Source organism: Streptomyces spiroverticillatus (assembly GCA_014650415.1).
In the GTDB taxonomy this organism is placed as follows: Bacteria; Actinomycetota; Actinomycetes; order Streptomycetales; family Streptomycetaceae; genus Streptomyces; species Streptomyces spiroverticillatus.
Window position 1 is genome coordinate 1 of record BMUX01000012.1, and the last position, 114,618, is coordinate 114,618.

99 protein-coding genes (1 of these 99 only partly in view) are annotated in these 114,618 nt (G+C 71.9%); 64 read left to right on the top strand and 35 right to left on the bottom strand.

Going from position 1 to position 114,618, the window contains the following annotated elements; translation table 11 throughout:
• The first annotated feature begins 157 nt into the window (after positions 1–157).
• From IE269_RS27965 to IE269_RS27985, 5 genes are all read left to right on the top strand, one after another.
• Positions 158–550, top strand: coding sequence for a GNAT family N-acetyltransferase (locus IE269_RS27965; RefSeq protein ID WP_189825958.1), 393 nt, complete (start codon positions 158–160; stop codon positions 548–550).
• 98 nt (positions 551–648) lie between these two features.
• Positions 649–1,074, top strand: a complete 426-nt coding sequence (panD, locus tag IE269_RS27970) for an aspartate 1-decarboxylase (RefSeq protein WP_189825959.1) — start codon at positions 649–651, stop codon at positions 1,072–1,074.
• A gap of 96 nt (positions 1,075–1,170) precedes the next feature.
• Complete coding sequence (locus IE269_RS27975) at positions 1,171–1,392, top strand: hypothetical protein (protein WP_189825960.1); 222 nt, start codon at positions 1,171–1,173, stop codon at positions 1,390–1,392.
• 299 nt (positions 1,393–1,691) lie between these two features.
• On the top strand, positions 1,692–2,942 hold the full coding sequence (locus tag IE269_RS27980; RefSeq protein ID WP_189825961.1) for a Cmx/CmrA family chloramphenicol efflux MFS transporter: 1,251 nt from the start codon (positions 1,692–1,694) through the stop codon (positions 2,940–2,942).
• A gap of 114 nt (positions 2,943–3,056) precedes the next feature.
• Positions 3,057–4,508, top strand: a complete 1,452-nt coding sequence (locus IE269_RS27985) for a transglycosylase family protein (protein ID WP_189825962.1) — start codon at positions 3,057–3,059, stop codon at positions 4,506–4,508.
• A gap of 21 nt (positions 4,509–4,529) precedes the next feature.
• Here IE269_RS27985 and IE269_RS27990 read toward each other — a convergent pair whose 3' ends face one another.
• The gene (locus IE269_RS27990; protein ID WP_189825963.1) at positions 4,530–5,456 is read right to left on the bottom strand and encodes a DMT family transporter; all 927 of its coding nucleotides are present in this window, start codon (positions 5,454–5,456) and stop codon (positions 4,530–4,532) included.
• Between the two features lie 167 nt (positions 5,457–5,623).
• Complete coding sequence (locus IE269_RS27995) at positions 5,624–6,373, bottom strand: carbonic anhydrase (protein ID WP_229898308.1); 750 nt, start codon at positions 6,371–6,373, stop codon at positions 5,624–5,626.
• An 81-nt stretch (positions 6,374–6,454) separates the two neighbouring features.
• Between IE269_RS27995 and IE269_RS28000 the strand changes: the two genes are divergently transcribed.
• The 4 genes from IE269_RS28000 to IE269_RS28015 all read left to right on the top strand — a co-directional run bounded on the left by IE269_RS28000 (position 6,455) and on the right by IE269_RS28015 (position 11,212).
• Positions 6,455–7,168: a (2Fe-2S)-binding protein gene (locus IE269_RS28000; protein ID WP_438817645.1), complete on the top strand. Its 714-nt coding sequence runs from the start codon at positions 6,455–6,457 to the stop codon at positions 7,166–7,168.
• Between the two features lie 10 nt (positions 7,169–7,178).
• A complete protein-coding gene (glgA, locus tag IE269_RS28005; RefSeq protein ID WP_189825966.1) occupies positions 7,179–8,351 on the top strand; it encodes a glycogen synthase in 1,173 nt (390 codons plus the stop codon).
• A 29-nt stretch (positions 8,352–8,380) separates the two neighbouring features.
• The gene (glgC, locus tag IE269_RS28010; protein WP_189825967.1) at positions 8,381–9,598 is read left to right on the top strand and encodes a glucose-1-phosphate adenylyltransferase; all 1,218 of its coding nucleotides are present in this window, start codon (positions 8,381–8,383) and stop codon (positions 9,596–9,598) included.
• A 111-nt stretch (positions 9,599–9,709) separates the two neighbouring features.
• Positions 9,710–11,212 (top strand): SDR family NAD(P)-dependent oxidoreductase, encoded by a 1,503-nt coding sequence (locus IE269_RS28015; RefSeq protein WP_189825968.1) that lies wholly within the window; start codon positions 9,710–9,712, stop codon positions 11,210–11,212.
• Positions 11,213–11,252: 40 nt separating this feature from the next.
• Here IE269_RS28015 and IE269_RS28020 read toward each other — a convergent pair whose 3' ends face one another.
• Positions 11,253–14,054 (bottom strand): right-handed parallel beta-helix repeat-containing protein, encoded by a 2,802-nt coding sequence (locus IE269_RS28020; protein WP_229898309.1) that lies wholly within the window; start codon positions 14,052–14,054, stop codon positions 11,253–11,255.
• 446 nt (positions 14,055–14,500) lie between these two features.
• On the opposite strand from IE269_RS28020, the gene IE269_RS28025 reads away from it, so the two are divergent.
• Positions 14,501–14,689 carry a hypothetical protein gene (locus IE269_RS28025; protein ID WP_189826158.1) on the top strand — a complete coding sequence of 63 codons (189 nt, stop codon included), beginning with the start codon at positions 14,501–14,503 and terminating at the stop codon, positions 14,687–14,689.
• Positions 14,690–14,766: 77 nt separating this feature from the next.
• On the opposite strand, the gene IE269_RS28030 is transcribed toward IE269_RS28025, so the two are convergent.
• The 3 genes from IE269_RS28030 to IE269_RS28040 are packed head-to-tail and all read right to left on the bottom strand — an operon-like array spanning position 14,767 to position 18,419.
• Entirely contained in the window at positions 14,767–15,702 is a 936-nt protein-coding gene (locus tag IE269_RS28030) for a winged helix-turn-helix transcriptional regulator (RefSeq protein ID WP_229898310.1), read from the bottom strand.
• A gap of 10 nt (positions 15,703–15,712) precedes the next feature.
• Positions 15,713–17,194 carry a carotenoid oxygenase family protein gene (locus IE269_RS28035; protein WP_189825970.1) on the bottom strand — a complete coding sequence of 494 codons (1,482 nt, stop codon included), beginning with the start codon at positions 17,192–17,194 and terminating at the stop codon, positions 15,713–15,715.
• On the bottom strand, positions 17,184–18,419 hold the full coding sequence (locus IE269_RS28040) for an acetyl-CoA acetyltransferase (RefSeq protein WP_189825971.1): 1,236 nt from the start codon (positions 18,417–18,419) through the stop codon (positions 17,184–17,186). Before IE269_RS28040 ends, IE269_RS28035 begins: the two co-directional genes overlap by 11 nt.
• 128 nt (positions 18,420–18,547) lie before the next feature.
• Between IE269_RS28040 and IE269_RS28045 the strand changes: the two genes are divergently transcribed.
• Positions 18,548–19,726: an acetyl-CoA C-acyltransferase gene (locus IE269_RS28045; protein WP_189825972.1), complete on the top strand. Its 1,179-nt coding sequence runs from the start codon at positions 18,548–18,550 to the stop codon at positions 19,724–19,726.
• Between the two features lie 87 nt (positions 19,727–19,813).
• Entirely contained in the window at positions 19,814–21,841 is a 2,028-nt protein-coding gene (locus IE269_RS28050; RefSeq protein ID WP_189825973.1) for an alpha/beta hydrolase family protein, read from the top strand.
• Between the two features lie 272 nt (positions 21,842–22,113).
• On the opposite strand, the gene IE269_RS28055 is transcribed toward IE269_RS28050, so the two are convergent.
• The 3 genes from IE269_RS28055 to IE269_RS28065 form a co-directional block, all read right to left on the bottom strand.
• The gene (locus tag IE269_RS28055; RefSeq protein ID WP_189825974.1) at positions 22,114–23,826 is read right to left on the bottom strand and encodes a class I adenylate-forming enzyme family protein; all 1,713 of its coding nucleotides are present in this window, start codon (positions 23,824–23,826) and stop codon (positions 22,114–22,116) included.
• 88 nt (positions 23,827–23,914) lie between these two features.
• On the bottom strand, positions 23,915–24,898 hold the full coding sequence (locus IE269_RS28060) for an LLM class F420-dependent oxidoreductase (protein ID WP_229898311.1): 984 nt from the start codon (positions 24,896–24,898) through the stop codon (positions 23,915–23,917).
• A 25-nt stretch (positions 24,899–24,923) separates the two neighbouring features.
• Entirely contained in the window at positions 24,924–26,360 is a 1,437-nt protein-coding gene (locus IE269_RS28065) for an amidase (RefSeq protein ID WP_189825975.1), read from the bottom strand.
• A gap of 183 nt (positions 26,361–26,543) precedes the next feature.
• Between IE269_RS28065 and IE269_RS28070 the strand changes: the two genes are divergently transcribed.
• The 8 genes from IE269_RS28070 to IE269_RS28105 all read left to right on the top strand — a co-directional run bounded on the left by IE269_RS28070 (position 26,544) and on the right by IE269_RS28105 (position 36,607).
• Entirely contained in the window at positions 26,544–27,809 is a 1,266-nt protein-coding gene (locus IE269_RS28070; RefSeq protein WP_189825976.1) for a DUF6777 domain-containing protein, read from the top strand.
• Between the two features lie 136 nt (positions 27,810–27,945).
• Positions 27,946–29,961 (top strand): SpoIIE family protein phosphatase, encoded by a 2,016-nt coding sequence (locus IE269_RS28075; protein WP_189826161.1) that lies wholly within the window; start codon positions 27,946–27,948, stop codon positions 29,959–29,961.
• A gap of 157 nt (positions 29,962–30,118) precedes the next feature.
• Positions 30,119–31,528 (top strand): wax ester/triacylglycerol synthase family O-acyltransferase, encoded by a 1,410-nt coding sequence (locus tag IE269_RS28080; RefSeq protein ID WP_189825977.1) that lies wholly within the window; start codon positions 30,119–30,121, stop codon positions 31,526–31,528.
• Between the two features lie 312 nt (positions 31,529–31,840).
• Positions 31,841–32,617, top strand: coding sequence for a LytR/AlgR family response regulator transcription factor (locus tag IE269_RS28085; RefSeq protein ID WP_189825978.1), 777 nt, complete (start codon positions 31,841–31,843; stop codon positions 32,615–32,617).
• Positions 32,618–32,752: 135 nt separating this feature from the next.
• Positions 32,753–33,013, top strand: a complete 261-nt coding sequence (locus IE269_RS28090) for a hypothetical protein (RefSeq protein ID WP_189825979.1) — start codon at positions 32,753–32,755, stop codon at positions 33,011–33,013.
• Positions 33,014–33,112: 99 nt separating this feature from the next.
• Positions 33,113–33,505 carry a hypothetical protein gene (locus IE269_RS28095; RefSeq protein ID WP_189825980.1) on the top strand — a complete coding sequence of 131 codons (393 nt, stop codon included), beginning with the start codon at positions 33,113–33,115 and terminating at the stop codon, positions 33,503–33,505.
• A 20-nt stretch (positions 33,506–33,525) separates the two neighbouring features.
• Complete coding sequence (locus IE269_RS28100) at positions 33,526–35,271, top strand: sodium/solute symporter (protein WP_189825981.1); 1,746 nt, start codon at positions 33,526–33,528, stop codon at positions 35,269–35,271.
• Positions 35,272–35,395: 124 nt separating this feature from the next.
• Positions 35,396–36,607, top strand: coding sequence for a sensor histidine kinase (locus tag IE269_RS28105; RefSeq protein WP_189825982.1), 1,212 nt, complete (start codon positions 35,396–35,398; stop codon positions 36,605–36,607).
• Between the two features lie 21 nt (positions 36,608–36,628).
• On the opposite strand, the gene IE269_RS28110 is transcribed toward IE269_RS28105, so the two are convergent.
• Positions 36,629–37,138 carry a hypothetical protein gene (locus IE269_RS28110; protein ID WP_189826162.1) on the bottom strand — a complete coding sequence of 170 codons (510 nt, stop codon included), beginning with the start codon at positions 37,136–37,138 and terminating at the stop codon, positions 36,629–36,631.
• Between the two features lie 268 nt (positions 37,139–37,406).
• Positions 37,407–37,958, bottom strand: a complete 552-nt coding sequence (locus tag IE269_RS28115) for a sigma-70 family RNA polymerase sigma factor (protein WP_189826163.1) — start codon at positions 37,956–37,958, stop codon at positions 37,407–37,409.
• Positions 37,959–38,369: 411 nt separating this feature from the next.
• On the opposite strand from IE269_RS28115, the gene IE269_RS28120 reads away from it, so the two are divergent.
• From IE269_RS28120 to IE269_RS28135, 4 genes are all read left to right on the top strand, one after another.
• A complete protein-coding gene (locus IE269_RS28120) occupies positions 38,370–39,599 on the top strand; it encodes a CapA family protein (RefSeq protein ID WP_189825983.1) in 1,230 nt (409 codons plus the stop codon).
• A 172-nt stretch (positions 39,600–39,771) separates the two neighbouring features.
• Positions 39,772–40,773: an ABC transporter permease gene (locus IE269_RS28125; protein ID WP_229898313.1), complete on the top strand. Its 1,002-nt coding sequence runs from the start codon at positions 39,772–39,774 to the stop codon at positions 40,771–40,773.
• Positions 40,770–41,699: a carbohydrate ABC transporter permease gene (locus IE269_RS28130; protein ID WP_229898314.1), complete on the top strand. Its 930-nt coding sequence runs from the start codon at positions 40,770–40,772 to the stop codon at positions 41,697–41,699. The genes IE269_RS28125 and IE269_RS28130 overlap by 4 nt, the downstream gene beginning before the upstream one ends.
• Positions 41,700–41,741: 42 nt before the next feature.
• Positions 41,742–43,379 (top strand): type 2 periplasmic-binding domain-containing protein, encoded by a 1,638-nt coding sequence (locus IE269_RS28135; RefSeq protein WP_189825984.1) that lies wholly within the window; start codon positions 41,742–41,744, stop codon positions 43,377–43,379.
• A gap of 47 nt (positions 43,380–43,426) precedes the next feature.
• Here IE269_RS28135 and IE269_RS28140 read toward each other — a convergent pair whose 3' ends face one another.
• Positions 43,427–43,897 carry a universal stress protein gene (locus tag IE269_RS28140; protein ID WP_189825985.1) on the bottom strand — a complete coding sequence of 157 codons (471 nt, stop codon included), beginning with the start codon at positions 43,895–43,897 and terminating at the stop codon, positions 43,427–43,429.
• A 142-nt stretch (positions 43,898–44,039) separates the two neighbouring features.
• Here IE269_RS28140 and lysX point away from each other — a divergent pair, with 142 nt between their 5' ends.
• Both lysX and IE269_RS28150 read left to right on the top strand, forming a co-directional pair.
• On the top strand, positions 44,040–47,339 hold the full coding sequence (lysX, locus tag IE269_RS28145; protein WP_189825986.1) for a bifunctional lysylphosphatidylglycerol synthetase/lysine--tRNA ligase LysX: 3,300 nt from the start codon (positions 44,040–44,042) through the stop codon (positions 47,337–47,339).
• A gap of 90 nt (positions 47,340–47,429) precedes the next feature.
• Positions 47,430–48,329, top strand: coding sequence for a polysaccharide deacetylase family protein (locus IE269_RS28150; protein WP_189825987.1), 900 nt, complete (start codon positions 47,430–47,432; stop codon positions 48,327–48,329).
• Between the two features lie 23 nt (positions 48,330–48,352).
• Here the strand turns inward: IE269_RS28150 and IE269_RS28155 are convergent, their stop codons facing one another.
• On the bottom strand, positions 48,353–49,021 hold the full coding sequence (locus IE269_RS28155) for a class F sortase (protein ID WP_189825988.1): 669 nt from the start codon (positions 49,019–49,021) through the stop codon (positions 48,353–48,355).
• 323 nt (positions 49,022–49,344) lie between these two features.
• Here IE269_RS28155 and IE269_RS28160 point away from each other — a divergent pair, with 323 nt between their 5' ends.
• Complete coding sequence (locus tag IE269_RS28160; RefSeq protein ID WP_189825989.1) at positions 49,345–49,824, top strand: hypothetical protein; 480 nt, start codon at positions 49,345–49,347, stop codon at positions 49,822–49,824.
• 107 nt (positions 49,825–49,931) lie between these two features.
• Here IE269_RS28160 and IE269_RS28165 read toward each other — a convergent pair whose 3' ends face one another.
• The gene (locus IE269_RS28165) at positions 49,932–50,513 is read right to left on the bottom strand and encodes a hypothetical protein (protein WP_189825990.1); all 582 of its coding nucleotides are present in this window, start codon (positions 50,511–50,513) and stop codon (positions 49,932–49,934) included.
• A 177-nt stretch (positions 50,514–50,690) separates the two neighbouring features.
• Between IE269_RS28165 and IE269_RS28170 the strand changes: the two genes are divergently transcribed.
• The 4 genes from IE269_RS28170 (at position 50,691) to IE269_RS28185 (ending at position 54,171) form a co-directional block, all read left to right on the top strand.
• A complete protein-coding gene (locus IE269_RS28170; RefSeq protein ID WP_189825991.1) occupies positions 50,691–51,479 on the top strand; it encodes a class I SAM-dependent methyltransferase in 789 nt (262 codons plus the stop codon).
• Between the two features lie 139 nt (positions 51,480–51,618).
• Positions 51,619–53,163: an FAD-dependent monooxygenase gene (locus IE269_RS28175; protein ID WP_189825992.1), complete on the top strand. Its 1,545-nt coding sequence runs from the start codon at positions 51,619–51,621 to the stop codon at positions 53,161–53,163.
• Positions 53,164–53,217: 54 nt separating this feature from the next.
• On the top strand, positions 53,218–53,853 hold the full coding sequence (locus IE269_RS28180) for a hypothetical protein (RefSeq protein ID WP_189826166.1): 636 nt from the start codon (positions 53,218–53,220) through the stop codon (positions 53,851–53,853).
• Between the two features lie 30 nt (positions 53,854–53,883).
• On the top strand, positions 53,884–54,171 hold the full coding sequence (locus IE269_RS28185) for a hypothetical protein (RefSeq protein ID WP_189825993.1): 288 nt from the start codon (positions 53,884–53,886) through the stop codon (positions 54,169–54,171).
• Positions 54,172–54,259: 88 nt separating this feature from the next.
• Here IE269_RS28185 and IE269_RS28190 read toward each other — a convergent pair whose 3' ends face one another.
• Positions 54,260–55,021 (bottom strand): bestrophin-like domain, encoded by a 762-nt coding sequence (locus IE269_RS28190; protein WP_189825994.1) that lies wholly within the window; start codon positions 55,019–55,021, stop codon positions 54,260–54,262.
• 25 nt (positions 55,022–55,046) lie between these two features.
• Positions 55,047–55,640: a hypothetical protein gene (locus IE269_RS28195; RefSeq protein WP_189826194.1), complete on the bottom strand. Its 594-nt coding sequence runs from the start codon at positions 55,638–55,640 to the stop codon at positions 55,047–55,049.
• Between the two features lie 247 nt (positions 55,641–55,887).
• On the opposite strand from IE269_RS28195, the gene IE269_RS28200 reads away from it, so the two are divergent.
• The 3 genes from IE269_RS28200 (at position 55,888) to IE269_RS28210 (ending at position 60,450) form a co-directional block, all read left to right on the top strand.
• Positions 55,888–56,829: an SCO0930 family lipoprotein gene (locus IE269_RS28200; protein ID WP_189825995.1), complete on the top strand. Its 942-nt coding sequence runs from the start codon at positions 55,888–55,890 to the stop codon at positions 56,827–56,829.
• Between the two features lie 298 nt (positions 56,830–57,127).
• Positions 57,128–57,940: an SAM-dependent methyltransferase gene (locus IE269_RS28205; RefSeq protein WP_189825996.1), complete on the top strand. Its 813-nt coding sequence runs from the start codon at positions 57,128–57,130 to the stop codon at positions 57,938–57,940.
• 392 nt (positions 57,941–58,332) lie between these two features.
• Positions 58,333–60,450, top strand: coding sequence for a putative bifunctional diguanylate cyclase/phosphodiesterase (locus tag IE269_RS28210; protein WP_229898341.1), 2,118 nt, complete (start codon positions 58,333–58,335; stop codon positions 60,448–60,450).
• A 72-nt stretch (positions 60,451–60,522) separates the two neighbouring features.
• Here IE269_RS28210 and IE269_RS28215 read toward each other — a convergent pair whose 3' ends face one another.
• On the bottom strand, positions 60,523–61,404 hold the full coding sequence (locus tag IE269_RS28215) for a LysR family transcriptional regulator (RefSeq protein WP_189825997.1): 882 nt from the start codon (positions 61,402–61,404) through the stop codon (positions 60,523–60,525).
• Between the two features lie 97 nt (positions 61,405–61,501).
• Between IE269_RS28215 and IE269_RS28220 the strand changes: the two genes are divergently transcribed.
• The 4 genes from IE269_RS28220 to IE269_RS28235 all read left to right on the top strand — a co-directional run bounded on the left by IE269_RS28220 (position 61,502) and on the right by IE269_RS28235 (position 66,523).
• Positions 61,502–62,233, top strand: a complete 732-nt coding sequence (locus IE269_RS28220) for a succinate dehydrogenase cytochrome b subunit (protein ID WP_189825998.1) — start codon at positions 61,502–61,504, stop codon at positions 62,231–62,233.
• 3 nt (positions 62,234–62,236) lie between these two features.
• Positions 62,237–64,189: a fumarate reductase/succinate dehydrogenase flavoprotein subunit gene (locus IE269_RS28225; RefSeq protein ID WP_189825999.1), complete on the top strand. Its 1,953-nt coding sequence runs from the start codon at positions 62,237–62,239 to the stop codon at positions 64,187–64,189.
• Entirely contained in the window at positions 64,186–64,932 is a 747-nt protein-coding gene (locus IE269_RS28230) for a succinate dehydrogenase/fumarate reductase iron-sulfur subunit (protein ID WP_189826000.1), read from the top strand. Before IE269_RS28225 ends, IE269_RS28230 begins: the two co-directional genes overlap by 4 nt.
• A gap of 73 nt (positions 64,933–65,005) precedes the next feature.
• Positions 65,006–66,523 carry an acyl-CoA synthetase gene (locus IE269_RS28235; protein WP_189826001.1) on the top strand — a complete coding sequence of 506 codons (1,518 nt, stop codon included), beginning with the start codon at positions 65,006–65,008 and terminating at the stop codon, positions 66,521–66,523.
• Here the strand turns inward: IE269_RS28235 and IE269_RS28240 are convergent, their stop codons facing one another.
• The gene (locus tag IE269_RS28240) at positions 66,524–67,381 is read right to left on the bottom strand and encodes a helix-turn-helix domain-containing protein (RefSeq protein WP_189826002.1); all 858 of its coding nucleotides are present in this window, start codon (positions 67,379–67,381) and stop codon (positions 66,524–66,526) included. It lies immediately after the preceding gene.
• Positions 67,382–67,482: 101 nt separating this feature from the next.
• On the opposite strand from IE269_RS28240, the gene IE269_RS28245 reads away from it, so the two are divergent.
• On the top strand, positions 67,483–68,049 hold the full coding sequence (locus tag IE269_RS28245) for a YceI family protein (protein WP_189826003.1): 567 nt from the start codon (positions 67,483–67,485) through the stop codon (positions 68,047–68,049).
• A gap of 454 nt (positions 68,050–68,503) precedes the next feature.
• Here the strand turns inward: IE269_RS28245 and IE269_RS28250 are convergent, their stop codons facing one another.
• Both IE269_RS28250 and IE269_RS28255 read right to left on the bottom strand, forming a co-directional pair.
• Complete coding sequence (locus IE269_RS28250; protein WP_189826004.1) at positions 68,504–70,846, bottom strand: ATP-binding cassette domain-containing protein; 2,343 nt, start codon at positions 70,844–70,846, stop codon at positions 68,504–68,506.
• Between the two features lie 262 nt (positions 70,847–71,108).
• The gene (locus tag IE269_RS28255; RefSeq protein WP_189826005.1) at positions 71,109–72,122 is read right to left on the bottom strand and encodes an MsnO8 family LLM class oxidoreductase; all 1,014 of its coding nucleotides are present in this window, start codon (positions 72,120–72,122) and stop codon (positions 71,109–71,111) included.
• A gap of 70 nt (positions 72,123–72,192) precedes the next feature.
• Between IE269_RS28255 and IE269_RS28260 the strand changes: the two genes are divergently transcribed.
• Complete coding sequence (locus IE269_RS28260) at positions 72,193–72,681, top strand: phosphatase domain-containing protein (protein ID WP_189826006.1); 489 nt, start codon at positions 72,193–72,195, stop codon at positions 72,679–72,681.
• Positions 72,682–72,800: 119 nt separating this feature from the next.
• Entirely contained in the window at positions 72,801–74,069 is a 1,269-nt protein-coding gene (locus tag IE269_RS28265) for an extracellular solute-binding protein (RefSeq protein WP_229898315.1), read from the top strand.
• 100 nt (positions 74,070–74,169) lie between these two features.
• On the opposite strand, the gene egtD is transcribed toward IE269_RS28265, so the two are convergent.
• The 4 genes from egtD to egtA are packed head-to-tail and all read right to left on the bottom strand — an operon-like array spanning position 74,170 to position 78,528.
• Positions 74,170–75,132 carry an L-histidine N(alpha)-methyltransferase gene (egtD, locus tag IE269_RS28270; RefSeq protein ID WP_189826007.1) on the bottom strand — a complete coding sequence of 321 codons (963 nt, stop codon included), beginning with the start codon at positions 75,130–75,132 and terminating at the stop codon, positions 74,170–74,172.
• Positions 75,129–75,884, bottom strand: coding sequence for an ergothioneine biosynthesis protein EgtC (egtC, locus tag IE269_RS28275; RefSeq protein WP_189826008.1), 756 nt, complete (start codon positions 75,882–75,884; stop codon positions 75,129–75,131). The genes egtD and egtC overlap by 4 nt, the downstream gene beginning before the upstream one ends.
• A complete protein-coding gene (gene egtB, locus IE269_RS28280) occupies positions 75,884–77,224 on the bottom strand; it encodes an ergothioneine biosynthesis protein EgtB (protein WP_189826009.1) in 1,341 nt (446 codons plus the stop codon). Before egtB ends, egtC begins: the two co-directional genes overlap by 1 nt.
• The gene (egtA, locus tag IE269_RS28285; protein ID WP_189826010.1) at positions 77,221–78,528 is read right to left on the bottom strand and encodes an ergothioneine biosynthesis glutamate--cysteine ligase EgtA; all 1,308 of its coding nucleotides are present in this window, start codon (positions 78,526–78,528) and stop codon (positions 77,221–77,223) included. The genes egtB and egtA overlap by 4 nt, the downstream gene beginning before the upstream one ends.
• A 240-nt stretch (positions 78,529–78,768) precedes the next feature.
• On the opposite strand from egtA, the gene IE269_RS28290 reads away from it, so the two are divergent.
• Positions 78,769–79,587 (top strand): TIGR02452 family protein, encoded by an 819-nt coding sequence (locus IE269_RS28290; protein WP_189826011.1) that lies wholly within the window; start codon positions 78,769–78,771, stop codon positions 79,585–79,587.
• A gap of 14 nt (positions 79,588–79,601) precedes the next feature.
• Here the strand turns inward: IE269_RS28290 and IE269_RS28295 are convergent, their stop codons facing one another.
• Positions 79,602–80,084, bottom strand: coding sequence for a type II toxin-antitoxin system PemK/MazF family toxin (locus IE269_RS28295; protein WP_438817641.1), 483 nt, complete (start codon positions 80,082–80,084; stop codon positions 79,602–79,604).
• A 97-nt stretch (positions 80,085–80,181) separates the two neighbouring features.
• On the opposite strand from IE269_RS28295, the gene IE269_RS28300 reads away from it, so the two are divergent.
• On the top strand, positions 80,182–81,201 hold the full coding sequence (locus IE269_RS28300) for a glycosyl hydrolase family 18 protein (protein ID WP_189826013.1): 1,020 nt from the start codon (positions 80,182–80,184) through the stop codon (positions 81,199–81,201).
• A 110-nt stretch (positions 81,202–81,311) separates the two neighbouring features.
• On the opposite strand, the gene IE269_RS28305 is transcribed toward IE269_RS28300, so the two are convergent.
• Together IE269_RS28305 and IE269_RS28310 are read right to left on the bottom strand one after the other, a co-directional pair.
• Positions 81,312–82,007, bottom strand: coding sequence for an alpha/beta fold hydrolase (locus IE269_RS28305; protein ID WP_189826014.1), 696 nt, complete (start codon positions 82,005–82,007; stop codon positions 81,312–81,314).
• Positions 82,008–82,095: 88 nt separating this feature from the next.
• On the bottom strand, positions 82,096–83,346 hold the full coding sequence (locus tag IE269_RS28310) for an MFS transporter (protein WP_229898316.1): 1,251 nt from the start codon (positions 83,344–83,346) through the stop codon (positions 82,096–82,098).
• Between the two features lie 225 nt (positions 83,347–83,571).
• Between IE269_RS28310 and IE269_RS28315 the strand changes: the two genes are divergently transcribed.
• Both IE269_RS28315 and IE269_RS28320 read left to right on the top strand, forming a co-directional pair.
• A complete protein-coding gene (locus IE269_RS28315; RefSeq protein WP_189826015.1) occupies positions 83,572–84,594 on the top strand; it encodes a LacI family DNA-binding transcriptional regulator in 1,023 nt (340 codons plus the stop codon).
• 157 nt (positions 84,595–84,751) lie between these two features.
• Positions 84,752–85,942 carry a thiolase family protein gene (locus IE269_RS28320; RefSeq protein ID WP_189826016.1) on the top strand — a complete coding sequence of 397 codons (1,191 nt, stop codon included), beginning with the start codon at positions 84,752–84,754 and terminating at the stop codon, positions 85,940–85,942.
• A gap of 117 nt (positions 85,943–86,059) precedes the next feature.
• On the opposite strand, the gene trxA is transcribed toward IE269_RS28320, so the two are convergent.
• Positions 86,060–86,479 (bottom strand): thioredoxin, encoded by a 420-nt coding sequence (gene trxA / locus IE269_RS28325; RefSeq protein ID WP_189826017.1) that lies wholly within the window; start codon positions 86,477–86,479, stop codon positions 86,060–86,062.
• Positions 86,480–86,604: 125 nt separating this feature from the next.
• On the opposite strand from trxA, the gene IE269_RS28330 reads away from it, so the two are divergent.
• The 6 genes from IE269_RS28330 (at position 86,605) to IE269_RS28355 (ending at position 94,547) form a co-directional block, all read left to right on the top strand.
• Positions 86,605–88,056 carry a dihydrolipoyl dehydrogenase family protein gene (locus IE269_RS28330; RefSeq protein ID WP_189826018.1) on the top strand — a complete coding sequence of 484 codons (1,452 nt, stop codon included), beginning with the start codon at positions 86,605–86,607 and terminating at the stop codon, positions 88,054–88,056.
• 193 nt (positions 88,057–88,249) lie between these two features.
• Complete coding sequence (gene tdh / locus IE269_RS28335; RefSeq protein ID WP_189826019.1) at positions 88,250–89,278, top strand: L-threonine 3-dehydrogenase; 1,029 nt, start codon at positions 88,250–88,252, stop codon at positions 89,276–89,278.
• A gap of 48 nt (positions 89,279–89,326) precedes the next feature.
• Positions 89,327–90,520, top strand: a complete 1,194-nt coding sequence (locus IE269_RS28340) for a glycine C-acetyltransferase (RefSeq protein ID WP_189826020.1) — start codon at positions 89,327–89,329, stop codon at positions 90,518–90,520.
• Positions 90,517–91,431 (top strand): LysR family transcriptional regulator, encoded by a 915-nt coding sequence (locus IE269_RS28345; RefSeq protein ID WP_189826021.1) that lies wholly within the window; start codon positions 90,517–90,519, stop codon positions 91,429–91,431. Before IE269_RS28340 ends, IE269_RS28345 begins: the two co-directional genes overlap by 4 nt.
• Positions 91,432–91,645: 214 nt before the next feature.
• Complete coding sequence (locus IE269_RS28350; RefSeq protein WP_189826022.1) at positions 91,646–93,535, top strand: ABC transporter ATP-binding protein; 1,890 nt, start codon at positions 91,646–91,648, stop codon at positions 93,533–93,535.
• 145 nt (positions 93,536–93,680) lie between these two features.
• Positions 93,681–94,547: a winged helix-turn-helix transcriptional regulator gene (locus tag IE269_RS28355; protein ID WP_189826023.1), complete on the top strand. Its 867-nt coding sequence runs from the start codon at positions 93,681–93,683 to the stop codon at positions 94,545–94,547.
• Positions 94,548–94,605: 58 nt separating this feature from the next.
• On the opposite strand, the gene IE269_RS28360 is transcribed toward IE269_RS28355, so the two are convergent.
• From IE269_RS28360 to IE269_RS28370, 3 genes are all read right to left on the bottom strand, one after another.
• Entirely contained in the window at positions 94,606–95,055 is a 450-nt protein-coding gene (locus IE269_RS28360) for a nucleoside deaminase (protein ID WP_189826024.1), read from the bottom strand.
• A gap of 31 nt (positions 95,056–95,086) precedes the next feature.
• The gene (locus IE269_RS28365; RefSeq protein ID WP_189826025.1) at positions 95,087–96,454 is read right to left on the bottom strand and encodes a purine-cytosine permease family protein; all 1,368 of its coding nucleotides are present in this window, start codon (positions 96,452–96,454) and stop codon (positions 95,087–95,089) included.
• 133 nt (positions 96,455–96,587) lie between these two features.
• Positions 96,588–97,574, bottom strand: a complete 987-nt coding sequence (locus IE269_RS28370) for an Lrp/AsnC family transcriptional regulator (RefSeq protein ID WP_189826026.1) — start codon at positions 97,572–97,574, stop codon at positions 96,588–96,590.
• 129 nt (positions 97,575–97,703) lie between these two features.
• On the opposite strand from IE269_RS28370, the gene IE269_RS28375 reads away from it, so the two are divergent.
• The gene (locus IE269_RS28375) at positions 97,704–99,200 is read left to right on the top strand and encodes an MFS transporter (RefSeq protein WP_189826027.1); all 1,497 of its coding nucleotides are present in this window, start codon (positions 97,704–97,706) and stop codon (positions 99,198–99,200) included.
• Positions 99,201–99,277: 77 nt separating this feature from the next.
• Positions 99,278–100,441, top strand: a complete 1,164-nt coding sequence (locus IE269_RS28380) for a methyltransferase (protein WP_189826028.1) — start codon at positions 99,278–99,280, stop codon at positions 100,439–100,441.
• A 51-nt stretch (positions 100,442–100,492) separates the two neighbouring features.
• On the opposite strand, the gene IE269_RS28385 is transcribed toward IE269_RS28380, so the two are convergent.
• Positions 100,493–100,867: a tetratricopeptide repeat protein gene (locus tag IE269_RS28385; protein ID WP_229898317.1), complete on the bottom strand. Its 375-nt coding sequence runs from the start codon at positions 100,865–100,867 to the stop codon at positions 100,493–100,495.
• A 174-nt stretch (positions 100,868–101,041) separates the two neighbouring features.
• Between IE269_RS28385 and IE269_RS28390 the strand changes: the two genes are divergently transcribed.
• The 3 genes from IE269_RS28390 to IE269_RS28400 are packed head-to-tail and all read left to right on the top strand — an operon-like array spanning position 101,042 to position 103,325.
• Positions 101,042–101,713: an ABC transporter permease gene (locus tag IE269_RS28390; protein WP_189826029.1), complete on the top strand. Its 672-nt coding sequence runs from the start codon at positions 101,042–101,044 to the stop codon at positions 101,711–101,713.
• Entirely contained in the window at positions 101,710–102,384 is a 675-nt protein-coding gene (locus IE269_RS28395) for an ABC transporter permease (protein ID WP_189826030.1), read from the top strand. Before IE269_RS28390 ends, IE269_RS28395 begins: the two co-directional genes overlap by 4 nt.
• Positions 102,381–103,325 carry an ABC transporter substrate-binding protein gene (locus IE269_RS28400; RefSeq protein ID WP_189826031.1) on the top strand — a complete coding sequence of 315 codons (945 nt, stop codon included), beginning with the start codon at positions 102,381–102,383 and terminating at the stop codon, positions 103,323–103,325. Before IE269_RS28395 ends, IE269_RS28400 begins: the two co-directional genes overlap by 4 nt.
• On the opposite strand, the gene IE269_RS28405 is transcribed toward IE269_RS28400, so the two are convergent.
• Both IE269_RS28405 and IE269_RS28410 read right to left on the bottom strand, forming a co-directional pair.
• Positions 103,298–104,218, bottom strand: coding sequence for an ion transporter (locus IE269_RS28405; protein ID WP_438817642.1), 921 nt, complete (start codon positions 104,216–104,218; stop codon positions 103,298–103,300). The genes IE269_RS28400 and IE269_RS28405 overlap by 28 nt on opposite strands.
• Before the next feature lie 223 nt (positions 104,219–104,441).
• Entirely contained in the window at positions 104,442–105,608 is a 1,167-nt protein-coding gene (locus tag IE269_RS28410; RefSeq protein WP_189826032.1) for a betaine/proline/choline family ABC transporter ATP-binding protein, read from the bottom strand.
• Positions 105,609–105,750: 142 nt separating this feature from the next.
• On the opposite strand from IE269_RS28410, the gene IE269_RS28415 reads away from it, so the two are divergent.
• Both IE269_RS28415 and IE269_RS28420 read left to right on the top strand, forming a co-directional pair.
• On the top strand, positions 105,751–107,049 hold the full coding sequence (locus IE269_RS28415; RefSeq protein ID WP_189826033.1) for an alpha/beta fold hydrolase: 1,299 nt from the start codon (positions 105,751–105,753) through the stop codon (positions 107,047–107,049).
• A 110-nt stretch (positions 107,050–107,159) separates the two neighbouring features.
• Positions 107,160–107,906, top strand: coding sequence for a PIG-L deacetylase family protein (locus IE269_RS28420; protein ID WP_229898318.1), 747 nt, complete (start codon positions 107,160–107,162; stop codon positions 107,904–107,906).
• Between the two features lie 31 nt (positions 107,907–107,937).
• Here the strand turns inward: IE269_RS28420 and IE269_RS28425 are convergent, their stop codons facing one another.
• Positions 107,938–108,564 carry a TetR/AcrR family transcriptional regulator gene (locus IE269_RS28425; protein ID WP_189826034.1) on the bottom strand — a complete coding sequence of 209 codons (627 nt, stop codon included), beginning with the start codon at positions 108,562–108,564 and terminating at the stop codon, positions 107,938–107,940.
• A gap of 143 nt (positions 108,565–108,707) precedes the next feature.
• On the opposite strand from IE269_RS28425, the gene IE269_RS28430 reads away from it, so the two are divergent.
• From IE269_RS28430 to IE269_RS28455, 6 genes are all read left to right on the top strand, one after another.
• Positions 108,708–109,484, top strand: a complete 777-nt coding sequence (locus IE269_RS28430) for an SDR family oxidoreductase (RefSeq protein ID WP_189826035.1) — start codon at positions 108,708–108,710, stop codon at positions 109,482–109,484.
• Between the two features lie 35 nt (positions 109,485–109,519).
• Positions 109,520–109,954, top strand: a complete 435-nt coding sequence (locus IE269_RS28435) for an SRPBCC family protein (protein WP_189826036.1) — start codon at positions 109,520–109,522, stop codon at positions 109,952–109,954.
• Positions 109,955–110,189: 235 nt separating this feature from the next.
• Positions 110,190–111,158, top strand: a complete 969-nt coding sequence (locus IE269_RS28440; RefSeq protein ID WP_189826037.1) for an NADPH:quinone oxidoreductase family protein — start codon at positions 110,190–110,192, stop codon at positions 111,156–111,158.
• Complete coding sequence (locus IE269_RS28445; protein ID WP_189826038.1) at positions 111,155–112,336, top strand: acyl-CoA dehydrogenase family protein; 1,182 nt, start codon at positions 111,155–111,157, stop codon at positions 112,334–112,336. The genes IE269_RS28440 and IE269_RS28445 overlap by 4 nt, the downstream gene beginning before the upstream one ends.
• On the top strand, positions 112,333–113,448 hold the full coding sequence (locus IE269_RS28450; protein ID WP_189826039.1) for an acyl-CoA dehydrogenase family protein: 1,116 nt from the start codon (positions 112,333–112,335) through the stop codon (positions 113,446–113,448). The genes IE269_RS28445 and IE269_RS28450 overlap by 4 nt, the downstream gene beginning before the upstream one ends.
• A 144-nt stretch (positions 113,449–113,592) precedes the next feature.
• Positions 113,593–114,618 carry the 5' portion of an ABC transporter substrate-binding protein gene (locus IE269_RS28455; protein ID WP_189826040.1) on the top strand. 573 nt of this gene lie beyond the right edge of the window, so 1,026 of the gene's 1,599 nt are visible here — the first part of the coding sequence; the start codon lies at positions 113,593–113,595; its stop codon lies beyond the right edge, outside the window.

Genomic DNA, 114,618 nt, shown 5'->3' on the forward strand with positions numbered 1-114,618 from the left:
ATCATTGTGGAAATGCCCCGTACCGGGTTACCGGTACGGGGCATTTCTGCGTTTAAGGGGCGACGCGCACCCCTGTGCGGCCGGCGATGGGCACGGCGACTGGCTGCGTCGGCGGGCTCTACCTCATCACCGTCCGGGCAGCGGGAGAATTGCGGCCATGGACCGCGAACTGGAACTGACGGACGACCGCCCGCGAGGCCGGATCGAAGCGTGGGGCGACGGCAGGACGATCGGTCACCTCGACTACTTCGTCCTCGCTCCGCCGGACTCAGTCCATGGCCCGCAGGACCCGCAGGACCCCGAGGAGACGGCGGAAGCACTGGTCGCCGTCCACACCGTCGTCGAGAAGGCGTATGCGGGGCAGGGCGTCGCAGGCCGTCTCGTACGTGAGCTGTACGCGCGTGCGGGACGTGAGCACAAGGCCGTCGTGCCGTTGTGCTCGTACGCGGCCTCCTGGGCCGAGCGCCACCCCGGCGAAGCACCCGCCGCACCGGATCGACTCGTGGCCGCGGCCAAGGAGCGGCTCGCAACCGATCCCACCCTCTGGTGAGGCAGTGCGGGCGTTGCATAGGGTGGGCGAGTCATCCGTGAAATCAGCACTTGACCTGCATTGCCGCAGGCAGGTAGCCCAGATTCAGGAGTTCGTCAGTGCAACGCACCATGTTCAAGTCCAAGATCCACCGAGCCACCGTGACGCAGGCCGACCTGCACTACGTCGGTTCCGTCACCGTTGACGCCGACCTCATGGAGGCGGCCGATCTGCTGCCCGGGGAGCTCGTGCACATCGTCGACATCACCAACGGGGCCCGCCTGGAGACGTACGTCATCGAGGGCGAGCGAGGGTCGGGGGTCATCGGGATCAACGGGGCCGCCGCCCACCTCGTACACCCCGGGGATCTCGTGATCCTCATCAGTTACGCCCAGGTGGACGACAGCGAGGCCCGGACCTTCGCGCCCCGCATCGTGCACGTCGACGCCGGCAACCGGGTCGTGGCCACCGGCGCCGACCTTGCCGAGCCCGTGCCCGGAGTGCCCGGTCAGGTGCGCAATCCGCAGGCGGTACCCGTCGGCTGACGTGTGGACCCGGCGGGCGTGGGCAGCCGCATCGGGAGAGAGTGGGGTTGATCCGCACTTCGACGAAGACTCCGAAACTCTGGAGGTCGATCAGGCATGACCCAGCCGAACCCCGATCCCGTGCCGCCCACGCCGACGCCTTCGCCGGGGCCGCTCGGACCGGACCCCGGGCCGCTGCCCGGTCCCGTGCCGGGGCCGTCGCCCGTACCGCCCGGCCCGGCACCGGACCCGGTCCCGCCGGGGCCGCTGCCCGATCCCGTACCGCCGGGCCCCGACCCCGACCCGGCCCCCGAGCCGTCGCCGGGACCGATGAGCTGAGCGGGCACCCAGGGAGGGGGCCGGACGGGGGACGAGCCCGTCCGGCCCCCTCCGCTTCCTCCCGGTAAATGGGGTGGACCCGCACACCCCGCCTCCGTAACCTGTGGCGCGTGTCCAGTCCCGAGGCGTCAAGACTCTAGCCACCGGTCGTCCGGTGGCCTCTTCGCGCAGCAGTGCCGTCCCGTCCGCAACGCCGTCTTCGCGCGAGCGGACTCCTCAGTGACCCCTGCGCCCCGCCACCGGATCACCGGCGTCGACCAAGGCTGTGTCGAAAAACGACGTCGTTGTGGGGTTCTGCTGTGCCGTTCGCTCTCTACTTGCTCGGGCTCGCCGTCTTCGCCCAGGGCACTTCCGAATTCATGCTGTCCGGGCTCGGCCCGGACATCGCCCAGGACCTGGGCGTGTCCCTGTCCGCCGCCGGGGCGCTGACCTCGGCTTTCGCCGTGGGGATGGTCGTCGGGGCGCCGCTGACCGCCGTCCTGTCGATGCGCTGGGACAAGAGGCCCGCGCTGTTGCTGTTCCTCGGGGTCTTCCTCGCCGTCCATGTCGCCGGCGCGCTGACCACCAGCTTCGGGCTGCTTCTGGTGCTGCGGGTCGTCGGGGCGCTCGCGAACGCGGGCTTCCTCGCCGTCGCGCTCACGGCCGCCGCCGGGATGGTCGCGCCGGACGCCAAGGGGCGGGCCACGTCCGTACTGCTCGGCGGGGTCACCCTGGCCTGTGTGATCGGCGTGCCCGCCGGGGCGTGGACGGGTCAACTCCTGGGCTGGCGGGCGGCGTTCTGGGCCGTCGCGCTGCTCTGCGTACCGGCTGTCATCGGGATTCTGCATGCCGTCCCGGCGGACCGTGACAAGGACCGCGACGAGGACCGCGACAAGGAGGTCGTACGGGTCGGAGTGCGGCGGGAGGCCGGGGCGCTGCGGGACGCGCGGCTGCGGCTGACGCTGCTGCTGGGGGCGCTCGTCAACGGGGCGACCTTCTGCACCTTCACCTACCTCGCACCCCTGGTCACCCACGTCAGCGGGCTCGGCGAGGGCCGGGTGCCCGTGGTGCTCGCGCTCTTCGGCGCGGGATCGTTCGTCGGGGTCGCGGTCGGCGGGCGCATCGCCGATGTGCGGCCCGTGCCGTTGCTGGTCGGCGGGGGACTGGTGCTGGCCGGCGGGTGGGTGCTGCTCGCGTTCGCCGCCGGGCGGCCGGTGGCGGTGCTGGTGCTCGTCTTCGTACAGGGGGCGCTGTCGTTCGCCGTCGGCTCCACGCTCATCTCGCAGGTGCTGTACGCGGCCGGGCGCGCCCCGCACCTGGCCGGAGCCTTCGCCACCGCCGCGTTCAACGTCGGGGCGGCGGTCGGGCCGTGGGCCGGGGGGCTCGCGCTCGGGGCGGGGCTCGGGTTCCGGGCGCCGGTGTGGGTGAGCGCGGCGCTGGTCGCGGCCGCGCTGGTCGCGGCCGCGCTGGTCAGCGCCGCCGCAGGGCGCCGGGTGTGGCGGGCGCGGGCCGAAGCGGAACCGGTCGTGGACACCCCGGAGGGCGGCGGGGAAGTGGCCGGGAAGATCTGATTCCGTTTCAACTGGCCACAGAGGTGCGCGAGTTGCTGGTCTTGTCATGGTCCCTACGGTGCCCTTACTTTTGCGACTGCGATGTGTCGGCACCGTGAGCGGAGGACGAGGGACATGGCCCCTACCGGACGTCATCGGCGGTATCAGCCCAGCCGGATCAACAGCGCCTCCCTTGCCGCGGCGGGGGGCGTGGGCATGGCTCTGCCGCTCGTGGCCGCCGGCAACGCGGGAGCCGCTCCGGTGGACGTGTGGGACAAGGTCGCCGCGTGCGAGTCGACCAACAACTGGAAGATCAACACCGGGAACGGCTACTACGGCGGACTCCAGTTCCGCCAGGCCACCTGGAACGCCTACGGGGGCCAGGCCTACGCGCCGCGCGCGGACCTGGCCACCAAGGGCGAGCAGATCGCCGTCGCCGAACGGGTGCTGAAGGGCCAGGGGCCGACCGCCTGGCCCGTGTGCTCCGTCAAGGCGGGGCTGGTGCGCGGCGGCCCCGCGCCGGACATCAGCGTGTCCAACCCGGAGAAGGACAAGAGCCCGGAGAAGTCCAGGACTCCGCAGAAGGGCAATACTCCGGAGAAGGACAAGGCCAAGGACACCACGCCCGACCGGGGCCAGGGACAGAAGAAGACCGATCCGCCCAAGCCCCCGGCCCGCCAGACACCTCCGCCGAAGACCGACCCCGAGCCGACGCGCCCCGCCCCCGGCGGTTCCGCGGCCGGTGCTTACACGGTGGCCCGGGGCGACACGCTGTCCGCAATCGCCGAGACGGAGAAGATCACCGGCGGCTGGCAGAAGCTCTACGAGGCGAACCGTCAGGTAATCGGCGGCGACCCCGACATGATCCGCCCCGGCCAGCGCCTCCTCGTACGCATCAGCGCGCCGACCAAGCCCGCACCGGCCCCGACGCAGCCGCGCGACACGGCGCGGCCCGTCCCCGAGAAGACGGCCGGCGCGGACGAGGCGCGCAAGGAGGCCGAGGCCAGGCGTCAGGCCCAGGCGGAGCGCCAGGCAGAGGCCAATCGGCAGGCCGAGGCGAAGAAGCAGGCGGCCGAGAAGGCGGAGAAGGCCAAGCAGGAGAAGGCCCGCGCCGACAAGAACGACAAGAAGACGCCGACCCGCGCCGAGCAGGCCTCCTCCCGCTCCACCGCCACCCGCAAGGGCGGGCTGACCGCGCCCGTGGACGCCGGGGCGGGCACCCCCTACCGGGCGGCGGGCGGGTCCTGGTCGAAGGGCTACCACACCGGAGTCGACTTCCCGGTGCCGACGGGCACCACCGTCAAGGCCGTCGGAGCGGGAAGCGTGGTCTCCGCCGGGTACGCGGGGTCGTACGGCTACCAGGTGGTGCTCAAGCACGCGGACGGCAAGTACACCCAGTACGCGCACCTGTCCGCGCTCACCGTCCGCGAGGGGCAGAAGGTCGACTCCGGGCAGCGCATCGGGCGGTCCGGGTCGACCGGCAACAGCACCGGACCCCACCTGCACTTCGAGGTGCGCACCGGGCCCGAGTTCGGGTCGGACGTCGACCCGGTCGCCTATCTGAGGGCGGGCGGCGTCCGGGTGTGACGGCGATGCGGCTCCGGAGCGTCAGGGTGTGACGTTCCTGCGGGGCTCGCGCACCGGATCCTTCGCCTGCTGCACGGGCACCGCGGGGAGGAGTTCCACGGGGAGCTCCTCCCCTTCGCCGCCGTCCCGGGCCCGGTCCGTGGTGAGCAGCAGCAGGCCCGCCGCCGAGAGCACGGCCGCGGCGACGGCCAGGAGGGCGCCCCCGGTCCCGTACCGGAACGTCTCCCCGAAGACGCTCAGCCCGACGGCCGACGCCACCGCAGGATTCACCACGGTCACCGTCGCCAGCGGGGCCGTCAGCCCTGCGTCACGGTACGAGGCCTGCGACAGCAGCACCCCGGCCGCGGCGAACAGCACCACCCCGGGCACCGCCTCCCACTGGCCCGCAAGGCCCAGTGAACTCCAGCCCACGGCAAGCGACTTGATGAACACGGACGCGATGCCGAACGCCACCCCGGCGGCCCCGGCCAGCGCCATCGAGCGGAACACCGGCCTGCGCACCCACCGGGCCAGCGCGAACAGCGCCGCCACCGCGCCGAGCGCCGCCCCCGCCACCACCAGCTCCGTATGGCCCGTCATGGAACGGGAGTCGGCCCGGCCGGTCAGCGAGAGCAGACCGGCCAGGCCGACCGTGGCCAGCACCGCGCCCACCCGCGCGGTGCGCCCCGCCCTGCGGTGCAGGAACACCGCCGCTATCGGCAGCGCGAACACAATGGTCAGCGCCCCCAGCGGCTGGACCACGCTCAACGGGCCGTAGACCAGCGCGCCCACGTGCAGCAGGGCACCCAGACCGTTCAGCGCCAGCGCCGCCCACCAGCCGGGCCGCCGCACGGGGGCGTACGGATGGCCGCGGTCGGTGACGGCCACCCGCTCCTGGACGATCGCCCCGACCGCGTACGCGATCGCGGAGACCAGTGCGAGCAGCACGGACAGCGCGAAGGCATTCATGCCCTCCACGATGACTGGCGCGAGCCTTCACGTCGTCGTCCTGGAGCAGTCATTGGGGCGTACTGCCGACGCAGTACGTGTCAGGGGCAGGTGGTACGGCAGCGTGCGGAGCGCGTGGGGCGGCCGCGCAGCGGAGCCCAGCAGAGCCCAGCAGAGCCCAGCAGGGCTCAGAAGGGGTGGAAGCTGACCCGCCCGGTGTCCAGGTCGAAGCGCGCCCCCGCCACCGTCGCCCCGCCGAACGCCGGGTCCGCCGACAGGGCGTGCCGCACTCGCGTCACATTGGCCCGTACCGCCTGCTCCACCCAGTCCGCCGACGACGCGGGCCCCCGGGTCTCCAGGGCGGCCGGGGCGATCTGCTCGACGACACGGGCGAGATGGCCCTGCGCGGAGGTCCCGGAACGGGCGTGTTCGACGGCCGCCGAGACCGCGCCGCAGCGCTCGTGGCCGAGCACCACGACCAGGCGCACGCCCAGCTCCTCGATGCCGTACTGGATCGAGCCGAGGACCGCGCCGTCCAGCGCCTGGCCCGCCGTGCGGATGCACAGCAGGTCACCCAGGCCCTGGTCGAACACCTGCTCCGGCGGCACCCGGGAGTCGATGCAGCCGAGCACCATCGCGAACGGGTGCTGCGCCATGGACACCGCGCGCAGCCGGTCGCGGCCCTGGTGGGGGTGGCGGACCCGGCGGGTCACGAAGCGGCTGTTGCCCTCCTTCAGCCGGGTCATGGCCTCGTCGGCGGTGGCGGGGAGGGTGTCGGAGCGGAACGTGTGCGTGGGCAGGGGGAGTTGGGGCGGGGTGGCCGCGGCGGCGCGGACCTGACCGGACGTCAGAGGGGTGGCCAGGCCGCCGGCGAGGGCGGCGGCCAGGCCCAGGAGGGCTCTTCTGTTGCGGTTGCGGCAATTGCTTTTCGTGGTCACCCCGTCATGGATACGGTGAGGGGGTAACGGCCACGCCGTATTTACTGAAAAATTGGTTCTTGTGGGTGAAAGGCGGACATGGTGGACTTTGTCGAGCTGGGCTCGGTGAACGGATTCTTCGCGCTGCGCACGGGAGAGACCGGCGGTGCCGGCCATGTGCCGCTCGCCCAGGTGTACGCGGGAGATCCGGCGCCCCTGGCGTTCCGCATCGACAAGACGGCCGCCCGGTTGGAGGCCCCCGAACGCCGGGTCGCCTCCTCGATAGCCCACCTGGGGATCGTCGCCCGGCTCTGGTCGGTCGCCCTCGGCTCGGCCGCGCTCTACGACGAGGTGCCCGACCTCTCGCCCGACCTGCTGCACTGGGACGCCGACGGCAGCTCGCCCGACGACCTGGTCCTCACGGAGGTGCGCATGCTGCCCGCCACCGCCGAGACCCTCCGCGAGACCGTCCAGCACGGCCACCTGCTGCCCCTGTCCGAGGCCTTCCGGCGCGACGGCGCCATCTCCCCGCAGCTCCTATGGGGCAACGCGGGCTCCGCCCTCGCGGCATCCGTCACCCAACTCCGGCTCTGGGCCAGGGAGATGAATCGCCCCGAGGTCGGCAAGAGGGCCGCCGTGATCGCGCACGAGCTGTTCGCCCAACCCGAGCTGAACGCCACCGGCTCCCTCAAGGCCGGCGCCTTCCGCCGCAACAGCTGCTGCCTCTACTACCGCTGCCCCAAGGGCGGGCTCTGCGGCGACTGCGTTTTCGATCGCGCCCCGCAGCGGTCTTCCCCGCAGCCGGGATCTGAGTGACCATCATGGGGTGAAGGTGGGGCTGCTCACGCGCGAGTATCCGCCGGACGTCTACGGAGGCGCCGGCGTCCATGTGGAGTTCCTGGCCCGGGAGTTACGGGCCCTGGTCGACCTCCGGGTGCACTGCTGGGGCGACGGGGAGGGGGACGGGCGAACGACCCGTCACCGTCCCGCCGCCGAGCTGCGGGGTGCGAACGACGCACTGCGCACCTTCTCCGTCGACCTCTCCATGGCCGCCGCCCTCGAAGGCCGCGACCTCGTGCACTCGCACACCTGGTACGCCAACCTCGCCGGGCACTTCGCGAAACTCCTCTACGGCATACCGCATGTGATGACCTGTCACTCCCTGGAGCCGCTGCGCCCCTGGAAGGCCGAACAGCTGGGCGGTGGCTACGCCCTCTCCAGCTGGGCCGAGTGGACCGCCGTGGAGGCGGCCGACGCGGTCGTCGCCGTCTCGCGCGGCATGCGCGACGACATCCTCGCCTGCTACCCCGACCTCGACCCGGCCAAGGTCCGCGTCGTGCACAACGGCATCGACACCGACGTCTACAAACCCGCCCAGGAACGCGACGTGTTGGAGCGCATCGGCATCGACCCCGAGCGTCCCTACGTCCTGTTCGTCGGCCGGATCACCCGCCAGAAGGGCGTCCCGCACCTGTTGCGCGCCGCCCGCGCCCTCGACCCCGACGCCCAGCTCGTCCTGTGCGCCGGGGCGCCGGACACGCCGGAGATCGGCGCCGAGTTCCGCGAGCTGGTCGAGGAGCTGGAGCGGGTGCGCGACGGGGTCTTCTGGATCCCCGAGATGCTGCCGCGCCCCGACGTCGTCCAACTCCTCACCCACGCCGCCGTGTTCGTCTGCCCGTCCGTGTACGAGCCGCTCGGCATCGTCAACCTGGAGGCCATGGCCTGCGGGACGGCCGTCGTGGCCTCCGCGGTCGGCGGCATCCCGGAGGTGGTCGACGACGGGCGCACGGGTCTGCTCGTACCGTACGAGAAGAAGCGTGCGGCCCGGCATCCCGAGGAGTTCGAGAACGCGCTGACCGAGACCTTGAACCGGGTGCTCGACGAGCCGGAGGCCGCCGCGCGCATGGGCGCGGCAGGGCGGGTACGCGCAGTGAGTGAGTTCGGGTGGGACGCCGTGGCCCGGCGGACCGCCGAGGTGTACGCGGAGTTGGTCAAATGACCCTTGCTGGTTGACCCTTGGGGGCGGCGATGCGCGGTGGACCTTCGGTGCTCGGGATCGTACTGGCAGGCGGGGAGGGCAAGCGGCTGATGCCGCTCACGGCCGACCGGGCCAAACCGGCGGTGGTCTTCGGGGGGACGTACCGCCTCGTCGACTTCGTCCTGTCGAACCTCGTCAACGGCGACATCATGCGCAACTGCGTCCTCACGCAGTACAAGTCGCACTCGCTGGACCGGCACGTCACCACCACCTGGCGGATGTCCAGCCTGCTCGGCAACTACGTCACGCCCGTACCCGCCCAGCAACGCCTGGGCCCGCGCTGGTACTTGGGGAGCGCCGACGCCATCCTCCAGTCGCTCAACCTGGTCCACGACGAGCAGCCCGACTTCATCGCGGTCTTCGGCGCCGACCACGTCTACCGTATGGACCCGAGGCAGATGCTCAAGCAGCACGTCGAGAGCGGCGCCGGGGTGACCGTCGCCGGGATACGGGTGCCCCGCAAGGACGCCTCGTCGTTCGGGATCATCACCCCGGCCTCCGACGGCACCCGCATCGAACGCTTCCTGGAGAAGCCCACCGACCCGCCGGGACTGCCCGGCGACCCCCGGCACGTCTTCGCCTCCATGGGCAACTACATCTTCACCACGAAGGTCCTCGTCGACGCCCTGCTGCGGGACGCCGAGGACGAGGACTCCGTGCACGACATGGGCGGCAGCATCCTGCCCCAGCTCACCGAACGCGGCACCGCCCAGGTCTACGACTTCACCGACAACCACGTCCCCGGCGAGACCGCCCGCGACCACGGCTACTGGCGCGACGTCGGCACCCTCGACACGTACTACGACGCCCACATGGACCTCGTCGCCGAACAGCCCGAGTTCAACCTCTACAACAAGCGCTGGCCGATCTACACCCACTTCGGGCAGCTCCCGCCCGCCCGCTTCTGCTCGGCGGGCATCGCGAGTGAGTCCATCGTCGGCCCCGGCTGCGTGATCAGCGGACAGGTCACCGGTTCGGTGCTGTCACCGGGCGTGGTCGTCGAGCCCGGGGCCGTCGTCCAGGGCTCCGTCCTGCACGACAACGTACGCATCGGACGCGGTGCGGTCGTCAGGAACGCCATCCTGGACAAGAACGTCGACGTGCCGCCCGGAGCGACCATCGGCGTCAATCCGGAGCGTGACGCCGAGCTGTACACGGTGTCGCAGAACGGGGTGATCGCCCTGGGCAAGGGCCAGCAGGTCCTGTAACGCTGTGTGATCGCATCCCTCGCGGTTTGTCGCTCTCGCCCCTGCCTCCGTACGATTCCTCTTTTGAGGACTTATACGCACGTGCGAGCAGAACGAGAGACGACAGCGGCGATGACGGTGACAGAGGACAGCCCCGCAGAGGACAGCCCTGTGGAGCCCGGGGAGTACGGCCCCGGCATCGACCCGGAGCGGATGGCGCTGGTGCTCGGCGTCCTCGCGGAGCTGGACCAGCTCGATGTCGACCACCCGGACGCCATCACGATCCGCCGCGCCACCGCCGGTATCTACCGCACGGTGAAGCAGCGCCGCCGCCAGGAGCGCCGGGCCGCGAAGACCGCCAACGACAAGGCCGTCACCGAGGCGACCGCGACCGGCTCCGCCGAGCGCATCGACGACGAGACCGAGGGCCTGCTGCCGAAGTCGGCCACCGAGGAGGGCCGGATCGCGGGGATACTCCAGCGGCCGCGCTCCTGCTACGTCTGCAAGACCCGGTACGTCGAGGTCGACTACTTCTACCACCAGCTCTGCCAGCCCTGCGCCGCCCTGAACCGGTCCAAGCGCGACGCCCGCGCCGATCTCACCGGCAAGCGCGCCCTGCTCACCGGCGGCCGCGCCAAGATCGGCATGTACATCGCGCTGCGGCTGCTGCGCGACGGCGCGCACACCACCATCACCACCCGCTTCCCCAAGGACGCCATCCGCCGCTTCAAGGCGATGGAGGACTCCGCGGACTGGATGCACCGGCTGGAGGTCGTCGGCATCGACCTGCGCGACCCCGCGCAGGCCGTCGAGCTGGCCGGACGGGTCGCCGAGGCCGGACCGCTCGACATCCTGATCAACAACGCCACGCAGACCGTGCGCCGCCTGCCCTCCGCGTACGCCGCCCTGGTCGACGGCGAGAACGCGCCGCTGCCGCCGGGCGAGCTGCCCGCCCACCAGGTGATCGGCGCCTTCAACTCCGGAGCCGTCGACGGCCTGGCCGCGCTGCCGCTCGGTGTCAGCGGGCTGGACGCCCAGCAGGTCGCCGACCTGGCCCTGGTCGCGGGCAACGCGAGCATCGAGCGCCACCGCGACGGCAGCGCCATCGACGCCGGCGGCCTGGTGCCCGACGTCGTCGACACCAACACCTGGGTGCAGACCATCGAGCAGATCTCGCCGGTAGAGCTCCTCGAAACCCAGCTGTGCAACTACACCTCGCCGTTCATCCTGATCAGCCAGCTGCGGTCGTCGATGGCCGAGGCGGCGAAGAAGGCGAGCAGCGGGCGCGCGCACATCGTGAACGTCTCCGCCATGGAGGGCGTCTTCGGCCGCGGCTACAAGGGCGCCGGACACCCCAACACCAACGCCGCCAAGGCCGCGATGAACATGGTGACGCGCACCAGCGCCCAGGAGATGTTCCAGACCGACGGCATCCTGATGACCTCCGTCGACACCGGCTGGATCACCGACGAGCGCCCCCACTTCGACAAGCTGCGCCTGGCCGAGGAGGGCTTCCACGCCCCGCTCGACCTGGTCGACGGCGCGGCCCGCGTGTACGACCCGGTCGTGCGGGGCGAGGCGGGCGAGGACCTGTACGGGGTCTTCCTGAAGGACTACGCGTCCGCGGGCTGGTAGCCCGAAGGGGAGGGGGCCGCCAACGGGCGGCCCCCGCACCTCACTTGACCTTGAACGCGTCCACGAGCAGGTACCCGCCCGACTTCATGACGCCCTTCAGCGTGTGGACGCCCGGTGCGAGACCGGCCTTCGAGAACACCGTCTTCTGGTGCTCGCGCGTCGCACTGCGGTTGTCGATCGTCGTCACGAAGACCCCGTCGAGATAGAGGTCGACCTCGCCCTCGTCGGTGTTGGTCTGCGTGATCATGTCGATCGCGGTGCCGTTGAAGGCGAACTCGAAGGACTCCCCGTGGGTCTGCGTGGCGTGCACGTCGTTCAGCCAGCCGCCCGAGCCGCCCCGCGACGGGTTCTTCCAGTCCCAGCCGCCGCCGGTGTAGACGACACCCGAGGTGTTGTTGAACTGCTCGCCGCTGGTGGGGCGTTGGACGGTGAGGTCGACGGCGGCCTGGTTGCGCCACACCTTCAGCTTCACCTGAGCGCCGGGCGCGGTCTTCGCGTACACGCTCCAGAAACTGGCCCGGTCGGTGACCTGGGTGCCGTTCGCCTCGCGGACGACGTCGCTGGCGCGCAGACCCTGCTGGTACGCCTGCGAGCTGTCCGGCACCTCGGCGAGGTACAGCCCGTTGTAGTCGGTCAGCCCGACCGAGGACTTGATCTCGTCGGAGTAGATCCGGGTCGCCCCCGCCCCCAACAGCTGTTCCTGGAAGGCGTCCTGGGTGTCCGGTGCGGGTGCCGTGCGCCAGGCCAGCGGCGGCGGCGCGGGCGTGCCCGCCTTGCCGAAGCCCGTCATCGGGAAGTTCTTGAAGCCCAGGCCCAGTGCCGGCGAGTCCGCCTGCACGGTGAAGTCGAGCTTCTTCAGGTCCGTGTACGGGCTGGAGCCCACGAACTTCGGATCGGCGACCAGCGACCGCGTGTCCAGGCCCTTCGCCCGCCATGCGTCGTTGACGTCGGCGACCGAACTCCCCTTGTTCCAGAAGAGGTTGTCGTTGACGAACGGCTTGCTCTTCGCGGTGTCGACCTGGATCAGGTCGTACGGGTCGTCGGTGACGAAGAGGTTCTTCTCCACCGTGTCGCCGCTGTCCGCGTACCAGACGTGGAAGTGGGCCCCGCTGTTGACGAAGACGTTGTTGCGGACGGTCCGGTGGAAGCCCTCGCGCAGCTTGACGCCGCCGTTGAGCAGGAGGTTGTTCTCCACGAGGTAGTTGGAGGAGCCGTCGTCGAGGTCGATCGCCCAGTGCGAGTCGTGCCAGATCCGGTTGTGCCGGATGACGGTCGTCTCCATGGCGTCGAGTTTCGCGTACGCCTTCTTCGTCGCGTCGTCGGCGCTCAGCGGCCAGAAGCGGTCCCGGCCCCAGGCGTTGATCGGGCCGTGGTCGGAGGTCTCCTTCACGCAGTTGAAGAGGCTGTTGTCCTCGATGAGATGGCCTCCCCAGGTGCCGTCGTTGATGTCGATGCAGGCGCGCGGACCGTCGTGCACGGTGTTGCCGGAGACGGTCACCCGGCGGCTCATCGAGATCTGCACGCCCGAGGTCTGCTTCTCGAACTGGCCGTTGTCGTGCAGGTAGTTGTCGGCGATGCGGATGTCGCGCGGGTAGTTCTCCGACTTCGGGCCCGGGGTGGTGTCGGTGATGGTCCTGCGCATGTTGTCCCAGGTGGACGGCTCGCGCACGGCGTCGGGGCTGCCGATGACGGCGATGTCCGAGGCGCCTGAGTGGCTGAACTCGCTGCCGGTCACCTCCGACCTGGAGGCGTACCCGTCGAGGAAGACGCCGTTGCCGCCGACCTGGTCGAAGAGGGAGTCGCGGACCGCCACGCCCGCGGTGTTCTTCAGGTGCACGGCGCCGGTGCGGGCAATGGCCCAGTCGCCGAGCTGGAGCTTCTCGTACGGTGCGGAGAACAGCGTCCGGTGGGTCTGGGTGAAGGTGAAGCCGGTGAAGGAGAGGTTGCGGACGGGGGCGGCGGCGCTCGCGCCCTCGACGCGCACGAGCTCGCGGAGCTCCGCCGTCTCCACCGTGGCCTTCGCGAGGTCGACGCCGGCCGGGGGCTGGACGTACAGCTTGCCCGCGGCCTTGTCGTAGAACCACTCGCCGGGAGCGGTCAGCTCTTCGAAGACGTTCTCCACCATGCGGTACGTGCCGTGCAGCCCGGAGCCGCGGTTGTTGTCGCCCACCCAGGCGAGCTTGGGGGTGCCGTCGGCGTTCAGCCCGGTGACCTTGAAGGAGTTGCCGCCCCACTCGCCCTGGTGCAGGCCGCGCACGAGAGCCGTCGTGGGGTTCTTCCAGCGGGCCACGCGCTGCGGGGAGATCGCGTCGGCGGCGTACCCGCCGAGGATCTTGGCCGCCGGGTCGAAGTCGGGGTAGCGGGCGAGGGGCTGCCGCTTGCCGTTCAGGAACAGCTCGTCGAAGTCCAGGCCGGTGCCGACGTCGGCGACCTGGATGGCCCCGGAGTGGACCCGCCAGGGTGCGGTCACCTGGCGGCCGCCCTTGAGGACCACCTTCTCGCCGGGGGCCGCCCGGTAGGCGACGGGGCCCGACGCGGTGCCCGAGTCCTCGGCGCCGAAGGTGAGCGTGCGGTCGAGCCGGTACGTACCGCCGCGCACGATGACGTTCACCGGGCGGCCGGGGGCCGTCCTGGTGGCCTGCCGGGCCAGGGCCTGCGCGCGGGCGAGGGTGCGCACCGGGGCCTGCGCGGTGCCGGGCGCGGAGTCGTTCCCGGTGGGGGAGACGTACACCTCGGCGGCCAGCTTCAGGGGCGGTGCGGCGCCCGCGGCGGCGGGCGGCACGACGACGAGACCCGCAGCGACGGCGGCTACCAGCAGCGCTCTGACGGGGCTTCTGTTCACGTACGACTCCTCGAAAAGTGGGGACAGGACACGCAGCCGCATCCGGACCCACCGTATTCATCCGAGGAAAGGGGTGGCCCGAGAGGTGGATGTGCGGGGAGGAAGCAGGAGGTTCGCGAGAAAGCTAAAGAGACCTCCGATGACTGTCAAGGGAGCGGACAGTGAAGGAATCCCACGGCGGCACGGGCCGAAAGTCGACGGAATCCATCGAGCGCACGGGCGCTCATATGGGTACTCTGTTCGTCACGGACAGAGCGACACCCTCGGCCCGTACACGGGAAACGCCCACCACCACGGCGGCTCCCGCACGAGCAACACCGGCGCCACCGCGACGGAAGAGCCCTTTCCTTCATGCCCCGTGGGGCGAGTTCGGCGGTCCCGGAACGAGGACCGCGGACACGTCCGACGGGTTACGCGACACAAAGGAGTGCGCGGTGACACCAGAAATGACCCAGCAGGACCAGCGAAGGTCCGAACGGTCGACGACCTACACCCCCAAGGCCGGAGCGGGCGGCAGGGCGGGCAAGCCCAAGAAGCTCGGCAACCTGGAAGTGTGGGCCAGGTCGGCACCGATCCGGCTCGCCGGGTACGAGGACGACCTCGCGGAGCCGCACATCCTGCCCGGCGTCGACTAGACCGCACCCGCGCGAGCGGACCGTACGCGCAGGACGGGCCGCACCCCCACCCCGGGGTGCGGCCCGTCGCGTCGGCGTCAGGGCGCGGTCGTGTCCCCCACCACCTCGACCCCGCGCTCCGACAGCCCCCCGCCGCACTCCCCGCACACCAGCCTCGGCGCCAACTCCCGGCCGCAGCCCCGGTGCAGCGACACCAGCGCCGGGCCCTCCGGCGACTCGTACCACCGCTGACCCCAGTCGATCAGCGTCATCACCACCGGGAAGAAGCCGCGCCCCTTGGGGGTGAGCCGGTACGTTCCCGACTCCGCCTCCAGCACCCCCAGCGCGGCGAACGTCCGCAGCCGGTCGGCGACCATCGACGGCGGCGCGCCGAGCCGCTGCTGGAACTCGCCGAAGCGGTGCGCCCCCAGGAACGCCGCCCCCAGCATGGCCACCGACCACCGGTTGCCCAGCAGCGCCATCGTCTCCGGGAACAGCCCGGCCCCGCCCTCGGTGCCCGCCGCGCTGCGCCTGCGGGTGGCCGCCGACGGGATCGACCGGCCGTCCTCGCCGCTCGGGCCCAGCTCGCTGCGTACGTCACGGGGCTCGACACAGTCCCCGCAGCCCCCGCACGCGAGCACCGGTTCCATGTGCCGCCCGCACTCCGCGTGCCGCATCCACGGCAACTCCTCGCGGTGGGTGTCCACCCACCGGTACTCCCACCCCCATACGGCGACCAGAACCGGCCAAACCGTACGACCGCGCTCCGTGAGCCGGTACGCGTACCGCACCGGGCGTTCCTGGTACGCGACCCGCTCCAGCAGCCCCTGCTCGGCGAGTCGGGTCAGCCGGGAGGTCAGCACCGCGTCGGAGATCGGCAGCCGGGAGCGCCAGTCGGCGTAGCGCCGCACCCCCTGGAGGGCGTACCGCAGGATCAGCAGCGACCACTCGTCGCCGAGCAGACCGAAGGCGGTGGCGACGGCGTTGGGACCGCCGGCGGGCAGCCGGACGGGTAGCTGCACCGCGGCGGTCACTCGCGAACTCCTAGACAGTCGGGGGCCCTTCGTGCCAGCCCCGGAGCGCCGAACCGGGGGCCCAGGTCGCGTGCGTACCGCTGGAGATCCGCTCGGGGAGCCGGATGCGGGCGAGAGGTCCGTCGGACAGGCGCGCCGCGTCGAGGACCAGGCATTCGGAGCGGTCGGCGTTCATGTCGGTGGTCAGGGTAACAAGGTAGGCGTCGTCCTCCGAGGTGCCGCCGGCGCGCGGGACGACGGTCGCCTCGCTGCCGAACACCTCGTCGCCGTACGCATAGCGCTCCTGCGCCCCGGTGAGGAGGTCGTGCTTGACGATGCCGTCCATCAGGAACCAGCCCGGCTTCTGCGTCGCCGCGTAGGTGTAGCGGTAGGGGCGGGCCGCCGTGTCCGGGTTGATCACCCCGAACTCGGTGTAGCGCTCGCTGAGTTGCTCCTCCTTGACCCGGCCGGTGGTGAGGTTGAGCCGCCACCGCCACAGCGTGACCTGCATGCGCTCCAGCGCCAGGAAGCGGAACATCCGCTGGTACACGCCTTCGCCGCGCGGGTCGGGCGGCTCGGGGCAGCCCTGCCGGAAGCCGTCGAGGACGATCTCGTCGCCCTCCTCGTAGGCGTTGGTGAAATGCAGTACGTAGGTGGGGTCGGCCTCGAACCAGCGGATCTCGGAGCCCAGGCGCGGCAGGACGGCGAAGCGCGAGGGCAGGTCGGGGTGGAAGCGGGAGGCGTATTTGCCCTGGTCGATGAGGCGCTGGTCCCAGAAGAGCGGGAAGTCGTTGAGGATCGCGTAGTTCTCGGTGAACGCCATGTCGTGGGGGAGGCGCGGGCCGGGGAGGGGGACGTCGGTGAGGTGCTTGAGCCGGTTGTCGGGGCCGACGACGCCGTAGCGGAGGTAGGGGGCCTCGGTGGCGTACGAGAAGAAGAGGAGTTCGCCGGTGCGCTCGTCGGCCTTGGTGTGCGCGGAGACGCCCCAGTCGGGGGCCCAGGCGGATTTCCCGAGGGTCTCGAGGGTCAGCGGGTCGAGGCGGTAGAGGTCGCCGCACTGCCAGAAGCTGGACAGGGCCTGACCTGCGTGGACGACGATGTCGGTGCTGGAGGCGTCCTTCATGCGGGTGCGCGCGCCCCAGCCGTCCGCGCGCTTGGCGACGGAGGGGCGTTCGGCGATGCCCGCCCACAGGGATTCGCCCGCCTCCTGCTCGGCGAGGAAGCCGTCGGTGCGCACGAAGCGGTTGCGGTAGAAGGCTTTTCCGTCGCGGAAGCCGACGACGTGGACCATGCCGTCGCCGTCGAAGGGGTGGTAGAGCTTCGTCGCCGGGTGGACGGGGTTCTCGGTGTTGCGCAGATAGACGCCGTCGAGGTCGGCGGGTATCTCGCCGACGACCTCCAGGTCGTCGGCCTTCCACTCGGTGGTCTGCGGACGCCACGGGCCCGTGCGGTACGGGTGGTCGTCGTCGGCGGGGAGGGTCGACAGGGCGCGGCCCACGATCTCAACGTCCATGGACGTCCTCTCCTTCTGCGGTCTCCACGACGAAGCCGACCGTGGTGGTCGTACTGCCGCCGATGTTCAGCGTGGCGAAGCGGCGGGCGCCCTCCACCTGGAACTCCCCTGCGGTGCACGCCACTTGGCGGCTCGCGTCCCACAGCATGCGTACGCCCGTCGCGCCGACCGGGTGGCCGCCGCCGATCAGGCCGCCGGAGGGGTTCACGGGCATCCGGCCGCCGATTTCGAGGTCGCCGCTCTCCACGGCCTTCCAGCTCTCGCCGGGGGCGGTGATGCCGACGTGGTCGAGGGCCATGTACTCCGACATGGCGAAGCAGTCGTGCGTCTCCAGGCCGTCCGTGGCGTCGATGCCCGCGATTCCGGCCCGGTCGAACGCGTCGAGCATCGCCTGCCGGACGTGCGGGAGGACGTACGGATCGTCCTTGCTGCGCTCGGTCTTGCGGGCCAGCGGGAGGCCGACGGTGCGGTGGCCCCAGCCGGCGATACGGGCCAGGGGGCGGGCGGTGCGGTTCTGTGCGAGCCAGCGGTCCGAGACCAGGACGACACCGGCCGCGCCGTCCGTCATCTGGCTGCACTCCTGGCGGCGCACCCGGCCCTCGACGCGCGGGTTCGCCTCGTCGTCGGCGGTGAAGCTGGCCCCGGTGAACTTCCAAGTACGGGTCTGGGCGAGGGGGTTGGCGCGGGCGTTGCGGAAGTTCAGCTCGGCGATCGACCGCAGGTGGGCGTCGTCGAGACCGTAGCGGCGGTCGTACTCGTCGGCCAGTTCGGCGAACATGTACGGCCACATGAAGCGGGCTTCCTGCCCCTCGTGCCCGGCCCACGCCGCCGCGCCCAGATGGTGGGCCGCCTCGTCGCCGGGAACCGTCTTCTCCAGCTCCGAGCCGAGCACCAACGCACAGTCGTAGCGCCCCGATTCGAGGTCCGCCATCGCGGAGAGCACCGCGATCGACCCCGACGCGCAGGCCGCCTCGTGCCGGGAGGCGGGCACGCCCCACAGGCCCTCCTCGACCGTGGCGGGCATGCCGCCCAACTGGCCCTGCCCGGTGAAGAGTTGGCCGAAGGCGTTGCCGACGTGGATCACGCCGACCGCCTCGGGACCGATCCCGGCCGACTCCAGGGTGCCGTGGACCGTCTCGCGTACGAGATCGGAGAAGTCCAGGCCCGCGCGGCTGAAGTTCCGTGCGAAATCGGTCTGATGGCCGCCCAGTACCCACGTACTCATCCAGCACCTCCGCTGCGATCGGCTCGCGCCTGCCGTGATGTCCGTCGCGACGTCTGCCGCGATGCCTGTGAAGCCGGCATCCGTGATGCTACAACTAACAGAGTTACTCGGTGAAGGGAAGCGCGCTCATGGCCGACGTCTACGTCCTCGACTACGTCCGTACGCCCCGGGGCAAGGGCTCCGCGCGGGGAGCCCTGCACGGCACCTCCCCGGTGGAGCTGGTGGTCGCGCTCCAACGCGCCCTGGTGGAAAGGGGTTTGGCGGCGGGCGAGGTGGAGGACGTGATGATCGGCACCGCCTCCCAGGTGGACGAACAGGGCGCCAACCTCGCCCGCACCGCCACCCTCCTCGCGGGCTGGGGGCACGGGGTCCCCGGCGGCACGATCAACCGCTTCTGCGCCTCCGGCATCGACGCCGTGGCGCAGACCGCCGCCCGTCTGAAGTCGGGGGACCTCGGGCGGCTGGCGGTGGCCGGGGGAGTGGAGTCGACCTCGCGGGTGCCGATGTTCAGCGACCGGGGGCCGCTGTTCTGCGACCCCGCCACGGTGAAGGCGATCGGCTCCGTGCACATGGGCATCGCCGCCGACCTCAACGCCACCCTGGAGGGTTTTGCGCGGGAGGAGTTGGACGCGTACGGGCTGGAGACGCAGACCAAGGCGGCGGCCGCGCGCGCCGAAGGGCGCTCGGCGCGCAGCCTCGTCCCTGTGGCGGGCCTGGACCACGACGAACTCGTCCGCCCACAGACCACGGCCGACTCCCTCGCCGCCCTGGAACCCGCCTTCGCGGAACTCGGCACGCAGGGGCAGGACGCTCTCGCCCTGGCCGCGCACCCGGAGGCGGGAAACATCAACCACCTGCACACCGTGGGCACTTCACCGGCACTGGCCGACGGGGCGGCACTGCTGGTACTGGGCACGGAGGCGTCGGAACGTCGCCCCCGGGCCCGTGTCGTCGCCTCCGCCACCGCGAGCACCGACCCGGTCATCATGCTCACCGCAGGGCAGACGGCCGTCGAGCGGGTGCTCGCCAAGGCCGGGCTGACCCCGGCGGACGTCGACGTCTTCCAGTTCGCGGAAGCCTTCGCCGCGCTGTGCCTGCGGCTGCGGCGGGACCTGGGCGTCGGTCCCGACCGGCTCAACCCCGGCGGCGGCACCATCGCCACCGGGCACGCCTTCGGGGCCACCGGCGCGATCATGGTCGGCGAGTGCGTGGAGGAACTCGAGCGCACCGGCGGACGGTACGGGGTCGCTTCGGTGAGCGGAGCGGCCGGACTGGGCGTGGCGGTGCTCGTGGAACGTATCGGATGAGGGTGAGTGACGTGTGACGTGAGGGTTTGCTGAGCCCAGAGCGAATTCCCTGGTGCGTGCACGGAAGTGCGGGTAAGGATGACGGGCATGTCTGCAACATCCAGCGGCAAAACCGCATTTCACGACTTGTCCGCCTTCTTCGCCACCCCGCGTGTGGGCGCGCTCGCGCTCTCGCCGGACGGTACCCGGCTCGTCGCCGCCGTGCAGTCCCTGAACGCGGAGGGCACCGCGTACGTCTCCGGGCTCTGGGACATCGACCCGGCCGGCGTGCGCGAACCGCTGCGCCTGACCCGGTCCGTCAAGGGCGAGTCGGCCCCGAAGTTCGCCGCCGACGGCACCCTCCACTTCCTCTCCGGCCGCGAGAACACCGACGCCGCCGCCGAGAAGGGCGAGGGCAAGGACGGCGCGACGCTGTGGGCGCTGCCCGAGCGCGGCGAGGCCCGCAGGGTCGCCCGCCACCCGGGCGGCATCAGCGGCTTCGCCCTCGCGGCCCGTACCGACGCGCTCGTGTACTCCGGCAGCCTGCTGCCCGGCGCGGCCGACGCGGAGGCGCACGCCAAGCTGACCAAGGACCGCGAGGACGCCAAGGTCACCGCCATCCTCTACGAGGGCGGGCCCACCCGGTTCTGGGACCACGACCTGGGCCCCGGCGAGCTGCACGCCTTCGTGCGCGGCCTCGCCGAGGACGCCACTGCGGTGGACGCGGGCGGGCAGGGCGCCGTGGACGAGGGCGGCGTCGCGCTGTCGCCGGACGGCACGCGGGTGGCGTACGGGCGTTTCGTGAGCGGCCGGGTCCCGAGTGAGAACCGCGACACCGTCGTGATCGCGGACGCCGCCACCGGCGAGGAACTGCGCGTCGTGGACACGCTCGGCTTCGGGTACGGCAGTGCGGTGTTCACGGGCGACGGCACGGCCGTGGTGCTGGAGCGGCTCCTGGAGGAAACGTACGAGGCGCCGTACGACATGACGCTCGTCCGTGTCGACCTGGCGACCGGTGAGGAGACCGACCTTCTGCCCGGCTTCGACAACTGGCCCGGCGGCGTCGCCGTGTCGCCGGTCGAGGGCGACGGCACGCTGTGGTTCACCGCCGACGAGCTGGGCCACCACCCCGTCTTCCGGCGCGACGCCGATGGCACGGTCACCCGGCTGACGGCCTCCGGGGCGTACGGCTCGCTCCAGGTGTCCCCGGACGGGACGACGCTGTACGCGCTGCGGACGAACATCGACGAGGCGCCGGTGCCGGTGCGGCTCGCGGCGGCGGGGGAGGATCAGACCCCGGTCGCGCTGAAGGCTCCGGGCACGCTGCCCGAACTGCCGGGCACGCTCACCGAGGTCGAGGCCGTCGGCGACGACGGCTTCCCGCTGCGGGCGTGGCTCGCGGTGCCGGAGGGCGCGTCGGCGGACGCGCCGGCCCCGCTGCTGGTGTTCGTGCACGGCGGACCGCAGTCCTCGTGGAACGCCTGGACGTGGCGCTGGAACCCGTGGCCGTTCGTGGCGCGCGGCTACGCGGTGCTGTATCCGGACCCGGCACTGTCCACCGGGTACGGGCAGAAGATGCACGAGCGAGGCTGGGGCCAGTGGGGCGGGCAGCCCTACCGCGACCTGATGGCGCTCACCGACGCGACGGAGGCGCGCGAGGACATCGACGAGACGCGCACCGGGCTCGCGGGCGGGTCGTACGGCGGGTACATGGCGAACCGGGTGGCGACCAGCACCGACCGGTTCAAGGGGATCATGTCCCACGCCGGGATCTGGGACACGGCGGCCTTCCAGAACGACAGCGACGGGTCCTGGTTCTTCCGCAGGATCTTCGGCCACTCGGAGACGCAGCCGGAGCGGCACGTGGCGAATTCGCCGGTGCTCGGGGCTTCGCGGATCACGACGCCGATGCTGGTGATTCACGGGGCGCTGGACTACCGGGTGCCGGTGGGGCAGGGGATGGCCCTGTTCCAGGACCTCCAGAGGTTCGAGGTGCCGGCGCGGTTCCTGTACTTCCCGGACGAGAACCACTGGGTGCTGAAGCCGAATCATTCGGTGGTCTGGTACGAGACGGTGCTCAACTTCTTCGACGAGAGGGTGAAGGGGGAGGAGTGGGTGCGGCCGGGGTTGCTTTAGTTTCTGTGCGGGGTGGTGGGGGGTTGCTGTTCGGGCCGGGGGCTCTGCCCCCGGACCCCCGGGTTTCGCCCCGGTCCCGCCCCTTTCCCTGAAGCGCTCGCCGCGCGGCTTGTTGTTTGGTTGCTCGCGCAGTTCCCCGCGCCCCTGAAAGGGGCGCGGGGAACTGCGCAAGACCTCAGCCACGATGCCCCCGCGGGTTTAGGTGAAGGGGTGGGGCTGGGGCGAAATCCGCCCCGGCACCGGGTGCCGATGCCCCACCCCGCACCGCGCCCTCACCCCCCAAGCCCCTCCCGCAGGTCCCGCTTCAGCACCTTGCCCACCGGATTCCGCGGCAGCGCATCCCGCAGCACCAGCCGCTCCGGCAACTTGTACGTCGCGATGCGCAGCCCCTGCAAGTACGCGACCAGTTCCGGCAGGGCCACGGAAGCCCCCTGCGCCGGAACCACCACCGCACACACCCTCTCCCCGAGCACCTCGTCCGGGTAGCCGACCACCGCCACCTCCGCCACCGACGGATGCCCCGCCAGCAACTGCTCCAGCTCCGCCGGAGCGATGTTCATCCCGCCCCGGATGACCAGATCCTTCGCCCGGTCCACGTACCGCAGAAACTCCCCCTCCTCGCCCGCGATCTCGAAGACGTCCCCGGTGCGCAAATAGCCGAACTCGTCGAAGGGGCAAGGAAGCTGAGACCCATTCAGATACCCCGCGAAGACCTGCGGGCTCTTGATGCGGAGTTCCCCCGGCACCCCCGGCTCCTCGATGTCCTCGCCCGTCTCCCGGTCCACGATCCGCAGCTGCGTCCACGACGCGGCCAGCGTCGACCACCGCTCGGCCGGGCCGTGCCCGTACCGGGGGAAGTAGCGGGCCCGCTGCTCCGGGTCCGGGACGTCGTAGGGGTCGGTGAGCATGCCCGTGCCCTCGTTGGAGCCGAAGAAGTTGATCACCCCGATGCCGTGCCGCTCCTGCCAGCCCCGCACCATCGCCACCGACAGTGGTGCGGACCCCGAGCCGATCCGGGTCAGGGAGGACAGGTCCGTGAGGGCCATCAGGTCCTCGCGGGCCAGCAGCATCGTCAGCAGTGCGGGCGGTGCCACCGTGTAGGTCACCCGCTCCCGCGCGATCTGCTTCAGGAAGACGGGCAGGTCGAAGGGGTGGTGCTGGACGAGCACGCACCCGACCCGCAGCCAGGGCAGGAACAGCCCTGCGAAACCTGCCATGTTGACCATCGGGAAGGGGTTCAGCAGCACGTCGTCCGCCGTCATGCGCGGTGCCTCCGCGCAGGTGCGCGCGATGGCCAGCCAGTCGTTGTGGCAGCGCGGCACCCCCTTCGGGGTGCTCTCCGTGCCGGACGTCCAGCAGATCGTCATGCAGTCGTTCGCGTCGACGGGGTGCTTCTCCGTGTACGCCGCCACCTCCGCCGCGTCGTACGGGAGCGCCAGTTCGGCGGCGAGGGAGACCACGCCCTCGGGGAGGTCCTCGCCGTACGCGAAAACCAGCCGCAGGGACGGGAGTTGCGAGCTGATGCCCGTCACCTCCGCCGCCACCCGGCGCTCCCCGATCCGCCCCGCCGTCAGGAACCCGTCGAACTCCGCCAGAGCGCCCAGCTGCACCGTCTCGTGCTCCCGGTACTGAACCGGCAGCGGCGACACGATCACCCCGATGCGCCAGCACGCCAGGTAGACGCAGACCTGCTCCACCGTGTTCGGCAACTGCACGCCCAGCACGTCGCCCTGGCCCAGGCCGTGCCGCAGCAGCAGGGCCGCCAGGCGGTCCGCCTCGCCGTCCACCTCGGCCCAACTCAGGCGCTGCACGGGGGAGTCCATCAGGTCGGCCTTGTTCAGCGGGTCGACCAGGGCCAGGCGGTCCGGGTTTTCCCGCACCCTCACCCGCAGCAGCGCGTCCGTCGTCCCGCCCTCCCACCAGCCCGCCGCCGTGTACTCCGCCACCCGCTCCGGCGGATGCAGCTTCCGTGCCCCGACCCCCATGTGCCGTCTCCCTCTGCGCCGTTGGAAAGAGGTGCCGTGAAACTCCCCGTGTGGGGTGAGGAGTTGAATCGTGTGGGGGGACGGTCTGCTACTGCGGGCTGAGTACGGTCAGCGTCCGCTCCCCGCAGGGGTCGGCCTCCGTGCTCGACGGTACGAGCGCCACCTCGTCCACCCCCGCCGCCGCGTACTCGGCCAGCCGGGCCCGGATCGCCTCCGTGCCCCCGACCAGGCCCACCGCCGAAGTGATCTCCGGCGGCACCGCCGCCAGCAGCTCCTTCGGGTGCGGCCGGGTGCGCGCGTACGCCACCACCTCGCCGAAGCCCGCCGCCTCGAACATCGCGTCGTAGCCGGGTGCCGCCAAGTAGCCGACCACACCGCGCCGCAACTGCTCCACCGCCTCCGGCGACGGGTCCACCGCCGCCGTCACCCACGCCGCCACGCTGGGCGGCGTGCGGCCGAACTCCGCAGCAGCCGTGCGGAGTTGACGTACGAGATCGGCTGCCGATGTCGGGGTGAGCAGGTTCAGGACCATCCGGTCGGCGTGGGCCGCCGCCGTGCGGACCGCCTGCGGGCCGAACGCAGCAACGGTGAGAGAGGACTTGGGGGCGGGCAGGCGCAGGCGGTAGCCGCGGGTGCGGGCCAGCGTGCCGTCCGTCGTCGTGCGCTCGCCGTCGAGCAGTGGGCGCAACGCCTGTGCCGACTCGCGCAGGGCCGTGCCGGTGCGGCGGTGGTCGCGGCCGTGCCAGTCGCGTACCACCACGGGGCTCGAACTCCCGATGGCCACGGAGACGTGTCGTCCCGTCAGGTCCGCGACCGACGCCACGCCCCGGGCGATCGTCATCGGGTCGCGCACCCCCACGGCGAGCGGGCCCAGCGTGAGCGGGATGCGCGTGGTGCGCGACGCGACGGCCGTGGCGAGCGAGAAGACGTCGTACGTCGCCATCTCGCCCAACCACAGCCCCGCGTAGCCGAGTTGGTCCGCCAGGGCCGCGGTGGTCAGCGCCTCCTGCGGCGGGCGGTCCTGCCAATAGCCCGGCGACACGGAGAGTTCGAGGTTCCCGGAGAGCTCCACACGCCGGAAACTACAATAAGCAGAGTTACTTGAACAGGTGGTGTGCCGCAGTTCGTTCCCACGGCTTCAGCGACTCGATGCGGGTGGCCAGCGCGAGGAGCTTTTCCTCCCCGCCGGGGAGCGTCACCAGCTGTACGGCGCAGGGCGCGGGCGTGCCGGGCAGGGTGCCCAGCGGGAGGGTGAGCGCGGGCCATCCGGCCAGGTTCCAGGGCGGAGTCGTGGGTGCGTACGCCGTGTTGACCAAGACGTTGCGCAGCCAGCCGCGCTCGTGCCAGGGCGCGGCCTCGGGGGCGCGCCGGGCCAGCGCGGGCATCAGCAGGACGTCGTACTCCTCGAAGAACGGCGTGAGCCGCTTGCGGAGTGTTTCCCGGTGGTCGGTGCGCAGCAGCGGTGTACGGGCGAAGAGGCGGCCGGCGGCGGCGTGGCGTCGGGTGCGCGGGGCGAGCCGGCTCGGGTCCAGGCCGGCTGCGTCCTTGGCGGTGCCGCCGGTCCAGCGGGCCAGGACCGTGGTGGACAGGGAGAGGGGGTAGGGCGGGTCGGCGTGGGTGACCGTGTGACCGGAGTCGACCAGGAGGCGGACGGCGGCGCGGACCGCGTCGGCGTACGGGCGGGTGATCGGGATGCCCGCGAGGGGGCTGCGGGTGGAGGCGGCCAGGCTGAGGCCGGTGGTGTGGAGGAGGTCGGCGACGGGGAGGACGGCGGGCCTGGGCTCGTCCGCCGTTGTCGACTCCTCCCTCAGCACCGTGTCCCCGGCGAGCACCGCGAACATCAGGCGGGCGTCCTCGGTGGTCGTGGCGAGCGGGCCGTTCTCCGACATGCCGTACCAGTCGCCGTCGCCGATCCCGGCGGGCACCCGGCCGTATCCCGGCTTGAGCGTGATGACTCCGCAGTTCGCGGCGGGTATGCGCAGCGAGCCCATGCCGTCGTTGCCGAGCGCGATCGGCACCATTCCGGCGGCGACGGCCGCCGCGCTGCCGCCGGACGAGCCGCCCGCCGTACGGGAGAGGTCCCACGGGTTGCGCGAGGTGCCGTGGACGCCGTCGGTGGTGCCGAAGACGCACAGCTCCGGGACGTGGGTGAGGCCGACGACGATCGCGCCCGCCGCGCGCAGCCGGGCCACCGTCTCGTGGTCCGCCTCGGCGGGCGCGGGGGAGGTGGCCGCCGATCCGATCCGGGTCGACTCGCCCCGTACCGGAAGGTTGTCCTTCACCGCGACCGGCACTCCGGCCAGCGGGAGCCGGTCCAGGTCGGAGCGGTCCAGGAGGGCGTCCGCCTCGGCGAGCGCCCGCGCCGTACGGACGAAACGGAACGCGCCCACCCGGGCATCCAGGGCCTCGATACGGGCGAGCGAGGCGGCGACGGCCTCGCGCGGGGTGAGCCGCTTCTCGCGGACGGCGGCGGCGATCTCGGCGGCGGTGCCCAGCGGCGCGAGGGATGCGGCGGCAGTGGTGGCGTCAGTCATGCGGGTCACTGTGCCGGGCAGGGGCGCGGGCGTCGAGGGGCATGGGGGCCGCGACGGGTTCCGTCCACTTGCGGGGGGCGCGGATGTGCGGCAGACATAGAGGGACAAAAGTGAGGAATCGTACGTATTGGCGAGGCTGGCGCGATGGAACGGGCCGGGCGAAGAAGAGGACGGGAGAGCCGCGTGCACTCATCCAAGCGTCGCCGCACCGTGGTGACAGCGGTGTCGGCCGTGTCCCTGGGACTGATGGTGGCGGGGTGCGGGACCGGCGGCAGCGGGCCCGGCGCCACCACGGACGTCGGCGGCCAGGACGTACTGCTTCAACCGGTTGCCGCACACGGACCCGATCCGTTCACGCAGTCGACCGCGAAGACCACCACCCCGCTGCCCTCCACGACCACCCCCGCCCCCACCCGGACGGCCAGCGTCTCCCCGTCCGCCTCGGTGCGGCGCGTGCAGCAGGTCTCCGGCGGCACGCCCGGGCTCTACGGCGGCACCCAGTCCGTCTCCAGCTGCGACGTCGAGCAGCAGATCCGCTACCTCACCGGCTCCGGCGCCGACCAGGCCAAGGCGCGCGCGTTCGCCGACGCCAGCCGCATCGACGTCGCCGCCATCCCGCGCTTCCTGCGCGGACTGACCCCCGTCGTGCTGCGCGCCGACACCCGCGTCACCAACCACGGCTTCAGCGGCGGCTCCCTCACCTCCTTCCAGTCCGTCCTCCAGGCGGGCACCGCCGTCATGGTCGACGCCAACGGCATGCCGCGCGTGCGGTGCGCCTGCGGGAACCCGCTGCTCCCGCCGACCGTCGCCCAGGGCACGGTGACCCACAAGGGGCAGCCCTGGAGGGGGTACCGGCCCGCCGAGGTCGTCGTGGTCACCCCCACCACGGTCGTCATCAACAACCTCACCATCGTCAACGTCGTCAACAACACCTGGATCGAGCGCGAGACCGGCTCCGAGGGCGAGAAGGACAAGACGCCGCCGCCGGACGCCAAGCTGCCCCCGCCCCCGCCCCCGGACGAGCTGGGCGACGAGAGGGCCGGCGAGCCGCAGGGCAACCCGGAGCAGGCGCCGGGCGGTGACGAGGAGAAGACCCCCGGCACCATCGAATCCGGGACGACCGAACCCGGCACCACCGAGCCGGGGAGTACGGAGCCCGGCACCGCCGACACCCCCGACGAGTCCGACACCCCCGCCCAGTCCGACGCCCCCTCGGACACGCCGTCCGAGTCCACGTCCGACACCGACTCGCCCGTCGCCCCGCCGCCGCCCACCACCCCCTGCCCCACCCTCACCCCGGGCGTCCCCACGCCCGCCACGCCGCTGCCCGTGCCGTCGGGCTGCCCCACCCCGACGCCCAGCCACAGCACGGCGCTCCAGCTGCCCTCGGACCCGGACTCCGACCCGGAGTGGGACGCCGAGACCCAGCCCGGACCGGACGGTGGCTGACCCGACGCCCGACCTGCGGACCGACCCGCCCGGAGACCCGACCCCGGACGGGCCGGCCGCATCCGCCACGGCCGGGACCCCGGCCCCGGCCCCGGACCGCCCCGTCCCCACCGGGGCCGCCCTCGCTCTCAACCACATGGGGATCTTCGACTGGGACCTGGACCAGGCGCACCTGGACCTCGACGACTCCGCCCTGGAGGTCTTCGACCTGCGCCCCGGCGAGTACGACGGCACTCCTTCGGCCCTGTTCGCGAAGGTCGCCCCGGGCGAGAGCGAGCGGATGGACGCCGTCGTCTCGCAGGCCCTCAAGAGCGGCGACCCCTCCTACGGCTCGTACTTCCGGGTCCGCCTGCGCGACGGTTCGCTGCGCTGGGGGCACACCCAGGGGGTGATCCGGCGCGACGTGGAAGGCCGCCCGTACCGGATCATCGGCGTCGTGCGCGACGCCACCCGTGAGCTGGACGACTTCACCGCGCGCACCGAGCAGGACGCCGCCCGGCACGGCGGCACCGGCGTCGTCGCCGACACCACGGCCGCCCTCGCGCACGCCCGCAGCGTCCGCGATGTCATCGACGTCCTCAAGGACGCCCACGAACTGGGCAGATTCCAGTCGTCCTCGCTGGTCATGGGCCTGGTCGAGGCAGGCCGCATCCGGCTGGTCGCCGAGGGCCCGGAATTCATGCCGGGCACCCGCTACACCCGGATCGACGACCCCGCGTACCCGATGGGCGAGGTCGTCCGCACCCTCGCGCCGCGCTTCATCGAGTCGGGGGAGGCCTTCGCCGCCGCCTATCCGAAGCTGTGGGCGCACGTGTCGAAGTTCGGGGTCAGCTCGGCGGCGTACCTCCCGCTGATCGCGCAGGCCCGCCCCATCGGCGCGCTCGGACTGCTCTACAGCGGCAAGTGCGGCTTCAACGCCGACGAGCGGAACCTGCTGATCGCCCTGGGCTCCAGCATCGCGCAGAGCCTGAAGCGGGCCATGCTGTACGAGCAGGAGAAGGACCTCGCCGAGAACCTCCAGCAGGCCATGCTGCCCCGCCGGGTGCCCACCGTCCCCGGTGCGAGCGTCGCCGTCCGCTACCGGTCGGCCCGCGACGGGCAGGACGTCGGCGGCGACTGGTACGACGTCATCCCGCTGCCCGGCGGCCGGGTCGGCGCTGTCATCGGCGACGTCCAGGGGCACGACACCCACGCCGCCGCCGTCATGGGCCAACTGCGCATCGTGCTGCGGGCGTATGCCGCCGAGGGGCACACCCCCGCCACCGTCATGGCCCGCGCCTCCGGGTTCCTGCACGAGCTGGACACCGACCGCTTCGCCACCTGTACGTACGCCGAGATCGACCTCACCACCGGCGTCGTCCAGCTCGTCCGCGCCGGACACATGGACCCGCTGCTGCGGCTCGCCGACGGGTCCTGCCGGCGGATACCCGTCGAGGGCGGACTGCCGCTGGGGCTCTCCGCCGAATTCGGACAGCTCGAATACCCGGTCAGCACAAGGGAGTTGGACCCCGGGCAGACGCTGATCCTGTACACGGACGGGCTGGTCGAGCAGCCGGGCGCCGACCTCGACGACGGACTCCAGACCCTCGCCGACCTCGTCCACGAGGGACCCCGCGACATCCAGCAACTCGCCGATCGGCTCTGCGAATCCGTCGACGAACGCGACTGCGGCGACGACGTCGCCCTCCTCCTGCTGCGCCGCCGCGCCGCCGACGCGCCCCGGGCGGGCGGCCGCCTCCAGCAGCACGTCGCCCCCGGCGACCCCGAATCGCTCGCCTCCGCCCGGCAGATGATCCGCGCCGCAGTGCGCGCCTGGGGCGCCGAGAGCCGCGGCGACGAGATCGAACTCGCCGCCGACGAGCTGATGGTGAACGCCCTCATGCACACCGACGGCGGGGCCCTCCTCACTGTACGCATCCTCGACGCCCCCGAGCGCAGGCTGCGCGTCGAGGTCGCCGACGGCTCCAGCGCGCTGCCGCGCCGCAGGGAGGCGGGCGACGCGGCGGTGTCCGGGCGCGGACTGCTGCTGGTGGACCGGCTCGCGGACGTGTGGGGCGTGGAGCCCAGGGGTGAGGGCAAGGCGCTGTGGTGCGAGTTCATCGTGCCGTCACGTGGGGCACAACTCGGCGGCGTACAGGGCGAGTCGGGATGAAACCGGTGGGGCCGTCGGTAACTGTCCGCGTACTGGACGTACTTGACCGTAACCGACCGGCCGCGATTGACTGCGGGCTCCGCCGCACCTCGAACCCGGAATCCGCCGACCCCTGACGGCGGTGGGCTCCGCCGAACTCCGACGACGTGAGGGCTCCTTGACGACCGAGACGAGCACCGAGAACGCCGAGTCGACGGGCACCGGCGCCGCCGAGTTGCTGGCGCCGCTCGACCTGGCGTTCTGGCATCTCGAATCCACCGAACACCCCATGCACCTGGGCGCGTTGGCCCTCTTCGGCGGCGACGAGGACTCCCCGGACGGCGAGGAACTCCTCGACCTGCTCGCCGCCCGCGCCGCCGCGATACCCCGTCTGCGCCTGGCCGTCCGCAACGTCTGGCTGCCCTTCGGCGGCTCCGCCTGGGTCACCGCGCAGGACTTCGACGTACGCCGCCACGTGCGGCGCATCCTCCTGCCCGCCGACGGCTTCGCAGCCGAAGCGACGCTGCTCGCCGGGGAGTTGATGGAACGTCCGCTCGCGCGCGGTCTCCCTCCGTGGGAGATGTACGTCCTGACCGCCGACCGGGGCGGCGAGTGCGCCGTCCTCGTCAAGCTGCACCACGCGCTGGCCGACGGGATGCGGGCGGTGGCGATCGGTGCGGGGATCTTCGACCAGATCGCGGGGGCGCGTCCGGTGCGGGCCCGCACGACGCGGCCGAAGGTCCCGGCCTCCCGCTTTCCCGGACCGGGGCGCGCCGTCGGACTCGCCCGGGACCGGCTCGGCGAGGTGGGGCAGGTGCTGGGCATCGGGGCGTCCGTGGTGCGGGCGGGCCGCCTGCACACGCTGCTGCCGCTGCCCTTGCCGGGCGGTGTGCCGGACGCGCTCGCCGCCCAGTCCAGCGGTACGAGGCGGCTCACCACGGCCGCGCTCGACCTGGACGACGTGCACCGGGTCCGCCGGGCCTGCGGCGGAACCGCCAACGACGTACTGCTCGCGGTGGTGGCGGGGGCGTTGCGGCGGTGGATGGGGGAGCGGGGGGAGCCGGCGGGGGGTGACCCTCGGGCACTCGTACCCGTCTCGCGGCGGCGGCCCGGTGGCGGTGCCACCACCGGCAACCGCCTCTCGGCCTACCTCCTCTCCCTCCCCGTCACGGAGCCGGACCCCCTCGTCCGCCTCGCCGCCGTGCGGGACGGCATGGCGCGGAACAAGGCGGCGGGGCCGTCGCGGGGGGCGGGGGCGGTGGCGCTGCTGGCCGACCAGCTTCCGGCTTTCGCCAGCAAGTTGGGTGCCCCCTTGGCGGGGAGCGCGGCGCGGGCCCTCTTCGACGTCCTCGTCACGAGTGTCCCGCTGCCGCGGACGGCGTTGTCCCTGGGTGGGCGGCCGCTGCGGGCGGTCTATCCGATGGCCCCTCTGGCCCGGGGGCAGTCGCTCGCGGTCGCGCTCTCGACGTACGGCGGGAAGGTGCATGTGGGGCTGGTCGCCGACGCGAAGGCGGTTCCGGACGGGGACCGGCTGGCGGGTTGTGTCGCGGAGGCGCTTGCGGAGCTGGTGCGGGTGGTGCGTGGCTGAGGTCCGGACCGGTCCCCGCCGGACGGGCTGAGATGCCTGATGTGCCGCCCGAAGGGCAGGCACTCCAGGGGCGCGGGGAACTGCGCGACCAGCCACGAACCGACCCGCACGGAACCGTTCAATTGCCCCGCGGGTTTAGGTGAAGGGGCGGGGCTGGGGCGAAACCCGCCCCTGCACCGAGTGCCGACCCGGCCAAGCCGCACCGCTCCGGGGCCCGGGCCGACCCGACCAAGCCGCACCGCCCCGGGGCCCGGGACCCCCGACCACCCGACCCGCACCGCACCACGCCCAAGTGGCCCGTACCGTATCCCCATGCTCCGCGCCCTCGCCGTCGACGACGAAAAGCCCGCCCTCGAGGAACTCCTCTACCTCCTCCGCGCCGACCCCCGCATCACCCGCGCCGAGGGCGCCACCGACGCCACCGAAGCCCTCCTGCGGATCAACCGGGCCCTCGACGCCGGGCCCGACGGCGACGACGCCATCGACGTCGTCTTCCTCGACATCCACATGGCGGGGCTGACTGGCCTCGACGTGGCCCGGCTCCTCGCCGGCTTCGCCCGCCCGCCCCTGATCGTGTTCGTCACCGCCCACGAGGGCTTCGCCGTCCAGGCCTTCGACCTCAAGGCCGTCGACTACGTGCTCAAGCCCGTGCGCCGCGAGCGCCTCGCCGAAGCCGTGCGCCGGGTCGCCGCCGGAGTGTCCAGCGTGCCCGTGCCCCGGGCCCCCAAGGAAGCCCCGGCCCCCCAGGACCAGATCCCCGTCGAACTCGGCGGCGTCACCCGCTTCGTGCCCATCGCCGACATCGCCTACGTCGAGGCCCACGGCGACTACGCCCGCCTGCACACCCTCGCCCCCGGCCCCGGCCACCTCGTCCGCATCCCGCTCTCCACCCTGGAGGAGCGCTGGTCCTCCCGCGGTTTCGTACGCATACACCGCCGCCACCTCGTCGCCCTCAGCCGCATCGAGGAACTGCGCCTGGACGCCGGCACGACCACCGTCCGCGTCGCCGACGCCGAACTCGTCGTCAGCCGCCGCCACGCCCGCGAACTGCGCGACCTGCTCATGCGCCGCGCCGGAGGAAGCCGGTAACGCACCGGTCCGCCCGACCGCCCGGCGCGTGGCCCGCACCGTTCACCGACGTAACCCCACCACAGAACGAACCACCGCCCGCACCCCGCCCCCGCGCCCCTACCCTGACCCTCAACCACAGGGTGAGGGAGCGGGATGTCCGAAGTCGAAGCGCTGCTCGCGGAACTGCGCGCCCTGCCCGCGATCCGCCCCGGCGCCCCGGACGAACTCGACGCCCTCCTCACCCGCATCAAGAGCGCCGCCGCCCGCTGGGCCGACGTCCTGTACGAGGTCCAGGAATCCGCCCAGCCGTACGCCACACCCCGTACCGCCGCCGCCCTGGAGGTCGCCTTCCGGCGCGCGGAACAGTCGTACGTGGAACTGGAGATCGCCCTGAACGACCCCGGCCGCCCCTGACCCCTCCGCTCCTCGGCCTACCCCCTGACCGGCACCTCTGCGTAGACTCCAGCAGCCCCAGCCAGCACGGCCACCGCCGAACCCCCGGAGCCCGCACCGATGCCCGCAGCCCCGCGCCCCCGCCGCGAGACCGTGACCGGTGTGCCCCGGAGCGGCGGAAGGGCCGGCGGCCGGACGGCCCGGCACGCGCCCGCACGTTCCGAGATCAGCGAACAGACACCGCTCGGCGCCACCTACGTCCGCTCCCTGATGCGCAGTCAGTTGCGCACCGCCCTCCTCGGCCTCGGCGCGCTCACCCTGCTGGTCGGCACGCTGCCCCTGCTCCTCCAGCTCCCGCGCGTCCTCACCGGCGAACCCCTCGCACCCGGACCCCACCTGTGGGTGGTGCTCGGCGTCGTCGTCTACCCCGTGATGTGGCTGATCGCCCGCTGGTACGTCCGCCGGGCCGAGCGCAACGAACGGGACTTCCGCGGCCTCGTGGAAGGCCGCTGACCGACCGGCATGATGCGTCCATGAACCACGCGTACGCCGTCGCGGCCGTCACCGTCGTCGTCCTCGTCACCCTCCTCATAGGCGCCCTCGGCCTGCGCATATCCCGCACCACCTCCGACTTCTACGTCGCCTCGCGCACCGTGGGCCCCCGCCTCAACGCCGCCGCGATCAGCGGCGAGTACCTCTCCGCCGCCTCCTTCCTCGGCATCGCGGGGCTCGTCCTCCTCCAGGGCCCCGAAATGCTCTGGTACCCGGTCGGGTACACCGCCGGATACCTGGTGCTGCTTCTCCTGGTGGCCGCCCCGCTGCGCCGCTCCGGGGCATACACCCTCTCCGACTTCGCCGAGGCCCGGCTCGAATCGCCGCAGGTGAGACGGTTGGCGAGCCTGTTCGTGGTGGGGATCGGGTGGCTGTATCTGCTGCCGCAGCTCCAGGGCGCCGGGCTCACCCTGGAGATCCTCACCGGGGCGCCCGGGTGGGTCGGCGGGCTCGTCGTCGCCGTCGTCGTGACGGGCGCGGTCGCGGCAGGGGGCATGCGGTCCATCACTTTCGTGCAGGCGTTCCAGTACTGGCTGAAGCTGACCGCGCTGCTCGTGCCCGCCCTGTTCCTGGCCGGGGCCTGGTTCGGTGACGACGCCCCCAGGGCCCGCTTCGACGCCCCCGCCACCTTCCGCGAGCACACGTCCGTACGTTTCCAGGAGACGGTACGGATCGAACTCGACCGGCCCCTCACCCTCACCGCGACCGGAACCGTCGACGACCGGCCGTACGACAACGGCAGCCTCACCCTCGACGTGGGCTCGCACCGGATCGCGTCGGGCACCACCCTGGGCTTCCCCGCCGGGGCCGAGGTCCCCGAACAGAGCGACACCCGGGCCGCCGGGGCCGCCATCTGGTCCGAGCCCCTCGCCGACAGCCGCGAGGAACACCCGCTGTACGCCACCTACGGGCTCATCCTCGCCACCTTCCTCGGCACCATGGGCCTGCCGCACGTCGCCGTCCGCTTCTACACCAGCCCGAACGGCACCGCCGCCCGCCGCACCACCCTCGTCGTCCTCGCCCTCATCGGCGCCTTCTACCTGCTGCCGCCCGTGTACGGGGTCCTGGGGCGGATCTACGCTCCCGAACTCGCCCTCACCGGGGACGCCGACGCCGCCGTGCTCGTCCTGCCGGAACGGCTGATCGGGGGTGTGGGCGGGGACCTGCTGGGGGCGCTGCTCGCGGGCGGGGCGTTCGCGGCGTTCCTCTCGACGGCGTCCGGTCTGACGATGTCGGTGGCCGGGGTGCTCACGCAGGACGTGCTGCCCGCGCGCGGGGTGCGGCACTTCCGGCTGGCGACGGTGCTGGCCATGGCGGTGCCGCTGGGGCTGGGAGCGGTGACGGCGGACGTGCCGGTGGCGGACGCGGTGGGGCTGGCGTTCGCGGTGTCGGCGTCGTCGTTCTGCCCGCTGCTGGTGCTGGGGATCTGGTGGCGGGGGCTCACCCCGCCGGGGGCGGCGGCGGGGCTGGTGATCGGGGGCGGGGCGGCGCTCACCGCGGTCATGGCCACTCGCGCCGGAATCCCCGCCGCCGGCTGGTCGCACTCGCTGCTGGCCTGGCCGGCGGTCTGGTCCGTCCCGCTCGGCTTCCTGACGATGGTGCTGGTCTCGCTCGCGACCCGCAGCCGGATACCACCGGGCACGGCCGCCACCCTGGCCCGGCTCCACCTCCCGGAGGAACTGACGACCAAGCCGGCCGGAAGCACTGCCCCGGAGGCAGAGCGGTGACCAGAAGCGAGAGCACTGCTCGCGGGGCACCGCTCACGTTGCGGAGCAGCGCTCCAGACCGAGAGCGCCGCGCGCAGCACAGGCCAGTGACCACCCTTCAGAGCACCGCACCCGGAGCAGAGCAGTGACCACCATCGAGATCGCCGCTCTCGCCGCGGCCGGAGCACTGCTCCTCGCCGTGGGCACCGCTCTCGGCCGGCTCTCCGCCCGTCGCGCCGAGAAGAACCTCGACCTCGGCACCCCCGTCGAGCGCGCCACCTTCCTCACCCTGCACACCGCCTCCCTCGCCGCACCCCCGCTGCGCGCCGGACTCACCGAGGACACCGCCCGCAAGGCCGCCCGCCGGCTGCGCTCCCTCCTCGGCACCGAGACGCTGTGCCTCACCGACCGCACCACCGTCCTCGCCTGGGACGGCCCCGGCGCCGCGCACCACCAGGAGAAGGTGATGCTCAAGGTCGCCGAAATGCTCGACTCCGGGCGCAGCACCTGCGTCCACACCGCTTGCGACGACCCCTCCTGCCCGCTCCGGTGGGCCGTCATCGCCCCGCTCACCGGCGAGGACGGGGTGCTGGGGGCGCTGGTCGCCTACGGTTCGCGGGAGTCGGCGGTCCTCGTGCGGGCCGCCACCGAGGTCGCCCGCTGGGTGTCCGTACAACTGGAGCTGGCCGAGCTGGACCGCTCCCGCACCCGGATCGTCGAGGCGGAGATACGGGCGCTGCGCGCGCAGATCTCCCCGCACTTCATCTTCAACTCCCTCGCCGCCATCGCCTCGTTCGTACGCACCGACCCCGAACGGGCCCGCGAACTCCTCCTCGAATTCGCCGACTTCACCCGCTACTCCTTCCGCAGGCACGGCGACTTCACCCAGCTCGCCGACGAACTGCGCTGCATCGAGCAGTATTTGGCGCTCGCCGGGGCCCGCTTCGGCGACCGGCTCGGTGTCACCCTCCAGATCGCCCCCGAGGTGCTGCCCGTCGCCCTGCCCTTCCTCTGCCTCCAGCCCCTCGTCGAGAACGCCGTCAAGCACGGCCTGGAGGACTCGCGCGAGAACTGCCGGATCACCCTCGCCGCCCAGGACGCGGGCGCGGAGGCGATCGTCACCATCGAGGACGACGGCGTCGGCATGGACCCCGAGCGGCTCCGCCGCATCCTCGCCGGACAGGAGCCCGCCACCGCGGGCATCGGCCTGTCCAACGTGGACGAGCGGCTGCGCCAGGTCTACGGCGACGACTACGGCATCGTCGTCGAGACGGCCGTCGGCGCGGGCATGAAGATCACCGTACGCATCCCGAAGTACCGTGCAGGCGTGCACAGTTCACCTCGTGCGGAGAGCTGAGACACCCTCAAGAGGCGCCCCTCAGAACAGGTGCACCGAAAGGTGCCCCAGCGGCAGCCCCAACTGCCATGCCGGCAGCCACACCCGCGCGTTCTCGTCCACCAGGTCCGCGAGTTCCGGCAGGCCGGGACCTTCACCGCCCGCGCCTCCCGGAGCGTCGTCACCGGCCGCCGCCGGGCCCGCCTCGACACCCGTTCCGGCCAGATCGGTGGCCAGCAGCTCCGTCGACTCCAGCCACCGCCAGGACGCCCTGGCCAGCTCCAGGTCCGGGCCGCCGTCGCCCCGCCCGACGCGGGCCGCGAAGGACTCCCGTACCCACTGCTCCCAGGGGTGGCCGTACGCCGTGAGCGACAACCACTCGTCGAGCTGGGAGATCACCCCGACCCCGGACAGCTCGTCCGTCGAGTCCGACAGGTACACGGTCAGCGCGAGGGCCTCGCGCCCCGCGCGGAACTCCAGCGTGCCGGGCGGGATCAACTGCCCGGTGCGCAGCAGCTCGTCGGCGATGTACTCGGCGTACAGCCATGCCATGGGTACGGCAAGGCCGCTTCCGCCGGTGCCATTGGCGCTCTCGGGCAGCACAGCATTCCACCTTCTCCGGTCGTGCCTGCGGTATCCGGGACTCCGGACGGGAGCCCCGGCGAAGAGCTTTCACGCTCAGAGGGGTTTGGCGGGGCGTCTTTACCGAACTTGACGGCGTGCTTTCGAAATCGTCGCGCCGAACCCGTGGCGGGGGAGGAAGGGGTGTACCGCCGGTACGCATGTGACGCACGCGCTCTTGGCGCGAAGCCGACGGCACTCAGGCCGCGCCCCGTCCGGCGCGCCCGCCGACCCCGACGTCGTACCCCGGAAGCACGGTGCGCAATGCCCGGAGCGCGTAATACGTACGGGACTTGACGGTTCCCTCCGGAATGCCCAGCTCGGTGGACGCCTCCGCCACCGAACGCCCCCGGAAGTACACCTGCACCAGTACCTCCCGGTGCTCCGTGCGCAGCGCCCGCACTGCCTGGCGCACGTCGAGCTCGGTGGCGGAGCGCTCGGCGAGGTCCACGGGCGCGGGGGAGTGGTCCAGCACCTCGGCCGTGACCTCGCTGGGCCGGGCCCGGCGGGCGCGCCGGGCGTCGATCGCCAGCCGCCGCCCGACCGTGAAGAGCCACGGCCGCATCGAGTCGTGGTCGCTGGAGAGGGCCTCCGGGTGCTGCCAGGCCCGTACCAGCGTCTCCTGGACGAGGTCCTCGGCGCGCTGCCGGTCGCCGTGGGTGAGGCCGAGCAGGAAGCCGAAGAGCGCGGTGCCGTGCTCGCGCTGGAGGGCGGCGAGGGCGCGTTCGTCGGTGCGGGGGGCGAGGGGCAGGGAGGTGGTCACCGTTGACGCTCCTTCGGGCGAGCGGGCGGGGGAGAAGGGGACGGGGAGAGGGGTCCGGTGGAGGTGACGGCGATCACAGCCGGGCCGAGTTCAGGGGCGAAGATAACCGTCGGTGTGCGCCGGTGCTGGCAGGCGGTGCGCGGCGTGCGAGCAGGCGGCCGGTGCGTGCGACGAACGGTCGAGCCGTGCGACGAGTGGTACGACGAACGGTCGGCGGCCCGCGCCGGGCGAGAGGCGGTCCACTGCGGCGGGAGCGACAGACCGGTTCGGGGCCGTTCGGGCGCTCTTGCCCCCACTCGGCCGTAAAGGTCCTTGACTTCACGAGTGCGCCCGGGTGGATTCTCTTTGCGCATATCCGGCGCATGTTCGAGACATTTCCACCCGAGGGAAGCCGGTCAGATGAAGCAGCGCACGGTGTTGACGCCCCCGAAGACCTCCGCCCGACGCGCCACCCGGCAGCGGTACGCGACGGCGGCGGTCGCCGCCCTGCTGCTCGGGGCCACCGCCTGTACAGCGTCCCCCGCGTCCGCCCCGGCCCCCACCACTCCGAAGCAGGCCGCCCCGAAGCAGGCATCCCCGAAGCCCGGCGCGCCCGCCGCCCCGCAGCGCGGCTTCACGCTGGTCGCCTCCGGCGACGTGCTCCCGCACGACTCGATCATCCGCCAGGCCCGCACCGACGCGGGCGGCGACGGCTACGACTTCGCGCCGATGCTGGCGGGCGTGAAGTCCGTCGTCTCCCGGGCCGATCTGGCGATCTGTCACATGGAGACCGTGTACGGCGGCCCGGGCGGCCCCTACAGCGGCTACCCGGCGTTCGTCTCCCCGCCCCAGGTCGCCGCCGGGCTGCGCGCCACCGGCTACGACTCCTGCTCGACCGCCTCCAACCACACCCTCGACGACGGCCGCGCCGGAATCCGCCGCACCCTCGGCGCGCTGGACAAGGCCGGGATCGCCCACGCCGGTTCGGCCCGCACAGCGGCCGAGGCCGCACGTCCGGCGCTGCTGAAGGCGGGCACCGCGAAGGTCGCCCAACTGGCCTACTCGTACGGTACGAACGGCTACCCGCTCCCCGACGGCCAGCCCTGGGCGGTCAACCTCATCGACCGCGGCAAGATCGTCGCCGATGCGCGCGCCGCCCGGAAGGCGGGCGCCGACGTGGTCGTGGTCTCGCTGCACTGGGGCACCGAGTGGCAGGACGAGCCCGACGAGAAGCAGCTCTCCCTCGGCCGCGCCCTCACTGCCTCAACCACCGCCGGACGCCCGGACATTGACCTGATCCTGGGCACGCATGCCCACGTCCCCCAGGCGTACGAGAAGGTCAACGGGACGTACATCATCTACGGCATGGGCGACCAGATCGCGGGCACCATGTTCAACCACTCCGGCGCGCAGGACGACCGCGGCAACATGAGCAGCATCGGCCGCTTCACCTTCGCCCCGCCCGCCGCGCCGGGCAAGCGCTGGGAGGTCAAGAAGGCGGAGTTCATCCCGCAGTTCTTCGACCTGAACTCCAACCGGGTCCTCAACCTCGGATCCCCGGACGCGGGTTATCCGCAGACGCGCGAGCACATCCGACGCGTCGTGCTCAGTCGCGGAGCTGCCAAGTACGGCCTGACGATGGGTCGTTGATGGCCTGAAATGTGACCGGAAGTGAGTGGAAAAGTCCAACTGGGCGTTCACTTCTGACTGTTGACGCGTGTTCCCGGCGCACCCATGATGTGGCCACCCCATTCGGAAAACCCCTTTAGTAAAAGGTGGTTTCCCGCCTCGCCGCCGCATGCCGTGACGCCAGGGAGCACGTGTGACATCCCCTGCAACGCCTGTAACGAAGAAGAGGCCACGGCCCGCCACGCCGCCCGAAGGCGACCGACCGAGCCCACCGGCGAAGACCCGGCGCGTCCCCCTGCGCGTCCGGCTGCGCAACCACTGGGTGATGCTCGCCCTGATGGTGCCGGGCCTGGCCTTCTTCCTGGTCTTCTTCTACGTGCCCATGCTGGGCAACGTCATCGCCTTCCAGGACTACCAGCCGTTCATCGGCTTCCAGGACAGCCCCTTCGTCGGCTTCGCCAACCTCCAGGAACTGTTCGCCGACCCCGCCTTCTGGGAAGCCGTCCGCAACACCCTGGTCTTCGCCCTCCTCCAGCTCCTGCTGTTCTTCCCCGCGCCGCTCGCCCTCGCCCTGCTGGTCAACAGCCTCATCAGCGGCCGCACCCGGCGCTTCGTGCAGAGCATCGTGTACCTGCCGCACTTCATCAGCTGGGTGCTGGTCGTCGCCCTCTTCCAGCAGGTCCTCGGCGGTGCGGGACTCCTCAACAACTTCCTGCGCGAACACGGCATGCAGCCGTGGGACCTGATGACCAACCCCGACACCTTCCCCCTGCTGATCACCGGACAGGCGATCTGGAAGGACGTCGGCTGGGGAATGATCATTTACCTAGCTGCGCTCGCCAGTGTCGACCAGAGCCTGTACGAATCGGCGGCCGTCGACGGCGCCGGACGGTGGCGGCGCATGTGGCACATCACCCTGCCCGCCGTCCGCAGCGTCACCATCCTGCTGCTCGTCCTGCGCCTCGGCGACATCCTCAGCGTCGGCTTCGAACAGTTCCTGCTGCAACGCGACGCCGTCGGCGCACGCGCCGCCGAAGTGCTCGACACGTACGTCTTCTACCACGGCGTGGTCTACGGCGACTGGGGCATCGGCGCCGCCGCCGGACTCGTCAAGGGCGTCGTCGGCGCCCTGATGATCTGGGGCGCCAACAAGGTCGCCCACGCCTTCGGAGAGCAAGGGGTGTACAGCAAGTGACCCTCCAGATACCCCCTTTGACGCGCCGTCAGCGACGCGTACCCGACCGGCGTCCCGCCTGGGAGGAGCCGCCCAGCCCGGTCGGCAACGCCACCAAGGCCGTCGTCATCGCCGTCATCGTCGCCGTGATGGTGCTGCCGTTCCTGGTCGTCCTGTCCACCAGCCTGGCCTCCCGCGAGGAGATCACCGCCGCCGGCGGCTTCGTCCTCTTCCCCACCGAGCCGACCCTGGAGGCGTACCGGACCATCCTGTCCGGCGGGCTGATCACCCGGGCCGTCCTGGTCAGCGCGGGCATCACCGCCGTCGGCACCGCGCTGTCCCTGCTGACGACGATCACCCTCGCGTACGCGCTCAGCAAACCCGGCGTCCCGGGCCGCAAGCCCGTCCTGCTCCTCGTCCTCTTCACCCTGCTGTTCGCGCCGGGCATGATCCCGATGTACGTCGTCGTCAAGGAGCTCGGACTCCTCGACTCCTACTGGTCGTTGATCCTCCCCGGCCTGGTCAACGCCTTCAACCTGGTCGTCATGCGGGCGTTCTTCATGAACATCCCCGAAGAGCTCTACCAGGCCGCCCGCATCGACGGGGCGGGGGACTTCCGCATCCTCACCCGCATCGTGCTGCCGCTGTCCAAGGGCGTGGTCGCCGTCGTCGGGCTCTTCTACGCGGTGACGTACTGGAACGCGTTCTTCAACGCGATGCTGTACCTCAACGACTCCGGGAAATGGCCGATCCAGCTGATCCTGCGCACCTACGTCGTACAGAACAAGCAGCTCACCGGCGACGCGCTCGGCGTCACCAACATGCCGCCGCAGCAGGCCATTTCGATGGCCGTGGTGATGATCGCGCTGCTCCCCATCCTCGCGCTCTACCCCTTCCTCCAGAAGTACTTCACGAAGGGCGTGCTCACCGGCGCCATCAAGGGCTGACCCCTTCCCCACACCCCAGTTGCGGAGATTTCCATGAACGGCATGTCCCGCCGTACCTTCGTCGGCCTCGGCGCGGCCGTCGCCGCCGGTGTCGCGTCCACCTCGCTCACCGGCTGCGGCTCCTCCACCGCCAAGAAGACCGAGGCGGCGTCGGCGAACGTCAAGCTGCCGACGTACGTCCCGTACACCGGCGTCAAGCCCGACCTGCCGCCCAACGCCAAGGGCCTTGACTCCGGCTTCCTCTCCTACCCCAAGACCCTGGTCCGCAGTGTGCCCAAGCCGCCCGGCGACGGTTCCAAGGTCACCCTGCTCACCGAGATATGGACGCCGCCGCCCACCCCCAAGGACGCCAACGCCCACTGGCAGCAGCTCAACAAGAAGCTGGGCGTCGACCTCTCCGTCATCATGGGCACCGACCCCGGATACGACCAGAAGTTCGCCGCGACCGTCGCGGGCAACGAGCTGCCCGACCTGATGTGGATCCCGCCCAACCAGGGCATCCAGCACGTCGCCCAGCTCCTGGAGGCCAAGTGCGCCGACATCACCGAGCTGGTGTCGGGCGACGCGGTCAAGGCGTACCCGCACCTCGCCGCGATGACCCAGGCGCACTGGAAGACGGCCGTCGTCAACGGCCGGATCTGGGGCGCCCCCAGCCCGTACCCCGCCTTCGGGCAGGTCTACGGCGGCAACCCCAAGGTCTGGGAGAAGGCCGAGGGGCTCTCCGCGAGCAGCCCCGACGAGTTCCTCGCCAAGTGCAAGGAGGTCACCGGCGGCAAGGTCTGGGCGCTTGAGCCGATCTACAGCAACGCGGTCAGCGTCATGAGCCAGTGCTTCGGCGTCCCCAACAAGTGGGAGCGCGGCAAGGACGGCTCGCTGACCTTCTGGATGGAGACCGACGCCTACCTGGAAGCCATCAACTTCGCCATCAAGCTGAAGAAGGCGGGCGTCTTCTACCCGGGCAACCCTGACATGGCCGACGCCTACATCAAGATGGCCCAGGGCTCCATCGGCGCCTGCGTCTACGCCAACCCCACCAACGCCCGCAAGGACCTGCGGATCAACGCCCCCGAGCTGGCCTCGCAGATCCTGGTGCCGTTCGCCGCCGGCGGCAGCGGCGGCCCCCGCCACCACCTCCACCGGGGCACCATCGGCTACACGGCGATCAAGAAGGGCGACGAGAAGCGCGTCAAGATGCTGCTGTCGATCCTCAACTACATGGCCGCGCCGTTCGGCACCGAGGAGCGCGAGTCCCAGGAGTTCGGCAGCCGCGACCTCGACTTCACCTTCGACAAGAGCGGCTTCCCTGTTCGTACCGCGAAGGGGAAGAAGGAGGTGGAGGGCCTGCGCAGCGGCCTGGAGACCGCCACTGTCTCGCCGTCCGCGCTGATCGCCTCGATGTTCGAGGGCGATGCCCGGGTGCAGGACGTGAAGGACGTGTACGCGATCGAGCAGAAGCTCATCCCGATCGGCATCCCCGACCCCACCGTCGGCCACTACTCCGACGCGTACACCGAGTACTACCCCCGCATGTCCACGGACGCCAAGGACCTGGTCAACGACATCGTCAGCGGCCGCAAGAACATCAAGGAGTGGAAGCCCTTCTGGACCGAGGCGAAGAAACGCGGCCTGGACAAGATGCGCAAGGAGTTCCAGAAGTCCCTGGACAAGAGCGGCGAGTAGCCCGCCCCGGGGTGCGGCCGGTCACGGCCGCGCCCCCTCCCGGCCGGTTACGGCACGACCGTGACCGGCCAGCGCCCCGCCTTCACCAGCCGCACCGCCACCGACCCCACGAAGCGGTGCCCCGCCGACTCCGACGCGCCCACCACCACCGCGTCCGCCGTCAGCTCGTCGGCGGCCGTGACCAGACCGTTGTACGGGTCGCCGCGGAAGGTGTGGAACTCCCAGCGCACCTCGAAGATGCCCTTCACCCGCTCCGTGGCCCGCCGGATCTCCGCGATCAGGTCCTCGGCGATCTCCTCCGTGGTCCCGGCGACCGGCGCGCCGAGCGCCGCACCGGAGGGGATCAGCGGCTGTACGTAGACGAGTGCGAGAAGCGCGTTCTGCCGTCTGGCCAGCCCTCCCGCGTACGCGGCGGCGCGCAGGGACGAAGGGGAGCCGTCCACTCCGGCGACGATCACCTTGGGGCCGTCGGTGCCGCGTTCGAAGGTGTGGCGCTGCTGTTCGGGCTGTTCGGTCACAGAGCGGAGGTTATCCCGTACGGCGCGCGGTCCGAAACGAGCGGCGCACGGGGGATCGTACGGGCCGAAATGAGACCCTCCCGCAGGTGAAACGCCCTACCCCGGGAGGCGTGGGGTCCCCGCGCTCCCTAGAGTTTCCCCCATGAGTGTCACCGTGGAGGAAACTCCCACCAGCCGCAACCGCTTCCTCAGCAGGGTGCCCGACGGATTCGCGACCTTCTTCGGTCTGCTGGGTCTGTACTGTGCCCTGCTCGCGATCAGCCAGCCGCTGCGCAGACTGGTGAGGCCCTTCACCGAACTGCTCGAATACATCACCGTCCCGGTCAGCGCGAACCTGGCGTACGCGGTGTTCTTCTTCCTGCTCGCCGCCGCCGTCGGCTCGCGCAAGAAGATCGCCTGGTGGCTGGTGGTGGCCTATCTGGTGCTGCTGCTGGTCGGCGACCTCCTGTACATCCTGCTGGAGGACTGGGAGGCGCTGGCCTCCACGGTGGTGTGCGTCGCCGCGCTGGTGGTGCTGATCCTGGCCCGCAAGGAGTTCTACGCCGCCTCCCGGCACGGGGCGGTGCGCCGCGCGCTGGGCGTGCTGGTCGCGGCGCTGGTCGCGGCCGTACTCGTCGGCTGGGGCCTCATCTCGATCTGGCCCGGCACCCTGGTGCCCGCCGACCGGCTGCCGTGGGTGATCGTCCGCGTCTTCGGCGGCGTGCTCTACGGAGACTTCGACGGCCACGGCCCCCGCTTCCTCTACTTCCTCTTCGGCCTCTTCGGCGCCCTCGCCCTGCTGGCGTCCGCCGCCACCCTCTTCCGCTCGCAGCGCATGGAGTCCTCCCTGCACGGCGACGAGGAGCCCCGCATCCGCGCCCTCCTCGGCGCGTACGGAGCGCAGGACTCCCTCGGCTACTTCGCCACCCGCCGCGACAAGGCCGTCGTCTTCGCCCCCAACGGGCGCGCCGCCGTCACCTACCGCGTCGAGGCTGGCGTCTCCCTCGCCTCCGGCGACCCCGTCGGCGACAAGGCGGCCTGGCCGCAGGCCATCGAGGCGTGGCTGGAGATGGCCAAGCAGTACGCCTGGGCGCCCGCCGTCATGGGCGCCTCCGAGGAGGGCGCCACCGCGTTCGCCCGCGCCGGGCTCAGCGCCATGCAGCTCGGCGACGAGGCCATCCTCGACGTCAACGCCTTCGACCTCGACGGCCGCGACATGCGCGTCACCCGCCAGGCCGTCAACCGGGTCCGCCGTACCGGAGCCACCACCCGCATCCGCCGCCACTCCGCCCTCTCGGACGCCGAGATGGAGCAGATCATCGACCGCGCCGACGCCTGGCGCGGCACCGAGACCGAGCGCGGCTTCTCCATGGCGCTCGACCGGCTCGGCGACCCCGAGGACGGCGACTGCCTCCTCGCCGAGGCCTTCGACGCCGACGGCAAGCTGATCGCCCTGCTGTCGTTCGTGCCCTGGGGCAAGGACGGCATCTCGCTCGACCTGATGCGCCGTGACCGGCAGGCCCCCAACGGGGTCATGGAGTTCATGGTCGCCGAGATCTGCGCCCAGGTGCCCAAGCTGGGCATCCGCCGGATCTCCCTCAACTTCGCCGTCTTCCGCTCCGCCTTCGAAGAGGGCGCGCGGATCGGCGCCGGCCCGATCCTGCGTCTGTGGCGCAGGCTGCTGCTGTTCTTCTCCAAGTGGTGGCAGCTCGAAGCGCTCTACCGCTCCAACGTGAAGTACCAGCCCGCCTGGTACCCCCGCTTCCTCTGCTACGGCGACGCGGGCTCCCTCGCCCGGGTCTCCCTCGCCTCCGGCATCGCCGAGGGCTTCGTCGCGGTGCCGAGCCTGCGCAAGATGTGGGGCCGCGGCCACTCCCCGAAGCGCACCTTCACCAATCCGGCCAGCACCGCGGGCCTGCCCTCCATCGAGGCGCTCGGCCTGGTCGGACCCGCCGCCGACGCGAACGCCGACCCGACCGCGCACCTGCCCGAGCAGATCCGCATCCGCCACCGCAAGCTCACCAAGCTGCGGGCCGAGGGCACCGACCCGTACCCGGTCGGCGTCCCTGCCGCCACCCACACCACCGCCGCGATCCGGGCCGCGCACCCGACGGCCGCAGCCGGCACCCGTACCGGCGAAACCGCCACCGTCTCCGGCCGCGTCATGGTCGTCCGCGACTTCGGCGGCGTCGTCTTCGCCGACCTGCGCGACTGGTCCGGCGACCTCCAGATCGCCTTCACCCGGGACGGCTCCGGGACCGAGATCCTGGACCGCTTCACCGCCGACGTCGACTTCGGCGACCTGGTCTCCGTCACCGGCGAGATCGGCACCTCCGAAAAGGGCGAGCTGACCCTCTTCGTCACCGGCTGGCAGCTCACCGGCAAGTGCCTGCGCCCGCTGCCCGACAAGCGCCTCGGCCTCACCGACCCCGAGGCCAAGGTCCGCAGGCGGTACGTCGACCTGGTCGCCAGCCCCGACGCCCGCGAGGTCGTCCGCTCCCGGTCCGCCGTCGTCCAGGGCCTGCGCCAGGGCCTCCTGGAGCGCGGCTACCTGGAGGTCGAGACGCCGATGCTCCAGCAGATCCACGGCGGCGCCAACGCCCGCCCCTTCACCACCCACATCAACGCCTACGACCTCGACCTCTACCTCCGTATCGCCCCCGAGCTGTACCTCAAGCGGCTCTGCGTCGGCGGCATGGAGAAGGTCTTCGAAATGGGCCGCACCTTCCGCAACGAAGGCGTCTCCTACAAGCACAACCCCGAGTTCACGATGCTGGAGGCGTACCAGGCGTACGCCGACTACGACGTCATGCTCGACCTCACCCGCGAGCTGATCCAGGGCGCGGCCACCGCCGCCTTCGGCTCGCCGATCGCCCGCAAGACCGACGCCGACGGCAAGGTCGTCGAGCACGACATCTCCGGCATCTGGCCGGTCAAGACCCTGTACGGAGCCGTCTCCGAGGCCCTCGGCGAGGAGGTCGACGCCGACACCGAGGAGCCGAGGCTGCGCCGCCTGTGCGACAGCGCCGGAGTTCCGCACACTCCGGAGAACACCCGCGGCGACCTCGTCCTGGAGATGTACGAACGCCTCGTGGAGGAGCGCACCGTGCTGCCCACCTTCTACAAGGACTTCCCCACGGACGTCTCCCCGCTGACCCGCCAGCACCGCAAGGACCCGCGCCTCGCCGAACGCTGGGACCTGGTCGCCTTCGGCACCGAACTGGGCACCGCCTACTCGGAGTTGACCGACCCCGTCGAGCAGCGCCGCCGCCTCATGGCGCAGTCGCTGCTCGCGGCGGGCGGCGACCCGGAGGCCATGGAGGTCGACGAGGACTTCCTCGACGCGCTGGAGTACGCGATGCCGCCCACCGGCGGTCTGGGCATCGGCGTCGACCGCCTGGTCATGTTCCTCACCGGGCGCACCATCCGCGAGACGCTGCCGTTCCCGCTGGTACGCCGCTGAGGTCCGGCCGGTAGTTCCAACGGGTGCAATCGTGACCCGCACCCGGAGTGGATCAATGCCTCGCACGCCACGGCGTGCGAGGCATTAGTCATGAAAGAAGATCAGCAGTCGACTTCCGGTGGCGGAGACGGCGTTTCCTCCCACGAGCCCGAAGGCCGTTCCCTCCTCGGACGCCGCGGCCTCCTGCGCCTCGCCGCCTGCGTCGGAGCCGCGGCCACCGTGCACGTGCTGACCGCCGACCCGGCCGACGCACCGGTCGCCCCGTCCTCGGCCGGGCCCCGGCCCGCCGCCGGTCCGCCGCAGGCCGCGGCGCCGCTCAAGCCGTCCGCGTACCGGCTGCGCCCCATGACCGCGTACGCCGCGCCGAAACTGCGCCCCGCGCAGCCTCCGGTGCGCCGCAGGCCGTTCCTGCGGATGGACGCCCCCGGGCGCACCATGGTCCTCACCTTCGACGACGGACCCGACCCCCGCTACACCCCGGACATCCTGCGGACGCTGCGCCGGCACGGGGCGCGCGCCATGTTCTTCGTCTGTGGCGAGATGGCCGTCGACAACCAGGACCTGCTGCGCGAGATGATCGACGACGGTCATGTCATCGGCAACCACTCCTGGTCGCATCCGCTCATGCCGAAGCTGTCGCGCTCGCGCATCCGCTCCCAGATGGAGCGCACCAGCGACGTCGTGGAGCAGGCGGTGCGCGAGGCGCCGCGCTGGTACCGGGCGCCGTACGGTGCGTGGAACCGGGCCTCGTTCGAGATCGGCGCCGACCTCGGCATGGAGCCGCTCGGCTGGACCGTGGACACCCTGGACTGGACCGAGCCGGGCAGCGAGGCGATCGTCCGCCGGGTGCGGGCCGGAGCGGGCTCGGGCGTCGTGGTGCTGTCGCACGACGCGGGCGGCAACCGGAGCGGCACCGTGCGCGCCCTGCGCACGTATCTGCCCGAACTCCTGGACCAGGGATACCGGATCACGGTTCCGCAGAACGTCTGACGGCGGCCGGGGGCCATCAGGGACTACCGGGTGGCCACCAGCCGGGCGAAGACCACCACGTTCCCCGCGTAGCCGCTGTCCCGGTCGTAGCCCCCGCCGCAGGTGATGACCCGCAGCTCCGGGCGTCCGGTGTCGCCGTACACCCGGGCGCCCGGGAAGTCCTCCTTGGCGTACACCTCCACCCCGTACACCTCGAAGACGGCGGTACGTCCGTCGAAGCGGGCCACCTCCACGTGCTGGCCCTTCTTCACCGAGCCCAGGCCGAAGAAGACGGCGGGGCCCGTGGAGTTGTCGACGTGCCCGACGACGACCGCCGTGCCGCTCTGGCCGGGGGCGATGCCGTTCTGGTACCAGCCGGCGAGGTTGGCGTCCTGCGGGGGAGGGGCCTCGATCCAGCCCTCCCGGTCGAGCCCGACGTCCACGGTCGGCGCGTCCACCTTGAGCGCGGGGATGCGGATGCGGGCGGCGGGGGCGTACGGCAGCGGGGCCACTCCGGAGATCCGCTTCTGCGCCGTCGGTCCGTCGGAGCCGTTGTCCCGGGCCGCCGCGGCGGCGGGCTGCGGCGGCCCGAAACCGATGTCGCTGCCGTTGCGCAACAGGGCGAGCCCGGTGAGCATCGCCAGCGCCAGGGCCCCCCACGGCGCCCGCCGTCTGGGGTGCGCGCCGCGCCATTCCTGCCGGTGGTGCTCCATGTTGCCGCTCCCTTCGTCGCACCCGGCCCGCCCGCCGTGCACGGTCCTGCCGTTCTGGTACGGACGCTAAGCGCGCCGTGCCGAGGCGGCGAGGTGCGCAGGGCGAACGGGTGGCGGGCACGGAAATTGACGCTCCGTGAGATGACGGGACGTCAGCTGACGTGCCGTCAGTCGCATGTCACCGGAACGGGCCGTTACGTCACCAATCCGGCTCAGTGCGAAGTGCGGGCTCCAGAGGGCCAAGTGAGGGTTCGTCATGGAAGGCGTACTCGTCGAATTTCCCGGAGCACCGCCCCGGAGCGTCTTCCCATGGAGGTTCTACGATGCGTGCTTCACGTGCCTACGCGGCGACCGCGCTCGCCTGCACGACGGTCGCCCTCGCCGCGCCGGCGGCGTTCGCCACCAACGGTCCCGGCAACGTCACGGTCAACCCGTACTCGGTCCACCAGGGCAGCACGATCTCGATCGCGGCGACCGGCTGCGGCCACGGCGGAACCGTGACGTCCAACGCCTTCTCGCAGGTCAGCCTGTCGGCCGGGGCCAAGGGCTATGCGTCGGCCCGGATCAACGACGACACCACGCCCGGTCACTACAACCTGGCCGTCAAGTGCAGCGACAACGCCATGGTCGCCACCCACCGCTTCACCGTCCTCGCCGGGCGCGGCGCACACGGCGGCCTCGGCGGCTCGCACGGCCCCAGCGACACCGACGTCGCCGTCGGCGCGAGCCTGGTGGCCTCGGCCGCGCTCGGCGGTGCGATCTTCGTGGCGCGTCGCCGCAACGCCGTCGGCGGCCGGGCCTGACCGCCGCGCACGCAGCCCGCATGCCGGTGGGCCCGAGTCCCCGTACAGGACTCGGGCCCACCGGCGTGTGATCTTCTGGTGCGTCGACGTGTGGCTTTGGGATGCGCTCAGTGGCGGCGCGTTCCGGCCGCCCTGCGGTGCACCGCGTAGAACGTGCCGCCCACTGCCAGCACCACCAGGGCCGCACCCCCGGCGACCTGGGTGGTGTCCATGCCGCCGATGCTGCCGCCGAGGCCGCCGCGTACGCCCCGTGCGGGCGAGGCGGAGGTGACGGGCGCGGCCGACGTGGTCCGCGAGGGCAGTGAGGTCGAGCTGGTCGTCGGCTGGGCGCCGCCCACGACGGTCAGTGAGGCGGAGCCCTTCGTGCCGTTGCAGGTGAAGGCGACGTCGTACATCGCACCGGGCTTGGCGTCCCAGTCGACCGTCGCCTGCTGGGTCTTGCCGGGCTGGAGGACGACGGTGTTGAAGACCCCCGCGGTGACGGTCGCGGGGCCGGTGCAGCCGGGGGCCGCCAGGGTGACCTTTCCGCCGGCGGCGATCGTGGACGGCGTCACGGAGAACCCGGCCGAGCCCTCCTTCTTCGCGCCCTGGTTGCCGTCGGCCGCCTGGGCGGGGGCGACGGCGCAGGTCAGCGCCACGGCCCCGAGGGCGGCCGCGGCGGCGGTGGTGGCGATGCGAGTCGCACGCATGAAGACTCCTCCGGATCCCCGAGGAGCAATGGCGGAACGGTTTTCCACACACATGTCGGAAATGCGCCTCGATATACGAAACGCTAGGAGGGTCGGGGGAGCCCCGCGATCACAGTCGCGCGAATGGGGCACACGTGTCCCCCGGTCGGCCCCGCCCGGAGGGGGCAGGCTGAAGGGATGAGCAGCGTATTCGACGAGATCGCGGAGTTGTACGACCGTGCCCGCCCCGCATACCCGCCGGAAGTGGTGGACGCCCTCGTGTCCGCATCCGGGCTGACGTGCGGCGGCCGGGTCCTCGAAGTCGGCCCGGGAACAGGCCAGTTGACGCTTCCGCTCGCGCGCGGCGGGTGTGCGGTGACCGCCGTCGAGCTGGGCCCGCGGCTCGCCGCCCTCGCCCGCCGCAAGCTCGCCCCGTACCCGGCGGCGGAGATCGTCGTCGCCGACTTCGCGCGCTGGCCGCTGCCGCCGGAGCCCTTCGATGCCCTGGTCTCCGCGACCGCGTGGCACTGGATCGACGCGGGGGTCCGTACGGAGCGGGCGGCGCGGGCGCTGCGGCCCGGCGGGCGGCTCTCGCTGATCGTCACGCATCACGTGGCGGGCGGCACCGAGGAGTTCTTCGCGGAGGTGCAGTCCTTGTACGAGCGCTGGGACCCGGCGGCGGTCCCCGGCGAGCGCCTGCGCGAGCCGGAGGCGATCCCCACGGACCCGGCCGGGCGCGGGGACCTCGCCGACCTCGCCGCGTCGGCCGACTTCGCGGCGCCCGTCGTGCGGCGCTTCGCCCGCGAGGTGACGTACACGGCGCGGCAGTACACGGACGTCCTGCGCACCTACTCCGGGACCCTCCGGCTGGGCGGCGACCGGCGGGAAGGGCTCCTCGCCGACATTCACGACCTGATCGAGGCGGGCCACGGGGGCCGGGTGGTGAAGCGGTATCTCCACGAGGTGGTCACGGCGGAACGGAGGTGACCCGGCAGGGGTCGCCCTTCTAACGGCCTCAAAAACGTTACTCGGTTGCATATGTGCCTTGGTTGTGATTGTCTCTCCATGTCGGAAACCCGTGGGGAGACCGCGCACCCCACACCGCATCCGCAACGGAGGAACAGACGTGACGACGAGCGTGCTGATCGTGGGCTCCGGCCCGACCGGACTGACCCTGGCACTGGACCTGGCCCGGCGAGGCGTCCCGGTCCGGGTGGTCGACAAGTCCCCCGAATTCCCCCGGAGTTCACGGGCCAAGGGCCCCAACCAGCGCACCCTGGAAGTGCTGGAGGACCTCGGAGTCGTACGCGAGGTGCTGGACGCCGGCCGCGCGCCGGTCCCCATGCGCAAGTACCGCGACGGGCTGCCCGTCGCCGACGCCGACCCCTACGAGGGCAGGCGCCCGACCCCCGACAAGCCGTACGACCGGGGGTGGCTGCTGGCCCAGTGGAAGCTGGAGGAGGTCCTGCGCGAGCGGCTCGCCGCCCACGGGGTGCACGTCGAACTGGGCGTCGAGGTCGTCTCGTACGAGGAGGCCGGCACGACCGTCCTCGCCCGCGCCGCCGACGGCAGCGCGATCGAGGCGCGCTACCTCGTCGGCTGCGACGGCGGACACAGCCGCATCCGGGGGCTCATGGGCGCCACCTTCGAGGGCGACACCCAGGAGGACCAGCTCATGGTCAACGGCGACGTCGTCCTGACCGGCGCGGACGATCTGAGCCGGGACCACTGGCACCAGTGGTTCGACGAGGACGGCGCGGTGATGCTCTGCCCGATCCCCGGCACGGCCGCCCACTGGTGGTTCCAGGCCGGCCCGGAGCGCGCCGCCGACGGCACGCCGCTGCCGCCCACCCGCGAGGGCTTCCAGCGCCTCTTCGACCGGCACGCCCGCATCCCCGGCGTCACCGTCACCGACGCCGCGCTCCTCTCCACGTACCGCGTCAACGTCCGCATGGTCGACCGCTACCGCGCGGGCCGCGTCCTGCTGGCGGGCGACGCCGCACACGTGCACCCCATCGCGGGCGGCCTCGGCATGAACACCGGCATCCAGGACGCGTACAACCTCGGCTGGAAACTCGCGGCGGTCGTCACGGGCACGGCCGACGAAGCCCTCCTGGACACGTACGAGGAGGAACGTCTCCCCGTCGCCGCCTGGACCCTCGACACCTCCTCCCGGCAGCTCGACGCGGTCCTGGCCGCGATCAAGAAGCCGGGCGGCGGCCTCGACGCGGGCATCACGGACGCCACGAGCGGCCTCGGCATCGGCTACCGCTGGAGCTCCCTCGCCCCGCCCACCACCGTCGACACCCCGCTGCGCCCCGGCGACCGTGCCCCCGACGCCCCCTGCGCGGACGCCGCCACCGGCACCCCCGTCCGCCTCTTCGAGACCTTCGCGGGCCCGCACTTCACGCTCCTGGCCTTCGGCGGGGAAGCGGCCCGCTCGCTGCCCCCGACGGACGACGCGACCCGGACGTACGCCATCGACGCGGGCCCGCTCAGCGACCTCGCCGACCCCGAGGGCCACGCCAGGGCCGCGTACGGAATCAAGGGCGACGCCCTGGTCCTGGTCCGCCCGGACAACCACATCGCCCTGATCGCGACCCCCTCCCAGGCGCAAACCGTACGGAACTACCTGCCCGCCCCCGCGACGCAGGCCGCCGCACACGCCTGACCCGGCAAGGACCTGGACAGGCGCCCGCCTCCCGCCGATCATGGGCCGGTGATCATGGACCCGAATTTCCGGTGGGACGAGTTCAACCGGCTCCGCAGCGCGCTGGGTTACCTCACTCCGGCCGAACTGATCGACCTGGCGGACCGGGGCACGAAGGTCCTGGACCCCTTCTCGGTCATCCTGTCGCGGTACGTGGAGCTGGGTGCGGGCAACGTCTTCTACCCGGGCGCGGTCGTCGAGTGCGACGACGAGAGCACGTGCGCCGTGGGCGGCTTCAACGTCTTCCACGGCGCGACACGCATCGCCGCGACCGGGGGCGGAAACATCACCATCGGCAACGGCACGCTCATCGGCGAGGGCGGCACCCAGATCAAGTCCTCCTCCCCGGCCACCCCGGTCACGGTCGACGACGGCGCCCGCCTGGCCAACGGCGCCGAACTCCTCGGCCCCACGTGGGTGGGCGCCGGCGCCCAGATCCTCGGCCCCATTTCGGCCCGCTCGGTCACCCTGGCCGCGGGGAAACCCCACACCCACCCCGACCCCGACCACCGCGGCGCAGTCCTCAAGGGCTTCGGCCGCGCCGACCACATCCGCCTCGCCCCGGGCGAAGTCCTCAACGCCACGGGCGACTTCCGCACGGCACCGGTGGAGCGCCAGCGGGCCTACCACCCGGATGCGCCCTCCCTGTGAGCGGCTTCTCCGGCGAGGGCGGACGGCGACATGGCGAGACGTAAGAAGGCAGGACCGCAGCCCTTCGGCGTTCCGCAGGGCATCGTCCTGCTGGAGACCCCCGACGGCTGGCGCCACACCGTCCTCACCGCGGACGGCGGACTGCTCTGCGGCCGCCTCGACGTGGCCCCGCACACCGACCCTCAGGGTGCACGCATCGCGGCGGAGGGCCTCGTGAGAGCGCTCGCGCGCGACGTTCACGGCGCCGAGGCGGAGGTGAGCTGGGACCCGCCTCAAGACGCCGGGACCTGGACCGCGCGCATCACCCACGCCGGATGACGCCAGTGAGGGGTGTACATGGAAAGACGCTGTCGGTCTCCCGGGGGTGTCCGGGAGACCGACAGCGTCGCGGGGGCGGGGCCTGCGGCTACTCCGCTCCGGGGAATCTGTTGACGAAGGGGTCCGGGGTGGCGGCGATGCCGTGGCCGAAGGGGGCGTCGAGGTCCCAGATGAGGAAGAGGAGGAAGGCGATCATCACGCTGAAGAGTCCGGCGAGGAGCAACTCGCGTGGAGTGCGCCGGATTTGGAGGGTGAAGATCAGGCCGACGGTGATCAGTGCGCCGGTGATCAGGCCGAACCAGACGATGGGGGGCATCGTCGCCTCGGTGTTCTGGGCGCGTTGGTCGCGGGCGTCGTCGGCGGCGGCGACCTGGTCGACGAGGGGCTGGTAGGCCTGGCCCTCCAGGTCGGTCTTGGGGGCGTAGAGGGTGACGTCCTGGCGGACGCGGGCCAGGAGGTCGTCGCCCTTCTCGGTGACCTCGCTGTGGTCGACCATGTGCTGCCACTCGGTGTGCACGACGTGGCTGACGTAGGCGTCGATGTCGTTGCGGATGCGGGTGCGGACGTCGGCGGGGTAGACCTCGGCGCGGGTGCTCACCTCGTGCAGGGCCTGGGCCTCCAGGCGTACCGATTCCTGGGCGGCGCCGCGGCCCTCCCAGACGCCCGCGATGGCGAGGCCGAGGACGATCGCGTAGATCACGCCGATCATCATCGTCATGTACTCGAGGACGTCGGGGGTCTCCGACGGGTCGTCGTCCTCGCCGATCCGGCGGTTGTTGATCACGACGATGGTGAGGACGACGGCGCAGGCAGCGGCCATCGCGATGGTCAGAACAAGCCATTCCGACACGGGGAACCTCCTTCGGTGAGGCCGCTCAGCGGGACGAGCGGGGGCGCAGGACCGCGACGGCGAACACCGCGGGCGCTGTGATCATGAGCGTGAGGGTGAGCATCGAGGTCTGTCCCTCGGGCTTCTTGCGGACCGGCTTGCGGTAGGTGGGAAGGGCGATGGCTCTGGGCGGGGGTGGCGGCGGCTTGATGGCGGGGGGAGCGGGTGCCGGGGGCGGCGGTGGTGGGGGCGGCGGTGGTGGGGGAGGTGGTGGTGGGGCGGGTTGGGGGAGTACGGGGGCGGGCTTCGGCGGGACCGGCTTCGGCGGTTTCGGTGGCTTCGGCGGTGTGGGCTTCGGCGGCGGAGCCGGTGGCTTGGGGTCCGGGGGCAGCGGCGGTGGCGGTGGCGGCGGCGGGGGTTCCGGCGGAGGCGGTGGTGGCGGTGGTGGCGGCGGGGTGGGCGTCGGCCCGCAGGCCGCGTCGTCGCCGCCCGCGATCGACACCACGACCCCCTGATCGGTGGACGCGTACGCGCAACTGTCCGCGGAGGCGGGCACGGAGCCGACCAGGAGCCAGCACAGCGCTGCCGAGGACAGGAGACGTACGAGGAGCGGACCGGGCTTCCGGCGTGATCCGTACACGAGGGGCATCATGAATCTGCTCAACGAGCGGCACACGGCAGAAGTAATCGATTCGCCTGATGGGTGGGACTTTCCCGGATTTGCGTTCGGAACGGGATCAGGTGTGCGGATCGGCCGTGGAGGCCGCGGGAAAAGTTTTTCGCGGAGCGTTGAACACGGGGGCGGTCCGCGTACGTACCCAGTGCCGAGAGCGACGCACCTCGGCGTCGCACCCACTCTTCGGGAAGCTCGGGAAACGGGAGTCGACATGGGTACCTGGCGGAATGTCTCGCTCGCGGTGACGGCCGCAGCAGTGCTGGCGCTGACGACGGCATGCGGGCAGGACAACGGAAACGCCTCCCCGGGAGCCCAGTCCGTGGCCAACCCGGCCCCCGCCGACGGGTACGGGTACGGCGACGGCGAGAAGGGGGAGAACAAGGCCGCGGCCCCCAAGGCCGCCGGACAGCTCGCCGCCCGTGACGACGCCAAGCTGGGCAAGATCGTCACCGACAGCGCGGGCATGACCCTCTACCGGTTCGACAAGGACACCGCGAAACCCCCGAAGTCGAATTGCGAGGGCGACTGTGCGAAGGCCTGGCCGGTGGTGCCCGCCGGCACCGCCACCGCCGTGCCCGGCACCGACGCGTCCGCCGTCGGATCGGTGACCCGCGCCGACGGCACCAAGCAACTCACCCTCGGCGGCTGGCCCATGTACCGGTTCGCCCAGGACACCAAGGCCGGCGACGTCAAGGGACAGGGCGTGGGCGGCACCTGGTTCGCCTCCGCCCCGGACGGCAAGAAGGCCGCACCCGCGGGTGCCGCTCCCGACGCCCCGGCACCCGCCGACCTCCCCGGCATGTCCGTCCGCAAGGACCCCAAGCTGGGCGAGATCGTCGTGGACTCGCGGGGCATGACCGTCTACCGGTTCAAGAAGGACTCCGCCTGGCCCATGAAGACCGCCTGCACCGGTGCCTGCCTCGACAAGTGGCCGGTCGTCCCGCCGGTGGCGAAGAACGACACCACCGGCATCATCAAGAAGGGGTTCGTCGTCTTCGACCGCCCCGACGGCGTCAAGCAGCAGACCATTGACTGCTGGCCCGTCTACACCTTCTCGGGTGACAAGAAGGCCGGGGACACCAACGGGCAGGGCGTGGGCGGCACTTGGTACGCCGTCTCCCCCCAGGGCAAGCTCGTCGGAGCCCCCAAGTAGCCCCAAGTAGGTGCCGGGGCCCGCTTCCTCGTACAGTTCGGCCCGTCGGACCCGCGCGCGTGGGTCCGACGGGCCGAGTGCGTACGGCACGACCGCAGGGGACACCGTGCGACAGCGGTGAATCCTCCGGAGGTTGCCGTGGTCCGCGCACATGCCTGCGGGGTGTGACCGAGAACGGACCGCCAATTTCCGTTTTCGCTCGCTCTGCTGGCGGCGGATCAGTAGCCTCGGCTCGAACACCGGGCACGGACGTCCCTTCCGTGCCCGTATTCGTCGCGGCGACTTGTTGGAGATCTTGATGGAGCGTCCCGCCTGGGCCCCGCCCGGCATCGACCTCTCGATGCCGAGCGTGTCCCGCATCTACGACTACTACCTGGGCGGTTCGCACAACTTCGAGGTCGACCGGGAAGCGGCCCGCCGTGCGATGGAGTTCCTGCCGGGTCTGCCCAAGATCATGCAGGCCAACCGGGCGTTCATGCGCCGCGCCGTGCGCCACGCGCTCTCCGAAGGCGTCACCCAGTTCCTCGACATCGGCTCCGGCATCCCGACCTTCGGCAACGTCCACGAGGTCGCCCAGTCCGCCGACGCGTCCGCCCGCGTGGTGTACGTCGACCACGACCCGGTGGCCGTCGCGCACAGCCAGGCCGTGCTGGAGGGCAACGAGCGGGCCGCCGTCGTCGCCGCCGACCTGCGCAAGCCCCAGGAGATCCTCGCCGCTCCCGAGCTGACGGGCCTCCTCGACCTGGAGAGACCGGTGGCGCTGCTGCTGGTGGCCGTCCTGCACTTCCTGGAGGACACCGACGACCCGCAGGCCGCCGTCGCCGAGCTCCGCGACGCGCTCGCCCCCGGCAGCATGCTGATCGTCACGCACGCCGCGTACGAGGGCATCCCGCTCGACCAGGAGACCGCGGGCGGTGCCGTCGACGTCTACCGGCAGATCAAGAACCCGCTGATCATGCGTGACCACGACGAGGTCGCCCGCTTCTTCGAGGGGTACGAGATGGTGGAGCCGGGCCTGGTGAAGATGGCCGAGTGGCGGCCCGAGACGCCCGTCGCGCAGGAGGACCCGTACGCGTTCTCGGGCTTCGCAGGGGTGGGGCGCAAGGCGTGAGCGCGCAGGCGCAGACCCCGGACGGCGGCCGCTCCCTGGCCCCGTCCGACCGCACCGACCCGTCGTCGCCGGGCGTCGCCGAACCGTCCGCCGCCGGTCGGTTCGATCCGCCGTCGGACGCGGGCACCGCTGCGTCGTCCGGTCGTTCCGCCACGTCACCGGACCGGCCGGAGCCGAGCCCCGGCAGCCCCGGCGCGGTGCGGGACCGGGCGGCGGCCGGCGGTGCGCCGGGCCGGGTTGCCCCTCCGGGGAGCGGCTTCGTCCCCGTGCAGCCGTCGGGCCCCGCCCCGGACCGCACGACCGCATCCGCGACCCCCGCGGCCCGCGGCGGGACCGGCCCCGAAGGCGAAACGGGCGGCGGCGCGGACGCCCCCGGCAGCCCCGAGGACCGGCTGCGGCGGTTCGCGACCATCTGGAGCCGGGCCATCTTCCCGGCGACCGCGACCTCGCTGACGCGCCCCGAGTTCGAACAGCTCCTGCTGCCGCTCGCCCGGCGCCTCGGCACCGCACTCCACGCGCGGCCCTTCGACACCGCCCCCGCGCAGGCGGTCGGGGAAGCGCTCGTCGCCGCGCACTGCACCGATCCGGACGCCCTCGTCCGTACCCTCGGCGTCGTCGACTCGTACCTCGTCCTGTACTGCGCGGACAGCTCGGCCGAGGGCGACGCCCGCGCCGCCGAGGAGAACCGGGCCCGCTGCGCCCGCCTCCAGCACTCCCTCGCCGCCGGATTCGCCATGGCCCTGCGCGAGCGCACGCTGCGCGAGCAGGAGGCCATCGCCCGGTCCGCGCTGAGCGCCCGCAGCGAGGCCCAACTGGCGCTGCACGCCACCGAGGAACGCTTCCGGGCGGTCTTCGAGGGAGCCGCCGTCGGCATCGGCATCGCCTCCCTCGACGGCACCATCCTGGAGGTCAACGAGACGCTGACCCGCATGTTCGGCGGCCTGGAGTCCCAGGTCAAGGGCCGCAAGGTCACCGACTGGGGGCACCCCGAGGACTCCGCCCAGGTCTGGCGGATGTACGACGAGCTGGTGCGCGGCGAACGCGACCACTACCGCAGCGAGAAGGCCTTCTACCGGGGCGACGGCACCGTCCTGTGGACCAACCTCACCGTGTCCCTCCTCCGCGACGCCGACGGCCGCCCCCAGTACCAGCTGGCCCTGATGGAGGACACGACCGAACGCCGCCTCCTCAACCTGCGGCTGCGCTACGAGGCCACCCACGACGCCCTCACCGGCCTCCCCAACCGCACCCTGTTCTTCGAACGCCTGGAGAAGGCCCTCGCCGCGAGCGACAACGCCCGCTTCGGACTCTGCTACCTGGACCTCGACGGCTTCAAGGCCGTCAACGACAGCCTCGGCCACTCCGCCGGAGACCGTCTCCTGGTGGAGGTCGCCGACCGGCTCCAGGCCTGCGCGACCGCGCCCGGCGAGATGGTCGCCCGGCTCGGTGGCGACGAGTTCGTGGCCCTGACCACCGGCGCCACCACCCGCGCCGACGTGGACGACCTGGCCGCCCGGATACTGTCCGCGCTGGCCACCCCGATCCACCTGGAGGGCCGCGAGATCACGGTGCGCGGCTCCATCGGCATCGTGGAGGGCCCGGCGGGCGAACGCGGACCGGCCGACGTGCTGCGCAGTGCCGACATCACCATGTACCGGGCCAAGTCGGCCGGCGGCAACCGCTTCGAGTTCGCCGATCGCGAGGCCGACGAGCGCGCCATCACCCGGCACGGCCTCACCAACGCGCTGCCCGCCGCCCTGGAGCGCGGCGAGTTCTTCATCGAGTACCAGCCGCTCGTCCACCTCGGCGACGGCAGCGTGCACGGCGCGGAGGCGCTGGTCCGCTGGAGCCACCCGCAGCACGGCGTGCTCGGCCCCGACCGGTTCATCCCGCTCGCCGAACACACCGGTCTCATCGTGCCGTTGGGCCGCTGGGTGCTGGAGGAGTCCGTCGCCCAGGCCCGCGTCTGGCAGCAACGCCACGCCGACGGCGGCCCTTTGCGCATCAACGTCAACCTCTCACCCACCCAGCTCCACCACCCCGGCCTCGTCGCCGACACGGTGGAGGTCCTGGAGCGGGCCGGTCTCTCGCCTGGCGCGCTGTGCCTGGAGGTCACCGAGTCCGCGCTGATAGGGGCCGACGAAGGCCTGCTCAAGCCGCTGCGCCAACTCGCCTACATGGGCGTCGACATCGCCCTCGACGACTTCGGCACGGGGTACTCCAACCTCGCCAACCTGCGCCGCCTCCCGGTGAGCGTCCTCAAGCTCGACCGCTCCTTCACCCAGAGCATGCAGCGCGCGCCCGCGAACCCCGTCGACCTGAAGATCGTCGAGGGCATCGTCTCGCTCGCGCACAGCCTGGAGCTGGCGGTCACCGTCGAGGGCGTCGAAACGGGCGCGCAGGCCGACCAGTTGAGGGAGCTCGGCTGCGACACCGCCCAGGGCTGGTACTACGCCCGCCCCGGTGCCCCGGACCGCATCCACTCCCTGGCGCTGACCGACGCGGTCTGAGGGGTACGAGGAGGGGGTGGCCGGAGTCCGATTCCGACCGCCCCCTCACGCATGCGCCTTCCGGCCGCCCCCTCACGCATGCGCCTCCAGCAGCACCCGCTGCAACTCCCGTGCCGCCCTCGGCGGCGCCACATCGCTGCGGTGCGCCAGCGCGATCGTGCGCCGCAGCCCCGGCCGGGCCAGCTCGGTGACCCGAAGCCCGGTGCCCGCCCGCTCCGCCACCATGCGCGGCACGACCGCCACCCCGAGCCCGGCCCGTACGAAACCCAGCACTGCGTCCAGCTCGCCGCCCTCGACGGTGAACGTCGGCTCGAAGCCCGCCGAACGGCAGGCGGCGACGGTCAGTTCGCGCAGGTCGTAGCCGTGCCGGAACATCACCATCGGGGTGTCGCGGAGGTCGGCGATGCGCACCGGTCGGCGCGGGGCGCGCTCGGTGGGGGAGGAGACCACCACCAGGTCCTCGTGGAGGAGTTCGACGGTGGTGAGGGCGGGGGAGGGGGTGGGGAGGGGCAGGACGACCAGGGCCAAGTCCAGTGCTCCGCGCGCCAGTTCGCGTACGAGGTCGTGCGATCCGCCCTCCTCGACCAGGAGTTGGATGCCGGGGTGGGCGTCGTGGAAGGTGCGCAGGACGTCCGGGAGCAGGCCCGTGCACAGGCTCGGGGTCGCGCCCAGGCGGACCCGGCCCCGGCGCAGCTGGGCCAGCTCCTGGACCTCGCGGCGGGCGGTGTCGGTGTCGGCGAGGATACGGCGGGCGAGGGGGAGGAGGGCCCCGCCGGCGTCGGTGAGGGCGATGTTGCCCCGGGCCCGGGTGAAGAGGTCGGCCCCCAGCTCGCGCTCCAGGGAGCGGATCTGCTGGGACAGCGAGGGCTGCGCGACGTGCAGCTCCTCGGCGGCGCGGGTGAAGTGCCGGGACTCGGCCACGGCCACGAAATAGCGGAGCTGCTGGAACTGCATGCCGACCAGTCTAGATGGATCGATAGGAAGAGGCTATGGAGATGAGCCGGACCATGTCTTGGACCTCTGGGGTCCTTCGGCCCTAGCGTCTTGAGTCATGGCTCTGGCAACGCGGCAGGACACCCCGCCCACCCGAAAACCGCCCGTGCGGCACACCTCAGGACTCCGCGGATTCTGGGGCTCCACCGTCGGCAAGAAGACCGTCATGGCCGTCAGCGGGCTGATCATGCTCGGCTACCTCGTGGCCCACATGATCGGCAACCTGAAGATCTTCTTCGGGACGGACGAGTTCAACGGCTACGCGCACTGGCTGCGCACCATGGGCGACCCGGTGCTGCACTACGAGTGGGCGCTGTGGATCGTCCGCGTCCTGCTGCTCGCCGCCGTCGTCGGGCACGGCGTGGCCGCGTACCAGCTCAGCCGGCGCGACATCCGGGCCAGGCCCGTGAAGTACGCCCACAAGCGCAAGCGCGCCAGCTACGCCACGCGCACCATGCGCTGGGGCGGAATCATCCTCGCCCTGTTCATCGTGTGGCACCTGCTCGACCTGACCACCCTCACGGTCAACGAGAACGCGCAGCACGGAAAGCCGTACGAGAACGTCGTCGCGACCTTCTCCACCTGGTACGGCAACACGACCTACATCGTCGCGATGCTCGCCGTCGGCCTGCACGTGCGGCACGGCTTCTGGAGCGCCGCCCAGACCCTCGGCGTCGGCAACGCCACCCGCGAGCGCGTCCTGAAGGCGCTGGCCAACCTCCTCGCCCTGGCGCTGACCGTGGGCTTCCTCTCCGTGCCGGTCGCGGTCATGACCGGATTGGTGGGCTGACACATGACTTCGTCGTACGTCGACTACGCGACCGGTGATCCGGTCGCCGACGCCAAGGCCCCGACCGGGCCCGTCGCCGAGCGCTGGGACACCCGGCGCTTCGAGGCGAAGCTCGTCAACCCGGCCAACCGCCGCAAGCACACCGTCATCGTCGTCGGGACGGGGCTCGCGGGCGGCTCGGCGGGCGCCACGCTGGCCGAACAGGGCTACCACGTCGTCCAGTTCTGCTTCCAGGACTCGCCGCGCCGCGCCCACTCCATCGCCGCACAGGGCGGCATCAACGCCGCGAAGAACTACCGCAACGACGGCGACTCCATCCACCGGCTCTTCTACGACACCGTCAAGGGCGGCGACTTCCGGGCCCGCGAGTCGAACGTCCACCGGCTCGCGCAGATCTCGGTGGAGATCATCGACCAGTGCGTGGCGCAGGGCGTGCCGTTCGCCCGTGAGTACGGCGGTCTGCTCGACACGCGCTCCTTCGGCGGCGTGCAGGTCTCCCGCACCTTCTACGCCCGCGGCCAGACCGGGCAGCAGCTCCTCCTCGGCGCCTACCAGGCGCTGTCGCGGCAGATCGCGGCCGGAAACGTGGAGCTGCATCCGCGCACCGAGATGCTGGACCTGATCGTGGTGGACGGCAAGGCGCGCGGCATCGTCGCCCGTGACCTGATCACCGGGAAGATCGACACGTACTTCGCGGACGCCGTCGTCCTCGCGTCCGGCGGCTACGGCAACGTCTTCTACCTGTCGACGAACGCCATGAACTCCAACGCCACCGCGATCTGGCGGGCCCACCGGCGCGGCGCCTACTTCGCCAACCCTTGTTTCACCCAGATCCACCCCACCTGCATCCCGCGCACCGGCGACCACCAGTCCAAGCTGACCCTGATGAGCGAGTCGCTGCGCAACGACGGCCGCATCTGGGTGCCCAAGGCCAAGGGGGACCAGCGGCCCGCCCGCGAGATCCCCGAGGAGGAGCGCGACTACTACTTGGAGCGCATCTACCCCTCCTTCGGCAACCTCGTCCCCCGCGACATCGCGTCGCGCGCCGCCAAGAACGTCTGCGACGAGGGCCGGGGGGTAGGCCCCGGCGGGCAGGGCGTCTACCTGGACTTCGCGGACGCCATCGCCCGGATGGGCCGGAAGGCCGTCGAGGAGAAGTACGGCAACCTCTTCGACATGTACGCGCGGATCACCGCCGAGGACCCGTACGAGACCCCGATGCGGATCTACCCCGCCGTGCACTACACGATGGGCGGGCTGTGGGTCGACTACGACCTCCAGACCACCGTCCCCGGCCTCTTCGCCATCGGCGAGGCCAACTTCTCCGACCACGGCGCGAACCGCCTCGGCGCGTCCGCCCTGATGCAGGGCCTCGCGGACGGCTACTTCGTCCTCCCGGCCACCATCAACGACTACCTCGCCCGGCACGCCGCACAGGACCCGGTCGACGCCTCCCACCCGGCTGCCGCCGCCGTCGTACGGGAGACCGAGGAGCGCCTCGCGAAGCTCCTCGCCGTCGACGGCGACCGCACCCCCGACTCCTTCCACCGCGAACTCGGCGAACTGATGTGGGAGTTCTGCGGCATGGCCCGCACGGAGGAGGGCCTGCGCAAGGCCCTCGACCGCATCCCGGAGATCCGCGAGGAGTTCTGGCGGCGGATCAAGGTCCCGGGCACCGGCGAGGAGTTCAACCAGTCGCTGGAGAAGGCGAACCGCATCGTCGACTACCTGGAGCTGGCCGAGCTGATGTGCCTCGACGCCCTGCACCGGGAGGAGTCCTGCGGCGGCCACTTCCGCGAGGAGTCCCAGACCCCCGACGGCGAGGCCGCCCGCGACGACGGACGCTTCGCCTACGCCGCCGCGTGGGAGCACACCGCCACCGGCAGCGCCCCCGTCCTGCACAAGGAAGACCTCGTCTTCGAGTACGTCCACCCCACTCAGCGGAGCTACGCATGAAGCTCACCCTGCGCGTCTGGCGCCAGAAGAACCCCGACACCCCGGGGGAGATGGCCAGTTACGACGTCGACAACATCTCCGCCGACATGTCCTTCCTGGAGATGCTCGACACCCTCAACGAGGAGCTGATCCTTCGCGGGGACGACCCCGTCGCCTTCGACCACGACTGCCGCGAGGGCATCTGCGGCGCGTGCTCGCTCGTCATCAACGGCGACGCCCACGGCCCCGAGCGCACCACCACCTGCCAGCTCCACATGCGGTCCTTCTCCGACGGCGACACCATCGACGTCGAACCGTGGCGGGCCTCGGCCTTCCCGGTCGTCAAGGACCTCGTCGTGGACCGCTCGGCCTTCGACCGGATCATCCAGGCCGGCGGTTACGTCAGTGTGCCGACCGGCGCGGCCCCCGAGGCGCACGCCACCCCCGTGCCCAAGGCGGACGCCGACTTCGCCTTCGAGCACGCCGAGTGCATCGGCTGCGGGGCCTGCGTGGCCGCCTGCCCCAACGGCTCGGCGATGCTCTTCACCTCGGCGAAGATCAACCACCTGAACGTCCTGCCGCAGGGCGCTCCCGAGCGCGAGACCCGCGTCCTCGACATGGTCGCGCAGATGGACGACGAGGGCTTCGGCGGCTGCACCCTCACCGGCGAGTGCGCCACCGCCTGCCCGAAGGGGATTCCGCTGCCGTCCATCGCGGCGATGAACAAGGAGTGGTTGCGGGCCAACCGCAAGGCCAAGCGCTGAACAGCGACTCTCGTAACAGAGACTGCTTGCACGACTCCTGACGTACCGTCAAAACCGGGGTAGTTTCCCCTTCATGTATCCGGGAGCGTACGACCCCGCGCATCCGGCCGTCGTCACGGCAGACGGCGGCCGGACCCTGACGTATGGACAACTCGAAGAGCGCTCACTGCGGTTGGCGAACCATCTGCGTGCCGCAGGACTGCGCCGGGGCGACCACCTCGCCCTCCTCTCCGGCAACGACCCGCGCATGCTGGAGGTCTACTGGGCGGCGATGCGCTCGGGCCTCTACCTCACCGCCGTCAACCACCACCTCACGGCCGAGGAGGCCGCGTACATCGTCGAGGACTGCGGGGCGAGTGCCCTCATCGCCTCGACCTCCCTCGGGCAACTCGCCGACGACGTCGGCCGACTGGTGACACGTGCCACGCTCCGGCTGGAGTACGGCGACGAACTCGGCTCGTACGAGAAGGCCCTCGCCGAAGCGTCCCCCGAGCCCCCGGCCCACCAGCCCATCGGCGCCGACATGCTCTACTCCTCGGGCACCACCGGCCGCCCCAAGGGCATCCAGCCCGACCTTCCCGAGGCCGACGTGCGCGAGTCGCCCACGCTCTACGTCCCGCTCTTCACCGCCATGTACGGCTTCGCCGCCGACTCCGTCTACCTCTGCCCGGCACCCCTCTACCACGCGGCCCCGCTCCGCTTCTGCGGCGTCGTCACCGCCACCGGCGGCACCGTCGTCCTCATGGACGCCTTCGACGCCGAGGGCGCGCTCGCCGCGATCGAGAAGCACCGCGTCACGCACGCCCAGTGGGTGCCCACCATGTTCGTACGGATGCTGAAGCTGCCGCAGGAGGTCCGGGAGCGGTACGACGTGTCGTCGCTGAAGGTCGCCGTCCACGCCGCAGCGCCCTGCCCCGTCGAGGTCAAGCGGCGGATGATGGAGTGGTGGGGCCCGGTCCTGCACGAGTACTACAGCTCGACCGAGGGCAACGGCATCACCTTCATCGGCCCCGAGGAATGGCTCGCCAAACCGGGCTCCGTCGGCCGCGCCGGACTCCTCGGCGAACTGCGCGTCTGCGGTCCCGACGGAGAGCTGCTGCCCCCGGGCGAGACCGGCACCATCTACTTCGAGCGCGAGGAACTCCCCTTCCGCTACCACAACGACGACGGCCGCACCCGCGAGGCCCAGCACCCCGACCACCCGAACTGGACCACCACCGGGGACATCGGACACGTCGACGAGGACGGCTACCTCTTCCTCACCGACCGCAAAGCCTTCATGATCATCTCGGGTGGGGTGAACGTCTACCCGCAGGAGGCCGAGGACGTGCTCGTCCTGCACCCGGCGGTCGCGGACGCGGCGGTGATCGGCGTACCGGATCCGGAGATGGGCGAGGCCGTCAAGGCGGTCGTCCAGGTGGAGGACGGAGTGCACCCGTCACCCGAACTGGCCTCGGAAATCCTGGAGTTCGTACGCTCACGGATCGCGCACTACAAGGCGCCGCGCAGCGTCGACTTCGCGGAGGCCCTGCCGCGCACACCCACCGGGAAGCTGGCCAAGTCGGCGCTCAGGAAGGCGTATGGGACGTGATCAGCCGCTCACCGCGCGCAGGGCGCCCGGCCTGCGCCCGGTGAGCCGGTCCAGGGCGGCTGCCGTGGTCTCGTCGCCGGGGAGGTGCACCAGGATGCGCTGGCCGTCCGGATCGGGCAGGTCCAAGGTCTCGTACGCCAGGCGCAGTTCACCCGACTCGGGGTGGACGAAGCGCTCGACGCCGCTGCGCACGGGCAGCTTCGGCGGGGCGGCGAGCCGGTTCGCGAACTCCGACCCGGCGGTCAACGCCAACTCCGCCGCCAGGTGCGAGACATGGGGGTCGTCGCGGGCCAGGTCGAAGCCCACCATGCCGAACTGGGCGTCGGCGACCCGCCCCCAGTCCGGGTAGGTGTCGTGGGCGCGCGGGTCGGTGAACACGTACCGCAGCACGCTCGGCTGCTCGCCGTCGAGCAGGCCGACCGGCTGCATCAGCCGCTCGTACCCCGTCGTACAGGCCACGACCTCGCTCAGCCGGTTCAACAGCACCGCCGGTGACGGATCCAGCCGGTCCAGGAGTGCCTGCACGGTCGGGCGCACCTGACGGACGGGCGTCTCGGCGGCCGGGCACAGCAGCTTGTGGTCGTTGGTGTGCTTCAGCAGCCGGCCCAGATGCAGCCGGGTCTCGCCGGACAGCCGCAGGGCGTCGGCGAGGGCGGCCAGCACCTGCGCGGACGGATTGCGGTCCCGGCCCTGTTCGAGACGGGTGAGGTACTCGACGCTGATGCCCGACAGGGTCGCCAGCTCGGACCGGCGCAGCCCCGGGGTGCGCCGGCGCGGGCCCTCGGGGAGCCCGACCTCGGAGGGCGTCACCGCTTCCCGGCGGGCGCGCAGGAATGCCCCCAACTCGTTCTCGCTCACCTCCGGATCGTAACCCCGAGGCCCGGAACGGAGGGTGGCTCTCCCACTACTACCCTCGGGCCGGTCTTCCTCCGGGGCGGCGCGTCCCGCAGCGTGGAGGCATGACCACTGATGCGCACACCACGTCCCTGGCCCCCCTGATCCCGCTGACCGCAGGTCGCTGGGAACTCGACACGGCCCACTCCTCCGTCGCCTTCACCATCCGCCACCTCGGCATCTCCAAGGTGCGCGGCCGCTTCGCCGAGGTGGACTCGGCGCTCGTCATCGGCGCCACCCTGGAGCAGAGCTCCGTGCACGCCACGGTGGCGCTCGCCTCGATCGACACGGGCAACGAGGCCCGCGACGCCCATGTCCGGGCGGCCGACCTCCTCGACGTCGAGAAGCGCCCGACGATGACCTTCCGCTCGACCGGTGCGGACGGCGAGGGCGAGGAGTGGACCTTGACGGGCGAACTGACCATCGGGGACGTCACCAGGGAGGTGTCGTTCGAGGTGGAGTTCGGCGGCCTGGTGGACACACCGTTCGGCAGCAAGCACGCGGGGTTCGAGGCGCAGGGGCAGATCCGGCGGAGCGACTTCGGGCTGAACTTCGGGGCGGCGGATGCGATGCTGGGTGACGTCGTGAAGATCCAGATCGACGCCCAGTTCGTGGAACCGACGCAGGCGTAGGCCAGCTTGCGGCACCGCTGCGCGCGGGCGCACCCTGCCCGTGCGGGCCGCTCCCTTTCCGCGCCCCTTCAGGGGCGCGGGGAACTGCGCGACCAGCCACGATGCTCCTGCACGGAACCGTGCAATTGCCCCGCGGGTCTAGGTGAAGGGGCGGGGCTGGGGACCCTCTTGGCCCAGCGGGCCGGGGCTTCACATGCCCGGTACCGGGAGGCGCCCCGAGGGCCCTGGGGCTGCGCGCGCCCCGCGTGGAAGGTGCGGGCAGGGGCCGGTGTCCGGGTGGGCCCGGATCGGGCGGGCCGCCCCCTTGCCCGCCCGTTCCGCCCCCGGGGGGCGGCCCCGCCGCCCAAGGGGGCTCGACGGAAAGGGAGNACGGAAAGGGAGGGCCGGCCCCGCCGCCCAAGGGGGCTGGGGAAGAGGGGGAAGGGGAACGGGGTGGCTTCGTAGCTCCGCGCCCCTAAGCCCCTCCGGTGAACTCCCTTGCCAAGTAGGGGGCGGTCCGGCTCTCCCCAGAGCCGGCCACCTCGCGCGGGGGCCCCGCCGCCACCACGCGCCCACCCGCGTCGCCACCCCCCGGCCCCAGGTCGATCACCCAGTCCGCCCCCGCGACCACGGACATGTCGTGCTCGACCACGACCACCGTGTTGCCCGCATCGACCAACCCGTGCAGCTGCCGCATCAGAACAGCGACATCCGCCGGATGCAGCCCCGTCGTCGGCTCGTCCAGGACATACACCGTGTGCCCCCGCCGCGTCGTCGCCCGCTGCAACTCACTCGCCAGCTTGATCCGTTGGGCCTCGCCCCCGGACAGCTCCGTCGCAGGCTGACCAAGCGTCAGATAGCCGAGCCCCACGTCCAGCAGGGCACGCAAACTGCGAGCCGCGGCGGGTGATTCGGCGAAGAAATCCGCCGCCTCCTCCACCGTCAGCCCCAGCACCTCGGCGATGTTCCGCCCCTGGTGGGTGACCTGGAGGGTCTCCGGGTTGTAGCGCGCACCCTGGCAGTCCGGGCAGGGCGTGTACGTACTGGGCAGGAAGAGCAGTTCCACCGAGACGAACCCCTCGCCCTGGCAGGTCTCGCACCTCCCGCCCGCCACGTTGAAGGAGAACCTGCCGACCTTGTAACCGCGCGCCTTGGCCTCGGGCGTCTCCGCGAACAGCTTGCGCACCACGTCGAAGAGACCGGTGTACGTGGCCAGGTTGGAGCGCGGCGTGCGCCCGATCGGCTTTTGATCAACCGTCACCAGGCGCTGCACACCCGGAAGTTCCTCGCTGATCGAGGCGGCAAGCGTGGACTTGCCGGAGCCGGACACACCGGTGACGGAGGTGAAGGCACCCAGGGGGAGCTCGGCCTCCAGGGCATCGAGATTGTGCCGGGTGACCGGGCCGAGCTTCAGCCATCCGGACGGCTCGCGCACCTCTCGCACCGGCACAGGCTCGTGGGCGAACAGATAGGGCCGGGTCACGGACTCCGCCACCTCGGCGAGCCCCGCCGGGGGGCCGCTGTGCAGGACCCGCCCGCCGTGCACGCCCGCCGCAGGGCCCACGTCCACCAGCCAGTCCGCCCGCCGGACGATGTCGAGGTGGTGCTCGACGACGAAGACGGAATTGCCTGCGGCCTTGAGCCGGTCGAGGACCACGAGGAGGGCCTCCGCGTCGGCGGGGTGCAGACCGGCGGACGGCTCGTCCAGGACGTACACGACACCGAAGAGCCCCGACCGCAACTGCGTTGCCAGGCGCAGGCGTTGGAGCTCGCCGCCGGACAGGGTGGGGGTGGTGCGGTCCAGGCCGAGGTAGCCGAGACCGAGTTCCGTGACGACGGCGATGCGGGCGCGCAGGTCGTCGGTCAGGACGCGGGCCGTCTCGCCGGTGCCGCCTGTGGCCAGGACGCCGTCCAGTTCGGACAGGGGGAGTGCGGCGAGTTCGGAGATCGTACGGCCCGCGAAGGTGACGGCGAGGGACTCCGGGCGCAGCCGGCGGCCCGCGCAGGCCGGGCACGGGTCGCTGGTGAGGAAGCGCTCGGCCTTGGCGCGCAGGGACTGGCTCTTGGTGTCGGCGAAGGTGTGCAGGACGTAACGCTGGGCGCTCATGTACGTGCCCTGGTAAGGGCGTTGGATGCGGCCCGCGTCGCGCACCGGGTGCACGGTGACGACCGGCTGCTCGTCCGTGAACAGGATCCAGTCGCGCTCCTGCTGCGGGAGGTCGCGCCACGGCTTGTCGACGTCGTACCCGAGGGTGTCGAGGACGTCGCGCAGGTTCTTGCCCTGCCAGGCGCCGGGCCAGGCGGCGATGGCGCCCTCGCGGACGGACAGCGAGGGGTCGGGCACCAGGAGGGCTTCCGTGGTGCGGTGGACGAGTCCCAGGCCGTGGCATTCCGGGCAGGCACCGACGGCGGTGTTCGGCGAGAACGCGTCGGAGTCGAGGCGCTCGGCGCCCTCGGGGTAGTCGCCCGCGCGGGAGAAGAGCATGCGGAGCGAGTTCGAGAGGGTGGTGACCGTGCCGACCGAGGAACGGGAGGAAGGGGCCGAGCGGCGCTGCTCCAGGGAGACCGCCGGGGGCAGGCCGGTGATCTCGCCGACCTTGGGCGCGCCGACCTGGTGGATGAGGCGGCGGGCGTACGGGGCCACGGACTCGAAGTAGCGGCGCTGGGACTCGGCGTACAGGGTGCCGAAGGCGAGGGAGGACTTGCCGGAACCGGAGACGCCGGTGAAGACGACGAGGGAGTCGCGGGGGAGGTCGACGTCGACGTCGCGGAGATTGTGCTCGCGGGCGCCGCGCACGTGGATGAAGGGGTCGTGCATGGAGGCTCCGAGGGGGCAGGGTCGGTCTATATGGGGCCAAACGCCCCAATCCTAGGCCCCCGGGTGCCACCCTCGCCCTGAGGCCCTTGGAAGGCCGGCGCCGGCACGGCGGTGCCGCTGGGGCGATGCAGGCCCGTCGGAGGGCGGCACGGGACCGGACCCGGTGGAGGCTCATGCGCCCGTCGGAGGCCGGTGCGGGTTCGTGTCCGGGGGATGCTCACACCCCGTCGGAGGGCGGCGCAGGGGCATGCCCGGTGGAGGCTCACGCCCCCGTCGGGGTGAAGAGCTCCGCCAGATGACGGTAGGAGGCCAGTAGCCCCGCCCGGTCGTGTGTGCTCGTCGTGACCAGGACCTCGTCCGCCCCGGTCGCGCCGATGACCTCCTCCAGGGCCGACGCCACCTGCGACGGGGTGCCGTACAGGTGGCCCTCCAGGCCCTTCTCGTAGAAGTCGCGCTCCTTGGGCGGCATCGTGCCGGACCGGACGAGCTCCTCGATCCGCTCGGCCGGCGGCAGCGGCGGGAAGGTGCCCTGCGTGCGGGAGTGGGCCATCGACCACGCCTCCGGGATCAGGAGGAGGCGGGCCTCGGACTCCGTGTCCGCCACCGCGACCGTTCCGGCGATCGTGACGTAGGGGCGCGAGGACCAGATCGAGGGGCGGAACTCCGCCCGGTAGCGGTCCACCGCGGCCAGGAGTTTGGACCGGCCGCGCAGGTCGCCGATGACGACCGGCAGCCCCGCCGCCGCAGCGATCGACGCCCCCTCGCCGATCGCCAGGACGAACGGCGGCACCCGCATCCCCTCCGCGGGGTACGCGTGCACGGGGCCGTTGCCCGTGAACCACCTAAGGAGCGCGTCCAGTTGGGCCGCGAAGCCCTCCGCGTCGCCCTTGTCGCGGCCAAGTGCCCTGCGTACACCGTCCGTGAAGCCGACCGACCGGCCCAGGCCCATGTCGATCCGCCCCGGGAAGAGCGCCTCCAGGACGCCGAACTGTTCGGCCACCACCAGGGGTTGGTGGTTGGGGAGCATCACGCCGCCCGTCCCGACGCGCAGGGTCGTGGTCGCCGCCGCGACCGCTGCGGCCAGTACCGTCGGCGCCGATCCGGCGACCCCGGGCACGCTGTGGTGCTCGGACACCCAGAAGCGGTGGTAGCCGAGCGGCTCCAGCTGCTGCGCCAGGTGCACCGTGTCGCGCAGGGCCTGGGGGCCGTCGGAGCCCTCGCGCACGCGCGAGCGGTCGAGTACGGAGAAACGGGTCCGGGAGATCACTGTGCTCACACCAGGGTCAACGCGCGACGGGCCGGAAGATTCCCGAACGGGTGCGCGAGGTGCTGCCTAGGCTGGGGGAATGACCGACAACCGCCCCCCTCTCGCCGTCTTCGACCTCGACGGCACCCTCGCCGACAGTGCCCACCGGCAGCACCTCCTGGAGCGCAGGCCCCGCGACTGGGACGCCTTCTTCGCCGCCGCCCCCGCCGACCCGCCCCTCCCCGAAGGCGTCGCGCTCGCCCTGCGCAGCGCCGAGGACAGCGAGGTCGTCTATCTGACCGGCCGGCCCGAGAGGTGCCGCGCGGACACCGTCGCCTGGCTGGCCGCCCAGGGGCTGCCCGAGGGACGGATCTGGATGCGCGCCAACCACGACCGGCGGCCCGCCCGGCAGACCAAGCTGGAGGTGCTGAAGCGGCTGGCGCGCAACCGTGAGGTGCGGATGCTCGTCGACGACGACCTGCTGGTGTGCGACGCGGCGGAGCAGGCGGGTTTCACCGTCGTACGCGCCCGTTGGGCGGCCTCCTCGCCCGCGATGAAGGACGCCCAGGGGGCTCAGGGGAGGACGTGAGACGTACCCGTGGTGAAGAGGGAGTGTGGAGGGTTCGTGGTGGCCGAAGTGCAAGAAGTGCCCGGTAACCCCTTGACCGCACCGATTGGTCCATGCCAATTTCTTGAAGCGTGAACCTTGTGCCACAGCGAGTAACCTCCGCCTCCCTAGCCACCGTCCTGTCCGCAGCCCTGCTCACCGGCTGCGGGATGCTCGGCTCGTCGTCCGCCGAGGAGAAGACGCGCACCGTCACGGTCTGGCTGATGGAGAACAGTGCGTCCCCGGACTTCCTCAAGAAGTTCACGGCCGGCTTCGAGGCGGAGAACCCGGGGCTCAAGCTGGACATCCAGATCCAGCCCTGGGGCGGCATCGGACCGAAGATCATCAAGGCCCTGCAGAGCCCCACCCCGCCCGACGTCATCGAGGTCGGCAACACCCAGGTCGCCCAGTACGCCGTCGGCGGCGGCCTGGAGAACCTCACCCTGGAGGCGATGCGCGACCTCGGCTCCGACGACTGGCTGCCCGGTCTCGCCGAGCCCGGCAGCATCAACGACGCCCAGTACGGCATCCCCTGGTACGCCGCGAACCGCGTGGTCGTCTACCACAAGGACCTCTTCGAGCAGGCCGGCATCAAGGAGCCGCCCGCCGACCGCGAGGAGTGGCTCCGCGACACCCGGAAGCTCAACTCCGGCGGCAACCAGGGCATTTACCTCGCGGGCCAGGACTGGTACACGCTCTCCGGATTCGTCTGGGACGAGGGCGGCGAACTCGCCGTCGAGAGCGGCGGCCAGTGGACCGGCGCCCTCGACAGCAAGGCGGCGCTCGCCGGAATGGACTTCTACAAGAAGCTCCAGGCCCTCGGACAGGGTCCCAAGGACGCCGACGAGGAGCACCCGCCGCAGCGCGGGGTGTTCGGCAAGGGGAAGGTCGCGCAGATCATCGCCACCCCCGGCACGGCCAAGCTCATCGAGGAGAAGAACCCGGAACTGCGCGGGAAGATAGGTTTCTTCCCCGTCCCGGGCAAGTCCGCGAAGCGCCCCGGCACGGTGTTCACCGGCGGTTCCGACCTGGTCGTCCCGCGCGCCTCCGACCAGCGGCGGGCGGCCGTCAAGGTGGTGTCGGCGCTGGCGGGCGACAAGTGGCAGGTGGAGCTGGCGCGCGCGATGAACTACGTGCCCAACAAGTCCAAGCTCGCGTCGGCCGTCGGCGGCGAGGAGGGCGTACGGACCATGGCCAAGGGTGCCAAGTACGGTCGCGCCACCCCGTCCTCGCCCAAGTGGGGTGACGTCGAGGCGAACAACCCGATCAAGCCGTACATGACGAAGGTGCTGGGCGGCGCCGACCCGAAGACCGCAGCCAAGGAGGCCTCGCGGAGCATCACCACCACGCTCCAGAAGGTCGGCGAGTAGCGGGGCGCGGGCGGGGCGCCGGCCGATGAAGCCGGTGCCCCGCCCGTGTCCGGGGCGCCTACCGACGGGACCCGTGCCCCGCCCGCGTCGGGGGGGGCTCCTAATCCGGTACGGACAGCGACAGCGCGAAGCGGCCCTCGCGGTCCGTCCACCAGTGCTTCAACTCCATTGCGGCAGAGGCCAGTTCCTCCCGTACGCCGTCCCTGCGGAACTTCGCGGACACCTCCGTCCGCAACTCCTCGCCCTCCTCGAAGGCGACCGCGAGACCCAGCTCGCGGATCTTCACCGTGAGCGCGGACCGGGCCCGCAGCCGCATCTCGATCCACTCGTGCTCGGCGTCCCAGCACGCCACGTGCGCGAAGTCGGCCGGGTCGAAGTCGGCGTCCAGCTCCCGGTTGAGGACGGACAGGACGTTCTTGTTGAACGCGGCGGTCACCCCCGCCGCGTCGTCGTACGCGGCCACCAGCGTGGACTCGTCCTTCACCAGATCGGTGCCGAGCAGCAGCGCGTCCCCCGGCCGCAGCAGGGCCCGCAGCGACTTCAGGAACACCGCCCGCTCTTCGGGCAGCAGATTGCCGAGCGTGCCGCCCAGGAACGCCAGCAGCCGGGGCCCCGGCGTTCCCGGCAGGGTCAGCCCGCGCGTGAAGTCGGCTATCAGCGCGTGCACGGTCAGCGCCGGGCGCTCGGCGAGCAGCCCGTCGGCGGCGGAGGTCAGCGCGCTCTCGCTCACGTCGACCGGCAGATAGGTGTGCAGCTCCGGCAGGGCGTCGAGCAGGATGCGGGTCTTCTCCGAGGAGCCGGAGCCCAGTTCGACGAGGGTGCGGGCCCGGGTGACGTGCGCGATCTCGTCGGCCCGCGCGCGCAGGATCTCCCGCTCGGCGCGGGTGGGGTAGTACTCGGGGAGCACGGTGATCTGCTCGAAGAGGTCGCTGCCGTGCGCGTCGTAGAACCACTTGGGCGGCAGCGACTTCGGGGTGCGGCCGAGGCCCTGGAGGACGTCGGTGCGCAGGTCGGCGGCGGTGGCGTGCACGGGCAGGGTGCGGGTGACGGAGTACGGGCTCACGCGGTGGGCTCCTTGAGCGGGGTCAGCAGGACGTCCGTGCGGGTGGCGGCGAGCAGCGTGCGGTCGGGGACCTCGACCCAGTGCGGGTCGTCGTCGTACGGCTCGGAGGCGACGACCGTGGACCGGCCCGGATCGGCCAGGTACCAGAGGGTGTCGCCCCAGGCCGTCGCGGTGACGGCGGTGCCGTCGGTGAGCAGGACGTTCAGCCGGGACCCGGGCGCGGCGGCGGCCACCTGAAGGACCGTGTCGGCGAGCGCCTGCCCCAACTCCGCACCTGTGCGCAGGCGTTGGAGGGCGAGTGCCCACACCAGTGCCGAGTCGCTGCGGGCCTCCAGGGTGAGCAGCGCCTCGGCGGGCAGCCCGGCTGCCGCTCCGCCCAGCGAGGAGGGCCAGCCGCGTACCGCCCCGTTGTGGCTGAACAGCCACGGCCCGGCCGCGAAGGGTGCGGCGGCGGCCTCCCCGTCGGCCCCCGGCTCGGTGGCGTCCCGCACGGCGGCCAGGACCGCCCCGGACCGTACGACCCGGGCCAGGTCGGGGAAGTTGGCGTCGGCCCACATCGGGCCCGTGCGCCGGTAGCGGGCCGGCACCGGATCGCCCTCGGCGTACCAGCCGACGCCGAAACCGTCCGCGTTGACCGTGCCGTGCTTCTGGTGCAGCGGCGCCCACGCCTGCCGGTACAGCCCGAGCTTCGGGCCCACGATCAGCTCGTGCAGGGGTATTTCCGGCCCGAGGAAAGCCAGGTGACGGCACATCAGAGCTCGCCCTCCCCGGCGTCCCGTGCCGTGCGGAACCCCGCGAAGATCTGCCGGCGCACCGGCAGGTCCCAGTTGCGGAACGTGCCCCGGCACGCCACCTCGTCCACCGCGAAGGAGCCCCCGCGCAGCACTTTGTGACCGGGCCCGAAGAAGACTTCCGAGTACTCGCGGTACGGGAACGCCGCGAACCCCGGATAGGGCAGGAAGTCGCTCGACGTCCACTCCCACACATCGCCGATCAACTGCCGTATCCCGAGCGGTGATTCACCCGCTGCATAGGCTCCCGCCGGTGCCGGGCGCAGGTGCCGCTGCCCCAGGTTGGCGCGCTCCGGTGTCGGGTCCGCGTCGCCCCACGGATAGCGCAGCGACCGCCCGGTCGCCGGGTCGTGCCGGGCGGCCTTCTCCCACTCGGCCTCCGTCGGCAGCCGCCGCCCCGCCCAGCGGGCGTACGCGTCGGCCTCGTACCAGCTGACATGCAGGACGGGTTCCTCCAGGGGTACGGGCTCCACCACCCCGAAGTGCCGCCGCAGCCACTGTCCGCCCTCCTGGCGCCAGAACAGCGGTGCCTCCAGCCCGTGTTCACGGACCGTGGCCCACCCCTCGGACGCCCACCAGCGGGCATCGGCGTAGCCGCCGTCCGCCATGAACTCCAGATAGGCACCGCAGGTCACCGGAGTGGTGTCCAGGAAGAAGGACGGCACGAAGGTGGCGTGCGCGGGCCGCTCGTTGTCCAGCGCCCACGGCTCGACGGAGGTGCCCATCGTGAACGGGCCACCGGGGACGAGGACTTCGTCCGGCAGCCGCCTCGCGGTCTCGGGTGCGGGTGGCGGGGGAGCGGTCAGGGCGGCGGGGCCGCGCCGTAGCTGATGGGTGATCAGCATGGTTTCGTCGTGCTGCTGTTCGTGCTGGGCGATCATCCCGAACGCGAAGCCCGCGTCCACCAGCGGAGCCCCCCGCAGCGGACTTCCCTCCAGTACGTCCAGGGCCCGTCCGCGTACCTCGGCCGCATACGCGCGGGCCTCGGCGGGCGCGAGCAGCGGCAGGGTCGGCCGGGTGGCACGCGGGTGCTCGAAGGCGTCGTACACCGAGTCGATCTCCGGGCGCAGCGCCTCGCGCCCGCCGACGGTGCGCAGCAACCACTGCTCCTCCTGGTTGCCGATGTGCGCCAGGTCCCACACCAGCGGAGACATCAACGGTGAGTGCTGGGCGGTCAGTTCACCGTCCTCGACGCAGGAGGTGAGCAGTTCGGTGCGGCGGCGTGCGTTCGTGAGCGCCATGACGGCGCGGCTGCGAAGCCCCTCGGAGTCCATGTCCAGGGGCTGAGCGGTGTCGGTCATCGAAGGGGTTCCTCACCGGGGTCGGGGAAGGAGGGTGCCGCCGGGCCGAGCCCGGCGTCCAGCAGGTCGTCCGCCGGGCAACGGCCACGCACCACGTAGCGCCGTACGTACGCATCCACCGCGTCCTGTACGGCCGGCGGCGCGCCCAGCCGGGGCAGGGCGTCCTGCGCGGCGGCGAAGCAGGTCACGGCGGCCGCATGCAGTTCGGCGTCCGCCAGTCCCTCGCGGGCGGCGGTTTCCCAGAGCGGGTTGCGCGGAGCGGGGCATGAACCCGCCCTGCCAGCAAGGGAACTGACGGCCTGCCAGGCGGTCTCGGTGGCCTGCGGGTCGTCGAAGAGGGCGGCTGTCACGGCGAGCGGGACCGCCCAGCCGTCCTCGCCGGGCTGCGCGTCGATCATCCGCAGCTCCAGGTGCCCCTGCGGGCGCACCGGCGGGAACAGGGTCGTCAGGTGGTACTCCAGGTCGGCGCGGTCGGGCGCGCGCGGGGCCCGACTGCGGGTCCACTCCCGGAAGGTCAGCCCCTCGGGCACCTCCCAGGGCTTGCCCTCCTCGGCCCGTACGCACAACACCGGTGCGTCCAGGGCCCGCCTGGCCCAAGCGGTACGCGGCTCGTCGCCGGTCGGCGGGGCGAGGGTGCGGCCCGCCTCGATGTCGCCCCACAGGGCCTGCCGGTGCGACCGCCACCCGGTCCGACTTCCCTGGTCGTAGGGCGAGTTGGCGAAGGAGGCGGCGAGCACCGCCCCCAGCAAGTGGGCCAGCGCCCACCGCCTGGCCAGGCTCTGCGGCCCCGGGCCCTCGTGCCCGGCGTCCACGCACACCTGGATCGACGCCGAGGAGCACATCATGGTGCGGCCCGCAGGACCCGCACGGTCGAGGGCGGTCTCCATGGCGTCGTACCGGGGCTCCCGCAGGAAGCGGCGCGGCGGCTGCCACGGGTCCTGGCCGAATCCGGCGAGCGCCAGACCCAGGTCCCCCAACGCCCCGCGCACGGCGGCGAGATCGGCGGACACGGAGTCCAGCAGCTGGGTGAGGGAAGCGGCGGGCAGTGAGCTGAGCTCCAACTGGCCACCGGGTTCGACGGTGAGCCCCGACCGCAACGGCAGCTTCCGGGCGGCCTCGTGGGCGGCGGCGAGACGCTCGCGCGCGACGGGCAGATGCGGGGCGCCGGCGTCGTGGACGAGCCATTCGAGTTCCACGCCGAGCATGCGGGGCGGGCCCGTCTTGAAACAGATGCAGCGCAGCAGATCCGCCGCCTCCGTCTCCGTGATGGGCGGCCCCTCGCCGGTCAACTGGGCTGTGGGCATGGACAGTTCCTCCTCCGCAACACGGGAATCCCTCTCTTGTTCACTCGGACGGCCGCTGCCCGGCTGTGTCTTCTGCGCTCTTTGGATCCGGACACAGCAGACCACCCAACCCACACTCCGGGCCCCGCACAAGAGGCACCTTTTGGCCGTGCGCGCCACCGTGAACCCCCGCCTCCGCTTCCCGTGGATCCCGCTAAATCCCGTTGCGGCACCCCTCGTCCGGCCCGCACGATCACCTCCGTGAGTGCACGTATGCGCCAAGTGGCGCGAGAAACCGAGAACATCGCCACCGCCGGGCAGTACACCTGCCCCCGAGGGCGGAACGTATCCATCGCCGCCGAACTCGCCGAGGCCGTCGCCGGAACCCGCATGCACGGCCCGGAACCGGTGCCGGCCGAGCCCGCCGCCGACCGGACCACCGTCTTCGAGGTGACCGCCGAGAGCAGCACCGAAGCCGCCCGCCGCCTGACCGGCGAGGCCGCCGACCCGGTCGCCGTGCTCTGCTTCGCCTCCGCCCGCAACCCCGGCGGCGGCTACCTCAACGGGGCCCAGGCCCAGGAGGAGGCGCTCTGCCGGGCCTCCGCCCTCTACACCTGCCTGCTGCGCGCCCCGGAGTTCTACGCCCACCACCGCGCCGAACGCGACGTGTTCTACACCGACCGCGTCATCCACGCCCCGGGCGTCCCCGTCTTCCGCGACGACCGCGGCGCGCTGCTGTCCGACCCGTACCGGGTCGGCTTCCTGACCTCGCCCGCCCCCAACGCCGGGGTGATCCGCCGCAACGACCCCGCCCAGCAGCACCGCATCCCGCAGGTGCTCGCCCGCCGGGCGGAGAGAGTGCTGGAAGTCGCCGTCGCGCACGGCTACCGGCGGATCGTGCTCGGGGCCTGGGGCTGCGGCGTCTTCCAGAACGACCCCGACACCGTCGCCGGGGTCTTCCGTGAACTCCTCACGGGGGACGGCCGGTTCGCCGCCCACTTCGAGCGGGTGACCCTCGCCGTGCTCGACCGCACCGGCAAGGGTCCCGCGCTCACCGCGTTCCGTACCGCCTTCGCCTGAGCCTCCCTGGGGGCTCAGCCGCGCCAGCCGTACCGCTCGCCGAGCCGCCCCGTCACCCGGTCGAACCTGTCCCGGTCCAGCGCGCACGCCTCGCGCCGCATGCCCTCCTCGTGCACCCGCAGCACCCGGTCCAGGTCCACCCACGACTCGCGCCCCGCACTGTCCCAGGGGCCCGCACCGATCGGCAGCCACTCCCGGTCGTGGTCGTGCCGCTTGCTGGAGAGCCGCACCGCGAGCAGCGTGCCCGCCTCCTCGCGGGCCACCACCAGCACCGGACGGTCCTTGCCCCGCCCGTCGTTCTCCTCGTACGGCACGAACGTCCATACGATCTCGCCCGGATCGGGGTCCCCGTCGTGCTCGGGCGCGTACTCCATGCGCACCGGCCCGATGTCGTACGGCTCGACCTCCACCGTCGCGGTCGGCCCGCAACTGCCGGGAAGGTCGGTGCGCCGCTCCGGGTCGCTCTGCCTGGTCTGGTCGTCCAGTGAAGTCGTCACGCGAGCAGCGTAGGGGGTCACGGGCGCCGGACGCCGGATGCGGCCGACCGGCCCAGCGCACGGCGCGTGCCGGGCGCGGCGGCCCGAGGCTCGGCCCATGAACGTAACCCTGCCCGCTCTGTTCGTCGCTCTCGGGCTCGTCGCGGCCGTGCCGCCCGCCCCCGAGGCTGCGCCGCCGCGGACCTCCTCCGCGTGGCTGCCGTACTGGGACCAGGAGACGGGCTACCGCGACGCCCTCGCGCACGCCGAGCAGCTGCACACCGTCAGCCCCTTCTGGTACCAGGCCAAGGCCGCCGACCGTGTCGACCCGCACTACAGCGCCGAGGACACGCGCATCGTCGACGGACTCCACAAGGCCGGGATCAAGGTCGTGCCGACCGTCATGGAGACCCTCCCCGCCGGAGCCCTCGCCGCGATCCTCACCGACCCCGGGCGCCGCGCCACCCACCTGCGCACCCTCCTCGCGGTCGCCGAACGCGGCGACTACGACGGGCTCGAACTCGACTACGAAACCATCGCGCCCACCCCCGAACCCGCCTACCGCAAGGTGCGCGCCGGATACGCCGCCCTCGTCACCGACCTGTGCGCCGCCCTGCACAAGAGGGGCAAGACGTGCGCCGTCGCGGTCACCCCGCAGACCGACGGCAGCGGCCGCATCTGGGACTACCCGGCACTGGGCAGGGCCGCCGACCGGGTGCGGATCATGGCGTACAACCTGCACTGGGAGGGCGGGGAGGCGGGCCCGTTGGCCACCCCCGCCTGGTACGACCGCATCCTCGCCCACGCCACCTCCGTCATCCCCCGCGCCAAGATCGAGACGGCGTTGCCCGCGTACGGCTGGGACTGGACGCCCGGAGGCCCCACCAAGCACGTGACCTGGAAGGAGGCCGAGGCGCTGCGCAAGCGCACCGGTGCGCCGTACCGGCTCGACCCGGACGCCGGATCACCTCACTTCACGTACGAGGAGAACGGGCGCGAGCGCACCGTCTGGTACCAGGACGCGCGCGGGGTCGCCGCCCATCTGCCGGTGCTGCGCAAGCACGGGATCACGCAGACGGGGCTGTGGGCGCTGGGGTTCGAGGACCCGGGGGTGTGGAAGGTGCTGGCGGGGGGATGAGCCGTCCGCGCAAGGGGGATGAGCCGTCCGCGCACAGGGAAGCGGCCGGCCCCCCTGTGCAGGGGACCGGCCGCTTCGTCTCTCACCACGAACGTGGACTAGACCATGGACTAGATCCAGCCATCCAGCGAGGCCATGAAGCCGTCGAAGTCGTCGCGCTGGATCGTGTGGCCCGCACCCGTCACCGTGCGCACCTCGAAGCCGCGCTCGCGCAGCAGCGCGGCCCGCTCCTCGTTGATGATCATGCTCGGGTCGGCGAGCTGCACCAGCGACGGAACGACCGGCTTCGCGGGCAGCAGGTCGCGGCCCTTCAGCGCGGCCAGACCGAGCGCGCTGGCCTCGTCCCAGAGCGCCAGCGTCGCCAGCTCCACGTCGACGTCCTCGTCGGCCCAGCGCGGGTTCATCCCCGCGACGACCTCACGCGTGGCGGACTTGAACTGGACGAAGACCTCCGGGCCCATGCCCTCGGGCAGCTCCAGGTGCCACGCCGGGTCGGAGTACACCGCGCGCTGCGGACGCAGCCGGTCCACGGCGAGGGAGAGCGTGAGGCCGCCCAGCGAGTGGCCGATGGCCAGCTCCGCGCCGCCGGGGAGCGTCTCGACGAGGTCGTCGGCGAACTCCTCGGGGGTGTAGGAGTCGGCGCGGTCGCTCAGGCCGTGGCCGCGCAGGTCCACCGCGATGACGCGGTAGCCCTCGTCGGCGAGCGCGGGGCCCACGGTGCGCCAGGCGCGGTGGTCGGCCATGATGCCGTGGATCAGTAGGGCGATGCGGTCGCCCTCGCCCCAGGTGTGGGTGTTCAGCTGCACGTGCGTGCCTTTCCAGGGTGGGGGGCCTTGTGGGCCGTTGTACGTCTTCGGGGCGGGCCGGTCGTGGACCGGCCCGCCCCGAAGTGGATCACCGGACGCTGCGGATCGGATAGACCGCGAGGGCGCCGAGCAGGGAGAGGACTGCGGCGACCAGGAAGAGCGCCGTGTACCCGCCGGAGAGCTGGACCACCAGACCGGCGACGAACGGGGCGGCGATCTGCGGACCGGCGTTGGCGACGTTGAGGATGCCCATGTCACGGGCGGCGTCCTCGGACTTCGGCAGCACCATCGTCACGAGCGCGGTGTCCACGGCCATGTAGCAGCCGAAGCCCAGACCGTTGATCGCGCCGAAGATCAGCATCGCGGTCCAGCTGGAGGAGAGTGCCGGGAAGATCATGGCGACGGCGGCCAGCAGGGCGGAGACCGCGACGAACAGCTTGCGACGGTTGTACTTGTCGGAGAGCCAGCCGCCCAGGACGGTGGAGATCACGGAGGCGAACGAGTTGACCATCGTCAGGATCGCGGCGGCGGCCGGGGCGTCCATGCCCGCGGGCAGCTTCGTGTGGTCCTGGAGGATGTACAGCTGGAAGCCGAGGACACCGAAGTAGCCGAGGATCAGCAGCGCACGGCCGATGAAGGCCCAGCGGAAGTCGTGGTTGGCGAGTGCGCTGGCGAAGGACTTGGCCTGCTCCTTGAACGGCACCGGGGGCTTGCCCGGGCGGCGCTCCTCCTTGGCACAGGCCGTGAAGATCACGGCGGCCACGGCGACCATCGCGCCGAACACCAGGTAGCCGGTGCGGTAGCTGTCGGAGACGGCTGCGCCGACCAGTGCGCCGATCGTCGAACCGATCGGGATGCCGAGGCCGACGGCCGCCGAGGCCTTGCCGCGCGAGGCCACCGGGATGCGGTCGGGGACCACCGAAGTGAGCGCCGCCTGGTAGAAGTTCATCGCCGCCTGGCCGAGGCACCAGACGATCGTGACCAGCAGGACGGTGTTGACGCTGCCGAGCAGTGCCATCACCGCGAGGGCGCCGATGCCGCCGCCCAGGATCCAGGGGTTGCGGCGTCCGGAGCGGTCGGACAGCGCACCGGCTATCGGGTTGAAGATCGTCGCGAAGACCGCGGAAACACCGGAGACGACGGTCATGTTGCTGACCTTGTTCGCCGGGTCGATGCCGGCCACCTGAAGGGCCAGCACGAAGCCGGGAACGCCGATGTACAGGGCGTACATGACCGTGTTGCCGAGAAGCAGCAGCGGCAGCAGCCCACGAGTGGGGCGGGGCGCCTGAGCGGAGTCGGTAGCGGCTGCAACGCCGGTGCCGGGGGAGGAAAGGGCCACGCTGCCCTCCAGTGTCAAGAGAACGGTGAATGGGATGAGGGGTGGGCTCCGGACGGGGAAACGGAGACACGGGTTCCGTGAAGGGATTCCGTGAGGGGTTCCGTGGCCGAAGCTCCGAAAGCTAAGGTGACACGTGTCAGTGACCCGTGTAAACGCTTTGTAGCACCGAAATCCGGCCAACCGCTAGACCCTGTGACGCAACAGTCTGGAAAGATGCCGAACGCGATGAGCCAGACACCGAAGAAGTCAGCCGAACAACCCGTCCCCACCAGCACCGATGTCGCACGCCTGGCGGGCGTTTCGCGCGCCACCGTGTCCTACGTGCTGAACAACACCTCGGCCGTGCGGATCAGCGAACCCACCCGCCGCCGGGTCCGCGAGGCCGCCGAGGAACTCGGCTACGTCCCGCACGCTGCGGCCCGCAGCCTGCGCGCGGGCCACACCCGCATGGTCCTGCTGCCGACCGCGCACATCCCCGTCGGTCCGCTGTACGGCCAGTTCTTCAACGAACTGCACTGGGCGCTGCGCAATCTCGACTACACCGTCGTCCAGTACGGCAGCCTCGGCCTCTCCGGCGACGAGGCGGCCCGCGCCTGGGCCGAACTCCGCCCGGTCGCCGTGGTCTCGCTCGGGGAGATCACACTGACCGCGCGCGGAGTCTCCCTCCTCAAGAGGTCGGGCGCCAAGGCCGTCATCACCATGGGTCCGCAGCGCGTCGAGGGCGCGCACTCCCTGGTGATGGACCAGCGCGAGGTCGGCATCGCCGCAGCCCGGCACCTGCTGGACCGCGGCTGCCGCCGGATCGGCGCGATCCTCCCGGAGGAACCCGGCCTGGAGCTGTTCTCCAAACCCCGCCTCGCGGGCCTGCGCAAAGCTGTCACCGGCACTGGTGCTCGCGTCGAACCGCTCGGCATGCGGTACGACGAGGAGTCCGCGGCGGCGCTCGCCGCACGCTGGCGCGACCTCGACCTGGACGCGGTGTTCGCGTACAACGACGAGTACGCCCAGCTCCTCATGCGCGCCCTCCAGGACGCCGGCGTCGACGTGCCCGGCGAGACCGCCGTGATGGGTGCGGACGACCTCCTGATGGGCAAGCTGCTGCGGCCCAGCCTCAGCACCGTGCACATGCAGCTGCCGCCCGGCCAGCACCTCGCGGACCTGGTCGACCGGCTGGTCGCCCATCCCACCGAGCAGGTCGAGAACCACGACCTGATGGGGGCGCACGCGGTGCCCAGGGAATCGAGCTGACCCGCTGCCTCTGTTGTGACGCGTCCCCTCGTTGACAGCCGACGGGACGCGTCACAGACTCGGGCACCGGTGATCAAGGACGATCACAGGCGGTCGCGCACCGGTGTCCCACTCCGGTCCTCCGGTCCGAACGCCCTTGACCCGGAGGAGAGTTCCGATGCCCACGAGCATCCGTGACGTGTACGTCGTCGACGCCGTCCGCACGCCGATCGGCAAGTTCGGGGGCGCGCTCTCGGGCGTCCGCCCCGACGACCTCGCCGCCCATGTCGTACGGTCCCTGGTCGCCCGCACCCCCGACCTTGACCCGGCGCGCATCGACGACGTCTACTTCGGCGACGCCAACGGCGCGGGCGAGGACAACCGCGACGTGGCCCGCATGGCGGTGCTGCTGGCCGGGCTGCCCGTCACCGTCCCCGGCGTCACCGTCAACCGGCTCTGCGGCTCCGGCCTGGAGGCCGTGATCCAGGCCGCCCGCGCCGTCGCCCTCGGCGACGCGTCGGTGGCGATCGCGGGCGGCGTCGAGTCGATGTCCCGCGCCCCCTGGGTCCTCCAGAAGCCCGAACGGGCCTTCCCGGCCGGGCACCAGCAGCTGCACTCCACCACCCTGGGCTGGCGGATGACCAACCCCGCCATGCCCGCCGAGTGGACCGTCTCGCTCGGCGAGGGCGCCGAACTCGTCGCCGACAAGCACAAGATCGGCCGCGAGGAGCAGGACGCCTTCGCGCTCGCCAGCCACCGCAAGGCGGCCGCCGCCTGGGCCGAAGGGCTCTACGACGGCGAGGTCGTCCCGTACGACGGCGTGGACCTGGTCCGCGACGAGTGCATCCGGGAGTCCTCCACCCCCGAGGCCCTGGCCAAACTGAAGCCCGTGTTCCGCCCGGACGGCACCGTCACCGCCGGGAACTCCTCGCCCCTCAACGACGGCGCCGCCGCCCTGCTCCTGGTCGACGAGGAGGGCCTGCGCGCCACCGGCCGCGAGCCCCTGGCCCGGATCCGGGCCTCCGCCGTCACCGGCATCGAGCCGCACCTCTTCGGGCTCGGCCCGGTCGAGGCCGTCGGCCGGGCACTGGCCAAGGCGGACCGTACCTTCGACGACCTGACCGTCTTCGAGCTGAACGAGGCCTTCGCCGCCCAGTCGCTCGGCTGCCTCGCCGAATGGCCCGGCCTGGACCCTGCCGTCGTCAACCCGCGCGGCGGCGCGCTCGCCATCGGCCACCCCCTCGGCGCCTCCGGGGCACGCCTCGCGGGCGCGGTCGCCCACCAGCTCGCTGCGGCCGGCTCGGGCACGGGCCTGGCCGCGCTGTGCATCGGCGTCGGGCAGGGGCTGGCGCTGGTGCTGGAGCGCTGAGGGACTCTCGTACGCCATGTGCTGACGCGACTTCTCGTACGTCATGCGCTGACGCGACAGTGGGCGCCACCTCGCACGAGGGGGCGCCCACTGTCGTACTGCGCGGAGACGGACGCGTCAGCCCGCTTCCTTGGTCTCGCCGGAGCCGGAGCCGGAGCCGGAGCCGGAGGCCGCCTGGGCCTGCGCCTGCTCGATCGACTTGCGGACCTCGTCCATGTCCAGGTTGCGGGCCTGGCCGATGACGTCCTCGAGAGCCGCCTCCGGAAGCGCGCCCGGCTGGGCGAACACCGCGACGTTGTCCCGGACGATCATCAGGGTCGGGATCGACTGGATCTCGAAGGCCGCCGCCAGCTCCTGCTGCGCCTCGGTGTCGACCTTGGCGAAGACGAGGTCCTCGTGACGGTCCGAAGCGCTCTCGTACACCGGGGCGAACTGACGGCACGGGCCGCACCACGAGGCCCAGAAGTCGATCAGAACGAAGTCGTTGTCGGTGACGACCGAGTCGAAATTTTCCTTCGTGAGTTCGACAGTGGCCATGTTGTGCTCCTCTTCCGTCATTCAGGGCTTCGCCGTCCCCGCTCAACGGTGAACGGCGACGCCCTATTCCGCAGGTCCGCCTTCCCCTGTGGTCGCTGCCCACACCACCCATCAGACTGAGCTTCATGACACCTGTCACAGGAACCGAAGAAGACCCGACGACGCGCGCGTACGACGTGGTGGTGCTGGGCGCCGGGCCGGTGGGCGAGAACGTGGCCGACCGGGCCCGCGCGGGCGGGCTGAGCGTGGCCGTCGTGGAGTCCGAGCTGATCGGCGGCGAGTGCTCGTACTGGGCGTGCATGCCCAGCAAGGCGCTGCTGCGCCCGGTCGCCGCCCGGGCCGACGCCCGGCGCGTACCCGGACTCAAGCAGGCGGTGCAGGGACCTCTGGACGCGGCGGCCGTGCTCGCCCACCGCGACTACTACACCTCGAACTGGAAGGACGACGGCCAGGTCGGCTGGCTGGAGTCGATCGGCGCGGACATCCACCGGGGCCACGGCCGCCTCGCCGGGGAGAAGACGGTCGTGGTCGAAGGCCCCGACGGCACCCTGACCACGCTCACCGCCCGGCACGCCGTCGCCGTGTGCACCGGCACCCGCGCGGTCGTCCCCGACCTCCCGGGCATCGCCGACGCCAAGCCGTGGACCAGCCGCGAGGCCACCAGCGCGCAGGCGGTACCGGGGCGGCTCGTGGTCGTCGGCGGGGGAGTGGTCGGCGTCGAGATGGCCACCGCCTGGCAGGCCCTCGGCTCGCAGGTCACCGTGCTCGTACGGGGCGAGGAGGGGCTGCTGCCGAGGATGGAGCCCTTCGCGGGTGAGCTGGTCCGCGAAGCGCTCGAAGAGGCAGGGGCCACGGTCCGTACCGGAGCGTCGGTGTCCGCAGTGCACCGCGAGGGCACGACGGTCACCGTCACCCTCGACGGCGGCGAGACCCTTCAGGCCGACGAGATCCTCTTCGCGGTGGGGCGTGCGCCGCGCACCGACGACATCGGCCTGGACACCGTCGGCCTGAAGCCCGGCTCCTGGCTCGATGTGGACGACAGCTGCCGGGTCACCGGCTCGGACTGGCTGTACGCGGTCGGCGACGCCAACCACCGGGCGCTCCTCACCCACCAGGGCAAGTACCAGGCCCGTATCGCCGGTGACGTCATCGCCGCACGGGCGCAGGGGCAGGCTGTCGACGTCGCCGCGTGGGGCGCGCACTCCGCCACCGCCGACCACGACGCCGTGCCGCAGGTGGTCTTCAGCGACCCCGAGGCCGGGTCGGTGGGCCTGACCCTCGCGGAGGCCGAGCGGGCGGGACGGCGGGTGCGGGCCGTCGACTACGACCTGGGCTCCGTCGCCGGTGCCGGCCTCTACGCCGACGGCTACAAGGGCCGCGCCCGCATGGTCGTCGACCTCGACACCGAGACCCTCGTCGGCGTCACCTTCGTGGGCCCCGCCATCAGCGAACTGGTGCACTCGGCGACGGTGGCCGTGGTCGGCGAGGTGCCGATCGGGCGGCTCTGGCACGCGGTGCCCTCGTACCCGACGATCAGCGAGATCTGGCTGCGGCTGCTGGAGACCTACCGGGGGTGAGCCGCGAGCGGCGGCCGCGTGTGCGAATGAAGCTCCCCTTGGGGGCCACTTAAGAAAACCTCGATGGACGCGGCCGCCGCAGATCGGCAGATTGGAGCCCGCAGGCGATCACCATGGGCATTCCGTGGCACATCGCCATGGACCGGTGCTGCCCGAGCGCCTTTGTTTCGTACTACCTCCAGGAGCCACAGCCATGCGAGCACTCGTCAAGCACAAGGCCGAGCCCGGGCTGTGGCTCATGGACGTCCCCGAGCCCGAGACCGGCCCCGGCGACGTACTCATCAAGGTGCTGCGCACCGGCATCTGCGGCACCGACCTGCACATCCGCAACTGGGACGGCTGGGCGCAGCAGGCCGTCACCACGCCCCGCGTGCTGGGCCACGAGTTCGTCGGCGAGGTCGCGCACGTCGGCGCGGACGTCGCGGACATCAAGGTCGGCGACATCGTCAGCGGCGAGGGCCACCTGGTGTGCGGAAAGTGCCGCAACTGCCTGGCCGGCCGCCGTCACCTGTGCCGCGCCACCGTCGGCCTGGGCGTCGGCGTGGACGGCGCCTTCGCCGAGTACGTCGCGCTGCCCGCCTCCAACGTGTGGGTGCACCGCACGAAGGTGGACCTGGACGTCGCCGCGATCTTCGACCCGTTCGGCAACGCCGTGCACACCGCACTGTCCTTCCCGCTGGTCGGCGAGGACGTCCTGATCACCGGCGCGGGCCCGATCGGCATCATGGCCGCCGCCGTCGCCAAGCACGCGGGCGCCCGCAGCGTCGTCATCACCGACGTCAGCGAGCCGCGCCTGGAGCTGGCCCGCAAGGTCGGCGCGACGCTGGCCGTCAACGTCGCCGAGAGCTCCATCGCCGAGGCGCAGCAGAAGCTGGGCCTCAAGGAGGGCTTCGACATCGGCCTGGAGATGTCCGGCCGTCCCGAGGCCATGCGCGACATGGTCGACAACATGACGCACGGCGGCCGCATCGCCATGCTGGGCCTGCCCGCCGAGGAGTTCGCCGTCGACTGGGCGAAGATCGTCACCTCGATGATCACGGTCAAGGGGATCTACGGGCGCGAGATGTACGAGACCTGGTACGCGATGACGGTCCTGATCGAGGGCGGTCTGGACCTGAGCCCCGTCATCACCGGTTCGTACGGCTACCAGGACTTCGAGGCGGCCTTCGACGAGGCGGCGACCGCGCGCAGCGGCAAGATCATCCTCGACTGGACCGCCTGACCGGACCGTCCGACCTCCCGCACTTTCCCCCTCAAGGAGCCGACCCCCATGTACGCGTCCGTCCGTGACGAACTCCGTGCCACCCTCGACGAGATCCGTGAGGCGGGCCTCTTCAAGCCCGAGCGCGTCATCTCCAGCCCGCAGAGCGCCACCGTCGGCGTCACCGCCGACGGCAAGCAGGCGGACGTCCTGAACTTCTGCGCCAACAACTACCTCGGCCTCGCCGACCACCCCGAGGTCGTCGCCGCCGCCAAGGACGCCCTCGACACGTGGGGCTACGGCATGGCGTCCGTGCGCTTCATCTGCGGCACCCAGGAGATCCACAAGGAGCTGGAGGCGCGCCTCTCGTCCTTCCTCGGCCAGGAGGACACGATCCTCTACTCCTCCTGCTTCGACGCCAACGGCGGTGTCTTCGAGACCCTCCTGGGCCCCGAGGACGCCGTCATCTCCGACGCCCTCAACCACGCCAGCATCATCGACGGCATCCGCCTCTCCAAGGCCGCCCGCCACCGCTACGCCAACCGCGACATGGCCGAGCTGGAGGCCAAGCTCAAGGAGACCGCCGGGGCGCGCCGCCGCCTCATCGTCACCGACGGCGTCTTCTCGATGGACGGCTACGTCGCCCCGCTGAAGGAGATCTGCGACCTCGCCGACCGCTACGACGCCATGGTCATGGTCGACGACTCGCACGCGGTCGGCTTCGTCGGCGCCGGCGGCCGGGGCACCCCCGAGCTGCACGGCGTGATGGACCGCGTCGACATCATCACCGGCACCCTCGGCAAGGCCCTCGGCGGCGCGTCCGGCGGTTACGTCGCGGCCCGCGCCGAGATCGTCGCCCTGCTGCGCCAGCGCTCGCGCCCGTACCTCTTCTCCAACTCCCTCGCCCCGGTCATCGCCGCCGCCTCCCTCAAGGTCCTCGACCTGCTGGAGTCCGCCGGTGACCTGCGCGAGAAGCTCGCCGCGAACACCAAGCTGTTCCGTACGAAGATGACCGAGGCCGGATTCGACATCCTCCCCGGCGACCACGCCATCGCCCCCGTCATGATCGGCGACGCCGCAGAGGCCGGCCGCATGGCCGAGCTGCTCCTGGAGCGCGGCGTGTACGTGATCGGCTTCTCGTACCCGGTGGTCCCGATGGACAAGGCCCGCATCCGCGTGCAGCTGTCCGCCGCGCACTCCACCGAGGACGTCGAGAGGGCGATTGCGGCGTTCGTGGACGCTCGGGCGACACTGGCTGGGTGATCGACCCCAGACGGCTTCGCATTCTGAGGGCCGTGGCGGACCACCGTACGGTGACCGCCGCGGCCTCCGCGCTGTATTTGACCCCCTCCGCCGTGTCCCAGCAGCTCAACGCGCTGGAGCAGGAGACCGGGCACACCCTGCTGATCCGCAGCGGCAAGGGGGTGGAGCTGACGGCGGCGGGCGAGATCCTGCTCGCCCACACCCACGCCGTCCTCGCCCAGCTCGAACGCGCCGAGGCCGAACTCGCCGACTACGCGGGCGGCGTCGCGGGCGAGGTCACCGTCGTCTCCTTCGCCACCGGCATCGCCGAGGTCGTCGCCCCCGCGGTGGGCCGCCTGCGCGCCCGTCACCCCGGCATCACCATGCGGGTCTGGGACGCGGAGGGCGACGAGAGCCTGCCGCTGGTGCTGGGCGGCAAGGCGGACGTGGCGGTCGCCGTGGACTACCGGGGGGCGCCCCGCGAGGACGACCGCAGGCTCGCCCGCGTGCCGCTGTACGCGGAGCCCTTCGATGCGGTGCTGCCCGCCTCGCACCCCTTGTGCGCGCATCCGGAGGTGGCGCTCGCCGGGTTCGCCGACAGCGACTGGATCGGGCCCTACCCCGGCAACCCCTGCCACGACATGGTGCTGCTGGCCTGTGAACTCGCCGGGTTCCAGCCGCGCCTGAAGCACTCCTCCGACGACTTCCGCGCCGTGGTGGCGCTCGCGGGCGCCGGCGCCGGTGTCGCGCTGGTGCCGCGTTCCGCGCTGCTGGGGATGGAGCTGAAGGACGCCGTCGTACGTCCCGTGGCCGGGCCCGCGGCGACCCGCCGGGTGTTCGCGGCGGTACGGCGGGGGGCCGACGAGCACCCGTTGATCCGGCCGGTGCTGGACGCGCTGGTGGCTTCGGCGGCGGGGCTCGCGACGGGGTGAGGTGCGGGGCCGCCATGAGGCGTGGGGTCGCCGTGAGGTGCGGGGCCGCCGTGATGCGGAACGGTCAATTCCCTTGAGGGGCACACTCGTTCGGGTTGAGTTCAAGGAATCGTTTGACCGCAAGTTCGGTTGAGGTTCTAGCGTTCAGAGTGCTCCCCAGCCACCGAGGCGACGGGACTCAGAACGCCGTACCAGCGCCCGCCGGAGGCACCCCGTGGACATGGAAGTCACCGCCTGGACGTCGATGCACAGCGTCATGACCGCGGAGCAGGACAAACGTCCCTTCTCCAAGGCCACGCTCCGCCGCATCGGCGCCTTCGCCGCACCGCACCGCACGAAGATCGTCCAGTTCCTGCTGCTGAGCGTCGTCACCGCACTGCTCGCGGTCGCCACCCCGGTGCTCGCCGGACGGGTCGTCGACGCCATCGTCAAGGGCAACCAGACGGGGACCGTCACCCGGCTCGCCCTGCTCATCGCCGTGATCGCCGTCGCCGAGGCCGGACTCGCGCTCGCCACCCGCTGGCTGTCGGCGACGCTGGGCGAGGGGCTGATCCTCGATCTCCGTACGGCGGTCTTCGACCACGTGCAGCGGATGCCGGTCGCCTTCTTCACCCGCACCCGCACCGGCGCACTCGTCAGCCGCCTCAACAACGACGTCATCGGCGCCCAACGGGCCTTCTCCAACACCCTGTCCGGAGTCGTCTCCAACCTGGTCACCCTGCTGCTCACCCTCGCGGTGATGCTCAGCATCTCCTGGCAGATCACCCTGCTGGCGCTGGTGCTGCTGCCGGTGTTCGTGGTGCCCGCACGGCGCATGGGGTCGCGGATGGCCCGGCTCCAGCGCGAGGCGGCGGGGCACAACGCCACCATGGGCACGCAGATGACGGAACGCTTCTCCGCCCCCGGAGCCACCCTCATCAAGCTGTTCGGGCGGCCCGCCGACGAGTCCGCCGAGTTCGCCGCCCGGGCCCGCCGGGTCCGCGACATCGGGGTGCGCACGGCCATGGTGCAGTCCACCTTCATCACCGCGCTGACGCTCGTCTCGGCGCTCGCACTGGCGCTGGTGTACGGGCTCGGCGGCTTCTACGCGCTGCGCGGCAGCCTCGACCCCGGCGCGGTCGTCGCCCTGGCGCTGCTGCTGACCCGGCTGTACGCCCCGCTCACCGCGCTGGCCGGGGCCCGTGTCGAGGTGATGAGCGCGCTCGTCAGTTTCGAGCGGGTCTTCGAGATCCTCGACCTGAAGCCCCTGATCGCCGAGAAGCCGGACGCGCGGAAGGTCCCCGAGGGGCCGGTCTCCGTCGAGTTCGAGAACGTCACCTTCGGCTACCCGTCCGCCGACAAGGTCTCCCTCGCCTCCCTCGAAGACGTCGCCGTCCTCGACAACCGCGGCGGCACCGACGTCCTGCACGACGTGTCCTTCCGCGCCGAACCCGGCCAGATGATCGCCCTCGTCGGCTCCTCCGGAGCAGGCAAGTCCACCATCGCGCAACTCCTGCCCCGGCTGTACGACGCGGACGCGGGCACCGTGCGCATCGGCGGCGTCGACGTCCGCGACCTCAGCGCCGACTCGGTGCGCGCCACCCTCGGCATGGTCACCCAGGACGGCCACCTCTTCCACGAGTCCGTCCGCGCCAACCTGCTCCTGGCCCGCCCCGAGGCCACCGAGGAGGACATCTGGGACGCCCTGCGCCGCTCCCGCCTCGACGGCCTCGTCGCCTCGCTGCCGGACGGCCTGGACACCGTGGTGGGGGAGCGCGGCTACCGGCTCTCGGGCGGCGAGCGCCAGCGCCTCACCATCGCCCGGCTGCTCCTCGCCCAGCAGCGGGTCGTCATCCTCGACGAGGCCACCGCCCACCTCGACTCCACGTCCGAGGCGGCCGTGCAGGAGGCCCTCGCCGAGGCCCTGGACGGGCGGACCGCCGTGGTCATCGCCCACCGGCTCTCCACCGTGCGGGCCGCCGACCAGATCCTGGTCGTGGAGGACGGCCGGATCGTCGAACGCGGCACCCACACCGAACTCCTCGCCGCCGGCGGCCGCTACGAACAGCTCCACCGCACCCAGTTCGAGCGCCCCGGGACGGAGCAGGCGCACCCGATCCGCTGAGCGGCGGGTTCCCTTCGGGGACGCAGAGGGTGCAGTGGGTTCCCTTGTGGAACGCGGCCGGTTCCCTTTCCGTACGGACTGCGTACGGAAAGGGAACTTACGATGTGCGCAGGACCCCCGACCGCCGTCCCCCAGGAGCGCACCCATGACCCGCAGGCACCCGACCGACGAGACCTGCGGCATCGCGCAGGCGGCAGGCGTCGTGGGCGACTGGTGGACCCTGCTGGTGCTGCGCGAAGTGGCGCGCGGGCATGTCCGCTTCGACCGTCTCGCGGGCGAGCTGGGGGTGTCCCGCAAGGTGCTGACGGAGCGGCTCGTCGCCCTGACCGAGCACGAGGTGCTGGAGCGCCGCCCGTACCAGGACCGCCCCACCCGCTACGAGTACGTGCTGACCGACCGCGGCAGGGACCTGCTGCCGGTGCTGGTGTCCCTCCAGGACTGGGCGGACCGCTGGCTGCTCGGCGACGGCACCCTCACCGGCATCACCGAACCGGCGAGCGCCGAGAGCACCCGCGTGCACGACCTCGTGGGCACCGCCCTGCCGCCGGGCCTGGAGCTTCCCGGCACCGACGACGCCCCGCACTTCCCCGTCGACCCGGACGCCCGCGCGACCGTGCTCTTCGCCTACCCCGCGACCGGCGTCCCCGGCGGCGTGCCCCGCCCGGAGGTGCCCGGCGCGGCGGGCTGCACCCTGGAGAACCGGCTGTTCCGCGAGTCCTGGCCGAAGTTCGAGTCGGCGCGGGTCGCCGTACGCGGAGTGAGTACCCAGCAGCCCGCCGAACAGGCCGGCTTCGCGCAGGCCGAGGAGCTGCCCTTCCTCCTGCTCTCCGACGAACAGCTGCGGCTCGCGGCGGCCCTGCGGCTGCCCACCTTCCGCTCCGCCCAGGCCCTGCGCCTCAAGCGGCTGATCCTGGTGCTCGACTCCCGGGCCGTCGTACGCCACGTCCTGTACCCCGTCGCGGACATCCCCGGAGCCGTCGCCGAATCCCTCGCCCTGGCCCGGGAGCTGTAGGCCAACAGCAAAGGGGCGGGGACGGCACAGTGCCGTCCCCGCCCCTTTCGCATCGGTGCTACTCGCCGATGTCCTCGTTCCACAGCTCCGGCTTCGCGGCGATGAAGTCCTTCATCATCCGCACGCACTCCGGGTCGTCCAGCTTGATGATCTCCACGCCGTGCTCGGCCAGCCAGTCGTGCCCGCCGTGGAAGGTCTCCGACTCGCCCACGATCACCCGCGAGATGCCGAACTGGCGCACCAGACCCGAGCAGTACCAGCACGGCGACAGGGTCGTCACCATCGTGGTGCCCTTGTACGAGCGCTGCCGCCCGGCGTTGCGGAAGGCGGAGGTCTCCGCGTGCATCGACGGGTCGCCGTCCTGGACGCGGAGGTTGTGGCCCCGCCCCAGGAGCGTGCCGTCCGCGCCGTACAGCGCCGCACCGATCGGGATGCCGCCCTCGGCGAGACCGGCCTTGGCCTCCTCGACGGCGGTCGCCAGCCACTGACGGGCCTGGTTGTGGTCCATGCTGCTTCTCCTAGCGCTCTGTACGGGGTGGTTACGGCTGGGGGACTTCACGGCGGCGCAGTGCCGCGTACAGCACCGCTCCCACCACGAAGCCCACCAGGCAGGTCAGGTCGCCGACGGCGGGCCACGTGGCGGGCACCCAGCCGACGTACACCGTCTGGTTCGAGAACAGCGGCACCGACACCGCGAAGCCCACCAGCAGGGCGATCAGCCCGGCCCGCTCGCGGTACGAGGTGTCCTGCATCCGGCGCATCAGCTCGCTGTCCGGAGTGCTGCCGCGCAGCCACTGCTCGGCCAGCACCACGCCCAGCCACGGGGCGATCCAGTACGCGATGACCAGCAGGAAGTGCTCGAAGGCGGCGCCCGCGTCGGCCAGCGACAGCCAGCCCGCGACGGTGCCGACCGCACCGACGAGGGCGACCAGCGTGGCGCGCCCCATCCAGCGCGGCAGGCGCAGCGACAGCGACGAGATCGAGACGGCGGACGAGTAGACGTTCAGGGTGCTCGCGGCCATCGCGCCCAGGATGATCGCCACCAGGGTGAGGTTCGCGAGCCAGCCCGGGAGCTGTGCGGTGAACGCGCCCGTCGGGGTGGCCCCGGCCGGGGCGAGGACGGTGCCGGAGGCGGCGCCGATCACGGAGACCACCGCGATCGACACGAAGAGACCGAGTCCGGAGTACAGCCGGGTGCGGCGCACCGGGGTGTCGGCGGGCAGGTAGCGCGAGTAGTCGGAGGCGCACGGGTTCCAGCCCGCCGTGAAGCCGAAGCAGGCGCTGAAGGCCAGCAGGAAGCCGCCGAGGCCGCCGTCGTGCCCGGACGAGGAGCCCAGGTTCGCGCCCTTGAAGATCCAGATTCCGGCCAGCAGGAAGATGACCGCCAGCACCGGGAAGGCGTACCGCTCGAAACGGTGCACCAGGTCGTGGCCGACGTAGCCGATGACGATCTCCAGGACCACCAGGATCAGCAGGCTCGGCAGCGGCGGCAGCCCGGTCAGCGAGTTCAGCGCGAACGCGCCGCCGACACTGTTGACGGCGAACCAGCCGATGCCGGCGACCGCCGCGTTGACGCCCGAGGGCACCGCGTTCCCGCGATACCCGAACGACAGCCGCCCGAGCACCATCTGCGGTACGCCGAAGCGCGGACCGTCCGCCGAGAGCACCCCGTGCGCCAGCGAGCCGAGGCCCGCGCCGAGCACCAGCGCGGCGACCGCCTGCCAGAAGCTCAGCTTGAAGGCGACGACCGACAGCACACCGATGTAGAGGGTCGCGAAGCCCACCTGCGGCGACGCCCAGGTCCACAGCAGCTGACGGGGGTTGCCGTGACGCTGTTCACGGGGGACGGGTTCGGCGCCGTGCGCCTCGACGGCCATGACGGGCGCCGCGGTGGGGGTAGTGGACATGAGCCTTTGGGGGGTGCGAGGGGCCAAGGGAGCGGGCCGCGCGCGCGTGGGCGGGCCCGTACTAGTGTGCGGCACCCGGTGAGGTGCGGTTGACCTGGGGCCATGCGGCGGAGGGTTGGATTCCGTTTTGGTGTCAGGACAGTCCCCGGCCGCCCTTCCCCTCCTCGTACGTCAGCTGCTTGACCCGGCGCAGCACGGGCGTGCACTCCACGTGCTGGACCCCGTCGAGGCGGCCGATCCGCTCGCTGAGGTAGGTGTACAGGGCCTCGGTGTCGCGGTTGAGGATGACCGCGAGGACGTTGCACGGCCCGGCGGCGGCGCTCGCGAAGGCCACCTCCGGATGGGTGGCCAGCGCGTGCCCGACCTCGGCCAGCGCGGACGGGGCCGCCGTGATCCACAGCATCGCGGCACTGGCGTGCCCGATCCGCTCCGAGTCGAACTGCACGTCCACGAAGAGCGCCCCCGACGCCAGCAGCGCGTCCAGCCGGCGGCGCAGCGCCGACTCGGAGCGCCCAGTGGCCTTCTGCAGCTCCGCGAAGGTGGCCCGGCCGTCCTGCTCCAGGGCGGCCACCAGGGGCTCGTCGTCCGGCGTGATGCGGGCGCTGCCGTCCGCCTCGTACCGCGGCCGCAGCGCCCGGACCTGTTCGGGGGTGAGCGCGTTGCTCTTGCGCAGCCAGCCGTCGGGCCCGCCGTAGAAGCGGTGCAGCAGCTGGTACGCCTGGATCTCGACGATGCGGGGCGTGCGCGGCAGCTTGCCGAGCAGCAGCTCCTCGTGCTCGCCCCGGGTGCGGGCCCGGGTCATGCAGCCGATCTCGGTGCCGCCGGAGGTGAGCGCGATCCAGGCGGTGTCGGGGCGGCGGGCCAGCGCGCGGGCGATGGTGTCGGCGGAGTCGGGGGTGCAGCGCAGCCGCAGCATCCACGACTCCTGACCGTGCACGACGTGGTCGCGGACGGCCACCACCTTCACGTCGCCGTCCGTGCGCAGCCGCCTGAAGCGGCGGGCGACCGTCTGGTCGGAGACCCTGAGAACGGACGCGATCCGGCTGAACGAGGCGCGGGCGTCGACCTCCAGGGCGTGCAGCAGCTGCCGGTCCAGCTCGTCGAACTCGTGGGAATCCATCGCCCGAGCGCCCCCTCGTGTCGGTTTCCACCGCCCACGCGCTGCTGGGTAGGTGATCCCGGCGGTCGGGGCCGATCGTACGGGAAGCCGGTCGACACGTCCGGCGTCGTACCGGAAGGAACTGTGATCATGCGCAAATGGGGGCCGCTCGTCGCGGTCTGTCTGGGCACCTTCATGCTGCTGCTCGACGTGACGATCGTGATCGTCGCGCTGCCCGACATGGCGGGCTCGCTCGGGGCCTCGCTCTCCGAGCTCCAGTGGGTCATCGACATCTACGCGCTGGCGCTGGCCGCGCTGCTCCTCGGCGCCGGGGCGGCCGCCGACGTGACGGGACGGCGGCGGGTGTACGCGGCCGGGACCGCCGTCTTCGCGCTCGCCTCGCTCGCCTGCGGGCTGGCGTCGAGCCCGGCCGTACTCATCGCGATGCGCGGCCTCCAGGGGGTGGGCGGCGCGGCGATGTTCGCGACCACGCTCTCCCTGCTCGGCAGCGCCTACCAGGGCAAGGACCGGTCCGTCGCCCTCGGTGTGTGGGGTGCGGTCAGCGGCGCCGCGGCCGCGATAGGCCCGGTGCTCGGCGGGGTGCTCACCCAGGCGCTGGACTGGCGGTGGATCTTCTTCGTCAACCTGCCGGTGAGCGCGCTCGCGATCTGGATGACGCTGCGCTGCGTGCCCGAGTCCACGGGGCAGGGCGAGCGGCGCGTCGACGCGGCGGGCACGGTCGCCTTCGCCGCGTTCGCGGGAGCGCTCACCTTCGCCGTCGTACGGGCCGACGCCGAGGGATGGGTGTCCGCGCCGACCCTGGTGACGCTCGCCGTCGCGGCGCTCGCGCTGGCCGCCTTCGTGGTCGTCGAGCGGCGTGCCGCGCACCCGCTGCTCGACCTGCGGCTGCTGCGCAGGCCCTCGTTCGCCGTGGTGATGCTGGCGGCCCTGGCGTTCAACGCCGCGGCCTTCGGGGTGCTGCCGTACACCTCGATCTGGCTGCAGACCCTGATGGGGCTGAGCCCGGTGCGCGGCGGGCTGGTGGTGCTGCCGCTCGCGGTGGCGTCGTTCGTGGTGGCGGCGGTCGGCGGACGGCTGCTGCACGGGGTGTCGCCGCGCCTGGTGATCGGCGTCGGACTGGTGCTGATCGGCGGCGGCACTCTGGCGCAAGGGGTGCTGGACGAGAGCACCGGGTGGGGTGTGCTGGTGCCGGGGTTCGTGCTCACCGGCATCGGTGTCGGCCTGGTGTCACCGGCGCTGGCGGGAGCCGCGCTGGCGTCCGTGCCGCCGCACAACGCCGGAATGGCGGGCGGCGCGGTCAACACCTTCCGCCAGCTCGGGTACGCACTCGGGGTCGCCGTCTTCGGCACCGTGCTCACCTCCCGCATGACGGACTCCCTGCACGGGGTCACCGGCAACGCACAGGAGGCCGCGCACGCCCTCGCCGGAGGCGGGGCCGCAGCCCTGCGCGGGCAGGTCCCCGACGAGGCACTCCACGCGGCCTTCGCCTCGGGACTCGACGGCGCGGCACTGGTCGCCGGGGCGGCGGGAGTGCTGGCCGGACTCGCGGTGCTGGTGTTCCTGCGGCCCGCCGCCCCCGCCCGGCCCGGGCACGACACGGTGAAGGCACCCGTGCCCACGGGCTGACCTGCTGCGAAGGAGGACGCCGCCGGACGGGGGGAGGCGACCCCGCGTCCGGCGCAGCGGGTTAGCCTGAACCCACAATGAACCGTTTGACGACGCCCTGGGGCGTGTCCGCACTCGCCCGCTTCCCCGAGGACCCCCGCGACACGCTGCGCGCGTGGGACGCCGCCGACGAATACCTGCTGCGGCACCTGGCGGGCTCCGACGACGTACCGCCGACGGACCTGAGCGGCAGCGGCGACGTCGTCGTACTGGGCGACCGCTGGGGCGCGCTCGTCACCGCACTGGCCGCGCACCACCCCGTACAGATCACCGATTCGTACCTGGGGCACGAGGCGACCCGCGCGAACCTCGCACGCAACGGCGCGGACCCCGACGCCCTGCGCCTGCTCTCCACCCGGGACACCCCGCCCGAGCGCATCGACGTCCTCCTCGTCCGGGTGCCCAAGAGCCTGGCGCTCCTGGAGGACCAGCTGCACCGGCTCGCCCCCGGCATCCACGAGGGCACCGTCGTCGTCGGCACCGGCATGGTCAAGGAGATCCACACCTCCACGCTGCGCCTCTTCGAGCGGATCATCGGCCCGACCCGCACCTCCCTCGCGGAGAAGAAGGCCCGCCTGATCTTCTGCACCCCCAAGGCCACACCCGAACGCACCACGGACCCGTGGCCGCTGACGTACACCCTGGACGGCGACGCGGGAGCGGGCTCCGGGATCACCGTCACCAACCACGCCGGCATCTTCTGCGCCGAACGCCTCGACATCGGCACCCGGTTCTTCCTCCAGCACCTGCCCGAGGGCACGGCACCTGCCCGCATCCTGGATCTCGGCTGCGGCAACGGCGTCGTCGGCACGGCCGCCGCACTGGCCCGCCCCGGGGCGGAGGTCGTCTTCGTCGACGAGTCGTACCAGGCGGTGGCCTCGGCGGAGGCGACCTACCGGGCCAACGTGCCCGAGGGCGGCAAGGCCGAGTTCGCCGTCGGCGACGGGACGGCCGGAATTCCGGACGCCTCCGTCGACCTCGTACTGAACAACCCGCCGTTCCACTCCCACCAGGCCACCACCGACGCCACGGCCCGACGCATGTTCGCCGGGGCACGCGACGTGCTGCGCCCCGGCGGGGAACTCTGGGTGGTCGGCAACCGGCACCTGGGCTACCACGTGCGGCTGCGCCGTCTCTTCGGGAACTGCGAGGTCGTGGCGAGCGACCCGAAGTTCGTGGTGCTGCGCGCCGTCAAGAACTAGCGAGCGGCGCGCAGCACCCGGGTCAGGCCTGCCAGATCGGGCCTTCCGGGGTCAGGCCTTCTCCAGCGCGTCGAAGTCGCCCGACAGGGCGGCCGCCGTGCGCAGGTACGGCGCGGCCTCCTCGTGCCGGCCCTGGCGCTCCAGCGTGCGGCCCAGCATGAGCTGCGCGTAGTGCTCCACCGGGCAGCCGTCCAGCACCGTGCGCAGCTCCGTCTCGGCCTTGGTCAGCTGGGCGGAGTGGTAGTACGCGCGGGCCAGCAGCAGCCGCGGCGAGGTCAGCTCCGGCGCCTCGTCGACCAGCGGACGCAGCACGCGCGCCGCCTTGTCGTACTCCTTCGCGTCGAAGAACAGCTGCGCACGGTCCCAGCGCTCGGCCTCGGTGCCCTGCTGGTAGTACGCGTCGTTGAGGTTCACCTGCACGTTCACGTGGGGCCTTTCTTCCTTCGGGCGACTCCGTCCCCTCGGGGCCGGATCACCGGGTCTGTGCCGTTCACCCCCTCCAACACACACAGGTGGTTGAACATTCCACCAGGGTGTGCGGGGCACCCGTACGGTCCACCAGGGCGCGCGGTCCCTGCGCCCCCGGGCTGCAATGGACCAATGACGGCGCCCCCGGACGACTGCCTCGCCCGCAACGACTGGATCTGCGGCGCCTACCTCTCCAGCCGCCGCGAAATCCTCGTGGACGCGGTGCTCCAGCACCTCCAGCTCACCGTCGTCTCCGTGCTGCTCGGACTGCTCATCGCGCTTCCCCTGGCGATCGCCGCCCGCCGCTGGCGGTGGGCCGCGGCGCCCGTCCTCGGGCTGACGACCGTGCTCTACACCATCCCCTCGCTGGCGATGTTCTCGCTGCTGCTGCCGGTGTACGGGCTGTCCGCCTCCCTGGTGATCGCCGGGCTCGTGCTGTACTCGCTCACCCTGCTGGTGCGCAATCTCCTCGCCGGGCTGCGCTCGGTGCCCGAGGAGACCCGGCGGGCCGCACGCGGCATGGGGTACGGGCCGGTCCGGCTGCTGCTCGCCGTCGAGCTGCCGCTCGCGCTGCCCGCCGCCATGGCCGGCCTGCGCATCGCCACCGTCTCCGCCGTCTCCCTGGTCACCGTCGGCGCGATCGTCGGCCACGGCGGCCTCGGCAACCTCATCTACGCCGGGATGAACACCTACTTCAAGGCACAGGTGCTCACCGCCTCCGTGCTCTGCGTGGTCATCGCCATCGCCGCCGACCTCCTCCTGCTGGGCGCGCAGCGCCTGCTCACCCCCTGGACGCGCGTATGAACACCCTCACCGCCGCCTGGGACTGGCTCACCAGCGCCGCGCACTGGAACGGCGACGGCGGCATCTGGAGCCGCCTCGGCGAACACCTCTTCCTCACCGTCGTCTGCCTGCTGCTCAGCTGTCTGATCGCCCTCCCGATCGCCCTGGTGCTCGGACACCTCGGCAAGGGCGGGGCGCTCGCCGTCAACATCTCCAACGTCGGCCGGGCCGTCCCCACCTTCGCCGTGCTGGTCCTGCTCCTGCTCACCCCGCTGGGCACCAAGGGGGAGTGGCCGACCATCATCGCGCTGGTGCTGTTCGCCGTGCCGCCACTGCTCACCAACGCCTACGTCGGGATGCGCGGCGTCGACCGGGACACCGTGCGGGCCGCGAAGGGGATGGGCATGACCGGCCGGCAGCTGATGTTTCACGTGGAACTTCCGCTCGCGCTGCCGCTCATCCTCACCGGTGTACGGATCGCCGCCGTACAGCTCGTGGCGACGGCGACCCTCGCAGCCCTCGCCGGAGGCGGCGGACTGGGCCGCATCATCACCGCCGGATTCAACCTCGCCAGCACACCACAAGTGGTGGCAGGAGCCGTCCTGGTGGCCGTCTTCGCCCTGCTGGTGGAAGGGCTCTTCGAAGTGGCGCAGCGCCTTGCGCCGGACTGGGCAAGGGGGCGAGCCGGATGAGACGACGACGGTACGGGGCAGCACTGCTACTGCTCGCGACGACGGCCACCGGCTGTGCGACCGGGCCCTCGCTGGAGAACCAGGGCGAGATCACCGCCGCCCCCGGCGACAGCCGCGACCTGACCATCGGCTCGGCCGGATTCACCGAGAGCGACGTCCTGGCGCAGATGTACGCCCTGCTCCTGGACCGGGCCGGATACCGCACCTCCCTGCTCTCCGTCACCAACCGGGAGCTGTACGAGCCCGCCCTGGAGAGCGGCCAGATCGACGTCGTCCCGGAGTACGCGGCCACCTTCGCGGACTGGCTCAACGCCAAGAAGAACGGAGCCGACGCGCCCCCCGTCGGCTCGCCCGACCTGGACGCCACCATGCAGGCCCTGCGCAGGCTGGCCGTCCCGCGCGGGTTGACCGTGCTGGATCCGGGCCGGGCCGTCGACCAGAACGCCTTCGCGGTCTCCGCCACGTACGCGAAGCAGCACAACCTCAAGACGCTCTCCGACCTCGGGAAGTCAGGGCTCCCCGTGCGGCTGGCGGCGGGCGACGAGTGCGTGCAGCGCCCGTACTGCGAGCCCGGGCTGAAGAAGACGTACGGCATCAACATCACGGCCGTCGACCCCAAGGGTGTCGGGACCACCCCCGCCAAGCAGGCGGTGCAGAGCGGGCAGGACCAGATGGTGCTCACCACGACCACCGACGCCACCCTCGACGCGTTCGGCCTGGTCCTGCTGGAGGACGACAAACGCCTCCAGAACGCCGACTACATCGTGCCGGTGGTGAACAGGGCCCGGGCGGGCTCCGAGGGCGTCACCAAGGCGCTCGGCAAGCTCAACACCGTACTGACGACCGAGGACCTGGCCTCGCTCAACCAGCAGGTGGACAGCTGGCGGCGGCTGCCGCAGGACGTGGCCAGGGCCTACCTGGAGTCCAAGCGGCTGATCTGAATGAGCCGTTCGGCGTCGTCGAGGGCGAGCCGGGCGGCCAGGATGCGGTCGCGCACCCCGAACGCGTCCAGCGGGTCGCCGTCCTGCTCCGGCTTCTTCTCCGGCTCCGGACGACCGTCGGTCTTGCGTTCGGCGAGGTCGGAGTCCCGCGCCTGTTCCAGGGAGTTGATGACCACGCCGATCAGCAGATTGACCAGTAGGAACGAGCTGAGGAGCACGTACGAGCCGTAATAGGCCAGCGACCAGGGGGAGATGAGCAGCCCGGCGTGCACCGCGTCGCCCAGACCGTCCAGCGACATCAGGATGAACAGGGTCACCACGGCCCGGCCCAGCGATCCGTAGTGCCCGGGGTCGGAGGAGGCGAAGCACAGCCAGCCCACCATCGCGTACACGTACAGCAGCAGCGTGCCCACCATCAGGAAGCTGACCGTGCCGGGCAGGCACTTGCCCAACGCGGTCACGATCACGCGCAGTTGCGGCAGGAAGCGTGCCGTGCGCAGCACCCGGAAGAGTCGCAGCAGACGCAGCAGTGTGGTGTTGTCGCCGGTGATCGGGAGGAAGGCGAACAGGACCACGGCGGCGTCGAAGACGTTCCACGGATTGCGGAAGAAGTCACCCGGCCGGTCCGCGTGCGCGGCGGCCCGCAGCAGCACCTCCACGGTGAACACCGCCAGGAAACAGCCCTCCAGCACCGAGAGGGGGTCGTGCCAGCGGGCCGCGAGACCCGAGTACGTCTCGACGCCCAGCAGCACGGCGTTGGCGAGGATCGCGGTCATCACGAGCGCCGAGAACACGGGGGCGTCGACGAGGAGGCCGGCCCGGTGCGACAGTGCCTTGCGCCAGTTCCCGCGCAGCACAGGAGAGACGCGGATTCCGCGATGCATATTGGTCATGAGGTCGAGTCCGCCCGGCAAGGTGTGGTGAGGAGACAAAGGTCGTCCCAGCCCTATCCGGGCGTCGCACGGTTCACACCGGACCCGGTGCTTCTCACCGCTGCGACGGACGGCGTGCACACCTGCGCGAACGAGCCCCCGGCGCGCCGTTGCGCCCTTCGGTCACCTCGTGCGGCTAGGCGTCCGCGGCCTCGTGCTGCTACGCGTCCGCCACCTCGTGCGGCTAGGCGTCCGCGACCGAGTCGAAGGCCACCTCGTGGGGTTCGACGCCCAGCAGGTCGGCGTCCACCGACCGCCGCAGCGCCTCGTGCAGTTTCACCGGGGTGAGCACGCCCACCAGACGCGCCCCGTCCAGGACCGCCACCCACCCGGCGTCCCACTGGAGCATCTCGCTGAACGCGTGCTTCAGCGGTGCGCCCATCGGCACCCAGGCGTTCATCCGGCGTGCCAGGTTCCCCACCACCAGGTCGTCCGAACCCACCCGGGCCAGGTCGTCGGTGGACACCCAGCCGTGCAGCTCGCCGCGCTCGTTGAGCACCACGGCCCAGCGGGCGCCCTCCGCGCGCAGCCGGGCGGCGGCCGAGCCCACCGGCTCGTCCAGGCGGGCGCGCGGCGGCTCCTGGAGGTCGTCGGGCTGGATGGCGGTCACCGACAGCCGCTTCAGACCCCGGTCGGCGCCCACGAACTGCGCCACATAGGGGGTGGCCGGGGCGCCCAGCACCGCCGCCGGGGTGTCGAACTGCTCGATGTGCCCCTGCCCGTACACGGCGATCCGGTCGCCCATCCGGACCGCTTCCTCGATGTCGTGCGTCACCAGCAGCACCGTCTTGCGCACCGTCGCCTGGAGGCTCAGGAACTCGTCCTGGAGGCGCTCGCGGACCACCGGGTCGACCGCGCCGAAGGGCTCGTCCATCAGGAGTACGGGAGGGTCGGCGGCGAGGGCGCGGGCGACGCCGACGCGCTGGCGCTGGCCGCCGGAGAGCTGTTCCGGGTAGCGGGACCCGTACACGGAAGGATCGAGGCCGACCAGGTCCAGCAGTTCGGCGGCCCGGGCCCGCGCCTTCTCCTTCTTCCAGCCGGTCAGGAAGGGCACGGTGGCGGTGTTGTCGAGGATCGTGCGGTGCGGGAAGAGGCCGACCTGCTGGATGACGTACCCGATCCGGCGGCGCAGTTTGACCGGGTCGACGGACGCGATGTCCTCGCCGTTCATCAGGATGCGGCCCGAGGTCGGTTCGATGAGCCGGTTGACCATCATCATGGTGGTCGTCTTGCCGCAGCCGGACGGGCCCACCAGGGTGACCAGTTCCCCCTCGGCGACCTCGAAGTCCAGTCCGTCGACGGCGGTGGTGCCGTCCGGGTACACCTTGCTGACCTGCTCGAACCGGATCATGTACGCACGCTAGGCGTGCGCGGGGCCCCGCGCACACGGGCCGGGACCGACCGGGTGGGATGCACAGGGCGCCTCGGGGCGCTCCGCGACAGTGTGCTGAACTGATCGCAGACGATCGTCACAGGAGTGAGCAGGAGCAAGAGTGCCCAGTTATCGCCAGCCCGGTACCGTCCTCACCGACCACCGCTTCACCGTGCCCCTCGACCACGCCGACCCCTCCGGCGAACAGATCGAGCTGTACGCCCGCGAGGTCGTGGCAGCCGGGCGCGAAGGCAGCGACCTGCCCTGGCTGGTCTACCTGGAGGGCGGCCCCGGCTTCGGCGCCCGCCGCTTCGTCGGCCAGCAGGCCTGGCTCGGCCGGGCACTGCGCGAGTTCCGCGTGCTGCTGCTCGACCAGCGCGGCACCGGCCTCTCCAGCCCCGTCAACCGGCAGACCCTGCCGCTGCGCGGCGGCCCCCGCGCACAGGCCGACTACCTGGCGCACTTCCGGGCCGACTCGATCGTCCGCGACTGCGAGACCATCCGGCCCCTGCTGACCGGCGGCGCACCCTGGACGGTGCTCGGCCAGAGCTTCGGCGGATTCTGCGCCACCCACTACCTCTCCGCCGCCCCCGAGGGCCTGGCCACCGTCCTCATCACCGGCGGCCTGCCCTCCCTGCACGCGAGCGCCGCAGACGTCTACCGGGCGGCCTACCCGCGCATCGAGCGCAAGGTCGCCGCGCACTACGCGCGCTACCCGCAGGACGTCCGGCGGGCCCGCGACATCGCCGCCCACCTGGCCGCCCACAAGACCGTCACCCCCGGCGGCTACACCCTCACCCCCGAGGCGTTCCAGTCGCTGGGCCTGGGGCTCGGCGTCGAGGACGGCAGCCACCAGCTGCACTACCTGCTGGAGAACGCCTTCGTCCGCACCCCGGACGGGCCCGCCCTCTCGGACGCCTTCCTGGAGAACGTCCAGGCCACCCTGTCCTTCGCCGGACACCCCCTCTACGCGCTCCTGCACGAGTCGATCTACGGGCAGGGCGCGCAGCCCACCGCCTGGGCCGCCGAACGGGTGCGCGCCGAGTTCCCCCGCTTCGACGCGGCCGCGGCACTCGCCGGGGACGGACCGCTGCCGCTGACCGGCGAGACCATCCACCCCTGGCACTTCGAGGTCGACCCGGCGCTGCGCCCCCTGCGCGAGACCGCCGAACTCCTGGCCGCCCGCACCGACTGGGCCCCGCTGTACGACCCGGCGCGCCTGGCCGCCAACGAGGTGCCGGTCGCCGCCGCCGTCTACCACGACGACATGTACGTCGAGACCGCGCACTCCCTGGAGAGTGCACGCGCTATCCGGGGGCTGCGCACCTGGGTCACCGACGAGTTCGAGCACGACGGGGTGCGGGCGGGCGGTCCGCGCGTGCTGGACCGGCTGCTGGCGCTGGCGCGCGGGGAGATCTGAGGCCCGCTCGTACGTGTGGTGCGGCAGGAGCCCGAGGAGGTGCGGCAGGGGCCCGAACTGGTCCCTGCCCGCCCGGGGTTGATGTCAGTGCCGCGACTTATCCTGCGCGTATGACTACAGCAATGCCGTTCGATCAGCTCCAGCCCATGCCGGAGGACTGGCAGCGGGCCCTCGCCGTCGTCGCGCACCCCGACGACCTGGAGTACGGGTGCGCGGCCGCCGTCGCCGGCTGGACCGACGCCGGACGCGAGATCACCTACGTCCTCGCCAGCCGCGGCGAGGCCGGCATCGACACCCTGGAACCGGCCAAGTGCGGTCCGCTGCGCGAGCAGGAGCAGCGGGCGAGCGCGGCCGTCGTCGGGGTGTCCGAGGTCGAGTTCCTCGACCACCGCGACGGTGTGATCGAGTACGGGCCCGCACTGCGCCGCGACATCGCCGCCGCCATCCGCAGGCACCGCCCCGAACTGGTCATCACCCTCAACCACCGCGACACCTGGGGCACCACCGTCTGGAACACCCCCGACCACCTCGCCGTCGGCCGCGCCACCCTGGACGCCGCCGGTGACGCGGGCAACCGGTGGATCTTCCCCGAGCTGACCGAGCAGGGACTGGCGCCCTGGGACGGGGTGCGCTGGGTCGCCGTCTCCGGCACCATTTCGCCCACCCACGCGGTCGACGCCCGGCCGGGCCTGGAGCGCTCCGTACGCTCCCTGCTCGAACACCGCGCGTACATCGAGGCATTGACCGACGAGGACCCCGAGCAATACTGCCGCGGCTTCCTCACCGCCAACGTGGAGGCCAACGCCCAGCGCTTCGGCGGGATACCCGCCGTGGCCTTCGAGGTCTTCCACCGCTGAGCCGGTCCCGGCCGGCCCTGCTGCGGAAGGCTCAGCCCTCCAGCCGCAGCAGGGCCAGCGCCCGCGCCGACACCTCGGTGAACTCCTCGTCCCCGCCCGCCGCCGCCCAGTGCTCCAGGGCGACCGTCACCGTCTCGATCAGCACGGACGCCAGCAGCACGTTCTCCAGCGAGTCCACGTCCTCGCCCGTGCGGGCCGCCAGCACCGGCAGCAACTGCCCCCGCAGGTCGTGCGCCGCCGCCCGCCACCGGGTCCGCACCGCCGGCACCTCGCTCATCACCCGGATCAGCCGCCGCATCTGCGCCACCCCGGCGCGCCGGGGCTCCGCCGTCGACGACACGAACGCCGCCTGTACCGCCTCGGCCACCGGCTCGTCCGCCGGACGCCGGGCCAGGTGCCGTGCCAGTTCGCCCACCCCTGCCGCCATCACCGGGGTCAGCGCGTCCTCCTTGGCCTGGCAGTACCTATAGAAGGTGCGCAGCGAGATGCCCGCGTCGCGGGCGATGTCCTCCACCGTCGTCGCCGCGTAGCCGCGCGTCGAGAACAGGGCCACCGCCGCGTCCGCGATCTCCTGCCGGGTCGCCTCCTTGCGCCGCTCCGTCAGGGACGGCCGCCGCCCGGGGGCCGCTTCCTCGTACTGTTCGCCGTTCTTCGTCACGCACCCCAAGCTGTCATATCAAGGCGTCTTGGCGCGTTGTGCCATACGGGCATAGGGTGGCGTTATTCGTTGATCATTCACCGTCGAGCCGCGCGCAGGCGCCGTACCGCCGATCCGCGGCCCGCAGACCAGGGGAGTCCTCCATGTCCCGCACCTACCTCGTCACCGGCGCCTCCTCCGGCATCGGCAAGGCCGCCGCCACCCGGCTGCGCGACCAGGGGCACACCGTCATCGGCGCCGACCTCAAGGGCGCGGACATCGAGGCCGACCTGTCGACGGCCGAGGGCCGCGCCGCGCTGGTGGCCCGCGCCACGGAGCTGACCGGCGGCCGCCTCGACGCGGTCATCGCCTGCGCCGGCATAGCCGCCTTCGACCCGCTGACCATCAAGGTCAACCACTTCGGCGCCGTCGCCACCCTGGAGGGCCTGCGCCCGCTGCTCGCCGCGTCCGACGCGCCGCGCGCCGTCGTCATCTCCTCCGTCGCCTCCATCCACCCCGCCGACGAGGCGCTCGTGGAGGCCGCGCTCTCCGGCGACGAGGACGCGGCCGTCGAGGCCGCCCAGGCAGCCGTCGACCGCGGCGAGGGCCATGTCATCTACGGCTCCTCCAAGCAGTCCGTGGCCCGCTGGGTACGCCGCACCGCCGCCACCGAGGACTGGGCCGCAGCGGGCATCACCCTCAACGCCATCGCCCCGGGCACCATCGTGACGCCGATGACCCAGCCGATGATCGGCAACCCGGAGATGCTCGCCGTCGTCGACAGCACCGTCCCGATGCCGCTGAACGGCCACGCCACCCCCGAGCAGGTCGCCCCGCTCCTGGAGTGGCTCACCTCCGCCGACAACACCCACATCACCGGCCAGGTCGTCTTCATCGACGGCGGCGCCGACGTCGTCCTGCGCGGCGACCGCACCTGGTGACGAGCAGCAGACCCGACCGAGCAGGGAGTTTCCGCATGACCACGCGCCAACTGCGCCGCACCGCCACCGTCACCGCGTCCCCCGACGAGGTCTGGGACCTCGTCGGCGGCTTCGGCACCCTCGGCGACTGGCACCCGCACGTACCGCCGTCCACCATCGAGGACGACGCCGACCCCGAGACGCCCGGCGCGGTGCGGGTGTTCGCGATCGACGGCAAGGTCGTCGCCCGCGAGCGCCTGCTCGCCAAGGAGGCGACGGCGTACACCTACACGGTGATCGACCCGATGCTGCCGATCACCGCCTACGTCGCCACCTTCGCGGTACGTCCGCACGCCGACGGCGCCGAGATCGTCTGGAGCGCCGACTACGCGGGGGCCGACGAGGTCGTCCCGCAGGTCGAGGCGATCTTCGGCGACGGCACGTACGGCACCGGCCTGGCCGCCCTCCAGGAGAAGTTCGGCACTGCCTGAGCACTCAGGCCACCCATGCCCGCGCGGCAGCCCCGATTCAGGACGGGGCTGCCGCGCGTCGTCGTGTCCGGGGCCGGGCGGCTCTCGTCGTACGTGTCCGCTGTCCGCGGCCCTCCTCGTACGTGTCCGGGGCCGGCGGCCCTCTTCGTACGGGCGAACCCTTCCGCACCGTACAAGCGACCGCTTAGTATGCGCGTGCACGGTACCGGCGACGACAGCGCGTGGAGGCCCCCTGATGCAGGCATGGCGAGTGCACGAGAACGGCGAGCCGGGGGCGGTGATGCGCCTGGAAGAGGTCGACCGGCCGGTGCCCGGCGACGGGCAGCTGCTGCTCAAGGTGCGCGCCGCGAACATCAACTTCCCCGACGCGCTGCTGTGCCGGGGCGAGTACCAGGTGCGGCCGCCGCTGCCGTTCACCCCCGGTGTCGAGATCTGCGGCGAGACCGAGGGCGGGCGACGCGTCATCGCCAACCCGGCGTTGCCGTACGGCGGTTTCGCCGAGTACGCCGTCGCGGACGAGGCGGCGCTGCTGGACGCCCCCGCGTCGCTGGACGACGCGGAGGCCGCCGCCCTGCACATCGGCTACCAGACGGGGTGGTTCGGCCTGCACCGGCGCGCGCACCTCCGGGCGGGGGAGACCCTGCTGGTGCACGCGGCGGCCGGAGGCGTCGGCAGCGCCGCCGTCCAGCTCGGCAAGGCGGCCGGCGCGAAGGTGATCGGCGTCGTCGGCGGACCCGAAAAGGCCGAGGTGGCAAGGGAGTTGGGCTGCGACCTCGTCATCGACCGGCGCAGCGAGAACGTCATCGGCGCGGTGAAGGAAGCCACCGGCGGGCGCGGCGCGGACGTCGTCTACGACCCGGTGGGCGGCGAGGCGTTCACCCAGTCCACCAAGTGCATCGCCTTCGAGGGCCGGATCGTCGTGGTCGGCTTCGCGAGCGGGACCATCCCGGCGCCCGCCCTCAACCACGCGCTGGTGAAGAACTACAGCATCCTCGGACTGCACTGGGGCCTCTACAACGCCAAGGACCCCGCCTCCATCGTCGCCTGCCATGCCGAGCTGACCCGGCTCGCGGCCGACGGGGTCATCAAGCCGCTGATCAGCGAGCGCGTTCCGCTCAAGGACGCCGCCGACGCCGTGCAGCGCGTCGCCGACGGCCGCAGCACCGGCCGCGTGACCGTCGTACCGGAAGGAGCGTCGCGATGACCGATGCCGCCGAACTCCTCACCCGTACCCAGGAATTGCTCGCGGCCCACCCGCCCGCCACCACCGAGCGCACCGACTTCCTCAAGGCGCGCTTCGACGCCGGACTGGCCTGGGTGCACTACCCCGTCGGCCTCGGCGGACTCGGCGCGCCCCGCGACCTCCAGGCCGTCGTGGACGCCGGGCTGGCAGCCGCCGGAGCGCCCGACAACGACCCGCGCCGCATCGGCATCGGCCTCGGCATGGCCGCGCCCACGATCCTGCGGTACGGCACCGAGGAGCAGAAGCAGCGCCTGCTGCGCCCCCTGTGGGTCGGTGAGGAAGTGTGGTGCCAGCTCTTCAGCGAGCCCGGCGCCGGTTCCGACCTCGCCGCGCTCGGCACCCGCGCGGTGCGCGACGGCGACACCTGGGTGGTCAACGGGCAGAAGGTGTGGACCTCCAGCGCCCACCTCGCCCGCTGGGCGATCCTGGTCACCCGCACCGACCCCGACCAGCCCAAACACCGGGGCATGACGTACTTCGTGTGCGACATGACCGATCCGGGCGTGGAGGTGCGGCCGCTGCGGCAGATCACCGGGGAGGCCGAGTTCAACGAGGTCTTCCTGAGCGACGTACGCATCCCGGACACCATGCGCCTCGGCGAGGTGGGGGAGGGGTGGAAGGTCGCCCAGACCACCCTGATGAACGAGCGCGTCTCCATCGGCGGCGCCCGCATCCCCCGCGAGGGCGGCATGATCGGCCCCGTCGCCACGACCTGGCGCGAGCGCCCCGAACTGCGCACCCACGCCCTCCACCAACGGCTGCTGGACCTGTACGTCGAGGCCGAGGTCGCCCGCCTCACCGGCGAACGCCTGCGTCAGCAGCTCGTCGCCGGGCAGCCCGGGCCCGAGGGCTCCGGCATGAAGCTCGCCTTCGCCCGCCTCAACCAGGAGATCAGCGGCCTGGAGGTCGAACTGCGCGGCGAGGAGGGCCTGTTGTACGACGACTGGACCATGCGCCGCCCCGAACTCGTCGACTTCACCGGCCGCGACGCCGGATACCGCTACCTGCGGTCCAAGGGCAACTCCATCGAGGGCGGCACCTCCGAAGTGCTGCTGAACATCGTCGCCGAACGCGTCCTCGGGCTGCCCGCCGAGCCGCGCACCGACAAGGACGTCGCCTGGAAGGACCTGGCCCGATGAACCCGCTGTCCGAGCCGCGCACGCCCGACCTGCTCTACTCCGAGACCGAGGACGACCTGCGCGCCGCCGTGCGCGCCCTGCTCGCCGACCTGGGCGACCCGTCCCGCGTCGCCGTCCGTGCCGAGGAGGGAGACCTGTACGACACCGACCTGTGGAAGGCCCTCGCCGCCGACATGGGCGTCGCCGGGCTGCTCGTCCCGGAGGAGCTGGGCGGGCAGGGGGCCTCGCACCGGGAAGTCGCCGTCGTACTGGAGGAGTTGGGGCGGGCGGTCGCTCCCGCGCCGTACCTCACCAGCGCCGTGGTGGCGACCGAAGTGCTGCTGGGGTGCGACACGGGCAGGGCCGAAGTGGCGCACCTGCTCAGGGAGTTGGCGTCGGGGCGGCGGACGGCCGCGCTGGTGGGCCGATTTGCCGCCGGGCCGGACGACGTCCACCTGTGGCCCGCGCTCGACGGCTCACTCGCGGGGGTCGCGGACGCCGCCACCGCCGACGTGCTGCTGGTGCCGACCGCCGGGGGCCTGTACGCGGTGGAGCGCGACGGGGCCGGTGTGTCCGTCGTGCCGCAGATCCCCCTGGACCTGACCCGCCCGCTCGCCGAAGTCACCCTCGACGGTGCCACGGGTACCCTGCTCGCCGGAGCCGACACCACCCGCGCGGCCGTCCGGCGCGGGCTCCTCGCCGGAGCCGGACTCCTCGCCTCCGAGCAACTCGGCCTCGCCGAATGGTGCTTGGAGGAAACCGTCCGGTACACCAAGGAACGCCACCAGTTCAACCGCCCCGTCGGCTCCTTCCAGGCGCTCAAGCACCGCATGGCGCAGCTCTGGCTGGAGGTCGTTTCCTCCCGCGCCGCCGCCCGCAACGCCGCCGACACCCTCGCGGCGGGCAGCCCGGAGTCCCCCCTCGCGGTGGCTCTCGCGCAGGCGTACTGCGGCCGGGTCGCCGTGCACGCGGCCGAGGAGTGCGTCCAGCTCCACGGCGGAATCGGGATGACCTGGGAGCATCCGGCGCATCTCTACCTGAAGCGGGCCAAGGCGGACTCGATTGCCGTCGGCAGCTCCGGGGCCCACCGGGAGGCGGTGGGCCGCCTGGTCGGGCTTCCGGTCCCCGGCTGACGGGCCTCCCACCCCGGCCGACCCCCTGACCTGCGGCGCTGCCCCACCCTGCGAGGGGGTGGGGCAGCGCGCACCCCTTTACGTGCTGTTTAATTGCACGCTGTTTGCAATAACAGTTGATCTCCAAAAGGGGTGTGGGGCGCCATGACGGCCCGAAGGATACGGACGGCGGCCGCCGCAACGCTGGCCGGAACCCTGGCCATCACCGCGGCGGCCTGCTCCAAGCCCGGCGGCACCGCGAGCACCGGCACCGGTGCCAAGGACTCGGCCGTCGTCGGCATCGCCTACGAACCGGAATCGCTCAGCCCGCTCCTGGGCTACGGCAAGGACGGCAACTCCAAGATCTTCGACGGGCTGCTCGCCTTCGACGCCGGGATGAAGCTCAAGCCCGCGCTCGCCGCCGAGCTGCCGAAGGTCAGCGCCGACGGCCTCACCTACACGTACAAGCTCCGCCAGGGCGTGAAGTTCAGCGACGGGCAGCCCTTCGGCGCCAAGGACGTCGTCTTCACGTACGAGACCATCCTCGACAAGAAGACCAACAACGCCGCCAAGACCGAGCTGGACGCCGTCAAGAGCGTCAAGGCCGAGGGCGGCGACACGGTGGTCTTCACCCTGAAGTACCCGTACGCGCCGTTCGCCGAGCGCACCGTCCTGCCCATCGCCCCCGAGCACGTCGCGGGCAAGCAGGACGTGAACACGGGCGAGTTCACCACCAAGCCGATCGGCACCGGCCCGTACCTGCTCACCGGCTGGTCCAAGGGCGAGAAGCTCAGCTTCAAGGCCAACCCGGACTACTGGGGCGGCGCGCCCGCCCTCAAGAAGTTCACGATGGCGATCATCAAGGACGACGACGTCCGCTGGACCCGCCTGCGCTCCGGCGACCTGGACGGGGCGATCCTGCCGCCCAACCTCGCCAAGACCTTCAAGGGCGACAAGGGCAAGAAGACGTACGCGGCGAAGTCCTTCGACTATCGAACCGTCACCCTGCCCACGCACAACAAGGTCGCCGGAGACACCGCCGTCCGTCAGGCCCTCGACGTCGCCGTCGACCGGCAGGCGATGGTCGACAAGATCCTCGGCGGCGCCGGCAAGCCCGCCTACGGTCCCGTCCCGACCGACAGCCCCTGGTTCGCCCAGGGCACCGAGCGCACCCACGACCTGGACAGGGCG

What these genes read in the sequence shown, in the direction of transcription:
- IE269_RS28390 (WP_189826029.1), top strand. Translation starts at nt 101,042, where the DNA reads ATGACGGCGCCCCCGGACGACTGCCTCGCCCGCAACGACTGGATCTGC.
- IE269_RS28320 (WP_189826016.1), top strand. Translation starts at nt 84,752, where the DNA reads ATGCCCACGAGCATCCGTGACGTGTACGTCGTCGACGCCGTCCGCACG.
- IE269_RS28135 (WP_189825984.1), top strand. Translation starts at nt 41,742, where the DNA reads ATGTCCCGCCGTACCTTCGTCGGCCTCGGCGCGGCCGTCGCCGCCGGT.
- IE269_RS28220 (WP_189825998.1), top strand. Translation starts at nt 61,502, where the DNA reads ATGGCTCTGGCAACGCGGCAGGACACCCCGCCCACCCGAAAACCGCCC.
- IE269_RS28445 (WP_189826038.1), top strand. Translation starts at nt 111,155, where the DNA reads ATGACCGATGCCGCCGAACTCCTCACCCGTACCCAGGAATTGCTCGCG.
- IE269_RS28405 (WP_438817642.1), bottom strand. Translation starts at nt 104,218, where the DNA reads ATGACCAATATGCATCGCGGAATCCGCGTCTCTCCTGTGCTGCGCGGG.
- IE269_RS28120 (WP_189825983.1), top strand. Translation starts at nt 38,370, where the DNA reads ATGAAGCAGCGCACGGTGTTGACGCCCCCGAAGACCTCCGCCCGACGC.
- IE269_RS28230 (WP_189826000.1), top strand. Translation starts at nt 64,186, where the DNA reads ATGAAGCTCACCCTGCGCGTCTGGCGCCAGAAGAACCCCGACACCCCG.
- IE269_RS28300 (WP_189826013.1), top strand. Translation starts at nt 80,182, where the DNA reads ATGAACGTAACCCTGCCCGCTCTGTTCGTCGCTCTCGGGCTCGTCGCG.
- IE269_RS28250 (WP_189826004.1), bottom strand. Translation starts at nt 70,846, where the DNA reads ATGCACGACCCCTTCATCCACGTGCGCGGCGCCCGCGAGCACAATCTC.
- IE269_RS28180 (WP_189826166.1), top strand. Translation starts at nt 53,218, where the DNA reads ATGGACCCGAATTTCCGGTGGGACGAGTTCAACCGGCTCCGCAGCGCG.
- IE269_RS28400 (WP_189826031.1), top strand. Translation starts at nt 102,381, where the DNA reads ATGAGACGACGACGGTACGGGGCAGCACTGCTACTGCTCGCGACGACG.
- IE269_RS28110 (WP_189826162.1), bottom strand. Translation starts at nt 37,138, where the DNA reads ATGGCATGGCTGTACGCCGAGTACATCGCCGACGAGCTGCTGCGCACC.
- IE269_RS28365 (WP_189826025.1), bottom strand. Translation starts at nt 96,454, where the DNA reads ATGTCCACTACCCCCACCGCGGCGCCCGTCATGGCCGTCGAGGCGCAC.
- IE269_RS28025 (WP_189826158.1), top strand. Translation starts at nt 14,501, where the DNA reads ATGACCCAGCAGGACCAGCGAAGGTCCGAACGGTCGACGACCTACACC.
- IE269_RS28410 (WP_189826032.1), bottom strand. Translation starts at nt 105,608, where the DNA reads ATGATCCGGTTCGAGCAGGTCAGCAAGGTGTACCCGGACGGCACCACC.
- IE269_RS28360 (WP_189826024.1), bottom strand. Translation starts at nt 95,055, where the DNA reads ATGGACCACAACCAGGCCCGTCAGTGGCTGGCGACCGCCGTCGAGGAG.
- IE269_RS28165 (WP_189825990.1), bottom strand. Translation starts at nt 50,513, where the DNA reads ATGCGTGCGACTCGCATCGCCACCACCGCCGCCGCGGCCGCCCTCGGG.
- IE269_RS28215 (WP_189825997.1), bottom strand. Translation starts at nt 61,404, where the DNA reads ATGCAGTTCCAGCAGCTCCGCTATTTCGTGGCCGTGGCCGAGTCCCGG.
- egtB (WP_189826009.1), bottom strand. Translation starts at nt 77,224, where the DNA reads ATGACCGACACCGCTCAGCCCCTGGACATGGACTCCGAGGGGCTTCGC.
- IE269_RS28150 (WP_189825987.1), top strand. Translation starts at nt 47,430, where the DNA reads ATGAAAGAAGATCAGCAGTCGACTTCCGGTGGCGGAGACGGCGTTTCC.
- IE269_RS28185 (WP_189825993.1), top strand. Translation starts at nt 53,884, where the DNA reads ATGGCGAGACGTAAGAAGGCAGGACCGCAGCCCTTCGGCGTTCCGCAG.
- IE269_RS28245 (WP_189826003.1), top strand. Translation starts at nt 67,483, where the DNA reads ATGACCACTGATGCGCACACCACGTCCCTGGCCCCCCTGATCCCGCTG.
- lysX (WP_189825986.1), top strand. Translation starts at nt 44,040, where the DNA reads ATGAGTGTCACCGTGGAGGAAACTCCCACCAGCCGCAACCGCTTCCTC.
- IE269_RS27965 (WP_189825958.1), top strand. Translation starts at nt 158, where the DNA reads ATGGACCGCGAACTGGAACTGACGGACGACCGCCCGCGAGGCCGGATC.
- IE269_RS28370 (WP_189826026.1), bottom strand. Translation starts at nt 97,574, where the DNA reads ATGGATTCCCACGAGTTCGACGAGCTGGACCGGCAGCTGCTGCACGCC.
- IE269_RS28035 (WP_189825970.1), bottom strand. Translation starts at nt 17,194, where the DNA reads ATGGACGTTGAGATCGTGGGCCGCGCCCTGTCGACCCTCCCCGCCGAC.
- IE269_RS28050 (WP_189825973.1), top strand. Translation starts at nt 19,814, where the DNA reads ATGTCTGCAACATCCAGCGGCAAAACCGCATTTCACGACTTGTCCGCC.
- IE269_RS28095 (WP_189825980.1), top strand. Translation starts at nt 33,113, where the DNA reads ATGCCCGCAGCCCCGCGCCCCCGCCGCGAGACCGTGACCGGTGTGCCC.
- IE269_RS28435 (WP_189826036.1), top strand. Translation starts at nt 109,520, where the DNA reads ATGACCACGCGCCAACTGCGCCGCACCGCCACCGTCACCGCGTCCCCC.
- egtA (WP_189826010.1), bottom strand. Translation starts at nt 78,528, where the DNA reads ATGCCCACAGCCCAGTTGACCGGCGAGGGGCCGCCCATCACGGAGACG.
- IE269_RS28055 (WP_189825974.1), bottom strand. Translation starts at nt 23,826, where the DNA reads ATGGGGGTCGGGGCACGGAAGCTGCATCCGCCGGAGCGGGTGGCGGAG.
- IE269_RS28315 (WP_189826015.1), top strand. Translation starts at nt 83,572, where the DNA reads ATGAGCCAGACACCGAAGAAGTCAGCCGAACAACCCGTCCCCACCAGC.
- IE269_RS27985 (WP_189825962.1), top strand. Translation starts at nt 3,057, where the DNA reads ATGGCCCCTACCGGACGTCATCGGCGGTATCAGCCCAGCCGGATCAAC.
- IE269_RS27990 (WP_189825963.1), bottom strand. Translation starts at nt 5,456, where the DNA reads ATGAATGCCTTCGCGCTGTCCGTGCTGCTCGCACTGGTCTCCGCGATC.
- IE269_RS28040 (WP_189825971.1), bottom strand. Translation starts at nt 18,419, where the DNA reads ATGAGTACGTGGGTACTGGGCGGCCATCAGACCGATTTCGCACGGAAC.
- IE269_RS28380 (WP_189826028.1), top strand. Translation starts at nt 99,278, where the DNA reads ATGAACCGTTTGACGACGCCCTGGGGCGTGTCCGCACTCGCCCGCTTC.
- IE269_RS27975 (WP_189825960.1), top strand. Translation starts at nt 1,171, where the DNA reads ATGACCCAGCCGAACCCCGATCCCGTGCCGCCCACGCCGACGCCTTCG.
- trxA (WP_189826017.1), bottom strand. Translation starts at nt 86,479, where the DNA reads ATGGCCACTGTCGAACTCACGAAGGAAAATTTCGACTCGGTCGTCACC.
- IE269_RS28225 (WP_189825999.1), top strand. Translation starts at nt 62,237, where the DNA reads ATGACTTCGTCGTACGTCGACTACGCGACCGGTGATCCGGTCGCCGAC.
- IE269_RS28375 (WP_189826027.1), top strand. Translation starts at nt 97,704, where the DNA reads ATGCGCAAATGGGGGCCGCTCGTCGCGGTCTGTCTGGGCACCTTCATG.
- tdh (WP_189826019.1), top strand. Translation starts at nt 88,250, where the DNA reads ATGCGAGCACTCGTCAAGCACAAGGCCGAGCCCGGGCTGTGGCTCATG.
- IE269_RS28430 (WP_189826035.1), top strand. Translation starts at nt 108,708, where the DNA reads ATGTCCCGCACCTACCTCGTCACCGGCGCCTCCTCCGGCATCGGCAAG.
- IE269_RS28090 (WP_189825979.1), top strand. Translation starts at nt 32,753, where the DNA reads ATGTCCGAAGTCGAAGCGCTGCTCGCGGAACTGCGCGCCCTGCCCGCG.
- IE269_RS28065 (WP_189825975.1), bottom strand. Translation starts at nt 26,360, where the DNA reads ATGACTGACGCCACCACTGCCGCCGCATCCCTCGCGCCGCTGGGCACC.
- IE269_RS28200 (WP_189825995.1), top strand. Translation starts at nt 55,888, where the DNA reads ATGGGTACCTGGCGGAATGTCTCGCTCGCGGTGACGGCCGCAGCAGTG.
- IE269_RS28450 (WP_189826039.1), top strand. Translation starts at nt 112,333, where the DNA reads ATGAACCCGCTGTCCGAGCCGCGCACGCCCGACCTGCTCTACTCCGAG.
- IE269_RS28045 (WP_189825972.1), top strand. Translation starts at nt 18,548, where the DNA reads ATGGCCGACGTCTACGTCCTCGACTACGTCCGTACGCCCCGGGGCAAG.
- IE269_RS28395 (WP_189826030.1), top strand. Translation starts at nt 101,710, where the DNA reads ATGAACACCCTCACCGCCGCCTGGGACTGGCTCACCAGCGCCGCGCAC.
- glgC (WP_189825967.1), top strand. Translation starts at nt 8,381, where the DNA reads ATGCGCGGTGGACCTTCGGTGCTCGGGATCGTACTGGCAGGCGGGGAG.
- IE269_RS28160 (WP_189825989.1), top strand. Translation starts at nt 49,345, where the DNA reads ATGCGTGCTTCACGTGCCTACGCGGCGACCGCGCTCGCCTGCACGACG.
- egtC (WP_189826008.1), bottom strand. Translation starts at nt 75,884, where the DNA reads ATGTGCCGTCACCTGGCTTTCCTCGGGCCGGAAATACCCCTGCACGAG.
- IE269_RS28075 (WP_189826161.1), top strand. Translation starts at nt 27,946, where the DNA reads ATGGGGATCTTCGACTGGGACCTGGACCAGGCGCACCTGGACCTCGAC.
- IE269_RS28235 (WP_189826001.1), top strand. Translation starts at nt 65,006, where the DNA reads ATGTATCCGGGAGCGTACGACCCCGCGCATCCGGCCGTCGTCACGGCA.
- IE269_RS28085 (WP_189825978.1), top strand. Translation starts at nt 31,841, where the DNA reads ATGCTCCGCGCCCTCGCCGTCGACGACGAAAAGCCCGCCCTCGAGGAA.
- IE269_RS28420 (WP_229898318.1), top strand. Translation starts at nt 107,160, where the DNA reads ATGACTACAGCAATGCCGTTCGATCAGCTCCAGCCCATGCCGGAGGAC.
- IE269_RS28015 (WP_189825968.1), top strand. Translation starts at nt 9,710, where the DNA reads ATGACGGTGACAGAGGACAGCCCCGCAGAGGACAGCCCTGTGGAGCCC.
- IE269_RS28330 (WP_189826018.1), top strand. Translation starts at nt 86,605, where the DNA reads ATGACACCTGTCACAGGAACCGAAGAAGACCCGACGACGCGCGCGTAC.
- IE269_RS28340 (WP_189826020.1), top strand. Translation starts at nt 89,327, where the DNA reads ATGTACGCGTCCGTCCGTGACGAACTCCGTGCCACCCTCGACGAGATC.
- IE269_RS28355 (WP_189826023.1), top strand. Translation starts at nt 93,681, where the DNA reads ATGACCCGCAGGCACCCGACCGACGAGACCTGCGGCATCGCGCAGGCG.
- IE269_RS28170 (WP_189825991.1), top strand. Translation starts at nt 50,691, where the DNA reads ATGAGCAGCGTATTCGACGAGATCGCGGAGTTGTACGACCGTGCCCGC.
- IE269_RS28205 (WP_189825996.1), top strand. Translation starts at nt 57,128, where the DNA reads ATGGAGCGTCCCGCCTGGGCCCCGCCCGGCATCGACCTCTCGATGCCG.
- IE269_RS28440 (WP_189826037.1), top strand. Translation starts at nt 110,190, where the DNA reads ATGCAGGCATGGCGAGTGCACGAGAACGGCGAGCCGGGGGCGGTGATG.
- IE269_RS28155 (WP_189825988.1), bottom strand. Translation starts at nt 49,021, where the DNA reads ATGGAGCACCACCGGCAGGAATGGCGCGGCGCGCACCCCAGACGGCGG.
- IE269_RS28260 (WP_189826006.1), top strand. Translation starts at nt 72,193, where the DNA reads ATGACCGACAACCGCCCCCCTCTCGCCGTCTTCGACCTCGACGGCACC.
- IE269_RS28100 (WP_189825981.1), top strand. Translation starts at nt 33,526, where the DNA reads ATGAACCACGCGTACGCCGTCGCGGCCGTCACCGTCGTCGTCCTCGTC.